The organism is Lacimicrobium sp. SS2-24 (assembly GCF_002201535.1).
Lineage (GTDB): Bacteria > Pseudomonadota > Gammaproteobacteria > Enterobacterales > Alteromonadaceae > Lacimicrobium.
Genome location: NZ_NIWW01000007.1, coordinates 1 through 115343, shown reverse-complemented (window position 1 = coordinate 115343; position 115343 = coordinate 1). Strand labels below are relative to the sequence as shown.

General features: G+C 51.2%; 118 protein-coding genes (1 of these 118 running past the window's edge). 69 read left to right on the top strand and 49 right to left on the bottom strand.

What is annotated here, in order from left to right:
• Positions 1–575, bottom strand: the 5' end (the start) of a protein-coding gene (gene rhlB, locus CCY32_RS12695; RefSeq protein WP_088331267.1) for an ATP-dependent RNA helicase RhlB. It extends 688 nt beyond the left edge of the window; 575 of the gene's 1263 nt are visible here — the first part of the coding sequence; its start codon is at positions 573–575; its stop codon lies beyond the left edge, outside the window.
• A gap of 109 nt (positions 576–684) precedes the next feature.
• Between rhlB and trxA the strand changes: the two genes are divergently transcribed.
• Together trxA and rho are read left to right on the top strand one after the other, a co-directional pair.
• Positions 685–1011 (top strand): thioredoxin TrxA, encoded by a 327-nt coding sequence (trxA, locus tag CCY32_RS12690; RefSeq protein WP_088331266.1) that lies wholly within the window; start codon positions 685–687, stop codon positions 1009–1011.
• A gap of 253 nt (positions 1012–1264) precedes the next feature.
• Positions 1265–2530, top strand: coding sequence for a transcription termination factor Rho (rho, locus tag CCY32_RS12685; protein WP_088331264.1), 1266 nt, complete (start codon positions 1265–1267; stop codon positions 2528–2530).
• Between the two features lie 88 nt (positions 2531–2618).
• On the opposite strand, the gene rsd is transcribed toward rho, so the two are convergent.
• A complete protein-coding gene (gene rsd, locus CCY32_RS12680) occupies positions 2619–3074 on the bottom strand; it encodes a sigma D regulator (protein ID WP_088331262.1) in 456 nt (151 codons plus the stop codon).
• A 162-nt stretch (positions 3075–3236) separates the two neighbouring features.
• Here rsd and nudC point away from each other — a divergent pair, with 162 nt between their 5' ends.
• Together nudC and hemE are read left to right on the top strand one after the other, a co-directional pair.
• Positions 3237–4052, top strand: a complete 816-nt coding sequence (gene nudC / locus CCY32_RS12675; RefSeq protein ID WP_088331260.1) for an NAD(+) diphosphatase — start codon at positions 3237–3239, stop codon at positions 4050–4052.
• A gap of 331 nt (positions 4053–4383) precedes the next feature.
• On the top strand, positions 4384–5451 hold the full coding sequence (gene hemE, locus CCY32_RS12670; RefSeq protein ID WP_088331258.1) for a uroporphyrinogen decarboxylase: 1068 nt from the start codon (positions 4384–4386) through the stop codon (positions 5449–5451).
• Positions 5452–5494: 43 nt separating this feature from the next.
• On the opposite strand, the gene queG is transcribed toward hemE, so the two are convergent.
• On the bottom strand, positions 5495–6631 hold the full coding sequence (gene queG / locus CCY32_RS12665) for a tRNA epoxyqueuosine(34) reductase QueG (RefSeq protein ID WP_088331256.1): 1137 nt from the start codon (positions 6629–6631) through the stop codon (positions 5495–5497).
• Between queG and CCY32_RS12660 the strand changes: the two genes are divergently transcribed.
• From CCY32_RS12660 to CCY32_RS12605, 12 genes are all read left to right on the top strand, one after another.
• Positions 6631–8142, top strand: coding sequence for an NAD(P)H-hydrate dehydratase (locus tag CCY32_RS12660; protein WP_168171514.1), 1512 nt, complete (start codon positions 6631–6633; stop codon positions 8140–8142). The two genes, queG and CCY32_RS12660, sit on opposite strands and share 1 nt — an antisense overlap.
• Positions 8143–8595: a tRNA (adenosine(37)-N6)-threonylcarbamoyltransferase complex ATPase subunit type 1 TsaE gene (gene tsaE, locus CCY32_RS12655; protein WP_088331252.1), complete on the top strand. Its 453-nt coding sequence runs from the start codon at positions 8143–8145 to the stop codon at positions 8593–8595.
• Between the two features lie 52 nt (positions 8596–8647).
• A complete protein-coding gene (locus CCY32_RS12650; protein WP_246840621.1) occupies positions 8648–9922 on the top strand; it encodes an N-acetylmuramoyl-L-alanine amidase in 1275 nt (424 codons plus the stop codon).
• Positions 9923–9936: 14 nt separating this feature from the next.
• Positions 9937–11631, top strand: a complete 1695-nt coding sequence (gene mutL, locus CCY32_RS12645; RefSeq protein ID WP_088331248.1) for a DNA mismatch repair endonuclease MutL — start codon at positions 9937–9939, stop codon at positions 11629–11631.
• Positions 11621–12556 carry a tRNA (adenosine(37)-N6)-dimethylallyltransferase MiaA gene (miaA, locus tag CCY32_RS12640; protein ID WP_088331246.1) on the top strand — a complete coding sequence of 312 codons (936 nt, stop codon included), beginning with the start codon at positions 11621–11623 and terminating at the stop codon, positions 12554–12556. Before mutL ends, miaA begins: the two co-directional genes overlap by 11 nt.
• 112 nt (positions 12557–12668) lie before the next feature.
• On the top strand, positions 12669–12920 hold the full coding sequence (gene hfq / locus CCY32_RS12635) for an RNA chaperone Hfq (RefSeq protein WP_062483401.1): 252 nt from the start codon (positions 12669–12671) through the stop codon (positions 12918–12920).
• A 22-nt stretch (positions 12921–12942) separates the two neighbouring features.
• On the top strand, positions 12943–14235 hold the full coding sequence (gene hflX, locus CCY32_RS12630; protein ID WP_088331244.1) for a ribosome rescue GTPase HflX: 1293 nt from the start codon (positions 12943–12945) through the stop codon (positions 14233–14235).
• Between the two features lie 54 nt (positions 14236–14289).
• Entirely contained in the window at positions 14290–15441 is a 1152-nt protein-coding gene (gene hflK / locus CCY32_RS12625; RefSeq protein ID WP_088331242.1) for an FtsH protease activity modulator HflK, read from the top strand.
• A gap of 3 nt (positions 15442–15444) precedes the next feature.
• A complete protein-coding gene (gene hflC / locus CCY32_RS12620) occupies positions 15445–16335 on the top strand; it encodes a protease modulator HflC (RefSeq protein ID WP_088331240.1) in 891 nt (296 codons plus the stop codon).
• 115 nt (positions 16336–16450) lie between these two features.
• Positions 16451–17614 (top strand): aminotransferase class V-fold PLP-dependent enzyme, encoded by a 1164-nt coding sequence (locus tag CCY32_RS12615; RefSeq protein ID WP_088331238.1) that lies wholly within the window; start codon positions 16451–16453, stop codon positions 17612–17614.
• On the top strand, positions 17607–17792 hold the full coding sequence (locus CCY32_RS12610) for a DUF2065 domain-containing protein (protein ID WP_168171513.1): 186 nt from the start codon (positions 17607–17609) through the stop codon (positions 17790–17792). The genes CCY32_RS12615 and CCY32_RS12610 overlap by 8 nt, the downstream gene beginning before the upstream one ends.
• A gap of 126 nt (positions 17793–17918) precedes the next feature.
• Positions 17919–19217: an adenylosuccinate synthase gene (locus CCY32_RS12605; RefSeq protein WP_088331236.1), complete on the top strand. Its 1299-nt coding sequence runs from the start codon at positions 17919–17921 to the stop codon at positions 19215–19217.
• Between the two features lie 180 nt (positions 19218–19397).
• Here CCY32_RS12605 and fadA read toward each other — a convergent pair whose 3' ends face one another.
• Both fadA and fadB read right to left on the bottom strand, forming a co-directional pair.
• Positions 19398–20561, bottom strand: coding sequence for an acetyl-CoA C-acyltransferase FadA (gene fadA / locus CCY32_RS12600; RefSeq protein WP_088331234.1), 1164 nt, complete (start codon positions 20559–20561; stop codon positions 19398–19400).
• 14 nt (positions 20562–20575) lie between these two features.
• Positions 20576–22717 carry a fatty acid oxidation complex subunit alpha FadB gene (gene fadB, locus CCY32_RS12595; RefSeq protein WP_088331232.1) on the bottom strand — a complete coding sequence of 714 codons (2142 nt, stop codon included), beginning with the start codon at positions 22715–22717 and terminating at the stop codon, positions 20576–20578.
• A 354-nt stretch (positions 22718–23071) separates the two neighbouring features.
• On the opposite strand from fadB, the gene CCY32_RS12585 reads away from it, so the two are divergent.
• The 3 genes from CCY32_RS12585 (at position 23072) to CCY32_RS12575 (ending at position 27652) form a co-directional block, all read left to right on the top strand.
• Entirely contained in the window at positions 23072–24994 is a 1923-nt protein-coding gene (locus CCY32_RS12585; protein WP_088331228.1) for a lytic transglycosylase domain-containing protein, read from the top strand.
• A gap of 138 nt (positions 24995–25132) precedes the next feature.
• Positions 25133–26452 carry a Xaa-Pro dipeptidase gene (gene pepQ, locus CCY32_RS12580; protein WP_088331222.1) on the top strand — a complete coding sequence of 440 codons (1320 nt, stop codon included), beginning with the start codon at positions 25133–25135 and terminating at the stop codon, positions 26450–26452.
• Between the two features lie 27 nt (positions 26453–26479).
• Entirely contained in the window at positions 26480–27652 is a 1173-nt protein-coding gene (locus CCY32_RS12575) for a dipeptidase (RefSeq protein ID WP_088331220.1), read from the top strand.
• 54 nt (positions 27653–27706) lie between these two features.
• On the opposite strand, the gene CCY32_RS12570 is transcribed toward CCY32_RS12575, so the two are convergent.
• Positions 27707–28345: a hypothetical protein gene (locus CCY32_RS12570; protein ID WP_141096229.1), complete on the bottom strand. Its 639-nt coding sequence runs from the start codon at positions 28343–28345 to the stop codon at positions 27707–27709.
• Between the two features lie 232 nt (positions 28346–28577).
• Between CCY32_RS12570 and CCY32_RS12565 the strand changes: the two genes are divergently transcribed.
• The gene (locus tag CCY32_RS12565) at positions 28578–29198 is read left to right on the top strand and encodes an FKBP-type peptidyl-prolyl cis-trans isomerase (RefSeq protein WP_088331216.1); all 621 of its coding nucleotides are present in this window, start codon (positions 28578–28580) and stop codon (positions 29196–29198) included.
• Positions 29199–29455: 257 nt separating this feature from the next.
• Here the strand turns inward: CCY32_RS12565 and CCY32_RS12555 are convergent, their stop codons facing one another.
• Complete coding sequence (locus CCY32_RS12555; RefSeq protein ID WP_210401740.1) at positions 29456–30997, bottom strand: phosphoenolpyruvate carboxykinase; 1542 nt, start codon at positions 30995–30997, stop codon at positions 29456–29458.
• Positions 30998–31520: 523 nt separating this feature from the next.
• On the opposite strand from CCY32_RS12555, the gene CCY32_RS12545 reads away from it, so the two are divergent.
• Positions 31521–31874 (top strand): hypothetical protein, encoded by a 354-nt coding sequence (locus CCY32_RS12545; RefSeq protein ID WP_088331210.1) that lies wholly within the window; start codon positions 31521–31523, stop codon positions 31872–31874.
• A gap of 113 nt (positions 31875–31987) precedes the next feature.
• Positions 31988–32827 (top strand): alpha/beta hydrolase-fold protein, encoded by an 840-nt coding sequence (locus tag CCY32_RS12540; RefSeq protein WP_246840614.1) that lies wholly within the window; start codon positions 31988–31990, stop codon positions 32825–32827.
• A 78-nt stretch (positions 32828–32905) separates the two neighbouring features.
• On the opposite strand, the gene CCY32_RS12535 is transcribed toward CCY32_RS12540, so the two are convergent.
• A complete protein-coding gene (locus CCY32_RS12535) occupies positions 32906–33145 on the bottom strand; it encodes a DUF2938 family protein (RefSeq protein WP_281492515.1) in 240 nt (79 codons plus the stop codon).
• Positions 33146–33591: 446 nt separating this feature from the next.
• Here CCY32_RS12535 and CCY32_RS12530 point away from each other — a divergent pair, with 446 nt between their 5' ends.
• On the top strand, positions 33592–34194 hold the full coding sequence (locus tag CCY32_RS12530; protein ID WP_168171512.1) for a porin family protein: 603 nt from the start codon (positions 33592–33594) through the stop codon (positions 34192–34194).
• Positions 34195–34826: 632 nt separating this feature from the next.
• Here CCY32_RS12530 and CCY32_RS12515 read toward each other — a convergent pair.
• From CCY32_RS12515 to hslR, 4 genes are all read right to left on the bottom strand, one after another.
• Positions 34827–35954, bottom strand: a complete 1128-nt coding sequence (locus CCY32_RS12515; protein ID WP_088331202.1) for a GGDEF domain-containing protein — start codon at positions 35952–35954, stop codon at positions 34827–34829.
• Between the two features lie 63 nt (positions 35955–36017).
• Entirely contained in the window at positions 36018–36419 is a 402-nt protein-coding gene (locus tag CCY32_RS12510; RefSeq protein WP_246840613.1) for a DUF84 family protein, read from the bottom strand.
• 60 nt (positions 36420–36479) lie between these two features.
• Positions 36480–37349, bottom strand: coding sequence for an Hsp33 family molecular chaperone HslO (hslO, locus tag CCY32_RS12505; protein WP_088331200.1), 870 nt, complete (start codon positions 37347–37349; stop codon positions 36480–36482).
• 19 nt (positions 37350–37368) lie between these two features.
• The gene (gene hslR, locus CCY32_RS12500; protein ID WP_088331198.1) at positions 37369–37773 is read right to left on the bottom strand and encodes a ribosome-associated heat shock protein Hsp15; all 405 of its coding nucleotides are present in this window, start codon (positions 37771–37773) and stop codon (positions 37369–37371) included.
• Positions 37774–37941: 168 nt separating this feature from the next.
• Here hslR and gspC point away from each other — a divergent pair, with 168 nt between their 5' ends.
• From gspC to CCY32_RS12440, 12 genes are read left to right on the top strand one after another with little or no spacing between them, the layout of a single operon-like run.
• A complete protein-coding gene (gspC, locus tag CCY32_RS12495) occupies positions 37942–38862 on the top strand; it encodes a type II secretion system protein GspC (protein ID WP_246840612.1) in 921 nt (306 codons plus the stop codon).
• A 53-nt stretch (positions 38863–38915) separates the two neighbouring features.
• Positions 38916–40919 carry a type II secretion system secretin GspD gene (gene gspD / locus CCY32_RS12490; protein ID WP_281492514.1) on the top strand — a complete coding sequence of 668 codons (2004 nt, stop codon included), beginning with the start codon at positions 38916–38918 and terminating at the stop codon, positions 40917–40919.
• Positions 40920–40948: 29 nt separating this feature from the next.
• Positions 40949–42451, top strand: a complete 1503-nt coding sequence (gene gspE, locus CCY32_RS12485) for a type II secretion system ATPase GspE (protein ID WP_168171520.1) — start codon at positions 40949–40951, stop codon at positions 42449–42451.
• 45 nt (positions 42452–42496) lie between these two features.
• On the top strand, positions 42497–43717 hold the full coding sequence (gene gspF / locus CCY32_RS12480) for a type II secretion system inner membrane protein GspF (protein ID WP_088331194.1): 1221 nt from the start codon (positions 42497–42499) through the stop codon (positions 43715–43717).
• Positions 43717–44184, top strand: coding sequence for a type II secretion system major pseudopilin GspG (gene gspG / locus CCY32_RS12475; RefSeq protein WP_088331192.1), 468 nt, complete (start codon positions 43717–43719; stop codon positions 44182–44184). Before gspF ends, gspG begins: the two co-directional genes overlap by 1 nt.
• An 11-nt stretch (positions 44185–44195) precedes the next feature.
• Positions 44196–44822, top strand: a complete 627-nt coding sequence (gene gspH, locus CCY32_RS12470; protein ID WP_088331190.1) for a type II secretion system minor pseudopilin GspH — start codon at positions 44196–44198, stop codon at positions 44820–44822.
• On the top strand, positions 44819–45217 hold the full coding sequence (gene gspI, locus CCY32_RS12465; RefSeq protein ID WP_246840611.1) for a type II secretion system minor pseudopilin GspI: 399 nt from the start codon (positions 44819–44821) through the stop codon (positions 45215–45217). The genes gspH and gspI overlap by 4 nt, the downstream gene beginning before the upstream one ends.
• A gap of 3 nt (positions 45218–45220) precedes the next feature.
• Complete coding sequence (gspJ, locus tag CCY32_RS12460) at positions 45221–45880, top strand: type II secretion system minor pseudopilin GspJ (RefSeq protein ID WP_088331188.1); 660 nt, start codon at positions 45221–45223, stop codon at positions 45878–45880.
• Positions 45867–46835: a type II secretion system minor pseudopilin GspK gene (gene gspK, locus CCY32_RS12455; RefSeq protein ID WP_088331186.1), complete on the top strand. Its 969-nt coding sequence runs from the start codon at positions 45867–45869 to the stop codon at positions 46833–46835. The genes gspJ and gspK overlap by 14 nt, the downstream gene beginning before the upstream one ends.
• Positions 46835–48031, top strand: a complete 1197-nt coding sequence (gene gspL, locus CCY32_RS12450; protein WP_088331184.1) for a type II secretion system protein GspL — start codon at positions 46835–46837, stop codon at positions 48029–48031. Before gspK ends, gspL begins: the two co-directional genes overlap by 1 nt.
• A gap of 1 nt (position 48032) precedes the next feature.
• Positions 48033–48512 (top strand): type II secretion system protein M, encoded by a 480-nt coding sequence (locus tag CCY32_RS12445; RefSeq protein ID WP_088331182.1) that lies wholly within the window; start codon positions 48033–48035, stop codon positions 48510–48512.
• Positions 48509–49255, top strand: coding sequence for a type II secretion system protein N (locus tag CCY32_RS12440; protein WP_088331181.1), 747 nt, complete (start codon positions 48509–48511; stop codon positions 49253–49255). Before CCY32_RS12445 ends, CCY32_RS12440 begins: the two co-directional genes overlap by 4 nt.
• Before the next feature lie 20 nt (positions 49256–49275).
• On the opposite strand, the gene yrfG is transcribed toward CCY32_RS12440, so the two are convergent.
• A complete protein-coding gene (gene yrfG / locus CCY32_RS12435; RefSeq protein ID WP_088331180.1) occupies positions 49276–49971 on the bottom strand; it encodes a GMP/IMP nucleotidase in 696 nt (231 codons plus the stop codon).
• Between the two features lie 53 nt (positions 49972–50024).
• On the opposite strand from yrfG, the gene nudE reads away from it, so the two are divergent.
• From nudE to CCY32_RS12420, 3 genes are read left to right on the top strand one after another with little or no spacing between them, the layout of a single operon-like run.
• Complete coding sequence (gene nudE / locus CCY32_RS12430; protein WP_088331179.1) at positions 50025–50591, top strand: ADP compounds hydrolase NudE; 567 nt, start codon at positions 50025–50027, stop codon at positions 50589–50591.
• Positions 50592–51443 carry a 3'(2'),5'-bisphosphate nucleotidase CysQ gene (cysQ, locus tag CCY32_RS12425; protein WP_088331178.1) on the top strand — a complete coding sequence of 284 codons (852 nt, stop codon included), beginning with the start codon at positions 50592–50594 and terminating at the stop codon, positions 51441–51443.
• Complete coding sequence (locus CCY32_RS12420; RefSeq protein WP_088331177.1) at positions 51430–51990, top strand: YceI family protein; 561 nt, start codon at positions 51430–51432, stop codon at positions 51988–51990. The genes cysQ and CCY32_RS12420 overlap by 14 nt, the downstream gene beginning before the upstream one ends.
• Here the strand turns inward: CCY32_RS12420 and CCY32_RS12415 are convergent.
• The 4 genes from CCY32_RS12415 to CCY32_RS12400 form a co-directional block, all read right to left on the bottom strand.
• Positions 51987–52208: a YheU family protein gene (locus CCY32_RS12415; protein WP_088331176.1), complete on the bottom strand. Its 222-nt coding sequence runs from the start codon at positions 52206–52208 to the stop codon at positions 51987–51989. The two genes, CCY32_RS12420 and CCY32_RS12415, sit on opposite strands and share 4 nt — an antisense overlap.
• Positions 52205–53203, bottom strand: a complete 999-nt coding sequence (locus CCY32_RS12410; RefSeq protein ID WP_088331174.1) for a hydrolase — start codon at positions 53201–53203, stop codon at positions 52205–52207. Before CCY32_RS12410 ends, CCY32_RS12415 begins: the two co-directional genes overlap by 4 nt.
• Before the next feature lie 382 nt (positions 53204–53585).
• The gene (locus CCY32_RS12405; protein ID WP_168171511.1) at positions 53586–54002 is read right to left on the bottom strand and encodes a DUF2390 domain-containing protein; all 417 of its coding nucleotides are present in this window, start codon (positions 54000–54002) and stop codon (positions 53586–53588) included.
• On the bottom strand, positions 53983–55899 hold the full coding sequence (locus CCY32_RS12400; RefSeq protein WP_088331170.1) for an ABC transporter ATP-binding protein: 1917 nt from the start codon (positions 55897–55899) through the stop codon (positions 53983–53985). Before CCY32_RS12400 ends, CCY32_RS12405 begins: the two co-directional genes overlap by 20 nt.
• A 63-nt stretch (positions 55900–55962) precedes the next feature.
• On the opposite strand from CCY32_RS12400, the gene CCY32_RS12395 reads away from it, so the two are divergent.
• Positions 55963–56166: a YheV family putative zinc ribbon protein gene (locus CCY32_RS12395; RefSeq protein ID WP_088331461.1), complete on the top strand. Its 204-nt coding sequence runs from the start codon at positions 55963–55965 to the stop codon at positions 56164–56166.
• 29 nt (positions 56167–56195) lie between these two features.
• Here the strand turns inward: CCY32_RS12395 and CCY32_RS12390 are convergent, their stop codons facing one another.
• Together CCY32_RS12390 and CCY32_RS12385 are read right to left on the bottom strand one after the other, a co-directional pair.
• Positions 56196–56411 (bottom strand): SlyX family protein, encoded by a 216-nt coding sequence (locus CCY32_RS12390; RefSeq protein WP_088331460.1) that lies wholly within the window; start codon positions 56409–56411, stop codon positions 56196–56198.
• Between the two features lie 29 nt (positions 56412–56440).
• The gene (locus CCY32_RS12385; protein WP_088331168.1) at positions 56441–57409 is read right to left on the bottom strand and encodes a hypothetical protein; all 969 of its coding nucleotides are present in this window, start codon (positions 57407–57409) and stop codon (positions 56441–56443) included.
• Positions 57410–57648: 239 nt separating this feature from the next.
• Here CCY32_RS12385 and fkpA point away from each other — a divergent pair, with 239 nt between their 5' ends.
• Both fkpA and greB read left to right on the top strand, forming a co-directional pair.
• Positions 57649–58380: an FKBP-type peptidyl-prolyl cis-trans isomerase gene (gene fkpA, locus CCY32_RS12380; RefSeq protein WP_088331166.1), complete on the top strand. Its 732-nt coding sequence runs from the start codon at positions 57649–57651 to the stop codon at positions 58378–58380.
• Positions 58381–58935: 555 nt separating this feature from the next.
• A complete protein-coding gene (gene greB, locus CCY32_RS12375; protein ID WP_088331164.1) occupies positions 58936–59415 on the top strand; it encodes a transcription elongation factor GreB in 480 nt (159 codons plus the stop codon).
• Between the two features lie 56 nt (positions 59416–59471).
• On the opposite strand, the gene CCY32_RS12370 is transcribed toward greB, so the two are convergent.
• Together CCY32_RS12370 and CCY32_RS12365 are read right to left on the bottom strand one after the other, a co-directional pair.
• On the bottom strand, positions 59472–60770 hold the full coding sequence (locus CCY32_RS12370) for a HAMP domain-containing sensor histidine kinase (protein WP_088331162.1): 1299 nt from the start codon (positions 60768–60770) through the stop codon (positions 59472–59474).
• Positions 60767–61456 (bottom strand): response regulator transcription factor, encoded by a 690-nt coding sequence (locus tag CCY32_RS12365; RefSeq protein WP_088331160.1) that lies wholly within the window; start codon positions 61454–61456, stop codon positions 60767–60769. The genes CCY32_RS12370 and CCY32_RS12365 overlap by 4 nt, the downstream gene beginning before the upstream one ends.
• A gap of 167 nt (positions 61457–61623) precedes the next feature.
• Here CCY32_RS12365 and CCY32_RS12360 point away from each other — a divergent pair, with 167 nt between their 5' ends.
• The 5 genes from CCY32_RS12360 (at position 61624) to CCY32_RS12340 (ending at position 66888) form a co-directional block, all read left to right on the top strand.
• A complete protein-coding gene (locus CCY32_RS12360; protein ID WP_088331158.1) occupies positions 61624–62037 on the top strand; it encodes a hypothetical protein in 414 nt (137 codons plus the stop codon).
• Between the two features lie 152 nt (positions 62038–62189).
• Positions 62190–62870 (top strand): hypothetical protein, encoded by a 681-nt coding sequence (locus CCY32_RS12355; RefSeq protein ID WP_168171510.1) that lies wholly within the window; start codon positions 62190–62192, stop codon positions 62868–62870.
• A gap of 32 nt (positions 62871–62902) precedes the next feature.
• Positions 62903–63583, top strand: coding sequence for a hypothetical protein (locus CCY32_RS12350; protein ID WP_088331154.1), 681 nt, complete (start codon positions 62903–62905; stop codon positions 63581–63583).
• 70 nt (positions 63584–63653) lie between these two features.
• Positions 63654–64358 (top strand): hypothetical protein, encoded by a 705-nt coding sequence (locus CCY32_RS12345; protein WP_246840610.1) that lies wholly within the window; start codon positions 63654–63656, stop codon positions 64356–64358.
• Between the two features lie 214 nt (positions 64359–64572).
• Positions 64573–66888, top strand: coding sequence for a Tex family protein (locus tag CCY32_RS12340; protein WP_088331152.1), 2316 nt, complete (start codon positions 64573–64575; stop codon positions 66886–66888).
• A gap of 23 nt (positions 66889–66911) precedes the next feature.
• On the opposite strand, the gene CCY32_RS12335 is transcribed toward CCY32_RS12340, so the two are convergent.
• From CCY32_RS12335 to bioH, 3 genes are all read right to left on the bottom strand, one after another.
• Positions 66912–67844 (bottom strand): putative metalloprotease CJM1_0395 family protein, encoded by a 933-nt coding sequence (locus CCY32_RS12335; RefSeq protein WP_348638943.1) that lies wholly within the window; start codon positions 67842–67844, stop codon positions 66912–66914.
• 6 nt (positions 67845–67850) lie between these two features.
• The gene (locus CCY32_RS12330; RefSeq protein WP_088331150.1) at positions 67851–68171 is read right to left on the bottom strand and encodes a hypothetical protein; all 321 of its coding nucleotides are present in this window, start codon (positions 68169–68171) and stop codon (positions 67851–67853) included.
• A gap of 65 nt (positions 68172–68236) precedes the next feature.
• Positions 68237–69004, bottom strand: coding sequence for a pimeloyl-ACP methyl ester esterase BioH (bioH, locus tag CCY32_RS12325; RefSeq protein WP_088331148.1), 768 nt, complete (start codon positions 69002–69004; stop codon positions 68237–68239).
• Positions 69005–69055: 51 nt separating this feature from the next.
• On the opposite strand from bioH, the gene CCY32_RS12320 reads away from it, so the two are divergent.
• A complete protein-coding gene (locus tag CCY32_RS12320; RefSeq protein WP_088331146.1) occupies positions 69056–69745 on the top strand; it encodes a ComF family protein in 690 nt (229 codons plus the stop codon).
• Here the strand turns inward: CCY32_RS12320 and CCY32_RS12315 are convergent.
• On the bottom strand, positions 69726–72290 hold the full coding sequence (locus CCY32_RS12315) for a M14 family metallopeptidase (RefSeq protein WP_246840609.1): 2565 nt from the start codon (positions 72288–72290) through the stop codon (positions 69726–69728). The two genes, CCY32_RS12320 and CCY32_RS12315, sit on opposite strands and share 20 nt — an antisense overlap.
• 214 nt (positions 72291–72504) lie before the next feature.
• Here CCY32_RS12315 and nfuA point away from each other — a divergent pair, with 214 nt between their 5' ends.
• Positions 72505–73080 carry a Fe-S biogenesis protein NfuA gene (gene nfuA, locus CCY32_RS12310; protein ID WP_088331144.1) on the top strand — a complete coding sequence of 192 codons (576 nt, stop codon included), beginning with the start codon at positions 72505–72507 and terminating at the stop codon, positions 73078–73080.
• Positions 73081–73089: 9 nt separating this feature from the next.
• On the opposite strand, the gene CCY32_RS12305 is transcribed toward nfuA, so the two are convergent.
• Positions 73090–74406, bottom strand: coding sequence for an MATE family efflux transporter (locus CCY32_RS12305; RefSeq protein ID WP_088331142.1), 1317 nt, complete (start codon positions 74404–74406; stop codon positions 73090–73092).
• Between the two features lie 81 nt (positions 74407–74487).
• On the opposite strand from CCY32_RS12305, the gene CCY32_RS12300 reads away from it, so the two are divergent.
• The gene (locus CCY32_RS12300) at positions 74488–75558 is read left to right on the top strand and encodes a polysaccharide deacetylase family protein (protein WP_088331140.1); all 1071 of its coding nucleotides are present in this window, start codon (positions 74488–74490) and stop codon (positions 75556–75558) included.
• A 1-nt stretch (position 75559) separates the two neighbouring features.
• Here CCY32_RS12300 and CCY32_RS12295 read toward each other — a convergent pair whose 3' ends face one another.
• The 5 genes from CCY32_RS12295 to CCY32_RS12275 are packed head-to-tail and all read right to left on the bottom strand — an operon-like array spanning position 75560 to position 79339.
• Positions 75560–76192 (bottom strand): SCO family protein, encoded by a 633-nt coding sequence (locus CCY32_RS12295; protein ID WP_088331138.1) that lies wholly within the window; start codon positions 76190–76192, stop codon positions 75560–75562.
• Entirely contained in the window at positions 76189–77103 is a 915-nt protein-coding gene (gene cyoE, locus CCY32_RS12290) for a heme o synthase (RefSeq protein WP_088331136.1), read from the bottom strand. The genes CCY32_RS12295 and cyoE overlap by 4 nt, the downstream gene beginning before the upstream one ends.
• A gap of 8 nt (positions 77104–77111) precedes the next feature.
• Positions 77112–78089, bottom strand: a complete 978-nt coding sequence (locus CCY32_RS12285) for a COX15/CtaA family protein (RefSeq protein WP_088331134.1) — start codon at positions 78087–78089, stop codon at positions 77112–77114.
• A gap of 10 nt (positions 78090–78099) precedes the next feature.
• A complete protein-coding gene (locus CCY32_RS12280; protein WP_088331132.1) occupies positions 78100–78651 on the bottom strand; it encodes a hypothetical protein in 552 nt (183 codons plus the stop codon).
• Positions 78635–79339 carry an SURF1 family protein gene (locus tag CCY32_RS12275; RefSeq protein ID WP_141096228.1) on the bottom strand — a complete coding sequence of 235 codons (705 nt, stop codon included), beginning with the start codon at positions 79337–79339 and terminating at the stop codon, positions 78635–78637. Before CCY32_RS12275 ends, CCY32_RS12280 begins: the two co-directional genes overlap by 17 nt.
• A 42-nt stretch (positions 79340–79381) precedes the next feature.
• Between CCY32_RS12275 and CCY32_RS12270 the strand changes: the two genes are divergently transcribed.
• The gene (locus CCY32_RS12270) at positions 79382–79594 is read left to right on the top strand and encodes a DUF2909 domain-containing protein (protein WP_088331126.1); all 213 of its coding nucleotides are present in this window, start codon (positions 79382–79384) and stop codon (positions 79592–79594) included.
• A gap of 36 nt (positions 79595–79630) precedes the next feature.
• Here the strand turns inward: CCY32_RS12270 and CCY32_RS12265 are convergent, their stop codons facing one another.
• The 5 genes from CCY32_RS12265 to lexA form a co-directional block, all read right to left on the bottom strand.
• Positions 79631–80512 carry a cytochrome c oxidase subunit 3 gene (locus CCY32_RS12265; protein WP_088331124.1) on the bottom strand — a complete coding sequence of 294 codons (882 nt, stop codon included), beginning with the start codon at positions 80510–80512 and terminating at the stop codon, positions 79631–79633.
• 12 nt (positions 80513–80524) lie between these two features.
• Positions 80525–81082 carry a cytochrome c oxidase assembly protein gene (locus tag CCY32_RS12260; protein ID WP_088331122.1) on the bottom strand — a complete coding sequence of 186 codons (558 nt, stop codon included), beginning with the start codon at positions 81080–81082 and terminating at the stop codon, positions 80525–80527.
• 4 nt (positions 81083–81086) lie between these two features.
• A complete protein-coding gene (ctaD, locus tag CCY32_RS12255) occupies positions 81087–82676 on the bottom strand; it encodes a cytochrome c oxidase subunit I (protein ID WP_088331120.1) in 1590 nt (529 codons plus the stop codon).
• A 10-nt stretch (positions 82677–82686) separates the two neighbouring features.
• Positions 82687–83817, bottom strand: a complete 1131-nt coding sequence (gene coxB, locus CCY32_RS12250) for a cytochrome c oxidase subunit II (protein ID WP_088331118.1) — start codon at positions 83815–83817, stop codon at positions 82687–82689.
• Positions 83818–84137: 320 nt separating this feature from the next.
• On the bottom strand, positions 84138–84764 hold the full coding sequence (gene lexA, locus CCY32_RS12245; RefSeq protein ID WP_088331116.1) for a transcriptional repressor LexA: 627 nt from the start codon (positions 84762–84764) through the stop codon (positions 84138–84140).
• Between the two features lie 140 nt (positions 84765–84904).
• Here lexA and plsB point away from each other — a divergent pair, with 140 nt between their 5' ends.
• Positions 84905–87328: a glycerol-3-phosphate 1-O-acyltransferase PlsB gene (gene plsB, locus CCY32_RS12240; RefSeq protein ID WP_088331114.1), complete on the top strand. Its 2424-nt coding sequence runs from the start codon at positions 84905–84907 to the stop codon at positions 87326–87328.
• Positions 87329–87397: 69 nt separating this feature from the next.
• On the opposite strand, the gene ubiA is transcribed toward plsB, so the two are convergent.
• Positions 87398–88249, bottom strand: a complete 852-nt coding sequence (gene ubiA, locus CCY32_RS12235) for a 4-hydroxybenzoate octaprenyltransferase (protein ID WP_088331112.1) — start codon at positions 88247–88249, stop codon at positions 87398–87400.
• Positions 88246–88782 carry a chorismate lyase gene (locus CCY32_RS12230; protein WP_088331452.1) on the bottom strand — a complete coding sequence of 179 codons (537 nt, stop codon included), beginning with the start codon at positions 88780–88782 and terminating at the stop codon, positions 88246–88248. The genes ubiA and CCY32_RS12230 overlap by 4 nt, the downstream gene beginning before the upstream one ends.
• Positions 88783–88970: 188 nt before the next feature.
• Here CCY32_RS12230 and CCY32_RS12225 point away from each other — a divergent pair, with 188 nt between their 5' ends.
• Positions 88971–89366, top strand: coding sequence for a flagellar basal body-associated protein FliL (locus CCY32_RS12225; protein WP_088331110.1), 396 nt, complete (start codon positions 88971–88973; stop codon positions 89364–89366).
• On the opposite strand, the gene glpG is transcribed toward CCY32_RS12225, so the two are convergent.
• Genes glpG through kbl form a run of 4 tightly spaced genes read right to left on the bottom strand, consistent with a single transcriptional unit; the run spans position 89341 to position 92733 of the window.
• Positions 89341–90192: a rhomboid family intramembrane serine protease GlpG gene (gene glpG / locus CCY32_RS12220; protein WP_088331108.1), complete on the bottom strand. Its 852-nt coding sequence runs from the start codon at positions 90190–90192 to the stop codon at positions 89341–89343. The two genes, CCY32_RS12225 and glpG, sit on opposite strands and share 26 nt — an antisense overlap.
• Positions 90192–90515 carry a thiosulfate sulfurtransferase GlpE gene (glpE, locus tag CCY32_RS12215; protein ID WP_088331106.1) on the bottom strand — a complete coding sequence of 108 codons (324 nt, stop codon included), beginning with the start codon at positions 90513–90515 and terminating at the stop codon, positions 90192–90194. The genes glpG and glpE overlap by 1 nt, the downstream gene beginning before the upstream one ends.
• On the bottom strand, positions 90515–91540 hold the full coding sequence (gene tdh / locus CCY32_RS12210) for an L-threonine 3-dehydrogenase (protein WP_088331104.1): 1026 nt from the start codon (positions 91538–91540) through the stop codon (positions 90515–90517). The genes glpE and tdh overlap by 1 nt, the downstream gene beginning before the upstream one ends.
• Positions 91537–92733 (bottom strand): glycine C-acetyltransferase, encoded by a 1197-nt coding sequence (gene kbl, locus CCY32_RS12205; protein WP_088331102.1) that lies wholly within the window; start codon positions 92731–92733, stop codon positions 91537–91539. The genes tdh and kbl overlap by 4 nt, the downstream gene beginning before the upstream one ends.
• A 175-nt stretch (positions 92734–92908) precedes the next feature.
• Here kbl and waaA point away from each other — a divergent pair, with 175 nt between their 5' ends.
• A complete protein-coding gene (waaA, locus tag CCY32_RS12200; protein WP_246840607.1) occupies positions 92909–94246 on the top strand; it encodes a lipid IV(A) 3-deoxy-D-manno-octulosonic acid transferase in 1338 nt (445 codons plus the stop codon).
• A gap of 180 nt (positions 94247–94426) precedes the next feature.
• On the top strand, positions 94427–94786 hold the full coding sequence (locus CCY32_RS12195; protein WP_088331100.1) for a hypothetical protein: 360 nt from the start codon (positions 94427–94429) through the stop codon (positions 94784–94786).
• Between the two features lie 74 nt (positions 94787–94860).
• Here the strand turns inward: CCY32_RS12195 and CCY32_RS12190 are convergent, their stop codons facing one another.
• The gene (locus CCY32_RS12190; RefSeq protein WP_088331448.1) at positions 94861–95844 is read right to left on the bottom strand and encodes a glycosyltransferase family 4 protein; all 984 of its coding nucleotides are present in this window, start codon (positions 95842–95844) and stop codon (positions 94861–94863) included.
• Positions 95845–96138: 294 nt separating this feature from the next.
• Between CCY32_RS12190 and CCY32_RS12185 the strand changes: the two genes are divergently transcribed.
• From CCY32_RS12185 to coaD, 5 genes are all read left to right on the top strand, one after another.
• Positions 96139–96858: a 3-deoxy-D-manno-octulosonic acid kinase gene (locus CCY32_RS12185; protein WP_168171509.1), complete on the top strand. Its 720-nt coding sequence runs from the start codon at positions 96139–96141 to the stop codon at positions 96856–96858.
• Between the two features lie 69 nt (positions 96859–96927).
• A complete protein-coding gene (locus tag CCY32_RS12180) occupies positions 96928–98346 on the top strand; it encodes a capsule assembly Wzi family protein (RefSeq protein WP_088331096.1) in 1419 nt (472 codons plus the stop codon).
• 11 nt (positions 98347–98357) lie between these two features.
• Positions 98358–98753 carry an adenylyltransferase/cytidyltransferase family protein gene (locus CCY32_RS12175; RefSeq protein ID WP_088331094.1) on the top strand — a complete coding sequence of 132 codons (396 nt, stop codon included), beginning with the start codon at positions 98358–98360 and terminating at the stop codon, positions 98751–98753.
• Positions 98750–99778: a CDP-glycerol glycerophosphotransferase family protein gene (locus CCY32_RS12170; RefSeq protein WP_088331092.1), complete on the top strand. Its 1029-nt coding sequence runs from the start codon at positions 98750–98752 to the stop codon at positions 99776–99778. Before CCY32_RS12175 ends, CCY32_RS12170 begins: the two co-directional genes overlap by 4 nt.
• A gap of 45 nt (positions 99779–99823) precedes the next feature.
• Positions 99824–100312: a pantetheine-phosphate adenylyltransferase gene (gene coaD, locus CCY32_RS12165; protein ID WP_088331090.1), complete on the top strand. Its 489-nt coding sequence runs from the start codon at positions 99824–99826 to the stop codon at positions 100310–100312.
• A 33-nt stretch (positions 100313–100345) separates the two neighbouring features.
• Here the strand turns inward: coaD and mutM are convergent, their stop codons facing one another.
• The 5 genes from mutM to radC all read right to left on the bottom strand — a co-directional run bounded on the left by mutM (position 100346) and on the right by radC (position 103023).
• Positions 100346–101158, bottom strand: coding sequence for a bifunctional DNA-formamidopyrimidine glycosylase/DNA-(apurinic or apyrimidinic site) lyase (mutM, locus tag CCY32_RS12160; RefSeq protein ID WP_088331088.1), 813 nt, complete (start codon positions 101156–101158; stop codon positions 100346–100348).
• Positions 101158–101619 carry a hypothetical protein gene (locus tag CCY32_RS12155; protein ID WP_088331086.1) on the bottom strand — a complete coding sequence of 154 codons (462 nt, stop codon included), beginning with the start codon at positions 101617–101619 and terminating at the stop codon, positions 101158–101160. Before CCY32_RS12155 ends, mutM begins: the two co-directional genes overlap by 1 nt.
• 178 nt (positions 101620–101797) lie before the next feature.
• Positions 101798–101953, bottom strand: coding sequence for a 50S ribosomal protein L33 (rpmG, locus tag CCY32_RS12150; RefSeq protein WP_062483547.1), 156 nt, complete (start codon positions 101951–101953; stop codon positions 101798–101800).
• Positions 101954–101963: 10 nt separating this feature from the next.
• Positions 101964–102200, bottom strand: coding sequence for a 50S ribosomal protein L28 (gene rpmB, locus CCY32_RS12145; RefSeq protein WP_062483549.1), 237 nt, complete (start codon positions 102198–102200; stop codon positions 101964–101966).
• 148 nt (positions 102201–102348) lie between these two features.
• Complete coding sequence (gene radC, locus CCY32_RS12140) at positions 102349–103023, bottom strand: DNA repair protein RadC (RefSeq protein WP_088331084.1); 675 nt, start codon at positions 103021–103023, stop codon at positions 102349–102351.
• A gap of 146 nt (positions 103024–103169) precedes the next feature.
• On the opposite strand from radC, the gene coaBC reads away from it, so the two are divergent.
• The 7 genes from coaBC to CCY32_RS12105 all read left to right on the top strand — a co-directional run bounded on the left by coaBC (position 103170) and on the right by CCY32_RS12105 (position 108979).
• Positions 103170–104381 (top strand): bifunctional phosphopantothenoylcysteine decarboxylase/phosphopantothenate--cysteine ligase CoaBC, encoded by a 1212-nt coding sequence (gene coaBC / locus CCY32_RS12135; protein ID WP_088331446.1) that lies wholly within the window; start codon positions 103170–103172, stop codon positions 104379–104381.
• 1 nt (position 104382) lies between these two features.
• Positions 104383–104838: a dUTP diphosphatase gene (gene dut, locus CCY32_RS12130; RefSeq protein WP_088331082.1), complete on the top strand. Its 456-nt coding sequence runs from the start codon at positions 104383–104385 to the stop codon at positions 104836–104838.
• A gap of 12 nt (positions 104839–104850) precedes the next feature.
• On the top strand, positions 104851–105441 hold the full coding sequence (gene slmA / locus CCY32_RS12125) for a nucleoid occlusion factor SlmA (RefSeq protein WP_088331080.1): 591 nt from the start codon (positions 104851–104853) through the stop codon (positions 105439–105441).
• An 83-nt stretch (positions 105442–105524) separates the two neighbouring features.
• Positions 105525–106094 carry a TetR/AcrR family transcriptional regulator gene (locus CCY32_RS12120; protein ID WP_088331078.1) on the top strand — a complete coding sequence of 190 codons (570 nt, stop codon included), beginning with the start codon at positions 105525–105527 and terminating at the stop codon, positions 106092–106094.
• A gap of 81 nt (positions 106095–106175) precedes the next feature.
• Complete coding sequence (locus CCY32_RS12115) at positions 106176–106499, top strand: DUF1820 family protein (protein ID WP_088331076.1); 324 nt, start codon at positions 106176–106178, stop codon at positions 106497–106499.
• Between the two features lie 129 nt (positions 106500–106628).
• Positions 106629–108365 carry a DUF885 domain-containing protein gene (locus CCY32_RS12110; RefSeq protein ID WP_088331074.1) on the top strand — a complete coding sequence of 579 codons (1737 nt, stop codon included), beginning with the start codon at positions 106629–106631 and terminating at the stop codon, positions 108363–108365.
• Positions 108366–108448: 83 nt separating this feature from the next.
• Positions 108449–108979 (top strand): hypothetical protein, encoded by a 531-nt coding sequence (locus tag CCY32_RS12105; protein ID WP_088331072.1) that lies wholly within the window; start codon positions 108449–108451, stop codon positions 108977–108979.
• A gap of 36 nt (positions 108980–109015) precedes the next feature.
• On the opposite strand, the gene CCY32_RS12100 is transcribed toward CCY32_RS12105, so the two are convergent.
• Positions 109016–109483 (bottom strand): EVE domain-containing protein, encoded by a 468-nt coding sequence (locus CCY32_RS12100; protein ID WP_088331070.1) that lies wholly within the window; start codon positions 109481–109483, stop codon positions 109016–109018.
• A 71-nt stretch (positions 109484–109554) separates the two neighbouring features.
• Between CCY32_RS12100 and imuA the strand changes: the two genes are divergently transcribed.
• Genes imuA through CCY32_RS12085 form a run of 3 tightly spaced genes read left to right on the top strand, consistent with a single transcriptional unit; the run spans position 109555 to position 114760 of the window.
• Positions 109555–110250: a translesion DNA synthesis-associated protein ImuA gene (imuA, locus tag CCY32_RS12095; protein WP_141096227.1), complete on the top strand. Its 696-nt coding sequence runs from the start codon at positions 109555–109557 to the stop codon at positions 110248–110250.
• 11 nt (positions 110251–110261) lie between these two features.
• Positions 110262–111671 (top strand): DNA polymerase Y family protein, encoded by a 1410-nt coding sequence (locus CCY32_RS12090; RefSeq protein ID WP_088331066.1) that lies wholly within the window; start codon positions 110262–110264, stop codon positions 111669–111671.
• Positions 111671–114760 (top strand): error-prone DNA polymerase, encoded by a 3090-nt coding sequence (locus tag CCY32_RS12085; RefSeq protein ID WP_088331064.1) that lies wholly within the window; start codon positions 111671–111673, stop codon positions 114758–114760. Before CCY32_RS12090 ends, CCY32_RS12085 begins: the two co-directional genes overlap by 1 nt.
• The last annotated feature ends 583 nt before the right edge of the window (positions 114761–115343 follow it).

Sequence of the window (115343 nt, the reverse complement as noted above, 5' to 3'; positions counted from 1 at the left end):
ATACTGAGTCGCTCACTGGCGGCCGGCATACGCCTGAGGAGATAGCGAATATCTTTGATAAAGCCCAGGTCAAACATACGGTCCGCTTCATCCAGTACACAAACCTGAATATGCTCCAGGCTGAAGATATTCTGCTTGTAGTAATCGATGATGCGCCCGGTGGTACCGATAATGATATCGACGCCTTTTTCCAGTACTTCTTTTTGGCTCTGATAGCCTTCACCACCATAAATCAGGCCCAGCGTGATACCGGTATGCTTGCTGAGTAATTCCGCATCATTATAGATCTGCACCGCCAGCTCGCGCGTAGGTGCCATAATGATGGCCCGCGGCTGCTTGGTTTGTTGCTGACGATTATTTAGCAAATGATGGAAGGTGGCAGCCAAAAATGCGATAGTCTTGCCGGTTCCGGTTTGGGCCTGCCCGGCAACATCTTTGCCTTCGAGCATGGGCGGCAGACTCAGTGCCTGAATAGGAGTACAATGTTGGAAGTTAGCGGCAGACAATGCCTTGACCACATCCTCATGCAGAGGAAGCTCGGAAAAACGGGTTTCAGTTAAATGAGTTGTTTGCATAGCTTATAGCTTATCAGTGCTTGCATTAAAAAACAGTTTCTATATAAATAGCCACTACCGACCTGCCCGGCTCTTAATTCGTCGAGGCAGGCAAAGTTTGGAGAAAAAAATGAGCGACAAAATTATCCAGTTATCTGACGACAGTTTTGAGGCCGATGTTATCAATGCCAAAGATCCTGTATTAGTCGACTTCTGGGCAGAATGGTGTGGCCCGTGCAAAATGATCGCGCCGATTCTGGAAGAAGTAGCTAACGAATTCGATGGCAAATTAACAGTTGGCAAGCTGAATGTCGACCAAAATACTGAAACGCCGCCTAAATACGGTATTCGCGGTATCCCTACACTTCTGCTCTTTAAAGACGGGAATGTAGCCGCCACCAAAGTAGGCGCATTGTCGAAAACTCAGTTGGCTGAGTTCATTAACGACAATATTTAATCCTGCGGCCCGCCAACGGCGGGCCCATTTCTTCCATACACAGCACCATTCAGTTAAGAAATCAGATAATTAACCGATAATCAGTAGACGTTGTTCATTTTTGGTGCTAATTTAATCTTCGCAATCATCGTTGATCGCACCCGAATCGAATACAGTCCTCGCGTCAATCAGGCGCAATCAGACGTTTAAACCCGTTACTCTAATAACAAAACCGTGCATAACGAGCATACTTCAATCATTAAGACCCACCGATATGAATCTGACGGAACTAAAAAGTAAACCCGTAAGCGAGCTTGTTGAGCTGGCTGACAAAATGGGCCTGGACAACATGGCCCGTGCCCGCAAACAAGACATTATTTTTGCAATTTTGAAGGCCCACGCTAAAAGCGGTGAAGACATCTTTGGTGATGGCGCACTGGAAATACTGCAGGATGGATTCGGATTTCTGCGTTCGGCAGACTCCTCATATCTGGCCGGGCCCGACGATATCTATGTATCACCCAGCCAGATCAGGCGCTTCAATCTGCGCACGGGCGATACCATTTCCGGCAAAATTCGCCCGCCTAAAGACAGTGAGCGATACTTTGCCCTGCTGAAAATCAATGAAGTCAACTTTGACCGCCCTGAAAACTCCCGCAATAAAATTCTCTTTGAAAACCTGACGCCCTTACATGCCACTGAAAGACTGCGCATGGAACGAGGCAATGGCAGTACTGAGGATATTACGGCAAGAGTATTGGATCTGGCCTCCCCCATTGGCCGTGGTCAGCGAGGCCTGATAGTGGCTCCACCCAAAGCGGGTAAAACCTTGCTGCTACAGAATATTGCGCAGAGTATTGCTGCCAATCATCCTGAATGTACGCTGATGGTGCTGCTCATCGACGAACGCCCGGAAGAAGTGACGGAGATGCAGCGTCTGGTGCAGGGCGAAGTGGTTGCTTCAACCTTTGACGAACCTGCCAGCCGCCATGTTCAGGTTGCCGAGATGGTGATCGAAAAGGCCAAGCGCCTGGTTGAGCACAAAAAAGACGTGGTCATCCTGCTGGATTCGATTACCCGTCTGGCCCGTGCTTACAACACCGTGATCCCTTCCTCAGGTAAGGTACTGACAGGGGGTGTCGACGCTAACGCCTTGCACAAACCCAAACGTTTCTTTGGTGCTGCGCGAAATGTGGAAGAAGGCGGAAGCCTGACCATTATTGCTACCGCGCTGATCGATACCGGCTCGAAAATGGATGAAGTTATCTATGAAGAGTTTAAAGGCACCGGTAACATGGAGCTGCACCTGAACCGCAAGATTGCTGAGAAGCGGGTCTTCCCGGCCATCGATTTCAATCGTTCAGGCACCCGTCGCGAAGAATTGCTGACCACCCAGGATGAATTACAGAAGATGTGGATCTTACGCAAAATCGTGCATGAAATGTCAGAAATTGATGCCATGGAGTTTTTGATCGATAAGCTGTCGATGACCAAAACCAACAATGAGTTTTTCGACGCCATGCGGCGACAGAAAAGCTGATGAACTGACAAAAGAAAAGGCGCCTACGGGCGCCTTTTTTATGCTTATTTGTTTGGCTGCATGCTGAACAGCGAGCTTAGCCTGGAGCTTACAGATGTTCTTTATGCAGAGTCTGAATGAGGCGATCTTCCAGTTCAAAGCGCTCTTCCATAGCCTGACCCAGAGCGGACAAGTGCTCATCAAAATGCTGCATGTCCTGATCTTTATCGATTTCCGCATAATGATCATTGAAATTCAGTGCCTGGTCAGTGGTATCGGAGATGCGCGGGTACACCTCATCAGCCAGCGCTTTACCGTTGCCATTACTCTCTACAATGCGATCGTAAAACTCGAAATGACCCGCCGACACATAATCCACCAGCAACTCACAGAAGTTTTCAATGGCCTCTTTGGCAGGCAATGCTGTGTGGTCCCGCTCGAAAGGCGGTAGTCCAGCCAGGGCACAGTACTGCACCAGCAGCTTTCTGCGTCCTTCCAGCCAGTTGTCAATGGCATGGTGCGCGCCGCCCCACTGCTGCTCTGCCTGCTCAACGTTGATCAACATGTACCTTTACTCCTTTGCTGAGGTTTCAAACAACATTGAAACCCGTCAATCGAACCAGTATACCAAACTGGATTCGAATACCAACGGTTATACAAATTCGACCTGAATTATGTTTTTAGCTTGATATACTCTGCTCACTTTCAATCGGTGGAATCTTTGCTTATGCCACTCTACACCGTTCCGGACAAGCCGGCATACTGGCTCATCTTATCCCGCAATAAAGTCCTGCGGCACGAGCATCATGGCACCCTGATTTATGCCCACCATAGCGAATTGAGCTTCGTCTCCACCTATATTGATGAGGCGGTCAAAGTGGGTGAATATCATGACACGGATTGTTTTGTGCTGGACATGCAACAGCAGGAGCCAGAACTGGACGATGCCGAGCTGATTGGCCTGCGAGAAGCCATGATGGCAGAACATGACAGCGCCTATAACATCCTCGCGCGTGCCTGGCAGGTAGCCCTGTTCCTGCGCACACACCGATATTGCGGACAGTGTGGCAGCGAGATGCAGCGCGTTGACTGGGAACTGGCCACCGTGTGCCACCGATGCCAGCACCGTTGTTATCCACGTATCTCTCCATGCATCATCGTCGCCATTAAAAAGCAAAATCAACTGTTACTGGCCAAGGGACGCCACCATAAACAAGGCATGTACTCGATACTGGCCGGATTTGTGGAAAGTGGTGAATCTCTGGAACAGGCAGTTCACCGGGAAGTCATGGAAGAAGTGGGCATCAAGATAAAAAGCCTGCGTTACTTTGACAGCCAACCCTGGCCTTTCCCGCATTCTCTGATGGTGGGCTTTCTGGCAGAGTATGACAGCGGTGAAATTTGTGTGGATGGCGAAGAGATTCTTGAGGCAAGCTGGTACAAAGAGAACGAATTTCCTTTGATCCCACCCGAATTTTCAATTGCAGGCCGACTGATCACGGCAGCAATGAAGGAGCATGACGGGGTTAACACACCACGCTGATAACGTGTTCAGCCTGTCGCCCTCAAAGCAGGGCATGGCTTTTAGGCTAAGCCAGAAATAAAAAAGCCTTACCCGGAGGTAAGGCTTAAATATTTTAGCGTGGAGGTCTCGTTGGCCGAGCTTCTTTTAGTTGATTCCACTAGCGCAACGGTTTTATAGCAGACTTTTTTACACTTGTGCAACTTTTCGGGGCAAAAAAACGATGAATGACATACTAATTGTTCTTATATCTCCTTAGATTCTTTCCCCTAAACCGGCACTCTATAGCTGTGTCCGCAGCATACTGGTGTTAGAATGCCGCCATATTGCAGTTTGTACAGAGTAGAGAAACATGCCCGGATTAGAGAATGATCGTTATCTAAAAGCGCTGATGAAACAACCGGTCGACCGCACGCCGGTATGGATGATGCGCCAGGCAGGACGATATTTACCAGAATATAAGGCCACCCGGGCACAGGCTGGCGACTTTATGTCATTGTGTAAAAACCCTGAGCTCGCCTGTGAAGTCACACTGCAGCCGCTCCGTCGCTTTGATTTGGATGCCGCCATACTGTTTTCCGATATCCTCACCATTCCCGATGCCATGGGCCTGGGACTGTACTTTGAAACCGGTGAAGGCCCTAAATTTGAGCGTCCCCTGCGCTCTGTGTCTGACATCAATAAACTGAGTGTACCGGACCCTGAACAGGAGCTGGGTTATGTGATGGATGCCATCCGCACGATTCGCCAGGCACTGGCAGGAAGCGTTCCACTGATCGGTTTTTCAGGCAGTCCCTGGACACTGGCCACCTACATGGTCGAAGGTGGTACCACCAAGAGTTTCAGTCAGATCAAAAAAATGGCCTTTGCTGAGCCCCGCGCTCTGCACCTCTTGTTGGATAAGCTGGCCGACGCCGTCATCCTTTATCTGAATGCACAAATCGCCGCAGGGGCACAGTCCGTCATGATCTTTGATACCTGGGGAGGCGTGCTGTCACCGCGCGATTACAAAGATTTCTCGTTGCAATACATGCACAAGATTGTAGATGGCCTGACAAGGGAAAATGACGGACGTAAGGTGCCGGTTACCCTGTTCACCAAAAACGGGGGCATGTGGCTGGAAGCGATAGCGGCCACCGGCTGTGATGGCGTGGGTCTGGACTGGACCATCGATATCGGCGAAGCGAGAGCCAGAATCGGCGACCAGGTCGCACTGCAGGGGAATATGGATCCCTCCATGCTCTATGCCAGCCCTGAGCGGATTGAAGAGGAAGTGAAAACCATTCTTGCAGGTTATGGCAACGGATCGGGCCATGTCTTTAATCTGGGACATGGCATCCATCCTGATGTGCCTCCCGAGCATGCTAAAGTGTTCATTGATGCCGTGCATCAATACAGTCAGGCCTATCATCGCGGATAAGATCGCAGCCACTGACGTCTGAAGAGCCCCTCACAGGGACGATTCAGGCGTCTCGGGGAAGACCCTTTTCAACCACTCGAATCAATCTTTGGTGGTGTCGGACATTTTCCGCAGGCTGCTGTTTGAGTTGTTGCTCAAGGGCCCATTCTATATGTTCTTGCACTAGCTCAGATGCAGATGCCCAGGCCGCCTCCAATGCCTGAATAACTGCCATTGAATAGGGGGCGTTGCCCAGTGCTACGGCAATATTACGCTGCCATCGCTGGAAACCAATACGGCGGATTGGCGACCCCTGAGTATTGTCTAAAAAGGTCTCTTCATCCCAGTCAAACAGTTCCAGTAACGCCTTGCCCTGCAAATTCTGGCGCGGATGGAAATCCGCTTCATCGGTGAGGCTGGCATAACGGTTCCAGGGGCACACCAACTGACAGTCATCGCAGCCATAAATACGATTCCCGATCAGGGGTCTCAATGCTTCTGGAATCGATCCTTTGAGTTCAATGGTCAGATAGGAAATACAGCGCCGGGCATCTACCACATAAGGTTCCACAATCGCCTGCGTCGGACAGATGGTCATGCAGGCGGTGCAACTGCCACACCCCTCCTCCACCGGTTCATCCACGGGTAAGGGCAGATTAATAAACAGCTCCCCCAGGAAAAACCAGGAGCCTGCCTCGCGATTCAGTGTCAACGAATGCTTACCGGTCCAGCCCAGGCCCGCTTTTTCCGCTACCGCATGCTCCAGCACTGGTGCCGAATCCACAAAGGGCCGATAGGCCAGCTCACTGACCTCTTGTTCGATGCGTTGTCCAAGCTTCTTCAGACGCTGACGCAGCAGCTTATGATAGTCACGGCCCAGGGCATAACGACTGATATATCCACTGTCCCTGTCTTTAAGGTTGCGGGCAAATCCGGCGTCTGGCGGCAGATAATCCATGCGAACACTGATAATCCTCACCGTTCCTGGCTGCAGCTGATCGGGTCTGGCCCTTTTCATACCATGGGTGGCCATGTAATGCATATCACCGTGCATCCCCTTATCAAGCCAGCGTTGTAGCGCAGCTTCATGGCGACTGAGATCCACATCGCAAATACCCACCTGCTGAAAACCTAGCGCTTTGCCCCAGCTCTTGATATTTTTTGTTAACCGTTGCAAATCCTGTGAGGACAGCTCAGCCATTGAACACCTATAACGCCATCATTGAACCTGCAAGTTTATCACACAAAGTGTACCGCGCAGACGAGGTCCGCCGACATGAGCCTGGAGCCGCCAGCGCTGCAGGCCTGAGCATGTATGAACTGATGGAGCGGGCCGGACATGCAGCATTCAGGCAACTTTTGGCAAGCTTTGCACCCTGTAAACGCATCCTGGTGTTATGCGGTCATGGCAATAATGGTGGGGATGGTTTTGTATTAGCCAGACTGGCCCGGGAGGCAGGCCTGGAGGTCACTCTGATAGCCGTGGGAGATCACCACAAGTATTCAGCGGATACTCGCCAGGCCGAGCAGAAATGGCGGGCCAGTGGTACAGATCCTGAAACCTGGCCAGTTTCACTGGTTGGCTATGATGTCATCGTGGATGCCCTGCTCGGTAACGGTATTAAGGGCGAAGTCAGAGCCCCTTACGAAGATGTCATTGGCGCCTTAAACCAGCAGCCAACCCCTGTGCTCAGCATCGACCTGCCCTCGGGCATGAATGCGGACACGGGCAGCCCCTGTGGTGTTGCCGTTAACGCCACTGCAACCATCACATTTGTGGGCATCAAAGCCGGACTGGTTACCGGTAAAGGCAAGCAGCACAGTGGCCGGTTACACTTCAGTGCCTTAGGCATTGCCGAAGCGTTTGACAGATTGGCAACACCTGTCGCGCTGCGGGTACGTGGCAGCGAGCTTTCACCGTTTCCGCCACGCCATTGTGATAGCCACAAGGGCGATCATGGACACCTGCTTTGCATTGGCGGCAACCAGGGCATGTCTGGTGCTATCCGTCTCACCGCAGACGCTGCTTTGCGCAGCGGCGCCGGGCTGGTAAAGGTGTTGTGTCATCCTGACAGTCATGCACTGGTGGCATCAGGGCGACCAGAACTGATGGTAAGCGCCGACACGGAAAAACTTGGCGCCCTGCTGGAATGGGCCTCATGCATCGTCGTTGGGCCGGGACTGGGTCTGGATAAATGGGCAGAGTCACTGTTCAACCATGTGTTGAAATTTCAGCAGCAGGCCAGTAAGTCGATACTGATTGATGCCGACGGCCTAACACTGCTGGCCAGAAAGAAAAACGTTTCACTCAGTGAAAACACGGTTCTCACGCCCCATTCCGGCGAAGCGGCGCGACTGACTGATATGACCAACGGACAGATTCAGGCCGATCGTTATGCTGCGGCCAGTGAACTGGTGAACCGTTATCAGTGCACCATTGTGCTCAAGGGTGCCGGTACGCTGATTGAAAGCACCCGGCAATGTTATGTGCTCGAAGATGGCAATCCAGGCATGGCCAGTGGTGGTATGGGGGATCTGCTGAGCGGTCTGATTGGGGGGTTGATGGCCCAGGGCACCAATGCTGAAAATGCCGCACTGGCCGGTGCCTGTGTTCATGGCAGGGCGGGCGATTTGTGCGCAGAAAAAAACGGACAACGTGGTATGATAGCCAGTGATCTGCTTCCCTATATCCGACAGCTGGTGAATTGCTGAATGAAGAAAGTTTTCCCGATTCGCGATGAGCAGGGCACGCATGCCCTCGCCGAAAAACTCGCCCACCTGTGCAACTCCCAAACGGTCATTTATCTTGAGGGTGAACTGGGAGCGGGTAAAACCAGCTTCTGTCGTGCATTTATTCAGGCTTTAGGTGTGACCGGGCGCATCAAGAGTCCCACCTATACTTTGGTGGAACCCTACGAGACCCAGCACTGGCGCATTTTCCATTTTGATTTGTATCGCCTCAGCGATCCGGAAGAACTCGAGTTTATTGGTATCCGTGATTATTTCCAGGCCGATTGTCTGTGCCTGATTGAGTGGCCGGAAAAAGGGACTGGGCTATTGGCGCCAGCGGATTTGCAGATTAGTATAGAATTTAGCGACAATGGCCGAACTATTAGCCTGCACGGTCTGTCTGAACAGGGGATAAGGTTGCTGCAACAACTATAACGAGATCATGGCATTATACCGACCCACAATCTGGCTAAGTCTGCTCACACTGATGTTCTGTGCCCCCCTATGGGCGCAGAACGAAATGGAGGGCGTAAGGATCTGGCCCTCTCCTACCAATACCCGGGTGGTATTTGATCTGGCCGAGGCGCCTGAGTATAGCTACTTTACTTTACGCAATCCGACCCGGTTGGTGATCGATCTGGCCAATACCCGTCAGCAACTGGATTTGAATCAGATTCAGAACGACAGCGATCTGATCAGCCGACTGCGCTACAGCACACCCAAAGATAAACAGTCCGTGCGCATCGTGCTGGAACTCAATCAGGCTGCGGATACGCAAATTTTCTCGCTGCCACCCACCGCCCCTTACGGTGATCGACTGGTCATCGATTTGGGACAGCATGACCAATCTCCGCCGCAAATCGTCAAACAACAGGCCCAGGCCACTAACCGCGACATCATCGTAGCCGTGGACGCAGGCCATGGCGGCGAGGATCCGGGCTCCATTGGCCGTGCCGGCAGCTACGAGAAAAATGTCGTGCTCAGCATTGCCAAAATGCTGGCGAAGCGCATTGACGATACACCGGGGATGAAATCAGTTTTGATCCGCACCGGTGACTATTATGTGGATTTGAACCGGCGAACTGAGCTGGCCAGACGCAGTAAGGCTGATTTGTTGGTGTCCGTTCATGCAGACGCCTACACCACACCGCAGCCCAGCGGCGCCTCAGTATGGGTACTGTCGATGCGACGGGCTAACTCTGAGCTGGGTCGCTGGCTGGAAAACACGGAAAAACATTCACAACTGCTCGGTGGAGCCGCCGAAGTCATTCAGGATACCTCCAGCGAGCGCTACCTGACCCAGGCTCTGCTGGATATGTCCATGGACCATTCTCTGTCCACCAGTTATGAACTGAGCCGCGACATTCTCAAAGAAATGGGCCAGATCACAAAACTGCACAAGAAAACCCCTCAGGCCGCCAGCCTGGCGGTACTGACGTCACCGGATATCCCTTCCATCCTGGTGGAAACTGGCTTTATCTCCAATCCAAGGGAAGAGAAAAACCTTAACTGGGCGACCTTTCGCCAGAACATGGCTGACGCCATTTTTGGTGGTATTCAGAAGCACTTTAAGCGCAGGCCACCCGATGGCACCTTATGGGCAAAGTTAAAGCGGGAAAACCGCACCCACAAAGTGAGCCGTGGCGAGTCCCTGTCATTACTGGCACAGCGTTACAATGTGCCGGTAAGCCGGATAAAAGCCGCCAACAACCTGGAATCCGATATGGTGCGGATTGGCCAGGTGCTGACCATTCCTAACTAAAAGTAATCGTTATTTTGCCCATTCAAATTCTTCCAGCCAGACTGGCAAACCAGATTGCCGCAGGAGAAGTGGTAGAACGCCCGGCTTCTGTTATAAAAGAGCTGATTGAGAACAGTCTCGATGCCGGGGCCAGTCGTATCGACATCGAAGTGGACAAAGGCGGCCACAAACGCATTCTGATTCGCGATGATGGTTGTGGCATTCCCGAAGCCGAATTAAAACTGGCGCTCAGCCGCCATGCCACCAGTAAAATATCCAGCCTGGATGATTTAGAGCGCATACTCAGTCTGGGCTTTCGCGGTGAGGCACTGGCCAGTATCAGTGCCGTTGCCAGGCTGACCATCAGCTCCAAGCCGGCGGCGCAAGCACAGGGCTGGCAGGCCAGGGCAGAAGGCCGCGATATGGACGTGTCCATGGCACCCGTGGCCCATCCCGATGGCACCAGTGTTGAAGTGCTGGATCTGTTTTTCAACACACCGGCCCGGCGCAAATTCTTACGTACTGAAAAAACTGAATTTACCCATATTGACGAAGTGGTGCGACGCATCGCACTGAGTCGTTTTGATGTGGCTTTTAGCCTCAGACACAACGGCAAGATGTTGCGCCAGTATCCCCGAGCCACCCACGCCCAGGCTCAAGCAAAACGGGTCGGACTGGTCTGTGGCAACAACATCATGACCAGTATGCTGAATGTTCAGAGCGAAATGGAGTCGTTACACTTAACAGGATGGTTATGTACCGACGCTCAGCCGACCAATGATACTCAGTACTTTTATGTAAACGGCCGGATGATGCGTGACAAGCTGATTAACCATGCCATTCGACAAGCTTTTGAAGACTGGCTGCCCACCGATACCCACCCGGCGTTCGTGCTTTACCTCAAACTGGACGCCAGTGAAGTAGACGTCAACGTGCACCCGGCGAAACATGAGGTACGTTTTCACCAGTCCCGCTTAGTCCATGATTTTATTTATCAGGCACTGCGAGATATGCTCGTGCAGGTTGGCACACAGGAAGGAGCCGGGCATCCCCAGGTAACACCGGCGACAGCTAATGAGCCCCGCCACAACTATATTCAGCCGCTGCAACCCAGAATCACTGAGCAACCACGGTCCTATGCCACCGCCCGCTCTGCAGAAAGACGTCCCTCTGCGGTGGCGGTCAATGCGTATCAGCACCTGCTCAGCCAGGAACAACACAATACCGCCCCTGAAATACCGTGCATGCTGGTACAACAGCGTTACTTGCTCAGCGAATGGCAGGAGCGTTGCTGGCTGGTCGCAGTGCATAAACTGCAACGGCACAAGCTGCTGACTAAACTGCAAAGCGACATCCAGCAGCCACTGCTGATGCCGGTTTCACTCGGCGTCGACAAAACCATGCAGCTTCAATACCAGACTCTGGCCGAATCGCTGCAGACGCTGGGACTGGATCTTCAGCTTGTCAGAGACAAGTTAATTCTCAGACAGGTCCCGGCCGGGCTGCGCCATCTGAACTGGTCAGCCATTTTGCCTCAGCTCCTCATCTGTGAGGAAAGTGAGCTGTCACACACATTGGTGAACGCCGCAGCGCCACCCCATCAGGACTATGATCGGGCACAGGCATACGCCCTCTGGCATTGGTTTGTGGGTCTGGAAGAGTGGCAGCAACAGCTCAGGCAAATGGGACAGGCTCTGCCTCAGAACTGGCTGGAAAACTATGCAAACTGACCTTCCCCCGGCAATATTTCTGATGGGTCCCACGGCCAGCGGCAAAACGGATCTGGCCATCGCGCTGACACAGTCCCTGTCCTGTGAAATCATTAGTGTGGACTCGGCCATGATTTACAAGGGCATGGACATTGGCACAGCCAAACCCAGTGCCCAGGAGTTGGCCCTGGCCCCTCACCGGCTCATCGACATTCTGGATCCGGTACAGAGTTACTCCGCCGCCGACTTTCGCCACGACGCGCTCGAGGCTATGCAGGACATCAGTGGGCGGGGAAAAATTCCCCTGCTGGTGGGGGGCACCATGATGTATTTTAAGGTTCTGTTAGAAGGTATTTCGCCGCTGCCTGCTGCCGATAAACGCATCCGGGCAGAGCTGGAAGCTGAAGCAGCAGAGAGTGGCTGGGCGGCACTGCATCAGCAGCTGAGTATTATCGACCCCGTCTCAGCCAGACGCATTCACCCTAATGATCCACAGCGACTGACCCGTGCATTGGAGGTGTACCGGATAACGGGAAGCAGCCTCACGGAACTGACCCAACAAACGAGTCCGCCACTGCCCTACGAAGTCACCCAGTTTGCCATCGCCCCTGCCGACAGACAGGTCTTGCACGAACGCATAGCCCGCCGGTTTACCCTCATGCTCGAGCAGGGTTTTGAGCAGGAAGTCAGAAAATTGTTTCAACGAACTGATCTACATGAAGATTTACCTGCTATAAGATGTGTTGGTTACCGCCAGATGTGGGAGCACCTGCAACAAAGGTACGACCACAAAGAAATGTCGTTTCGGGCTATAGTGGCGACCCGGCAGTTGGCTAAACGTCAGCTTACGTGGCTGCGAAGCTGGCAAAATCTAAACTGGTTAGATACATTTGCCGATAACAACCTGAAGCAGGTTATAGCCACGCGACCTGACCTTGCGCCCTGACCCAGCAGGCGCTATACAGTGAGGGTAAAAACTGTATAATCAGGAAATTGGCTGGTAGCTCTGGTATAAGCGGTTCCAGGGTTTTAATAATAAAAAGAAAAGGATAAGAACAATGGCGAAGGGCCAATCACTGCAAGATCCGTTTTTGAATGTACTGCGAAAAGAACGTGTGCCCGTGTCGATTTATCTGGTGAATGGCATCAAATTGCAGGGGCAAGTCGAGTCTTTCGACCAGTTTGTTATTTTGCTCAAGAATACGGTCAGCCAGATGGTATATAAGCACGCAATTTCCACTGTGGTACCCTCTCGTCCTATACCGATGGTTGCCAACCCACAGGCAAACCAAGATAATGACGAGGACTGATTGCTCAACCAGGAGATAATGCTTGTTTGACCGTTACGAGGCAGGTGAACAGGCTGTACTTGTACATATAGATTTTCCCGATGAAAACAGCAAAGAAGACCTGCATGAATTACAGCTGCTGGTCTCCTCTGCCGGTGTCAACGCCATAGATCTGGTTACAGGATCCCGCGCAACCCCCAGCGCCCGATATTTTGTCGGTAGTGGTAAGGCAGAAGAAATCGCTCAGGCCGTCAAAGCCAACAAGGCAGACGTGGTCATATTTAACCATGCCCTGTCACCCTCCCAGGAACGTAATCTCGAATCCGTGTGTAAGTGCCGCGTGCTGGATCGCACCGGCCTGATTCTGGATATTTTCGCGCAGCGAGCCCGTACTCATGAAGGTAAGCTACAGGTTGAACTGGCTCAGCTGAGGCATATGTCGACCCGTTTGATCCGTGGCTGGACCCACCTGGAAAGGCAGAAAGGCGGTATCGGCTTGCGCGGTCCGGGTGAAACTCAGTTAGAGACAGACCGACGCCTGTTGGGTGCGCGGATTACCCATATTCTTCAGCGACTGAAAAAAGTCCAGAAACAACGGGAACAGAGCCGCCGGGCCAGAAGCCGCGCGGAAATGCCAACCCTGTCATTGGTGGGATACACCAATGCCGGTAAGTCTACGTTGTTTAATACCATTACTGCTGCCGGTGTGTATGCAGCAGATCAACTTTTTGCCACCCTGGATCCGACGCTGCGTAAAATTCAGCTACAGGATGTGGGCCCGGCTATTCTTGCAGATACGGTAGGGTTTATCCGTCACCTGCCCCATGATTTAGTGGCCGCGTTTAAAGCCACACTGCAGGAAACACAGCAGGCCGAACTGCTGTTGCATGTTGTGGATTATGCCGACGAGCAGCGTCTGGACAATATCGATCAGGTCAACGCCGTGCTCGATGAAATCGATGCGGGCGAAGTGCCTCAGTTAATGATTTGCAACAAAATCGATCAACTCGACAACATTGCCCCCCACATCGACCGGGATGAGAACGGCAGACCCGTGCGAGTCTGGGTATCAGCCCACAAAGGCCTGGGTATTGACCTGCTGTTTGAGGCGATCAGCGAATGTATCGATCGGAATATGGTACAGTACAGCTTGCGTATTCCGCCCAAAGAAGGAAAACTTCGCGGAGCACTTTATCGAATGCAGTGTATTTCGACCGAATCCTATGCCGAAGACGGCGACTGGTTGGTGGAGGTACGGATGCCGGCAAAAGACTGGCACCAACTGGAAAAACACCTGTCCAGTGATCTGGCAACCTATGTGATCAATAAACATTAGTCGAGTCGCGCGTAACGAGCGCACAACCCATTTAACTTTACTACGGAGAACAACATGGCTTGGAATGAGCCTGGCGGCAACAATAACGACCCCTGGAAAAATCGCGGTGGCCGCGAACAGGGTCCACCGGATTTGGACGAAGTATTCAAAAAATTCTTCGACAAGCTCGGTTTTGGCGGCAGCAACAAACCGTCCGGAAAAGGGTTTGGTGGTATCGGCATCGGATTGATCGCCGGTATTTTAGTGGTCATCTGGTTTATCAGTGGCTTCTACACCATCAAAGAAGCCGAGCGTGGTGTGGTACTCAGATTTGGCGAGTTCAGCCATTTTGTTGAGCCTGGTCTGCGCTGGAAACCCACGTTTATTGACTCAGTGGAAACGGTCAATGTGCAGTCGGTTCGCACCATGCCCTCCTCGGGCTTTATGCTTACCGAAGATGAAAACGTGGTGCGCGTCGATATGGAAATCCAGTTCCGTGTTATCGAGCCGTACAAATACAGCTTTGCGGTCGATGATCCTGATGGCAGCCTGCGCCATGCACTGGACAGTGCTATCCGCTACGTGGTCGGCCATTCCCGCATGGATGATGTGCTGACACGGGGTCGTGAGCAAACCCGTCAGCGCGTGTGGGAAGAACTCAATGGTATCGTCACCCCCTACGACATGGGTATTGACGTGCTGGAAGTTAACTTCAAAGACGCCCGTCCACCGGAAGAAGTCAAAGCCGCCTTCGATGATGCGATTGCCGCGCAGGAAGACGAGCAGCGCTTTATCCGTGAAGCCGAAGCCTATGCGCGGGAAATTGAACCCACAGCGCGGGGCCGTGTTAACCGTATGGGACAGGAAGCTGAAGCGTATAAGCAGCAGGTTATCCTTAAAGCCCAGGGTGAGGTGGCACGTTTTGAAGAACTCTTACCTCAGTATGCTGCCGCGCCTGTCGTCACCCGTCAGCGTCTCTATCTGGAAACCCTGGAAGAGATTTACAGCAGCACCAGCAAGGTGATGCTCGACAACCAGGGTAGCGGTAACATGATGTACTTGCCGCTGGATAAAATTCTGGAGCGTCAGGGTGTTTCATCTAACCTGCCAATGCTGCCAAACACCGCTTTGGAAGGCGTGAGAGGCACCACGCAAAATAATCAAAGTGGTAACAGCACGCAGAATACCGGCCGCACCAGCAGCAGATTCAACGACGGGAGAAATTAAGAGATGAAAAATTTTAGTATTGCCCTGATTGTTGTATTAGTCGTGCTTGGATTCAGCTCATTGTTCGTGGTTGAAGAGGGCTACCGGGGTATCGTCATTCAGTTCGGTAAAGTACGCCGTGACGAGCAAACAGGTGAAACTGCCGTGTACGAACCGGGTCTGCATTTCAAGCTTCCTTTCATCGACTCGGTGAAAATGCTCAATGCCCGTCTGCTGACACTGGATGATGGTGCTAACCGTTTCGTGACCGCAGAGAAAAAAGACCTGATCGTGGATTCCTACGTGAAATGGCGAATCAAAGACTTCGCGCGTTTCTATCTGGCCACAGGTGGCTTCAGAGACCGCGCCGAAGCGCTACTCAGACAGAAAGTGAACAACGGCCTGCGTAGTGAGTTTGGTAACCGTACCATCGCTGAGATTGTCTCAGGAGAGCGCTCTGAGCTGATGAACAAAGCCATGATTCAGTCGGCAGAGAGCGCCGTGGAATTGGGTATTGAAATTGTGGATGTGAGGGTGAAACAAATTAACCTGCCCACAGAAATCAGTAACTCTATCTTCCAGCGTATGCGTGCAGAACGTGCTGCCGTGGCTAAAGAGCATCGCTCTGAAGGTCAGGAACAAGCGGAAATCATTCGTGCCGATATCGACGCCAGAGTGACGGTGATGTTAGCCGACGCCGAACGCAACGCCCGTAAAGTGCGTGGTGAAGGTGATGCCGAAGCCGCCGGAATTTACGCCAACGCGTACAACAAGGATCCTGAGTTCTATAGCTTCCTGCGCAGCATGGATGCCTACAGAACCAGCTTCAACAGTAAGCAGGATTTGTTAATCCTTGAACCCGACAGTGACTTCTTCAAATACATGAAGGACACCGGCGGCGTAAGACAGGATTAATCGCCGGTAACGAAAGATAAAAAAGGCCCTGCGGGGTCTTTTTTGTTCACAGCCCTTGTTCAGGATAAGACAACGCCATTATGGTGGATCAGTGTCTGCTGTTAAGGAAAAAGCCATGTATCAACATCTCTATCGACGTTTTTTGCAAGCGAATCAGGGCAAGCAGCACTTCGCCTGCCACAGCCACCACTACTGGCCGGATGTGACCCGTGATGCCATGCTCAGGTATTGGGATGATTCTGCTGCGCGGGTGGATGATAAGTGGGACTATTTCTTTTCTGAACGCATCCCGGTGGTGCAACAAAAAATCGCCCAGATCCTGAATACCGGAGCCCCACAACAGCTGGTCTTTGCCCCAAACACCCATGAGTTGCTGTACCGCATCCTCAGCAGCCTGGATTGGTGCAAACCACTGAAAGTCCTGAGCACAGACAGCGAGTTTCACAGCTTTACCCGCCAGATTAACCGCCTTAATGAACGCCAGACATTGCAACTTACCAGCGTGCCTACCCTGCCCTTTGCGGACTTTGAGCAACGCTTTATGCGCACCCTGAAGGGCGATGAGTATGATCTTGTGTTTATCAGTCAGGTGTTCTTCAACTCAGGGATGGCAATTGAAAACCTTGCAAAGCTGGTTAATGCTGCTCCCAAGTCCACACTCTTTGTGATAGATGGATACCATGGCTTTATGGCCCTGCCCACGGATCTGTCTGGTATTGCGGATCGGGTGTTTTATTTGGCTGGCAGCTATAAATACGCTCAAGGCGGTGAAGGATGCTGCTTTGCACATATTCCCCTGGGCTGCACCCTGCGCCCAGAGTATACCGGCTGGTTTGCTGAATTTGGGGAACTCGATCTGGCCAGACAGGGACAGGTGCAATACAGCACCGATGGTATGCGCTTCGCCGGCTCTACCATGGATTTCAGTGCCCTGTACCGGCTCGAAGCGGTTTTTGACATGCTGGAAGAAGAGCACTTAAACGTCGCTACCGTTCATGATTATGTGCGGCAGCTGCAGCACACCTTTTTGCAACAACTGGACCGCCACCAACACCCTGAGCTGAATCGCTCCCACCTGTTGATGCACAACCCGGCGCACCATGGTCACTTTCTGACCTTTCAGTTATCCGATAGCGCCAAGGTGCAACGTTTGCACCAACAACTCAAGCAACATGGCATTATTACCGATGCCAGAGGCGACAGACTCCGTTTTGGTTTTGCCCTGTATCAGAATGCTGAGCAAATAGACTTATCTGTACTGGAGCAACTCGATGAGTGATGCAATCTGGCTGGCCCTGGCCATGGTGCTGATCATTGAGGGCATCGGACCTATGCTGTTTCCGAATCGTTGGCAACACTATGTAAGAACGCTGGCAGACCAGTCTCCGCAGCAACTGCGTACACTGGGCGGGGTAATGGTCATCATCGGCGTGGTGACCGTGTTTTATCTTCTCTGACAAGATCTTAGGTGATACCTGCCAGGCTGGATCTGGCTCAGAACGTTTTGCTCTGGTCAAAACAGATGATCCCTTGCCCGTAACTTGGTAGAATCCCCGCCTAATTTTCTGACCACTTTTTAATCCATGGCAAAAAACGTTGTAGTGCTCGGCACCCAATGGGGTGATGAGGGTAAAGGAAAGGTTGTCGATCTGCTGACCGACAAGGCTAAATTTGTAGTGCGCTATCAGGGCGGACACAATGCAGGCCACACCCTGGTCATCAAGGGCGAAAAGACAGTTTTACACCTTATTCCTTCAGGTATCCTGCGCGACAATGTGACCTGTGTGATAGGCAATGGTGTGGTGCTGAGTCCCGAAGCGCTGATGACAGAAATGAAAATGCTCGAAGACCGTGGCGTACCGGTCAAAGAGCGTTTGGTCATCAGTGAAGCCTGCCCGCTGATACTGCCGTATCATATTGCACTGGATCTGGCCCGTGAAAAAGCCCGGGGCAATAACCCTATCGGTACTACCGGCCGTGGTATTGGTCCGGCCTATGAAGATAAAGTGGCGCGCCGTGGATTACGTGTTGGCGATTTAGCCTGCCGTGAGACCTTTGCCGAACGCTTAAAAGAAATTGTTGAATACCATAATTTCTCGCTGACGCAGTACTACAAAGTCGACCCTGTGGATTATCAGCAGGTCCTGGATGATGCACTGAAAGTGGCAGACGTGATTCAGTCCATGGTGGCCGATGTACCCGACATGCTCGACAAAGCCCGCTTGCGTGGCGATGCCATCATGTTTGAAGGTGCCCAGGGCACCTTGCTGGACATCGATCACGGCACCTATCCCTACGTGACCTCATCCAATACCACCGTCGGTGGTGTAGCCACAGGCGCCGGCTTTGGCCCGCTGAACCTCGATTACGTGCTGGGCATCGTGAAAGCCTATACCACCCGCGTGGGTTCAGGGCCTTTCCCAACAGAGCTGGACTGCGAAGTAGGCCAGCATCTTGGCGTAAAAGGCCATGAGTTTGGTGCCACCACAGGACGTAAGCGCCGTACCGGCTGGTTTGATGCGGTTGCTATGAAGCGTGCCGTGCAAATCAACAGTATCAGCGGTTTTTGCCTGACAAAACTCGACGTACTGGACGGTCTGGAAACACTGAGAATCTGTATCGGCTACAAAGATCAGCAGGGCAATGTGCAGGATGTGCCACCCATGGCTGCCGATGGTTACGACAAAGTGACCCCAGTCTACGAAGACATGCCCGGCTGGAGTGAGAATACCTTTGGTGTGACCACTCTGGATGGCTTACCCCAGGCCGCCCGGGACTATATCAAACGAATTGAAGAGCTCACCGGCGTACCGGTTGATATTATCTCCACCGGCCCGGACCGCGACGAGACCATTATTCTGCGTCATCCTTACGACGCCTGATAACTCAAGCGCGACGAGTAAGGCTAAAGGAAAAACAATCCGCGGCCCTTCAGCTCAAGCTAATACCCAATGAAAAAGCCCTGCTAAAACAGCAGGGCTTTTTTTGTCAGGCTTAAAGGGTGAGAGTGAAGGGGAATCTCGTCATTCTTCACACATTCCCCCTCACGCGCAGGCTTGGGCTTATACCCGTTCAATCACCGTAGCAATTCCCTGCCCAAGTCCAATACACATGGTGGCCAGACCCACCGTTTTATCTTCGGATTCCATCAGGTTCAGCAACGTTGTCGTGATCCGGGCCCCGGAACATCCCAGCGGGTGGCCGAGTGCAATGGCGCCGCCATTGAGATTCACTTTCTGGTCATACTGCTCCAGCCAGCCCAACTGCTTGATACAGGACAGCGCCTGCGCAGCAAAAGCCTCATTAAACTCGGCTATTTCAATATCATCCATGGTCATGCCAGCTGCCTTGAGCGCTTTTTGCGTAGCCGGTACCGGGCCATAGCCCATGATGGCGGCATCACAGCCAGCCACACCCATGGCACGTATCTTCGCGCGCGGTGTTAATCCCAATGCTTTAGCTTTGTCTGCTGACATCACCAGCATTGCTGAGGCCCCATCAGAAATCGCCGAGGCGGTGCCGGCCGTCACGGTACCATTGACCGGATCAAACACCGGGCGCAAACCCGCCAGGGTTTCGGTGGTGGTTTCCGGACGAATGACTTCATCGCGTTCCACCAGCGTCAGTGCGCCGTCTGCATCATGACCTTCGATAGGAGCGATCTCGCTGGCCCAGCGCCCTTCTGTGGTGGCTTTGTGTGCGCGCTGATGGGAGCGGGCACCAAACTCGTCCTGCATCTCACGGGTAATGCCGTTCTGGCGTCCCAGCAACTCGGCCGTCATGCCCATATTACCGGAGGCCTTAGCGGTATATTTAGCCAGGCCAGGGTGAAAATCCAGATTGAAGGTCATGGGTACATGACCCATGTGCTCAACACCGCCGATCAGATACACATCACCCTTACCCGCCATAATGCCACAGCTGGCATCATGCAAAGCCTGCATGGAAGAGCCGCACAAACGGTTCACCGTGACCGCAGGTACACTGCGGGGAATGCCTGTGAGCAACTGAGCATTGCGGGCAATATTGAAGCCCTGCTCTTTCGTCTGCTGCACACAGCCCCAGATGATGTCATCAATCTCTGCCGGATCGAGTCCGCTGTTACGCTCCAGTAACTGAGTCATCAGATGGGCGGACAGGGTTTCGGCCCGTACGTTTCTGAACACACCCCCTTTCGAGCGTCCCATTGGCGTACGTAAACAATCCACTATTACCACGTCTTTCATGATTCCTCCGATACTCAAGCGAAATAAGATTTGCCGGACGCGGCCATTTCGCGCAATCCGTCAGATATCTGATAAATGGGTCCCAGTTCCGCGTACTTGTCAGCCAGGGCGACGAACTTGTCCAGCCCCATGGTTTCCATGTAACGGAACACACCGCCTCTGAAAGGTGGGAAGCCAAGACCGTACAGCAGCGCCATATCGGCTTCGGCCGCACTGCCTACGATACCTTCTTCCAGACAGCGCACCGCTTCATTGGCCATAGGCACCATCAGGCGGGCAATGACCTCTTCGGTGTCCATTTCCCGGGTCTCAACGCCAATCAGCTCGTACGCTTCAGCGGCGGGCGTCTTCGTGGGCTTGCCACGCTTGTCTGTACCGAAGTTATAGAAACCCTTGCCATTTTTCTGACCCAGGCGCTTGGCTTCGTACAGGCTTTGTACGGGATCATTGGCAATGCGCTGCATGCGCTCAGGAATACCTTCAGCCATCACACCGGCCGCATGATCAGCGGTATCCAGCCCCACGACATCAAGCAGGTATGCCGGGCCCATCGGCCAGCCAAAGACTTTTTCCATGACCTTGTCGACGGCCACAAAATCGGCACCGTCTAACAGCAACTTGCTGAAACCGGCAAAATAAGGGAACAGCACACGATTCACCAGGAATCCGGGGCAATCATTCACCACAATCGGGGTTTTACCCATCTTCAGGGCGTAGGCCACGACAGCAGCAATGGTCTCATCAGAGGTTTTCTCACCGCGAATGATTTCCACCAGCGGCATCCGGTGTACCGGATTGAAAAAGTGCATGCCGCAGAAACGCTCTGGGTGCTGCAAACTTTTCGCCAGCGAATTGATAGAGATGGTCGAGGTGTTAGAGCAGATAATGGTGTCACTGCTGACCGTTTCTTCCGTCTCTTTGAGTACCGAAGCTTTGACCTTCGGATTTTCGACCACCGCCTCAATCACCACATCGGCATCTTTGAGTGTGCTGTATTCCAGTGTCGGTACAATATTGTTCAGGGTTGATGCCAGGGTTTTGGCATTAACCTTACCCCGCTCCATCCCCTTATTGAGAATCTTAGCGGCCTCGTCCAGTCCCAATTGCAGGGCATCCTGACGAATGTCTTTCATTACTGTGGGTGTGCCTTTTACCGCAGACTGATAGGCAATGCCACCACCCATGATACCGGCACCCAACACGGCCGCCTGTTGCACATCTTTGGTGGCAGTTTTGGCCTGTTTTTTAGCCTTGCCTTTCACCAGTTGGTCGGCCGTGAAAATACCGATTTGAGCCGTGGCTGCATCGGTTTTAGCGAGCGTCACAAAACCTTGGTTTTCCAGCTTCAACGCACCTTCACGATCCATAGTCGCGGCTTTGGCCACGGTATCCACCATCATATGAGGGGCAGGGTAATGTTTACCCGCCACCGCTGCCACCATGGCTTTGGCGGTGGAGAAACTCATCATGGATTCATTAGCATTTAAATGCAGTGGCGCTTTTTTCTGCGCCCGTCGGGCTTGCCAGTCAATGCGACCGTCAATCATCTGAGCCAGCATGCTGAGAGCGGCTTCGCGCAGTTTTTCCGGTGCCACCACCGCATCCACGGCACCATCGGCCATCGCCTGTTCTGGCTTTTTGTCTTTACCGCTGGTCATCCACTCCAGTGCATTATCCGCACCGATCAGACGTGGCAGACGCACGGTGCCGCCAAAACCGGGCATTAGCCCCAGTTTGACTTCAGGCAAGCCGATACGTGCCGAGGTGTCTGCAATACGCAAGTCACAGGCCAGGGTCATTTCACAGCCGCCACCCAGGGCGAAGCCGTTTACCGCTGCCAGGGTAGGAAAAGGCAGATCTTCAAAGCGGTCGAACACCTGAGAGGTCTTGACTACCCAACTGAGTACCTCCTCATCGGGTAAGGAAAACAGCTGATTAAATTCAGTGATATCAGCGCCGACAATAAAGGCGCCTTTATTGGAGCGCACCAAAGTCGCTTTGACGTCTTTGTTGGATTCCAGCGCGGCACACAGCGCATCAAGCTCTGTTACCGTCTGCTGATCGAATTTGTTAACCGAACCGGCAGCATCAAATACTACCTCGGCGATGCCCCCTTCCAGCAGGGTAGCAGTCAGGCTTTTGCCTTGATATATCATTGTTTTCTCCTATGGCCATCACACGGATGTGCCATGCCTTTTTCGGCAAGGCGGTTGCAGGGTGAGCACAATTCTTGTTGATGCAGAACTAAATTTCAACAAAAATTCAAACAATTGTTTAAATTTTTTCCGTGCCGCGCGGAAGAACTCTGATACAGTGCTGCGCCGCGCCGTTAACTGGCTGGTTGCCAACACGGACTCTGCCATCAACATACCGTTTAAGGTCCACCTGCCTGAGGTCACTGGCGTTGTCCGCGTTGCCGCTTAGTATGTTTTTTATACACCTATAGATTAAAACAGACTTGATAATCTCCACCATTGGTTTACATTGATCGACCCGGTTGGAGATATTGCATGTTGAACTCCAGAAGACTGATCGCGTTGCTGACATCCTTGGTGATGTGCGCTGCACAGGCCACCACAGACCGTCACGCCCATGAGCGTGAGCAATTTCTTGAAGCCGAAAAATGGAGCCATTATCCCAATAGCCAGACCTACAAGGCGCTGGCGGCGGAGTTACACGACTATCCTCTGTACCCTTATTTACACCAAAATGCGCTGCTGGCAGATTTGCGTCTGAGCAAAGAAAGCGAGATTGCGGCCTTTTTACAGCAACATGCTCATACGCCGCTGGACGATGAGCTGCGCGAAGCCTGGCTTTACTACCTGAATAAGCGCAACGACGGCGAGCGCTTCATCAAATATTATCAGGACCTGGGTAACACCGAATTACAGTGTCTGAACGCCCGCTATCACTTACAAAATGACCCGCAAAAAGGCCTGGCACTGGTGTCACAACTCTGGCTGGCCGGGAAATCCCAGCCCAAGGCCTGCGATTCAGTATTCAGAGCCTGGACCAAGGCCGGTCACCGTAGCGACTGGATGGTGTGGCAGCGCCTGGTGCTGGCCGCAGACGGTGGCGATCACACTTTAATTCCGTACCTTAAGTCACTGCTTCCAAAAGAACAGCAGTATCTGGCCGACCTGTGGTACAAGACCCGCCGCAATCCCTCTGTGGTGGGTCGGCTTTCAGCTTTCCCCGGACGCTTCCCGGAAAAAGAACAACAAATCATCAAATATGGTCTCAAACGTCTGGTCTGGCGCGATCACAGCCTGGCATTGAAAACCTGGCACGATGCCCAAAAGCGCTTTAATTTTAACAGTGGTGAACAGCAGGAAGTGGCCGAACGTTTCGCCATTGCCCTGGCCGTAGACAATCACCCTCAGGCCGGTTTCTGGCTGGAAAGAGCCAATCAGGGACAAGATAACGAAGACATTTTTCGCTGGCATCTGACCCATGCCCTGCGCCAGCAGAACTGGAAGCAGGTCATCGATGTCATTGATCTTTCACCGCAGATGCTGGAGTCAGACTATTCCAGCCGCTATTGGCTGGGCCGCAGCTACGAAAACCTCAACGCCCCCGACAGAGCCCAACAGGAATACGACAAACTGGCGTCTGTGAGGCATTACTACGGTTTTCTTGCCAGTGGCAAGTTGTCCCGACCTGCGCAGTTGGCCGATGCGCCGCTGACACCCGACGACGCATTACTGGACAAGGTGGCCAATATGGCCGCGGCCAAACGGGCAAAAGAATTTCTGGCGCTGGAGCGTTATGTTTCGGCGCGGCGTGAATGGATTAAACTGCAACCCAGGCTGACCCACGAACAGGGACTGGCAGCGGCGGTACTCGCCGATCGCTGGGGCTGGCATGATCAGGCTATTTTTGCGCTGTCCCGCCTCGGTTATCTGGATGATGTCAAACGCCGTTTCCCGCTGGCTTATGATGCACAATTACAACAAAGCGCCAGTAAAAACGCCGTCGATCCAGCCTGGGCCTTTGCCATTGCCCGGCGCGAGAGCTCCTTTATGATCGATGCCAACTCCGGCGCGGGTGCCAAAGGGCTGATGCAACTGATGCCCGGTACCGCACAGTATCTGGCCAAGAAAAAAGTGCCCAACACCACCCTGTTCGACCCAGAGCAAAATGTAGAATTCGGTACCCGCTATATGCGCTATCTGCTGGATAAGATGCACGACAATCCGGTGCTGGCCACAGCTGCCTATAACGCCGGCTGGAGCCGTGTAAATCAGTGGTTGCCAGAGGAAGAAGTGCCCGCCGATGTATGGGTGGAGACCATTCCCTATAAAGAAACCCGCAATTATGTGAAGGCGGTGATGGCCTACCAGCAGATCTACAAGCAGCGTCTGGGGCAGCAGCAGAACCTGTTTGAGCAACTCACGGATATGCGTATTTCTTCGAGAATGGCCGCCAAGTGATAGTTGCCACCAGCGGCCGCTGAACACATAGCCCAGCGCGCCGCTCTGACCTGTTGCTCTGAGCCTTGTCGGCATTAGTAGAATGGCCCGGCTTATGCTAGTGTATCGGCAATTTTTTAACGTCGGATTTGGTACACTATGCAGCAACTCGTATCCCTTTATCCTCAACATATTGCCGAACTTCAGTCCCGCACCCATGAAGCCCTGCAACGTGAGGGCATCGACGGACTGATCATTCATTCCGGTCAGGCCAAGCGTAAGTTCCTCGACGATATGGACTACCCCTTTGCGGTGAACCCACAATTCAAAGCCTGGGTTCCGGTAACCGACAACCCCAACTGCTGGTTGATCGTCAATGGTCAGGACAAGCCCAAACTGATTTTCTATCGTCCCAAAGACTTCTGGCACAAGGTCCCCCCGGAGCCACAGGACTTCTGGGCAGAGCACTTTGATATCATCCTTTTGACCAAAGCCGATCAGGTGGAAAAACATCTGCCCTATGACAAGCATCGCTTCGCCTACATTGGCGAGTATATCGAAGTGGCAAAAGCACTGGGTTTTGACCTGGTCAATCCGGATCGGGTCATGCATTACCTGCATTATCACCGTGCCTATAAAACCGACTATGAGCTGGCCTGTTTGCGTCAGGCCAACCGCATTGCGGTCGCCGGGCACCGCGCCGCCAAACAGGCGTTTATGCAGCAAGCCAGTGAGTTTGATATCAATCAGGCCTATCTCAGTGCGGTGCGTCAGGGCATTAACGAGGTACCTTATGGCAATATCGTCGCCCTGAACGAGAACACCGCCATTTTGCACAATATGACCGTGGAAGCAGACGCACCCACGCAGCATCGCTCTTTTTTGATTGATGCCGGCGCCCAGTTCCATGGCTATGCCGCTGACATTACCCGAAGCTATGCCTTTGAACAGAATGAATTTGCCGAGTTGATTGCGGCCATGGACCAGGTCACGCTGGATCTGGTGGCCATGCTCAAGCCCGGTATTCCCTACCCGGATTTACATATCCGCGCCCATGAGCAAGTAGCCGAACTGCTTAATCGCTTTGGGGTCGTTAACCTCGACAGCGGCGATATTGTTGAACAGGGTATCACCCGCACTTTCTTCCCCCATGGCATTGGGCACCACCTGGGATTGCAGGTCCATGACATGGGTGGCCTGATGGCCGATGATCGCGGTACCCCCGCACCACCGCCGCAAGACCATCCGTTTTTGCGTGCCACCCGTCTGGTCGAAGCCAGACAGGTGTTTACGGTGGAGCCGGGTTTGTACTTTATTGACAGCCTGCTGGCCGATCTTAAAGGCTCGGAGCAGTCAAAGTACATCAACTGGGATAAAGTCGACCAGTTCCGCCCCTTCGGCGGCATTCGCATTGAAGACAATGTGATTGTGCATCGTGATAAAAATGAAAACATGACCCGTGATCTCGGGCTCGATTAATACAAACAGGAATCTTAAGCAGTGAAAATGAAATATGCTTTTTTAGTCACCGCCCTGCTCGGTAGCAGCGCCCTGGCCATTACGCCTTCAGAACAAGCCATTAAGCTGGCCAAGGATACCATTATCGTGGATGGGCATATTGATGTGCCATACCGGATTAACGATGAGTGGGAAGACGTTACCCGTGCGACCGAGGGTGGTGACTTTGATTATCCAAGAGCCGTTCAGGGTGGACTGAATGCCCCCTTTATGTCGATTTACATTCCTGCCAGTTACGAGCAATCGGGCGGCAGTGTGTTGCTGGCCAACAAGCTCATCGACAGCATGGAAGCATTGGTAGGCCGTGCACCTGACAAGTTTTCACTGGCGTACAGTGTCGCCGATGTAGAAAAAGCCTTTGCCGAAGGTAAAATCGCCCTGCCTCTGGGGATGGAAAACGGCACCCCGATTCAGGGCAGCATGGACAACCTGCGGCACTTTTATGAGCGAGGTATTCGCTACATCACTCTGGCCCACTCGCAGGCCAATCATATCTCTGACTCCTCTTATGACCTGCGCCGCAAATGGAATGGCCTAAGTGACTTTGGTAAGGCACTGGTGGTCGAGATGAACAACATCGGCATCATGGTGGATATCTCGCACGTGTCTGACCAAGCTTTCTATCAGGCCATTGAAATCTCCAAGGCTCCAGTAATTGCCTCACACTCTTCTATCCGTCAGTTTACGCCGGGTTTCGAGCGCAATATGAATGACGACATGATCAAAAAGCTGGCTGAAAATGGCGGCGTGATCATGATTAACTTCGGCTCAAGCTTCGTTTCCAGGAAGGCGCGTCAGTGGAACGATCGGTTTAATACCAAAATGGACGAGAAAAACCTGAGCTGGTCTGATCCCAATGCAGAAACCTTCAGCAAGCAGTATCGTCAGAGTAACCCCTATCCCTATGCCAGTCTGGAACTGGTACTGGATCATATCGACCATGTGCGTGATCTGGTCGGCATTGAGCATATCGGCATTGGTTCAGACTATGACGGCGTGGGTGACTCACTGCCAGAAAACCTCAAAGACGTATCAACTTACCCTAATCTGGTGCAGGGATTGCTGGACAGAGGTTACTCACCAGAGGATATTCGTAAGATCCTCTCTGAAAACCTGTTGCGGGTATGGCGCCAGGTGGAAGACTACGCCGCCAGGCACTGAGGCAATAACGACAGCGTTGCATCCGAGTGTACAACGTATCACAGTGGCTCACCCTCAGGGTGAGCCCACTTTGTCGTAATAAATGGCTTTCATTGCCCCACAGGGACTCAGCCGCATCAGCAAATATGACTCCGCAGGCACCGCCGCTGGAGTATCAAATTCTTTAATACAGCCGATATTCTGAAACAGCATGACCACCTGCTCGTAACTGGGTGTGCCCTGCACCTGATGGATCAGGATACGCGCATCGCGCCCCAGGTCGATTTCATCATAAACCTGCCGGGTTACCGCGGCACTGTCTGACTCAATATGACGTAAATACAACTGTTCGTTAAAGGTCAGCTGCATCTGCTCGAAGAATCGATCACCACCTTTTTTATAGTTCCCCAGGTAGATATCCGCGTTCACTTTAAAGCGGTCACCATCGACCAGCGGCTGGGGATCAAAGTCGGTGGCGAATTTAATGGTCACCAGTTCGGCGTCCCTGACCAGCGAAATCAGCGCCAGGTCGGTTGTTTCAAGGTGATAGAGCACTTGTACGTTGTGAGGGCTGTCGTAACCGGCAAAGTAGGAGGCAAATAACCGCGATTCGTGGTTAAACAGCACCATGCCGGGCTGCTGCTGAGAGGCATGGGCCATCTGCACAGACCACCACATTGCACCTAAAAGTGTCCAAAAAATGATGTATTTCAATGCACAACTCCCATTTATTATCTGCATCGGACCCTTTGAGTATATACCGCAGTAGGGGCGGCGCCTATTCCCATTGGTGTGTATTGTCTGCTAGTTTCCTGACCTGCTCAGCAACCAAGGCATACCCGGTTAGCATAACCAGGCCCGCAATGTTAGGATCCCCCGTCTTTTTACCACCGCCAGCGTGCTGTACTCACTCTGTACCCGGGCGGATTTAACTTAAGGATCCTGAATGTCTAAAACTTACACTAGCGTCGAAGCTCAGGCCAGCTACGGTATTGGTCTGCAAATGGGCGAGCAGCTCGCCGGTAACCCCTTTGAAGGGCTGGATATCGAAGCCGTACAGGATGGCCTGGCCACCGCATTCAACAAACAGCCCAGTGCCGTCAGCAATGACGAGCTCCGAGCCGCCTTCAACGAGATCCATCAGCGCATGCAGGCGGCCAAAGCCGAGCAAGCCAAAGAAGCAACTGCAGCCGGTGAAGCCTTTCTGGCCGAAAACGCTAAACGCGACGGCGTGATTGTGACCGAATCTGGCCTGCAATACGAAGTGATCAGCGAAGGCGAGGGTGAATCTCCGGTTGCCGACTCTACCGTGCGTACTCATTATCACGGTACTCTTATCGATGGCACCATGTTCGACAGCTCTTATGAGCGTGGCCAGCCCGCTGAATTTCCAGTGGGCGGCGTAATCAAAGGCTGGACCGAAGCCCTGCAAATGATGAAGCCCGGCGCCAAGTGGAAGTTGTATGTACCGCATCAGCTGGCCTACGGCGAACAGGGTGCCGGTGCGGCTATCGCCCCATACAGCACGCTGGTATTTGATATTGAGCTGCTGGAAGTGGTTGGCTAAAAGCCGATACCCCTGATAACAAGAAGCCCGCTAAGGAAAACCTTAGCGGGCTTTTTTTTGCATGCTTCTGCAACGGGCAGCTTTAACTGGCCTGAAAGGAATTGGACAAGATGCCCAATACAAAGGTCACTGGCACACCAGGGACGGTGTGTCACACCTGCAGGGACAGCTAATTTCTGAGCCCCGATTAGGTGTTTCAGTATATAGCTCCAAAACATGCCAGCCTGGCTGGCATTGAAACGACCTTTCTAACTACCTCAGGCTTTAGGACCGGCCTGACGAATCTCCTCAGACACATCATACTTGGCGAAGTTATTGTTAAACTCAGTCGCCAGATTCGCCGCGTACTCATCGTATTTGGCCGGGTTTTCCCACGTGTTGCGGGGGTTCAGCAGTGTGCTGTCAACGCCCGGCACCGCGACCGGCACATCCAGATTCAGTTGTGGCAGGTGCTCGGTTTCAACATCGGCCAACTTGTTGTTCACGATGGCATCGATGACCGCACGGGTAGTGGGAATATCGAAACGCTTGCCAATACCGTATGGACCGCCTGTCCAGCCAGTGTTAACCAGATAGACTTTGGCACCGAATTCACGTACGCGCTTAATCAGCAACTCGGCATAAACGCCCGCCGGACGAGGGAAGAAAGGGGCCCCGAAACAGGTAGAGAAGGTAGATTCAATGGCAGCAGTGGAGCCAATTTCCGTGGAACCCACCTTAGCCGTGTAACCGGACAGGAAGTGATACGCCGCGGCCTGCTCTGACAGAATCGACACCGGTGGCAATACCCCACTCACATCACAGGTCAGAAAAACCACCGCACCGGGTTCACCGGCTCTGTTTTTCACTTCGCGCTTTTCAACGTGCTCCAGCGGATAGGCCGCACGGCTGTTCTGAGTCAGACTGGCATCTTTGTAGTCTGGCACCCGATCGTCATCCAGCACCACGTTTTCCAGCACTGTACCAAAACGGATGGCATTCCAGATGACCGGCTCATTTTTCTGCGACAGATCGATACACTTGGCATAACAGCCGCCTTCGATATTAAAGACAGAACCTTTAGCCCAGCCATGCTCGTCGTCACCGATCAGGTAACGACTTGGGTCGGCAGAGAGTGTGGTTTTGCCGGTGCCGGACAGACCGAAGAACAGGGTCACATCACCCGCTTCGCCCACATTGGCGCTGCAGTGCATGGGCAATACATCTTCTGCCGGTAACAAGAAGTTCTGTACCGAGAACATAGATTTTTTCATTTCGCCGGCATAGCGCATACCCGCCAGCAACACCTTGCGCTGTGCAAAGTTAATGATCACCGTGCCTTCAGAGTTGGTGCCATCACGTTCAGGCTCACACACAAAACCCGGTGCATTGAGGATCTGCCAGGCCGGTTTGTCGGCGGCATTCCAGTTTTCAGGGCGGATAAACAGGTTATTGGCAAACAACTGATGCCACGCGGTTTCGGTACGCACCAGCAACGGCAGGTAATGCTCTGGATCAGCACCCACTTCCAGGTGCGACATAAAATGCTCTTTAGCCGCCAGATAGGCTTCCACTCTGTCCCACAAGGCATCAAACTGTGTCGCATCGAAAGGACGGTTCACCTCTCCCCATTGAATATCCGCTTCGGTGCTGGCTTCTTTAACAATAAAGCGGTCTTTGGGCGAACGGCCGGTGCGCTCACCGGTTTCGACGACCAGTGCACCATTAGCGGCCAGGTGACCTTCGTTGCGGCGGATCGCCTGTTCAATCAAATCGGCGGGGGTTAAATCAACCATCAGGTTTGGGGGCAGAGAGGTCATCAAAGCGTACTCCAGGCAAAATGTTTTCAAGTAGGGTTTCAATTCTCGGGCGTGGCGCGGATGATACATTATTTAAGGGCTGCAGAGGTAGCGTTGCGCTCAAAAAAAACACAAAACTGAAAGACTTTCAGAATTTTGATCAAATAATTTCAGAATTTCTGCATAATTATCTGCAAACCCGCCCCACAAGCCCTTTGCATGAAAGAGAATAACGCTCTGACGCCGCCCATAACTATGCAACAGACGAATTGGCTTTAAGTCATAACCAGCCTCTATAGATGCAGATGCCCGAGTCTTTTTTACCTGAAGCCAGCTGGAGATATCCGTAGGCTGTTCTTTTACTCGGGCACTGCCCTACTTCCGCATAGCCGCAAAACGACGGCAAATCGCCTCTTTTTCTCTGCACTATATTGAGTGCAACGCGGCACACCAGGCTGTTCAGGGGTTAGATAACATGCTAGAAACACACTATGGACAAGTACGGCGCTTCGCTGAGCTTAATCGTTATATGTAAAGGATAACTATGTACAAGCTGTTCGTTTTAAGCGCTATTCTTATCGTCACCCTTTTTTCAACCGCTGCTAAAGCTGATAGGTGTGATATTTCCGGTATTTGGAATCACTCTTCTAAACCAGCAAAACTTCTTGTCGACTTAAGTAACGCTGAGATCTCTGTTTATTCTCATGAAAACAACGAAAAAGCTATTGGATTAATTGTTTTAAAAAATCTTAAGCTAGGGTCAACTTCCTCTTCTTGGAATGCACAAATGTATAGTGCAGCTGAAGATTCATTTGTTGATGTTCAGATAAAATCTAAACGTTGCAATCAATTAATGGTTAGCTTTAATGGTGAAGAAGTGCTTGGACTATTTAGGTAATTGGCATATAAAACGTTACTCAAATGGACGCTTTACTGGCTATTTTCCCTCACTAATTTTAGCCAAGCATTGATATGCCCCACATTACGGCGATACACATCAAGGACGTAAATTTGAATAAATTAATCACGGTTATCTTTTCTTTTATTTTTTCACTAAATACTTTTGCCTCAGAAATCATCGAGTTAGGGATCTCAACATCGTTAAACTCGGAAGTCATGGGAGAAAAAAGACCTTTGATGATCTACTTGCCGCCGTCTTACCACGCTGGCACTGAGTCATACCCTGTCATTTACTTACTAGACGGAGACATCCATAGGTTTAAAGGTTTCGTTGGCGTCCTGGAATCATTAAGTACTGCGACGTTGGGAAATCAGGTGCAAGAAGCCATTGTTATTGCTATCCCAAATACAAATAGATCAAGAGATTTGACCCCATCAAGTCTGAGTGAATGGAAGTTCAAGGGCCGCACTCTGGATACGTTCTCACAGACAGGAAAGGCGCTAACGTTTCAAGATTTTCTGGAACAGGAGCTAATCCCGAAAATCGAGAAAACATACAGAACCTCTGATAAGCGAGTACTGATAGGCGAATCCTTCGCCGGTTTGTTTGCTGCAAATGTACTTCTTCATTCTTCGTCATTATTTACCGACTACCTGATCATTGATCCTACCGCGGTATGGGATAATGATTACCTTAATCGGACATATCTTACTCAGTCTGAGTCTGTGAAGTTTAGCTCGAATGTGTATTTTGCTTTTGCAAATAATTCCCATTTGGGAGAAGTAGGATTGACCAACTATAAATGGGGTTCTTCTTTTGCGTCATCCGTCATAAGCAACACTCAAAAGCTAGGAAAGCAGCAATATTTTGAAAACGAAACCCATGGGACTGTCGCTTTCCTGGCTTGGTATGAAGGCTTAAAAAACCTCTTACCTACCTCTGAGAACTGATGGGTATAACAAATGCCTGTGCTCCTGTGCCAATGAATCAGTCTTTTTCCCTCATGCCAGTTTCACTGAGGCTGATTTTTATATTGAGTAAAAAAATTGTATTGCACCGCCTGATACATACAAGCCAAAACCAAAAACAGTATGTGTTATCAGGCTCTGAATACAGGCAGAGGTTGGGTGCTGCGTGCGAGAAGCTGCGATGCCAGCCCCCATACCAGGCTGCATAAGAAAAAAAGGCGCCGTAACGGTGCCTATACCAACGGTAACGGCAGGGTCAATCGTGGGGTTATGTATCCAGGCTTTCCCGCAAAAGCCAATTAATAAACTTATATGATCAGTCAGGCATTAAAAAGCAGGCCATGCTAATACAGCGTGGCGCCGGACAAGCAGTGTTAGCAAGCCTATTCTATGATACGGGCCGTAACTGAACGCCGATGAGCTAGGTGTTCAGTTATCAGTTATTTAAAATTAGTGTGGCTGAATAAAGCGGTTCACCATAACCGGAAAATCTGGCAGTATTGCCCCCTGACAGTGAAAGTGAGGGCTACAATGGACTGTGCCGATATCCACACGCAGGGAATCTGCGCCATTTTGTATCCCCCGAATTATCAGACAACCGCTTACTTACGAACATTTCTTCGCTGGTCACTCTCACGGTCGTGAGACTTGATAATGCCGTGAAGACAAAACGTAAGGCTTTCTGAAACTCCACTCCACTGGCCATGCGTATACCTATATCGGAGTTGTTAATAAAAGGACTGAAAATGAAAAAAATCACAAAAATTTTATTCGCCACTATGGCATGCACTCAACTTTTCTCTGTTTCTGCAGCTGAAAATAATAACTGGTATATGGGGGGATTGTATTCTGCACAAGATCTTTCCAAGATTTCCAATGACGACCGAGATTTTTCTACCTTAGGTATTATCGCTGGATATCAATACAATGAATATTTTTTTACAGAAGCGCGCTATTCAAAAGGGGTTTCAGGTGCGGGTTTTAATGTCAGCGAACAATTCGATTATAGTGCCGATATAAACTATCAGCTATCAGTTTTGATAAAGGCAGCGTATCCGGTAACTGACACATTTAATTTATACGCAATCGCTGGATATGCAAAAACGGACATAGATCAAGTAGGCACAACACCGGTATTTACTCCTGAAACTCTTGAAATCATAGATTCGGAGAAGTTCGAAGTAACTTCCAGCATAAGTGGCTTCACCTATGGTTTTGGCTTAAGTTACGAATTGAATAACAAATTCAATATTTTTGCTGATTACCAGGTTCTTCCTGATTTAGAATCCGTTCCTTTTGGCTCGGATAATTGTAATAGTATTAATGTTGGTTTTAGCTACGCATTTTAATGTATTAAAATTTGAGACGTACTTAAAATCGGACAGCACAATGACATTGAGCGCGATTAATCTTGCCAATGGGTATGGTGGTAAAAAGAACGTCCTTGCAGTTAGCATCACGCTGATATGAACGAGCCAGCGTGGTGCAGCACCTTCACATTGAGTGCGCTTTTGTGGCCCTGCGTAGTCAGAACAAAGGAGTAGTCGCCGCAATACTGAATGCGTAGCGCCTTCGGTACGCCGCCGTTTGTACTGCGCCGAGCCATATGCAATACCCCAAGTTTCGTCGCCTGCTCGAATTAGCCACAAACGGCGCAATCATTATCGATGGCGCGGTAACAATGCAGCTAAAGCGGCGGGTCAACCTTTGCATTGCCCTAAGATCTAGGCCAATGGCTAAAGCTGAATCATGCCTCCGAAAATGAGCTGTGGGTGATGAAATACAAGAAAGGATCCGGGATTCCGAACGTAACTTGGGAAGATGTCGTGATTGAATGGCTGTGTTGGGGCTGGATTGATGGCATCAACAAGCCACTTGATGAGAAATCCTATATCCAGCGGATCACTCCCAGGAAAGCCCGGAGCAACTGGTCGAACAGAATCAGCTGACAACAGCGAAAGCACAGAACTTGCTCAACCAGTTAGTGCGCTTGAACCACCTGATTTCTGCCAGCTGATTTTGCCTGATACAGGGCAAGATCCGCGCGTTTAATCAAAGCGTGAAGGGTTTCTTGAGGCAAACATTCTGCCACGCCAAAACTGGCGGTAAACTGAATAATCTGGTCCTGATAATTGACAGCAAATGCAGCTATTGCTGTTCGCAAACGCTTGGCTAACTGCATTGCAATGTCAACATTTACCTCTGCTAACAGAATAATAAATTCCTCACCGCCCAGCCGGCAACAGATGTCATTTTCACGCACCTCAGACTTGAGTAATGCTGCCACTTTGGTTAAGACTTCATCCCCGGCTTCATGGCCATAGGTGTCATTGATACGCTTAAAGTGATCAATATCAATGGCAATACTAAATGCTGAACGCCGAAATGGCTCCTTTTGGAATTGCCTTTCCATACCTCTGCGGTTATATAAATCGGTGAGCGGATCCTTAAACGACAGTTCGGTCATTTTTTTCTTTTCATCAATCAATAAACTGGTGGTTACGCCCAGGCCAACTAGAACAAATGATACCGATTGTGAAAACACGGTGACGGCAAAAACAAACTTAATATCTTCAGATAATCCCAGCCAGCCTAGCTGAAAAAAGGCAGCCAGAATGACAACGAATAATGCCAGCAATAGCAGGGCAGTGCCGCAGTTTTGTCTGAAGTGGCCACGCCTCACCAGGGCATAGAACAGATAGGGAAATAGCATCAGCGCAAAGAACGCTTCAATAAATACAAAAGCTTTAATAGTGCCTAAAGTGACAGCACTAACACTGCATAACAGGGTGAGTGCTGTCACTCGCAGGGTATGAATCAGGTGCGGCGAATACAGGTTTAGTGCCCCTAGGTAAAGCGTGGCACAAGCAACACAATATGCCACCACGCTTCCCCCTAACAGAGTAGGCAAAATCCCTTCCACCGCCAGCCAGGTACCTAGAAACCCAATGGAGCCCATTAAAAAATAAACCTGAAACAGTCGAAGGGAGGGGGTGTAAGTATAAGCTTTTGAAACTTTCCCAATGACAAAAGAACACGCAATCACCGACGTTAAAATCAGGACGAAAAAGCCCAAGGTGAATGTATCTTTATAAAGGGTTAGATCCATAAACTAATGGTAGGCAAATGACGAATTGAATTAAGCATACACTATGTTAATAATTAGCACCGATTAGCTGGCATATAAATCTGGAAAATTGAATGGCGCCAGCGTCACCGCCATTTCATAGACACCTTGGTGCGTAACACGATGATGCGTGAGCAGACCAAATGCGCCGTCTTTCTGCTTAATATTCTGCGTATCAAATAAGGCGTCCATGACATGGCCGAGCTCTTCTCCCCGTTCTAATGCCTGATAAACCTGTGTCGGCAGTGCCAAGCTACTGCTGCGCGTAACCGAATACCGCCCCTGATGATAAAGTGCCACATAAGCAACGGTGGCCGGGCCTTCATCAAATACATCAACGCCTCCTTCAATGGCGACAAACCAGGCAGATTTTTTGTCATTAGGATAGGTTCCCAAACAGTTCTTCACCCGGTTAATTGCCCCAAAACGTGTTTCTTCTTCGTTCATTCATTGGTTGGTCCGGGACACCGCTTTCTAATAAAAAGGGTCGTATCCAAATTAGTCCTTTCAGCTCAGTTGCTGACTCTCGCCGTAGTGGCCGGCATGAATCGCCTCTATATCAATGGCATCGAAGCGGTATTCAGTGTGGCAATACTGGCAGTTAAGGGTCACAAACCCGTCTTCGGCAACAATATCGAGCAAATTCTGTTTGTCTATTGAGGCCAGTGCGGTGGCACTGCGCTGTTTCGAACAACTGCATTTAAACACTACCGGTTGTGGCGCATACAACTCCACTTTCTGTTCATGGTACAGCCGGTGTAATACCTGTTCGGCAGGCAGATTAAACAGTTCGTCGTCAGTGATGGTGTCGGTCAGATGCACCAGGTGATTAAAGCTTTCCTGTTTGGGGTCATTGCCCGGCAATACCTGTAACAACATACCACCGGCCTGTGCTTTGTCGGCACTGGCTTTGAGGATAACCCTTGTCAGCAGCTGTTCCGATTGCTCAAAATAATGTTCCAGGCACGCTGCCAGGCTGGGCTTATCCAGCGCCACCATGCCCTGATAACGCTCGCCTTCTGTGGGCGTGATGGTGATAACCAGCACGCCTTTGTGGAACATACTGGTGAAATCTTGCGGTACATCACCGTCCCAGCGGGCCACGCCTCTGAGTTCCTGCTTGTGGGTGCCGTTGATCACCGCATATTTAACCGGCCCCTCACTTTGCAGCTGCACGGCAATGTCGCCTTCAAACTTGAGCGTAGCGGTCAACAATGACGTGGCGGCCATCAGTTCACCCAGCAGAGTTTTAACCGGTTCAGGATAGGGCTGATTGTCCAGCACACTGGCGTAACTGGCTTTAAGCTGTACGAGTTCACCGCGCACGTTGTCGTCGCTGAACAAATAACGATATAGCTGATCACTGGACTGGCTCATGATGTTTATCTCTGTCGTGTTATTGATGCTTCAATCTTATTATATCGCGGCGCTGCTTTTTATCGGGCTTGTGGTCGGGCTTCGGATTTAACAATGCCCCCGCTTTACGGGCCTGTGCGTTGGCCTCACGCTGCGCCATGCTGGCCTCGGTTTCTGTGTATAACTGTTGTGCCAGTGACGCGCTGCGGCGCTTGTCTGATAACGCCTGCACCACCACTTCCCGCACATCATAGCCTTGCGGCACCCGAATTGTCGCCCCCAGCTCCACCGTTTTGCTAGGTTTACAACGCTGGCCGTTATAATGCACTTTGCCGCCCTGCACAAGCTCTCTGGCAACCGCCCGGGTTTTACAAAAACGCGCTGCCCACAGCCATTTATCCAGCCTGACACTGCTCTGTTCTGATGTTTTATTGGCATCAGCCATATTGTGCACTCCCAGAATGTAATTTTTTAGTAACCTGAAGGGATTAGAGTTGTTACCCTTTCGGCGACTGGCTATGATGGGCGGGTTAGTTTAGCACAGTGATCAGTGATCGCTGTCAAGTATGCCCCCACGCATAAAAGCACAACTGATCAAAACCCTGGTAGTAATGTGACAGCCATTAATTACAATCATCTTCAACAGGTCGGGCCCTGGCTGATAAAACATCAGCACACCGCCATTAAAATACTGGTGGTATTGCTGAGTCTTTATTTGCTGGCGTTTGCTGCACAAGTCACCTGGAACTTGTTACCGCAACCGCAGTCAGATAGTGCCCCAGTGGCCACCTTCAGCAGCACTCAGGCAGCAAGCAGCGGCAGCCGTGTTGATATTAATAAAGTGAAACAACTGCATTTGTTCGGCAAGCCACAAAAGGGCGAACCGGTGAAACAGGTGGTAGACAATGCGCCGCAAACCAACCTAAACCTGCGACTCACCGGGCTGGTTGCCAGTGACGTGGCGGAGCGGGGGGCGGCCATTGTGGAATACCGCAATCAACAAAATACCTATGGGGTAGGCGAAAAAATTGAAGGCACCAGTGTCATTGTCAAAGCCGTTCACACCGACAGGATTATTATTGAGAATGGCAGTCGTATGGAAACACTGATGCTCGACGGGGTGGATTTTAAAAAGGGCAACGCAATGCCTGCCAGCACAGCGATGCAGCGTACCCCGCAACAACCCGCTAATTCGCCCAGACAGCTCTCTGAGCAGGCCATCAGTGCCACTCAGGATCTGCTGGCACAACCGGCCAATTTTACCGATTACATTGCCATCTCTCAGCACATGGTTGAGGGTGAGTTGCGCGGCTATCGCGTGAGTCCAGGCAAAAAGCCGCAGCTGTTTCAGGCTGTGGGCTTACAGGCCAATGATATTGTTACCGAAATTAACGGGCTGGACCTGACAGATGTTCAGCAATCCATGGAAGCCATGTCAATGCTGCGGGAAACCGATGCACTGCAACTCACCGTTGACCGTGACGGCGAACTGCTTACCCTTTACCTCGACCTGCCCGTGGACGATCTTCAATGATAAGGATGATAACTATGCGCTGTGGTGTCTTTAAGCGTTTATCCATTGCCGTGATGGCGAGTTTGCTGGCCATTGCCACCAGCCTCTCTGCGGCAGAATATTCGCCGAATTTTAAGGGTACCGATATCGACGAGTTTATTAATATCGTCGGCAAGAACCTCAAACGCACGATCATTGTTGATCCGAATGTGCGCGGCAAAATTACCGTACGCAGTTATGATCTGCTCAACGAGGATCAGTATTATCAGTTTTTCCTGAACGTGTTGCAGGTATACGGCTTTGCCGTTGTGGAAATGCCCAGCGGTATCCTCAAAGTGGTGCGCGACAAAGACGCCAAAACCTCCAACATTCCGGTTATCGAAGGCACGCCCTTTGATGGCGATGAAATGATCACCCGTGTGGTGCCGGTGTACAACGTGTCGGTGCGTGAACTGGCGCCGTTGTTGCGTCAGCTCAATGACCAGGCAGGCGGTGGTAATGTGGTCAGTTATGATCCTTCCAATGTCATGATGCTGACCGGCCGCGCAGCGGTGGTAAACCGCTTAGTGGAGATTATTGAACGGGTCGATAAAGCCGGTGACCAGGAAGTGGACATTATTAAGCTCAAATATGCGTCCTCTTCAGAAATGGTGCGCATCGTTGAGAGCATCAACAAATCCCAGGGCGGTAAACCCACCCCGGACCTGCTGCAACCGCGAGTGGTAGCCGATGACCGCACCAACAGCGTGATTGTCTCCGGCGATATCAAGGCCCGTCAGCGCCTGATTAACCTGATTGAACGCCTGGATAAAGAGCTGGAAACCAGCGGCAACACCCGCGTGCATTATCTCAAATATGCCAAGGCCGAGGATCTGGTCAAAGTGCTGCAAGGAGTCAGTGCCGGCATACAGGCCGAAGAAGGCGCAGGTGCCACCAATCAGCGCCGCAATAGCAATACCCGGGATGTCAGCATTGATGCACATAAAGAATCTAATGCCCTGGTGATCACAGCCGAGCCGGATATGATGCGCTCCCTCGGTGAAGTTATTCGCCAGTTAGACATTCGCCGTGCGCAAGTGCAGGTGGAAGCCATTATTGTGGAAGTGTTTGAAGGTGACGGCACGCAGCTGGGTGTGCAGTGGGCCAGCGAAAATGGCGGCGGTCAGCAGTTTAACAACGGCACGGTTCCCATCGGCGCCTTAGGGGTGGCCCTGCGCCAGGCCGAAGACAAAGAGGTGAACCGTACCTATGTCAGCGCCAATGGCGAGCCGGTGCGCACCACAGAAACCATTGAAGGGGATCTGACCGCACTGGCCAACTTACTCGGTGGCCTGAATGGCGCGATGTATGGGGTGGTCAAAGATGGCTGGGGCGCGGTGGTGCAGGCTGTCAGTACAGACACCAACTCTAACGTCCTGGCGACCCCCCATCTGACTACCATGGATAATGAAGAGGCCTTTTTCATCGTCGGTCAGGAAGTGCCCATTATTACCGGCTCTTCAACCGGTTCGAATAACGAAAATCCGTTTCAGACCGTGGATCGTCAGGAAGTGGGCATCAAGCTCAAGGTCACCCCACAAATTAACGAGGGCAACGCGGTGCAACTGCTGATTGAGCAGGAAGTCTCCAGTGTCAGCGGTGCAACGGGTGTGGATATTTCTATCAACAAGCGGGAAATCAAGACCACGGTGATCGTCGATGACGGTGGCACGGTGGTGCTCGGCGGGCTGATTGACGAAGATATTCAGGAGAGTGTCTCCAAAGTACCGTTGCTGGGCGACATTCCGGTGCTTGGGCATTTGTTTAAGTCCACCACGTCCAGCAAACGTAAGCGCAACCTGATGGTCTTTATCCGTCCCAAGATCATCCGTGAGGGCGTAACCATGAATCAAATCAGTCATCAGAAATACAACTTCATTCGCGCCGAGCAGCTGAAGCGCCAGGCCGATGGCGTACCCCTGATGCCGTTCGCAGAAACACCGGTATTACCAGAGTGGGACGACGCCCTCAGCCTGCCTCCCAGCTTCGATGAATACATGCATGACAAAGATCAGAAAAAACAAGGGCAGAAAGACTAATGTCTGATCAACAAGTCTCACCAGAACAAATGGCCGCAGAGCCAGAAGAGACAGTAAGTGGTCACAAACAGTTGTCTTTCGGGTTCGCAAAACGGCATCAGGTACTGCTGGATACCCAGCCGGATACCCCGGTGCTGTATCACACGGCGGAGACGGCGTTTGAGATCTTTGCCGAAGTCAGGCGCTTTCTCGGGCACAAATTTGCATTGCAGGAAATTGCCACCGAAAAATTTGAGTCGCTGCTGACTCAGGCCTTCCAGCGCGACTCGTCAGAAGCCAAGCAGCTGATGGAAGATATCGGCAACGAGGGCGACTTGTTTGCGCTGGCCGAAGAGCTGCCGGAAACCGAAGATCTGCTGGAAAGCGAGGGCGATGCCCCTATTATCAAGCTGATCAATGCCATGCTTGGCGAAGCCATTAAGGAAGGGGCCTCGGATATTCATATCGAGACCTTCGAAAAACGCCTGATTGTGCGTTTTCGGGTAGACGGGGTATTGCGGGAAATCTTGCGTCCTAACCGTAAAATGGCGTCCATGCTGGTGTCGCGGATCAAAGTAATGGCACGGCTGGATATCGCCGAGAAACGAGTCCCTCAGGATGGTCGTATTACGCTGCGCATAGCCGGTCGTGCGGTGGATGTGCGGGTCAGTACCATGCCCTCTAGCCACGGCGAACGGGTGGTGCTGCGTCTGCTCGACAAGAATACCGCTCATCTGAATCTCGCCGACCTGGGTATGACCAAAAAGATTGGGCGCCAGTTTTCAGAGCTTATCCGCAAACCCCACGGCATTATTCTGGTGACCGGCCCCACTGGCTCTGGTAAGAGTACGACGCTGTATGCCGGGCTGACGGAAATCAACAGTAAAGACCGCAACATTCTGACGGTGGAAGATCCCATCGAATTTGATCTTGAGGGTATCGGACAAACCCAGGTCAATACCCGGGTGGACATGACTTTTGCACGCGGGTTACGGGCCATTCTGCGCCAGGACCCGGATGTGGTCATGGTGGGCGAGATACGTGATCTGGAAACCGCACAGATCGCGGTACAGGCCAGTTTAACCGGTCACCTGGTACTATCGACGCTGCACACCAACACCGCATCGGGAGCCATTACCCGTCTTGAAGACATGGGCATTGAGCCGTTTTTGCTGTCTTCCAGCCTGCTGGCGGTGATTTCGCAACGTCTGGTCAGAACCTTGTGTCTGGAGTGCCGCGAGCAACACATTCCCTCGGAGCGGGAGTGCGAAATCCTGGGCATCAAAAGCAAAAAAGCGTCCGAACACCCCATATACAGCCCGCGCGGCTGCGCCGCCTGTAATCAGACCGGATATCGGGGCAGAACCGGCATTCATGAAATGCTGGTCGTCGATGAGATCATCCGCGACATGGTGCACAACGGCCATGGCGAACAGGCAATCGAAAAGCATATCCGCCAGTCTGCACCCAGCATACGTGATGACGGTTGTGCCAAGGTGCTCAAGGGTGTGACGTCACTAGAGGAAGTGCTGCGTGTTACCCGTGAAGACTGACGTCAACAACCTTCTCTGCCACCTGCTGAATCGGACCTGTAGCTGATGGGTGCGTTTGCTTACAAGGCTCTGGATGCAAAGGGCCGTAATAAATCCGGCGTGATAGAGGCAGATACCGCCCGTCAGGTACGTCAGCAGCTGCGCGAGCAGAGCCTGATCCCGATGGATGTCACCCAGGTGGCCCAAAAAGACAAGCAGCAAAGCCGCGCATTGGTGCGCTTTGAGCGGAGTATTTCCACGGCCGATCTGGCCTTGCTCACCCGCCAGATCGCCACACTGATTGAGTCTGCCCTCCCCATTGAGGAAGCCTTGCTCGCAGTTGCTGAGCAATGTGAAAAGCCCCGACATAAAAACATGATGATGGCCGTGCGCAGTAAGGTGGTGGAAGGACACGGACTGGCCGATGCCATGAGTGAGTTTCCGCATGTCTTTGACCATCTGTACCGTGCCATGGTGGCGGCAGGCGAGAAATCCGGTCATCTTGATACGGTGCTCAATCGCCTTGCCGACTACACCGAAAAACGCAATCAGACACGCAGTCAGATTATCCAGGCCATGATCTACCCGGCCATGATGTTAACGGTTGCCTTGCTGGTAGTGATTGCCCTGCTGACTCAGGTGGTACCGAAAATTGTCGGCCAGTTTGACACCATGGGCCAGGAACTTCCCACCATTACCCGGGTCATGATTGCTATCAGTGAGTGGCTGCAAAACTACGTGCTGCTGGCGGGGATCGTGCTGGTGGTGCTGGCGGTGATTGCCCAGCGGCTGCTGCAACGACCACGCATACGCCTGGCCTATCACCGTATATTGCTGCGTTTACCCATGTTGGGTAAGGTATCACGCGGCCTGAATACCGCCAGGTTTGCGCGCACCCTGAGTATTCTGACGTCCAGCGCCGTGCCGTTACTGGAAAGTATGCGCATTGCTGCACAAGTGCTGGAAAACCTGCATATTCGCAACCTGATACTCGATGCCTCGGAGCGGGTTAAAGAAGGCTCCAGTTTACGTGCGGCCCTGGAAAAGACTGGCATGTTCCCGCCCATGATGATGCATATGATTGCATCGGGTGAGCGCAGTGGTGAACTGCAACAAATGTTAACCCGGGCAGCCGATAATCAGGATCGTGAGTTTGAAGCTCTGGTCAGCGTCACACTCAAGGTGTTTGAACCTGTGCTGATCGTGACCATGGCGGCCGTTGTCATGTTTATTGTCATGGCCATATTACAACCAATTCTTGCATTAAACAGTATGGTGAATCTCTGATGAAACAACTTATCTCGCGCTCTGCTGTGGCCGCTTGCCGCAGCAACAAGCAGTCCGGCTTTACGCTTATCGAAGTGATGGTGGTACTGCTGATCATCGGCATGATGGCGGCCTTTGTCGCGCCGGCAATTCTTGGCAATCAGGAATCCGCCGAGCTTAAAAAAGCAGCCATCGATATTCAGCAGCTCGAAAGCGCCATTCAAATGTACCGGGTACGCACCGGCATGCTGCCAACCACCGAGCAGGGCCTCGATGCGCTGGTGAATGCGCCGACCATCGAGCCGATGCCGCGTAATTACCCCGCAGACGGCATCATCCAGCGTTTACCTCAGGACCCCTGGGGCAATGATTATTACCTCCTCAGCCCAGGGGAAATGGGCACCTTTGATGTGTTTTCAGCAGGTCCCGATCGCCAGACCGGCACCGACGATGATATTGGCAACTGGAATCTGGAAGAATATCTCTGAGACACCCGTCGATGCGCCCCATTGCAACCAGACAACCCGGTGGCTTCACGCTGCTCGAGGTGATGCTGGTGTTACTGCTGATGGGGCTGATAGCGGGTACCATCAGCTTTACCAGCCTCAGCACCAGTAAAGAAACAGAGCTCAAAGAACAGGCGCAACGCTTTCAGGTTGTGGTGGGCATGGTGTCTGATTATGCCGTGCTCAATCAGCAGGAAATTGGTCTGCGGATCGACACCGAAGAGACACAGGCAAACGGTTACTACTTTGTGACCCTGGACGATGAACAACAGTGGCAGCGCTTTGAGCCAGAAAAGCTTTTTCGGCCGGTGGAATTGCAGGAAACATTTTTCCTGCAGTTACAACTTGAAAACCTGCCCTGGCAGCAGGAGGATAGCCTTTTCGACAATCGCCTGTTTGACGAGAGCCTGTCAGTCAGTGAAGAGAATGTCGACATCGGTGAAGAGGAGGAGGCCCTGCCGCCCCCGCAAGTTCTGATCTTATCAAGTGGTGAAATCACCCCCTTTAGCCTCACGTTTGGCTTTGAGCCTGGCTTTTCCGATGACGCCCCGGTGTACTTTCAGGTCAACGCCGAGGACATGCCACCGCTGACGCTGAGTGAGCCGCTGAACAGCCTATGAAACATACCGGGATGACATTGCTGGAGGTAATGGTGGCACTGCTGATTTTTGCCATTACCGGTACAGCCGTGATGAAAGCCGCCAGTGAGCACCTCAACAGTATCTCCGTTATCGAAGAGGTCACCTTTGCCACCTGGGTTGCCAATAACCGGTTAACGCAACTGCAGCTGGAAAGCCGCTGGCCACCTCAAAACAACGTAAAGGGCACACAGGAACTGGCCGATCGCACCTGGCACTGGCGCCAGATTGTGAAGGAGACCACCGACAAAGACATGCGCGCGGTGGAAATCGAAGTACGGCTACAAGCTGACGCTGACAGTGCCATTACCAATGTCGGTACCTTCGTCACCCGCCGGGCAAACACCTCTGCTCTTTCACGATCACCGGGTGAGTAAGTCATGAATCAGCCGATCACCCAAAATCACTTTCAGGTGCGCGCATTTACCTTACTGGAAATGCTGATCGCCATGGCCATATTCAGCATGATTGGGCTGGCCTCCCATCAGGTGCTGACAACCGTGCTCGACAGTGATGCGCTGTCGTCGGCTCGTACGGCCAAGTTGCAGTCATTACAGCGTGCCATGCTGTTTATGGAGCGAGACCTGTTGCAGGCCACAGCCCGCTCCGTGAGAATCAATGGCGAGGCCAGTGAACAGGTACTTCAGGGGGGCGCCAATCTGCTTGAGAGTGAGGCCGATGGCCTGATACTGGTTAGAAGTGGCTGGCACAACCCTCAGTTGATGCTTCCCCGCAGTACGCTGCAACCGGTGGCTTATCGGCTGTATGACGGCGAATTGCAGCGTCTTTACGGCAATTATCCGGACAACATCATTGGTTTTGAACCCAGGATTAAGACCCTGCTCACTGACGTAGAAGACTTTCAGGTTCAATTTGTGGTGGCCCCGGCGTCTCAGGCCCGCCAGCTGGAGTGGAAGGACAGCTACCAGGGCACAGTATTGCCGCAAGCCATCGCCATCACTATCCGCAGTAAAGATTTCGGGCTCATCCGGCGCGAGTTTCTGCTTACCGGAGAAGGGAAAGCCGATGCAACGGAGTAAAGGTGTCGCCTTGTTGCTGGTGTTGCTGATTGTGGCGTTTGTCAGCATTATCGCCACGCAAATGGGCAGCAAATTGCAACTTCAGGCCTCCCGCGCAATCAATATCAAAGATAATAATCAGGCCCAGTGGTATGCCATGGGGGCAGAACAATATGCCCGTAAGGCCATTACCACCCTTTTCGAAGAAGCCGATGGCGTTATTCACCTGGAGCAACCCTGGGCCGAGGAAGAGATCCGCTTTCCGTTGCCAGGGGGGGAGCTGCAAGTACGCCTGGTGGACCTGCAAAGCTGCTTTAATATCAATGCTCTGCAAGCAGAGCAGCAGACTAATCCTGACCCGTTGGCGGAAGCCTTTAAACGCCTGTTGCAGGCAGAGAGTCTGGAGATCCCGTCTTACGAAGCGGATGTATTCAGTGATTCGCTGTTAGACTGGCTGGATAAAGACGACCGCATTCGCAGCTTCGGTGCAGAAGACAGCGACTATGAAGCGAAACTGCCGCCCTATTTACCGGCCAATGATCTGATGGTGAATGTCACCGAATTACGCCTGGTCAATGGCGCCAACCCTGAATGGCTGAACACTCTGCTGGATTGGGTCTGTGTACTGCCCCACGACACCGGTTTCACTCTGAACATCAATACCCTCACAACGGAGCAGGCACCGCTGCTGCATGCAGTGCTGGGCAACGGCATCAGCCTGCAAGATGTCAATGGTATTCTGCAATCGCGCAAGCCCGAAGGCTTTGACGACGTTGAGGCGTTTTTGAATTTGCCCGAGATCAGCGCGCTGCAACTTAGCGAAGAACAACAAGGCTGGTTTGACGTCAGTACGGATTATTTTATGTTGTACAGCAAAGCCAGTTACAATGATGCCAGTTTCAGTATGAAGTCAGTGCTGAAGGTAGACGACAACAACAGTGTCACCGTAATTTATCGGGAATTTGGAGGGTTCTGATGAGCGAGCAACTTATAATCCGGTTAGGATCAACCCGTCTCGATCCCATTCAGTGGCTGGTGTATTCCACCCAGGATGAGGACATCATTGCCTCTGGTGAACTGGCCGATGCCAGCCACCTGGCGACACTGACGCAAAGAGCCGCGGGTCGCCCGGTTACCGCCCTGGCCCCTACCAGTGACATTTTACTGAAGTGGGTGAGCCTGCCGCCACGTGCCGGTCGCAAAGCCCTGGCCGCAATCCCCTTTATGCTCGAAGATGAACTGAGTACCGACATCGACACGCAGCTGTTTGCGGTGGGGCCCAAATCCGGTAATCAGCAGGCCGTCGCGGTGGTGGCAAAAGAAAAATTGCAGGACTGGCTGAGCAGTCTGGAACAGGCCGGGTTGTATTGTCATAAGATTATCCCCGATATTCTTGCCCTGCCAGAGGCCGACGGACACTGGCCCCTGCTACAGATCGGTGAACACCTGTTATTGCGCCAGGACCAGTGGAAAGGCATTCAGGGTGAGAGTGAGTGGTTACTTTCAGCCATTTCGCACTATGCAAAGCAGCAGCCAGAAGGGATTATTGTAGCCAATTACTCTGACCTGAAACTGCCCTCGCTGCCCAATATCACCCTGTCTGAACAGCCATTGGATATGCCCATGAAAGTGCTCGCTCAGGGGGCACTGGATTGTTCGTTCAATCTGCTGCAAGGGGAGTTTCGGCCGAAGCAGCAACAAAAAGGTCAGTGGCAGAAATGGCGATTGGTGGCCACCTTAGCTGGCCTGGCGCTGGCCACCAGCCTGATTGAACGAGGTATACAGGCACAGCAGCTGGCCAGCGAACGGACGCAGCTTGAACAACAGATTCGCGCCGAATTCCACCGTGCGCTGCCTGACGTCACACGGGTAGTGAATGAAAAGAGCCAGATGCAACAAAAGCTCAGAGAACTGCAACAGGGGGGTGCTGGCGCCTCAATGTTAGCCATGTTATCTCAGCTTAGTGACGCATTTGCACAGAGCCGCCTGCGCCCCCAGACCCTGAGATTTGACAGCAATCGCGCCGAACTACGCATGCAGGCAGAAGCCGATAGCTTTGAAGCGCTGGAACAATTCCGTCGCCTGGCCGAATCACAGGGCTTCAGTGTGCAGCAAGGTGCCATCAACAACACCGATAATCAGGTCGTCAGCTCGTTGTCCATAAGGAGTTAAGGTGAATCCGATCATACAAAAATACCGACAACTGTCAGAGCGGGAACAGCGCCTGGTACTTATCGTGGCGGTTTTTACACTGGTTCTGGCATTTTATGCCCTTATCTGGTCACCACTGAATGAGTCTATCGAACGTAACCGGACCGCCGTTGAGAGCCAGCGAACGCTGTTAAGCTGGGTTCAGCAGCATGCCAACCGCATTATTCAGCTCAAACAGTCCGGCTCTGCCACCAGCCGTTTCAGTGGTTCACTGACACAGGCGGTTAACCAGAGTGCCAATCAGCACGGTATTGCGATCAGTCGCATGCAGCCTCAGGGCGAACAACTGCAGGTGTGGGTGGATGCTGCTGAGTTTAATGCCGTTTTAAGCTGGCTGGAAAGCCTGGAGCAACAGGGCATCGTTATTGATGATGCCGACTTCAGCGAACTGAGCACCCCTGGTCACATTCGCGTACGTCGTCTGCAGCTCAGCGCATCATGACCCGTCGTTCACTCTTTGCCCTGCTGCTGGGCCTGTTGGCCTATGTGTTTTTTCTGCTGGTCAAATTGCCTGCTGCGCAGGTGATCAGTCGTGTGGATTTACCCGACAACATCGGTGTACAGGGCATCAGCGGGACAATCTGGCAGGGACACATCGCACAGATGAGTCTGCAGGGTATCCCGCTGAGCAACGTGCGCTGGCAAATCAGTCCCTGGCGACTGCTTACCGGCAAGCTGGCAATGGATATCCAGGCTGGCAATAGTCGCGATGTGGACGCCCTGTCATTGCAGGGGCAGTTAAGCCTCACGCCCGGCGCCGTCGGCGCCACGGATTTACAGTTGTATCTTCCCGCAGACTTACTCATCGCCAAACTGCCATTGCCGCTTCCGGTCAATGCCCGCGGTCGTTTCAAAGTGGATTTACAAGAGCTGGATTATGCTCAGCAGTGCCATTCTCTGAGTGGCAAAGGACAGTGGCTGAATGCCGCCGTGGCAGGTACCCAGGGCTATATCTCACTGGGTAACTTCAATGCGGACCTGGCTTGTGAAAATGAGTCTGTACTGGTGAGCATCAACGAGCCCAACCAATTTGGACTGACGGCCAGGGCCACCATATCGCCAACCCTGAAGATTCGTGTCAATGGCCGCTTTAAACCTGACCAGGATCTGCCTCAGGAAGTTCATGATGCCGCCCGCCTGTTCGGACAACCCGACAACCAGGGCTACTACCAGATTCGGCTCTGACTAAGATTACAGTGTTGTAATTATCGGCTTAGCGCTTTGCCTGACGGGTTGTCACGAATATCGTCCAGCAGATAGCGATAATCCTGGATGGCGGGGAAGTCATCAATTTCTCTGACTGGCTGTTTTGAGTCCGGGTTCTGCACCGCTAATAAGTGGGCTATGCCATACTGTTGTGCGGCATGCAAAATGCCCAGACTGTCGTCTACAAACAAAGTACGGGCACAATCAAAACCCAGCCGCTGCTGCAATTGTTGCCACAGCAACTGAGACTCTTTGGTCACCCCGAACTCATGGGTGGAGATCAGGGTATCAATATGACTGTCTAACTGAGTGCGTTCTACTTTCAGCGACAGGCTCTGAGGGTGGGCATTGGTGACCAGCACGACCTCTCTGCCACTTTCTTTTAGCGCATCAAGAAACGGCAAGGTGTCCTCGCGCATGCTGATAAGATGCTGAATCTCACGCTTGGCAGCCACAATGTCGAGTTGCAGTTTATCGGTCCAATAATCCAGACAATACCAGTCTATGGTGCCCGTGACCTTGGCATATTCACCTTGCATAAACTCCCTGGCCTGCTCTGGCGCAATACCGTCACGCTCGGCCAGTTTTGCCGGCAAAAACTCTAACCAGAAATGATTATCAAAGTGCAGATCCAGCAGGGTGCCATCCATATCCAGCAGCACAGTATCGATTTCCTTCCAGGCCAACATAGGCAATGACTCTCATAAACGTTATAGTAAATGGTAGGTTACCATAACGTTCCGGATGTATGAGTAAAGTGGACTCCGATAAAGTTCTGCCGCAGATCCATGCTGCAACTCTGGTAGCAAAAAGTCGGCTGTTTCAGATAGAGAAACTGGATTTAGAGTTTTCCAACGGTGCCCGGCGGGAATTTGAGAGAATGCGCGGCGCGGGGCGCGGCGCCGTGATGCTGGTCCCCTTTTTAGATGCGGACACACTGTTGTTAGTCAGAGAATATGCCGCCGGCAGTCACTCATACCAGTTAGGCTTTCCCAAGGGCCTGATTGACCCCGGAGAAGACGCCCTGCAAGCGGGCAACAGAGAGTTAATGGAAGAAGTGGGGTATGGCGCCAGAACCCTTCATCCGTTGCATAAAGTCAGCATGGCCCCGGCGTTTTTTAACGCCAGCATGGATATACTGATCGCCGAAGATTTATACCCAAAACGGCTACCAGGGGATGAGCCTGAACCACTGGAAGTAGTACCATGGCGGATTCAGGCGCTGGACAGCCTGCTGCAACGCCCCGACTTTACCGAAGCACGCAGCATTTCCGCGCTGTTACTGGTTGAACGCTGGCTGAGGAAGAACCGATAGATGAGCACAGAAGCAGATATCCGCACATTACTGGAGCTGGCCAAACGTGCCGCCAGAGAAGCTGGGCGGGTAGCTTTGCGCCTGTATGATACTGAAGACTATGAGCACTTTGAGAAGGCCGATGAGTCACCGGTTACCACTGCGGATTATCGTGCCAATGAAATCATTACCACCCTGCTGGCTGAGGAAACACCGGATATTCCGATTATTTCTGAAGAGCAAAACAATGGTCTGCTCAAAGATCGCGAGCACTGGAAACGCTATTGGTTAATCGATCCTATTGATGGCACCCAGGAATTTGTTGCCCGTAGTGGCGACTTTGCCATTAACATTGCGCTAATTGAAGATAATCAGCCGGTGATTGGCGTCATATACTGGCCCGCGGGCGACTCCATGTATTATGCCAGTAAAGGCCAGGGCGCCTTCAAAGAAACCCCCAAAGAAGACAAAGCCATCAGCGTCAGACGCCTGGATGATCCCAAAGACGGCGTGGTGGTCATCGCCATCAGTCGTCGCCAGGCCCGCGACAAAGTGATGTCCAAAATGAGTGATAAGCGCATCTACCAGACACTGCCGTTGGGGAGCTGCTCACTGAAAGCGTGCTTTATTGCCGAGGGCAAGGCCGATGTGTTTCTGCGCATCGGTACAACAGGAGAATGGGACACCGGTGCCTCGCAGTGTATAGTCACTGAGGCGGGCGGGAAAATCCTCGCGGCCAATTTTGAACCCCTGACCTACAACCAGCGTAACACTCTGGTCAATCCGGACTTTGTTGTACTGGGCGATCCCGACGTTGATTGGCGGGAAGTCGTACAACATCAACAATTAGAGGACAACAATGAAAATCATTAGCTTATTCGGTTTTTTGTTCATATCGACGTCGGCCCTGGCCAACTGGCAACTGAGTGAGGCGCAATCCAGCCTAAGCTTTTTATCCACCAAGAATGATCAAATAACAGAAATCAGCCACTTCCGCCGTTTTTCCGGCAGTCTCAGTGACAGCGGTGAACTGAAGGTCACCATCGACCTGATGTCCGTGGATACTAAGATAGAAATCCGTGACACGCGGATGCAGGAGCATCTGTTCAAGCTTTTTCCTAAAGCCCATCTGCGCGCGCAGGTACCGCAATCTGCTCTGACGATGGCACCGGGCAGTACGCAAACCTTGCAGCTTGAGGCCAGCCTCGAACTGAATACAAAAACCAAATCATTGCCGATGCAGGTTCAGATAACCCGTTTGACTAACGGCGATTTTGTGGCCACCACCGTCGAGCCGGTTTTAGTCAGCGCCATCGAGTTTGGATTGACCGATGGTATTAAGAAACTACGGGAAATTGCCGGACTGAGCAGCATCGACCTGATTATTCCGGTCACCTTTAACGCCGTGTTCAGCGCTTAATCCGGCTGATAGTGCTGTTTGGGCACAATATTAACGGTTTCATAAAGCTCAGAGTACACCAGTAGCGCTTCCCCCTGTTTTAGCTGCCGGTGTACCTGGTGCACTTTTTCTTCCAGACTTTTTTCCTGCTCACCGTAGTCAGTGCCTTCTCTGAGTACAAAAGACTGGATAATTTGCTCCAGGGTGTCCTGACTCAGCTCATCGATGGGAATGATCATGGCCTATCCCCGCTCAGAAAAGACAGTACGCGCTGATGAGTCCAGATGATTGGCTTCCAGGGTGTCCCCTGTAAAAACCCCACATGTCCGCCCTTGCGGCTCAGTTCAACTCTCACCTGGGTGGAAAGCTCCTCATTTTTGGGTATGACACTGTGATTCATAAACGGGTCATCCGCCGCATGCAGCACCAGAGTGGGAGTGGCGATATGACGAAGATAATGAATGGCACTGCACTTCGTATAATAGTCATCAACGTCATCAAAACCATGCAAAGGCGCAGTGACATACTGATCAAAGTCTCTGAAACAGCTGAACTCACTGACTTTACGTGCATCCACCTGCAATAACTCGCTGTAATCCAGCTGCTGCATTTTTACCAGCAGTCTGTTACGCATACTGTTGAGTAAATAACGTTGATAGACCCGCGAAAAGCCGCGCCCTATGCTGGCGGCACATTCCGATAGCTTGAGTGGCGGAGAAATGGCGACGGCGCCCTTTACCCAACGCTGACGGATATTCTCTCCGAGCAACTTCAGCAACATGTTCGCACCCAGCGAAAAGCCCACCGCATAGCGACGCACATGCGGATAGCGATTCTGTAACTCTTGTAACAGATAAATGGCGTCCTCGGTGTCACCGGAGTGGTAGGCTCGGGGTGTCAGGTTAGGGCGGGTGCCACACCCTCTGAAATGCATCACCACGGTCTGCCAGCCCATCCTGTGCAGGAACGCCGCCAGATCATTGGCATAGTGAGAACGTACCGATCCTTCCAGACCATGGAAACAAACCACCAGCCCTTTGGGGGCCGGCAGCGTCGGTGTCCAGGCCAGTTCGATAAAATCACCATCAGGCAAATCAAACTGTTCCCAGCGCAGCGTTACGGGCGCTCTGCGCTGCACAAACCTCGGCCATAATGTTTGCACATGTCGGTTCAATGCCCACCAGGGCGGTGAGAAATCACTTTCGACAACCTGGCCAAAGCCGGCCTTGCTCACGGTATTACTCGCTGTGTGTTCCGTTGGTAGCACAGATTTGACTACACTCGGACACAGATCACAAGCCCAGCGGCTGAAAACCGGCAGTCTCCTGAAGACTAAGCTGGCCTTGTCTTTACGGACTTAGGTGAGTCCATGAAAGACAAGAGTTATCCGCTCTCAGTGTTGGTTGGTGTGATGTAAAAAAAGATACAAATAATACAGGCAAATGGTGACAGTGACGCCCAGGCCCAACAGCGCCCCCCAAACCACAGGATCGTTCATGATAAGTGCCAGCATGGTGTTTTCCTCAATAAGCATGACTCAGTGCCAGCGTAACTGAGGCGAGCCCGTGCTTTCTTGACTTCGGTCAATAAAACAACGACTTAGCTAACCCGGAAGGCTAAGACTCTGGGAAAAGAACCAGATTAGGCAGTAACAACAAACGGCCATACAGAGTGACATTGCCAGGGCCCTGCTGCGCCAGCACCATGGCGTTGACCGCCTGTATCAGATCCTGCTGCTGCTGTTTCTCCAGTTCCAGTTCGGCCTGCTTGAGTGTGGTATAAGCCGGACCGCCCTTAGCCTGTCGACGGGCACGGCGCACAGATAAGATCTGTTCCTGTGTTTGCTCACAGACCCGAATCAGCTCGGCCAGCTGAGGTGTCGTCAGGTATCGCCCGTGGTTTTGCAGATACACGCACAATAACAGCAGGTTTACATTGGCATTGGCGGTATCCTGCAACACCAGTAATTGCGACTGGCATTGCTGGTAGGTATGGATACTGTCATGCCAGAAATCATTGGCATCGAAGTTCATGTTCGAAATCCTGCTGCATTTGCTCAAGTTTCTCCTGATTTTCCAGCCACTGTGCTTCGGTGTCCTCGAGTGCTTGTTTGGCACTGGCCTGCTCATCTAACAGGGCTTTTAACTCCTGTTTGTGCTGCTCTTCGTACAGTCGGGTGTCCAGCATCTGTTGCTCTATTTGTTGCAACCGCGTATGCAGCCTGTCCATGTCCTTCTCTTGCCCGCTGATGGCCTTTCTTAAAGGCTGAGTTTGTTGTCTGAGCTCTGCTTCCAGGCGTTTCACTGCTTTACGATCAGGCTTAGATTTTTGCTCTGTTTCTGTCCCCGCTGAGGCTTCTGCGCTTTCACGCATCAGCCATTGGCGGTAATCCTGTAGATCACCGGAAAACGGTTGCACTTGCGCCTTGTCCACCAGGTAAAACTCGTCACACACCGCTTCCAGCAGGAAGCGATCGTGTGAAACCAGTACCATAGCGCCCTCAAAACCCTGTAAGGCCAGATTAAGGGCGTGGCGCATGTCCAGATCGAGGTGGTTGGTGGGTTCATCGAGCAGCAACATATTGGGCTTCTGGTAAACCAGCAAGGCCAGAACCAGACGCGCTTTTTCGCCCCCTGACATGGGCGCGACTCTGGCTACAGCCGCATCACCATGAAAACCAAAACCGCCCAAAAAGTCTCGCAGCGACTGTTCCGTGGCTTTCGGGTCAAGCCGCTGCAAATGCGCGAGGGGCGAGTCATCCATCTGTAAAAATTCGAGTTGATGCTGAGCGAAATAGCCGATTCTCAACCCTGCAGAGGTCTGATATAACCCCTCCAACGGACTCAGTTCCTGTGCCAGTAGCTTAATAAGCGTGGACTTACCTGCTCCGTTTCGCCCCAACAAACCAATCCGACTGCCAGGCACCAGGTTAAGCTGCAACTGTTCGAGTATGACCTTGTCACCGTAACCGACTTTCACTTTCTCCATCGATACCAGCGGATTCGGTAGTTTAGGCGGAGTAAAAAATTCGAATGAAAAGCCACTCTGATAATGAGCCGGCGCCAGTTGCTCCATTTTTTCCAGCTGTTTGATGCGACTCTGAGCCTGTTTGGCTTTACTGGCCTTAGCCCGAAACCGGTCGATAAAGGACTGCAAATGGGCTACTTGTTGCTGTTGCTTGCGATATTGCAGGTCCTGCAAACGTAGTCGTTCAGCACGTTGCTGTTCGAAGGCGGAATAATTCCCCTTATAGCTCACCAGGCTGTGCTGCTCGATGGCGATGATCTCGTCTACCGTGGCATCCAGAAAGGCTTTGTCATGAGAAATCAGGATCAGCGTACCCGCGTAACGTTCCAGAAATCGCTCAAGCCAGATCACTGCATCCAGATCCAGGTGGTTGGTGGGTTCGTCAAGCAGCATCAGATCAGACTGGCACAACAATGCCTGTGCCAGATTCAGGCGCATCCGCCAGCCACCGGAAAATTGGCTCACGGGCTGGCCAATTTGTTCCTGGGAAAAGCCCAGGCCCGCCAGAATGGTGGCAGCCCGGGCCTCCACGTGATAGCCCCCGGCTTGCTCAAGCTGTTGATGCAGCGTCGCGATGCGCTCGCCTTCATGTGCCTGCTCGGCACGCTTAAGCTCAGACTGAATCTTACGCAGACGATGATCGCCATCGATGACGTATTCCAGAGCGGGCTGTGCTGAGGCCGGTGTTTCCTGAGCGACCGTCGCAATTTGCCATTGCCGGGGAACCTCACAGCTTCCTGTGTCCGCCTGCAGCTTACCTCTGAGCAAGGCAAACAAACTGGATTTACCGCAGCCATTAGGACCAACCAGACCAACCTTGTGACCGGGATAGATACTGGCACTGGCGTTTTCCAATAAGGGCTTGGCGCCGCGCATCAAGCTGAGTTCGGATAGTTGGATCATCTCGATTTGGCTCTTACTTCAGGGGCGGGTATCATAACATCTTAACTCAATGAGCTAATGACCATGTCAGAAAAAACCCGCAAACGCTTTATTGCCGGGGCCGTATGCCCCAAGTGCCAGGCGCAGGATACGCTGATGATTTATCTGCGCAACAACATTGAGCATGTGGAGTGTGTAAGCTGCGGCTTCACCAAGTCCAGACCCGATGAAAAAGTACAGGCAGCCACGCGCGGTAGCGAAAACGTGATAGGCGTGTTCAAACCCTGATGGGTGCTATATTGCCCGTGTTCAGCGTGTTAATAGTGTGGTGGCGGCGTTTCTTCGTCCTGCCCGGCAATATTAGAGGGTTGTAAATCTTTCAGCTTGTTGATCACATGATTGAGCTGAAAAGCGAGCTTATCCATCTGTTGCTGCTGATCGGCCAGTGCCTGACTCAATGTTTCGATGGTATCTTCCTGATAGGCCACCTTGGTTTGTAGTGTCTCGATGTCCCGCTCAAACTGATTTGCCATAATACTCACTTCGCTTGTTGTCGGCGGATTCAATATCCCCAGAGTTCGACCAGCCCACTGCTGCTGGCGGACAATACCCTGTTATCAGGCAAAAAGGCAACATCATACACCACCGCACTTTGTGGCTGACGCCCCGCCCTGGGTGCTACCCGCCAGTCCTCCATTTCGTCGCCATTCTGAGTACTCCAGAGGTTAAGCGCCCTACCCGGAGAGCCTGTTAGTAAGTACTCGCCATCATCAGAAAATCGGGCAGAAGAGAAGATTTTCTGGCGTTGCAGGTAAGAAAGCTGACTCAGTTGCTCTCCGGTGGTGAGGTCCCAAATTCTGGCATTGTTCTTACTGTCAGCGGTAAATGCCCTGAGTCCTTTCCTGTCCAGTGCCACTTTGGTTACACGACTGGGATGAGAAAAACTGTACACCACCTGACCACTGCGGGTGTCCCACAAATACGCAATATAATCACTGCTACCGGTGAGTGCATAGCGACCATTAGGCGACAGCGCCACGCTATTGATCTTTTCCTGGTGGCCAAGAAACTCCAGACGCCGTCCTGTAGCCGGTTCAAAATACATGACCTGGCCATTACTACGTCCCACCAGCACGGCTGTGCCCCCCTCGGAAACGGCAATATCACGAATGCGCGACTCATCGATACGCCAGAATCCAACGGGATCACCCGTTTGCATGCTCCACAACGCAAACGCATCCTGGTCCGCGGTCACAACGTAGTCACCATCAACGGATATGGCGATGGTCGCCACTAAATTGTTGCCCTCCCCCTGATGACGCCACTGATAGCGCAGATTGTTCTGCTGCACATCCCAGACTTCTATGCCGTTTTCCACCGTAGACACAACCGCCACGCTGCCATCCTGTGACAGTGCGGCTGCCAGAGCACCGCCCGGCGCAAAGGCAAACCGCTCGAGTGGGGTACTTCCCGGTACAGAGCAGGCGGAAATCATCAGACCGAACAGAATTACAGAGCAGAAATAACGCATGGCATCCTTTTAGGTTTCGCTTTTGTGCTTGTCGGTTTAGTATAAGCCCATATTCCGGTCCCCTGTCCAATCATAAAGCACAGTGGTTTGGCTTTATTTCAAGATAGACATCAGCATCTGAGATGATTCGTTTAAAAGGCTCTGGTAAAGCCCCAGTCGCTGAAGCATGGGAACCGTTTTTTGAACTCATATAACAACACGCAGTCTACCTGCCAGTTTAAAACAATGTGGAGAAGTAAATGAGAAAAACCGCTATCGCAACTCTGGTACTTGCCGGCCTCGGACTGAGTGCATGTCAGCCTGAACAGAAAAAACCAGAAGAGGTTAAGCTGGAAGGTACTGAGCAGCAACAGGCTTATGGCTTAGGTGTTTCCGTTGGTCAGTTTATTGATCAGAAACTCGACTCACAGGAGCAGGTTGATATAAAACTGGATCGTGATTTGGTGATCAAAGGCTTTATTGATGCCATTACTGCCGAATCCAAAATGTCAGAGCAGGAAATTCGCACCGTACTCACCGCGCTGGACGGCCAGGTGAACGAGAAACAACAAGCGCTCGCCGACAAGCAGAGCGAAGCGAACCTGGCTGAAGGTCAGGCATTTCTTGAGAAAAATGCCACCCGCGAAGGCGTGATGGTAACCGAATCCGGCTTGCAATATGAAGTACTGGAGCAAGGCGAAGGTGAAAAGCCCGCTGCCGAAGATACGGTGAAGGTTCATTATCTGGGCACGCTGCTCGATGGGACCAAATTTGATTCATCTTACGATCGCGATGAACCCGCTGTGTTTCCCCTTAACCGGGTTATCAGTGGCTGGACAGAGGGCGTTCAGCTGATGAACGTAGGATCGAAGTACAAATTCTATATTCCTGCTGAGCTGGCTTATGGTGAACGTGCCACCGGTAAGATTACACCCAATTCAACTCTGATCTTTGAAGTTGAGTTGCTGGATATTGAAGACAGCAGTAAGTAATCTGCCAACTATGCTGCATTGATTCCCACGCCGGAGAACGCAGCATACCGTTCGTTCTGAACATCGCCGCTCACTCGCATCCGTGCGACCGCGGCATACCGTTCGTCTTGAACATAAAAAACCGGGCACAATCTGTGCCCGGTGCTTTTTTATATCAGCCGTTTCCTTGCTGAACCTTGGGTCCGCTCATTACAAAACCCGTTATACGGGTGAATATTTCCGGATTTAACCGGTTCTGAACACTGTCGAATTGATGGCTATCTTTTCACACGTTCAATGATAAGTTGATTGCAGCCAGACCCGATAGTCAAAGCCTGCTGCGCCGCTGGAAACGCTTACCGGAATGGTTACCGATAAATATTGCGTCCGCACTATTTAGTGTAGAAGATGCCCTTGTTTTTGCCCTGTATTTTTGAAACATTTTTGTCATATACAAGGACCTGATTCTGACCTCTGGTTATGAGGTAGTCATAGCGCGTTCTCAAACGAAGCTCACTGACACTGTACCGTGCCCAGATTAGCTCTAAGTGCCGGATTAATAGCAACAGGATAACGATGAAAACCAATCTGATAACACGAGAAGGCTACCGCAAACTGCAACAGGAGTTGCATTACTTGTGGAAAGAGTACCGCCCTGAAATAACCAAAAAAGTTGCCTGGGCGGCCAGTCTTGGCGACAGATCTGAAAACGCTGACTATAAAGAAAACAAGCGTTTGTTAAGACAGATTGACTCCAGAGTCCGATACCTGACCAAGCGTTTGGACTCGCTCAAGATCGTCGACTATTCACCCGAACAAGATGGAAAAGTGTTTTTTGGTGCCTGGGTGGAGATTGAAAATGGTGAGGAGGAAAGATTGAAACTGAGAATCGTGGGTCCCGACGAAATTTACCGCAGTGAGAAGAGTTATATTTCAATAGACTCCCCTATGGCCAGGGCGTTACTGAAAAAAGAAGAAGGTGACGAGGTGACGGTAAAGACCCCAAATGGCGCGGCACACTGGTATATCTTACGTATTCACTATTCACCTTCCTGAGCAGATTCCACAAAAGCCGCCGCACGGTGATGATGAGCTTATAGTTTTTGCGAACCTTAGTGCCTGACCATGCATGAAGCGGGTAAAGAAAAGATGCACTCACAGCCCGGCTTAAGGTTGTTAATCACAATACTACCGTGATGCGCCTGTGCGATTCGCTGACACAAAAACAACCCTAAGCCCGTGCCTTTCGTTGTTCTGTTCATCACCTGGTCTACCTGAAAGAAGGGTTCAAACACACGTTCAAGAAGAGCAGGAGGGATCCCGCGCCCTTCATCCTTCACGATAAACCTTAACGCCTCAGGAGTTGTTTCAATAGAGAGCTGAACGGTGTCTGTTCCTGAATGCCAAAGGGAGTTCTGCAGTAGATTCCGCAGTACAAACTTAACTCGTCCTACATCAATATTGATGACGATATCTGGCACCTCAGATATCAGCTTAATGCTGTCTGCATCATCACCGCACTCGTGGATAATGTCGTTGATCAGACTCGGCAAAAAGAAATGTGACAGGGACAAGATATTCGCCCCTTTTTCCAGCCTTTCACTCTCAAGCAACTGGTCGACTAAGGTATCGACCAGATCGATCTCTCGACTCAATTTCGCGCTGACCTCATTTTCGTCAAGCATCGCCAACCACACCTTCATCCTTCCCAGCGGTGTCCGAACTTCATGGCTGACAGACATAAGCAGGTCATTTTTAGCTTCGAAACGCGCCTTTAGCTCAGATGCCATTCGGTTCAGGCCCTTGGTCAGGTCTGCAAGCTCCGTGCTTGGGTGGCTTGTTATTTGATGTTCAAAATTGCCCTGACTGATCAGTTGGGCGCTACGCACGGCCTCTCGTACAGGTCTGAGGATCACCCTCAGCAGATAGTAGCTTACCAGCACTACGAGACAGGCCAGTATCCAGGGCCAATACACCAGCCATGACGGATAAACGATAAGATTGGCTATGTTGGAGGTAACCGCACTCCAGCGACCATTGCTGTTCGCCAGCAAATAGTACCTGGACTGATGCTTACTAAATAACAGCTCGCCAATGGGGGTGGCATTTTGTGCTAATTCAGCAATCGACGGAAAGTTCTCAGCGGTTGTCCAGCGCTGATCTCCATCTTCTATGGCGATATCCACTCTGTTGTCTTTTGCCGCCTTTTCCAGCTTGTCTCGATTGACGGGGGGTTCACTCACTCTGGTGAGCATGTCAGATAACTGCGTCTGGCGTTCCTTTATGAAGGCCATCGCCTGCTCCTCAGAAAAATTCACCACACCTAACAACACACACACCGACAGCAGTACGGTGGTCACTGAAAACAAAATAAAGAGTCGGCCAAAAAGTCCCAGTACAATATGTTTCATAACGTGCGGGCCACAAAGGTGTAACCCAGGCTTCTGAGGGTTTTAATAAACCTTACCTGCTTAGGATCATCGCCTAACTTGTGTCTGAGTCGACTCATCAAGATGTCTATGGAGCGACTGTACAACTCTGAGTCAATGCCCTTTAACGCACTTAAAATTTCATCACGCGTAAATACCTGTCCGGGATGACGTGCAAGCAAAGTCAGCAGGTTAAACTCCATTCCTGTAAGGGAAAGCTCCTTACCACCTAAAAAGACCTGATGCCGCTGAACCCATATTTCCAAATCAGCAAAGCGCATGACCTCGTCCTTTTCCACAGGTGGCGCACTGCGCCTCGCGAGCACCTGAACTCTTGCCACCAGCTCCCGTGGCTCAAAGGGTTTCGACAAATAGTCGTCAGCGCCAAGCTCCAACCCGACGACTTTATCCGTTAACTCGCCTCTGGCCGTTAACATAATAATCGGAATCGAACTCTCAGCTCTTATCGACTTACACAGTGTAAAGCCATCGACTTCCGGCATCATGACATCCAGCAACAGCACTTCCGGCTTCTCTGACTCAAGACGTGCTAGCCCCTCTGAGGGGGTATTGGCACTGATCAAAGACAAGTCGAACTTCTCGAAGTATGTGGTTAAGCCTTCACACAGCTGTTTATCATCATCAATGATTAAAATTTTTGTCGACACAGTGCTTTACTCTCGTAACGGGATAGTCTGCATAGTCTTCTAATTGTCCGGGGCTTGTCCATTAGAGCAGAGCAAACGTTACGCTTTGTTACACTACGTTGCCAACCCGAAAGGCTTCTCCTGTTGGCTCTCCCTATAATCTCTTCACTCTAACAGGAGGAAAAACCATGTTTAAATTAGTATGTCAGATTGTTATTGCCACCTTGTGTTTTACCAGCACAGTTGCCGTCGCCAAAAGCGAAAGCGGTATGAATGAAAAAATGTTGAGTCTATTTGCTTATAAGCACGACTTAACGGATTACCAAAAAGACCTCGCTCTGGAGCTTATTGGCTCATTCAAAAATTTGGCTCAAGAAGTAAAAGGCTCAAAAGGTGAACTTAAGGGGTTTCTGTCCAAGATGATAGAAGCTGAAAATGTTGATACGGCAACCATGATGCAAAGCTATAAAAGCTGGCAGGCAGAGATCGATGTAAAAGTCGAAGCGATGCTCAAAAAGTTTACTGCACTGCATCACAATCTGTCGTTAGAGCAGCGAAAAGAGATCATTGCTTCATTAAAAATGATGAAGCAAGAAAAGTAGCATGCACAGGTCATGAGTTTTCATGACGGCTCAACCGTTTTGACGCGTGGCGCACGCTTCAGTGCGCCTATTTCAGTAAATCCTTCAGGTCGTGGCGAGCGTTTAAAAAAACTAAGCCAATGGCAACGAAAACATCTCTATTTGGCGAAACCATGAAACTCAATCAACTAGCAAAGCTCACCGGCATTTTATTACTCATCCAACTCGTAGCTGGTATTTATGTGAACTTCTCTTTGATACCGTTATTAGGCACAAGTCTGGACGCCCTAACGCCCCAACTGGTCACTGCGATTTCCGGACTTTCCGTAATCTCAATTGTTGGCTTAAGCGCCATCAACCTAATCATCATCATCATCAATTTCGACACGTTTGCCAGACAGCTGCCAAAGCTTTATTTAAGCGCCTTATCCATCAGCATTATCGCTGTGACATTAACTTCAGTAGAAGCTGCGCAGCTATCGGAATTTACCTCACTCATTAGCGCCTGGGTGGAAAGCAGCAATCATCAACCGACCCAACTGGATCTGCAATTTCGACAGCTGCTCAGTGAAGGACGAAATGAAGCCCATTATCTGGCCATTGAAATTTCGAGTATCAGCCTGTTGTTTTTCTACGCTATGCTGCATCTGGGAACGGCCATACCTCGTCCACTTGTAAGTTTTGCTTTGCTAGCCTGCTCACTGCAAATCATTGCGATAGGGTTTTCCTTTTTCGAAGCATCGATCCCGGTATTGCTGCAACTGCCGCTTTTCATCACACAGATAATACTGCCCTTTTACTTGGTTTTCAGAGGATTCGGATTAAGACCCGCTGCCTCACCCGTGAACGCCTGAACTATATCGATACGAGCATAAAGAGGTCCGAAATGCTTACTTATATCTTATTTTTCTCTCACACCATCAGCGGCAGCCTGGCTCTACTCGCAGGCTTATTAGCTCCTTTTTTTGATAAGAAAAGCGCCTTGCACAGGCTGCTGGGTACCCTTTTCTTCTATAGCATCCTGGGATTAGGCCTCAGCGGTGCAGTGGGAGCGGTTATTCGTGAGGTGCCGTTATCCATGTTAAACGGCCTTTTAATTTGTTACCTGGTCACATCTTCCCGGGTCACCATAAAACAGGCCCCCCTTAGCATTTCAAAGGCTGACTGGCTGCTACTGGGTAGCGTTATCCTGCTGTCTCTTGCCTTCATTGCCTATGCCCTGATCGCAAGTACTGCTCCCTCGGGTGAAATAGGGGGATTTAGCTGGATAGCCTTTCTGATTTTTGGTGGTGTGGCCCTTTTTTGCGCGAGTGCGGATCTGATGTATATCAGGGAAGGTGGGTTGAAGGGCGCAAACCGCCTGATTCGGCATCTATGGAGAATGTTCTTTGCACTCTTCATGTCCTCGGCGGCCTTCTTCTTGGGGCAGGCTCAATTGATCCCCGAGGCACTCAGAAAGATCGAATTTCTCTTGCTTCCTGTTGCAGCGGTCATCCTGTTAATGCTGTTCTGGATAATACGCGTCAAGGTTTATCAAAGCACCAAGTTAGATTCAGGCAGCACCTGAATCAGCCACTCTGAACGATTTTATGTGGCAGGCTCGCACTAGCGTTATTATGTACATGATGAATTTTTCAATGAGGAATCTCGCGCCGAGATTTAAGATCTTTATTGTTGTTTGTATTGCCTTTTTCACAGCATTCTTCATCTTTGTGAAAAAAGAGGCCATCGCCTGCGAGTTAGTTGGACTCTCGCATTTTTATGAGGTGTCACCAAACCTCTATATTGATACGAGTATTGGCAAGCGACAACAGCGTGAATTGCTCAAAGCCATTCAGGTTGCAACGCAAAGAGTTTCCGAGGTCTACGGCACCCCAGCGGCTAGCCCAAGAATTATGGCGACGGCTGACCCACGGTATGCCCGTTTGGGTTTTTCCCGAACAGGAGTACAAACCTCGGGCTTCTTTAGAGAATGCATATTTCTGGGCTCCAAAGGACTCAATACTGACGTAATCGCCCACGAGCTTGTACATGCAGAAGTACGCCACAGAACAAACCTGTTGGTTGAGCTGATTCAGTTACCAGCATGGTTCATTGAGGGCACTGGGGTCAAGGTAGACTATCGAAAGCCCTTTTTAGCAGAAAATATAGATGTAGCCAGCCTAGACCAGGCCAAAGTCCGTTCGGTGTTTTTTCTTAAGGACTTTCCATTTAACAATGTAGAGTCTTATCAGGCTGCATTGATGGCCATAGAACCAATGAGCCACAAAGACCTGTATCAAAGACTTGAGAGACTGAATAACGGAGAGCAGTTCGAAGAGGTGTTCACTGAACTCTTTTAAGCATGGAACAACAGTAACGCCATTTTATTTCTAACCAATTTGAAAAGGGCACCCCGCCATACTGGCAACAAGAACAAAGTGTTATGCGCAGTTATTGTTCACCCACAAGCCAAATGCCCATCTTTTTGCTGCCATGCAGTAGAAATTTGCCGTCCCAGCCCTTATAAAGGCAGATTGCATTCAAGCTTATCGCTTCAGGCCAACAGGGCAGAATATGATCATAGAGAAAATTGCCAGCGAACTTTCCGCCACTCCCAAGCAAATTCAAGCTGCGGTCACATTGTTAGATGACGGTGCGACCGTCCCCTTCATTGCTCGCTATCGAAAAGAAGCCACAGAGGGCCTGGACGACGCACAGTTGCGTGTTCTGGAGCAGCGTCTGGGCTACCTTCGTGAACTGGAAGATCGCCGTCAGGTCATTCTCAAGTCAATCCGCGAGCAGGACAAGTTAACGCCGGAGCTTGAGCAAAAAATCCAGACTGCCGACAATAAGACCGAGCTTGAAGATCTTTACCTGCCCTACAAACCCAAGCGACGTACAAAAGGCCAGATTGCCATTGAGGCGGGGCTGGAGCCTCTGGCAGAGTCATTGTTGGCGGACCCGGGACTGGATCCTGAAACTGAAGCCAGTGCCTTTATTGATGAACAGAAAGGTATCAGTGATACCAAAGCTGCCCTCGACGGAGCCCGACATATTCTTATCGAACGGTTCGCTGAAGATGCCGGATTACTGCAAAAAATCCGTCAGCATCTGACAAAACAGGCCCATATCCGCTCGACTCTGGTGGAGGGGAAAGACCGCGACGGTGCGAAATACAAAGACTATTTCGAACATAGCGAAGCATTGCACAAGGCCCCGTCTCACCGCGCTTTGGCAATGTTCAGAGGCCGTAATGAAGGTATTCTCAGAGTGACGATGGTCGCTGATCCTGCCAATGAGGAGAGTGACAAGCACTCTTACTGCGAGACCATTATTGCTGAGCACTTCAATCTGCAGGACAGAAAGCGTCCTGCCGATAGCTGGTTGCAGTCAGTTGTTCAATGGACCTGGCGGGTTAAAATTCAGCTGCATATGGAGACCGAACTCTTTGGTGCGCTTAGAGAGCGGGCAGAACGGGAAGCCATCAGCGTCTTTGCCAAAAATCTCCATGACCTGCTGATGGCCGCGCCGGCCGGCGATAAGATTACCATGGGGCTGGACCCCGCTCTGCGGACCGGCGTCAAAGTCGCTATCGTAGATGCCACCGGCAAAGTGCTGAATACCTCCACCATTTTTCCACATGCGCCACAGAACCAGTGGGACAAGGGACTTCGGACCTTAGTAAATCTGTGTCAGCAATATAAGGTAAACCTGATCAGCATCGGTAATGGCACCGGTTCACGGGAAACGGACAAACTGGCCGGCGAAGTGGTCAAAGCGTTACCCGAAATGAAGATAAGTAAGATCATGGTGAGCGAGGCCGGAGCATCGGTTTACTCCGCTTCGGAACTGGCGTCAGCCGAGTTACCGGGCATGGATGTCTCGTTACGTGGTGCCGTCTCAATTGCGCGCAGGTTACAGGATCCACTGGCTGAGCTGGTTAAAATCGAGCCCAAAGCCATTGGTGTCGGCCAATACCAGCATGATGTCAGCCAAAGCTTATTAGGAAAATCGCTGGATGCGGTGGTAGAGGACTGCGTTAACGCCGTAGGCGTGGACGTAAACACCGCGTCCTCGGCGTTATTAAGTTATGTGTCTGGTCTGAACCGCACATTGGCCCATAACATCGTGCAGAAACGCGATGCTGAAGGTCCCTTTAGCAACAGAAAGCAATTGCTCAATGTCGATCGCCTTGGCCCCAAGGCGTTTGAACAGGCTGCAGGCTTTTTAAGGATCCGTAACGGTGATAATCCATTGGATGTCTCGGCGGTTCACCCGGAAGCCTACAAGCTGGTTGAAAAAATCTGCCATCAGCTTGGCACCGATATCAGCTCTCTGATTGGCAACAGAGATCTTCTCACAACCCTTAAGCCTGATGACTATGCCGATGACCAGTTCGGCCTGCCTACCGTCAATGATATTCTTACCGAATTGGACAAACCGGGCCGCGATCCGCGTCCTGAGTTCAAAACCGCCACCTTCAAAGAGGGTGTGGAAACCATTCAGGATTTGAAAACCGGCATGATCCTCGAAGGGGTGGTCAGCAATGTGGCTAATTTTGGTGCCTTTGTGGATGTGGGTGTTCATCAGGATGGCCTGGTACACATCTCTGCCATGACAGATAAGTTTATTTCTGACCCGAGAGAAGTCGTTAAAGCCGGCGATATTGTGAAAGTCAAAGTGATGGAAGTGGATACCGATCGTAAGCGCATCTCTTTTAGCATGCGCCTTAACGACGAACCGGTAAAAACCACAAAACCTCAGGAAAAACGTAAAACCGACTCTCGCCAGAATCCGGCCAAGTCAAGACAAAGAACTCCACCTCGTCAGCCACAGGCGCCAGCTAACAGTGCCATGGCAGAGGCCTTCGCCAAAGCGAAGAAGTCATAAAAAAGAAGAAAGAACGATGTAGCTCAGGCGCTTTGCTGAACCAGAGATTGCCTGGGCTGATCTACCTGCTGGTAAAAGCTGGCTATGCGCAGCGCGCGGGCATCTATTTCGATGTTTCGACTGCGACGAAATTCACTTTTATCTGATTCAAGCCCGGCAGCTTCAGCGACAGGATCACCTTCTCTGAGCTTGCGGGTCGGCGGCGAGATATCACTGCCTGAAACAATGTCAGCTAGTTCAGGGGCCTGACTCACTGCCTCACCGCCATTTGCGCTGCCAAGACTATTGACGCGCTCTTTCAGTGTTTCGGAGCGCTCTTCAGAAATTTGCTGACGCGCTTCAGAGGCTTTCTGCTGCGCTTCTGAGGCAACACGCAGATCCTGTGGAGAAGGCTCTGAAGGTGCCAACGCTGCGGCTCTCACCTGCTGCATCTTTCTCAGTGTTTCTTCCGGTTCGCCTTCTCTGGATACATCAATAGACACCTCACCCCCGACAGCGTAGCGCTGGCCGTCGGGACCGGTTTCAAACTCATAGCTGGGTGAGCCCGCATACTGCCCACCCACAGATGCATGGGCCTGCTCGTGGGTGCGCACCTCGCGGTCACGCTCTTTCAGCTCTTCAACTTCTTTCTGCTCGGAAGCTTCCTGACGTTGCTCCTGACGGCTCTGAGCATCCTGCTTACCCGCACTCGGGTCTTCACCGTTATCTTTATTCAGGGGGTTCTGTGCCTGGCCAGCAAAGCCTGACTTGTCATAGGTAAGGGGCTGCGGAGGCTGGCCCGGTTTTTTGATACGATCAGACTCTGACCCTAAACCGGATTGTGCAGCAGAGTTTTCGGTATCGCTAACCTGTGGAATCGTCTCCCGCATCGCGTTATCACGCCGTGCCGCCTCGGTATTCGTGTTCGAGGTGTTCAGCGGATAGGCCGCCATTGCAGGAGCGGTGATATTCATCATGGGTTATCAGGCCTTCTCATCCAGCAGCGTACCCACGGTCTCTTTGACCACGTCGAGTACTTTGCCGCTAGCCTGGGCATTACGCAGATTGAGGCTCAGGCCTACCAAATCAGAGGTCATGCTGTCCCCGGTAGCAGGCAGCATGTTTTTAGCCATGCTCAACTGCTGTTTGGCGGCATCCTGCAGCACGTCTTCAGGCGCGCGCAACTGTGCCTGCTGCTGAGCAAGACTGATGGAATGCTGAGTAATACCATTCGACGCCCGCTGCACGCCAAGCATGCCGGATAACAATGCCGAATTAATATTACCGTCAAATTGTACTGACATATTACTACCTCACCTCTTGGTTAATTATTAACCAAATGGCGGCAAATTGGAAGCTTTGCTGTATATCAGCGTTGCAGATAGTCTGTCAGTGCGCGCGCAAATTCCTCCTCATGGGAAATAAAGGGTGCGTGAGAAGCGCCGGGAAACAGCATGGAGATACTCGATGGTTGCAGGCGCTCAACCTTTTCCATCACCGCCACCGGTACGAGACTGTCATTCCTGCCATACAGGCGCAATGTGGGGCAGGCGATATTCGCAACAGATTGACGAAGGTCTGTACGTTGCAGCAGTCTCAATCCCCCTGACAAGGCCTGGGCAGCGGGCGCTGGACGTTCCCCCATTAATAACTTAATGGCCTGAATGTCAGATTTTGCACCGCGACTGCCCATTGCCTGAATGGCGAGAAATCTTGCGATGGTGGCGTCAATATCACTATGAAGCTGGCTGGCAAAGGCTTCCAGAACATTGGGCGCAATACCCGGCCAATCAGCTTCAGCAACAAATCTGGGGCTGCTGGCAACGCAGATGAGTCTGCCTGCACGTTGTGGATAAGATAATGCCAGCTTTTGCGCCACCAGCCCTCCCAAAGACCATCCCACAATGGCTGCATCGTCGGGACACACACCGGCTACCATGTCTGTCAGTTCATCCAGGTCATAGTGAGGGGGGAAACGGTCGTGATTTACGCCAAAACCAGGCAAATCGATCAGGGTGACGCGATATGCTTTTGCCAGCCTGGTTGCCAGCCTCTGCCATACCCCACTATTTAAGCCCCAGCCATGTAAAAACACCAGACTAGGGCCATGTCCGTACTGTTCAGCAATGAGCGACAAATTACACTATCCTCTTATCATTCACGGTAATTAAAACATCTGGCAATGGATATGCCTTTCTCGCTATTAAAACGATTGGGCGCAGGCCTCAGTCGACAATCCTGTCTGCTATGTTATCAGTCTAGCCACGATCTGCTCTGTCCCTGGTGTTGTCAGGATCTGGCACTATTCAATTTATCCGCCTGTCACTACAACTTGTTGCAATGGCCGAAAATTCGTCAGGGCCTGGGTGAACCGGTATATCATAAGTTGCTGGCTTGTGGAGAATACCAATGGCCGCTGGACACCTTGATCAAAGGCCTGAAGTTTTCTCGCAAAACGCGCAACGCCAAGGCCGTTGCTGACTTATTTTACACCCATGCACTGCGACCTCAGCAACCCTGGCCGGATGTCATTATACCGGTCCCCTTGCACCGCTCACGATATCAAAGCCGCAGCTATAATCAGGCCATGGAGATTGCCAAACACCTTGCAAGGCGATCCGGCCTGCCTGTCATTGAAGCCTGCCGACGGGACAAGCGCACCTCAGCACAAACGCAGCTGAGCGGCGCTCAGCGTCGACGAAACCTGAAGCAGGCCTTTACCCTGGTCCAACCGCTAAGGGTGGCCAGGGTAGCGATACTGGACGATATTCTTACCACTGGTTCAACCGTCAATAGTCTGAGCGAGACGCTGTTACAACACTATCCGGATTTATACATTGAAGCCTGGTGCATTGCAGTCAGCCCTCTACATCAATGAAATCGGATAAGTAGAGTGCATTGCTGAGTATACGGTGAGTGCCATACCAATACCCACGGAAACTCAGGTTATCGGTTACCCCAATGACCTTGCCCTGCCCCAGTCGATGCGCCACCAGGTTCGCTTTTCCGGCCAACAGCTGCTGAAACTCTTCACTGACATAGCCAGCCTGAAGTGGCGTCTGGGTATAACGGGATACCGTCAAAAAGGGCTTAGCAGGTACATGCATAGCCAGGGTACTGTTGCGCAGGAAACTGATTTGCGAGCGGGTAAAACCAAATGCCAGTGGGTGACTGAGATCCAGATCAGCATTAAACACCGTGCCGGAAATACGTTTTTTAGCCGCCAGACGATCTTGATCACCATAGCTTAAACCGCTTGTGTCAAAGGCGTTGTCGAGCTCTTTGTCTGACACGAAGGTGGCGTTTAGTATATCTTGTTCACTGGCCCATTTTGCCGCTCGTTTCTGGGTAATCAACACACCGCCCTGTTTTACCCATTCCTGTATGGCGTCTGTCTGCTCTTGCGCGATAGCGCTGAAATTTCCATCGGCCATGATGATGTGGGTATAGTTTGCCAAAGACACACCCTGCAAGCGGTCCATGTCGACAATGGTCAGCGGCAAGCCAACTCGCTGATCAAGGTAGTGCCAGATCTCCCCTGCCTCATACTGCGATGTGCCCGCACCCCCTACCAACATTACTTTGGGTGCAGAGAGGGTCGCCATGCTTCTGCTACCTAAGTCATTCCCCTGGGGAGTCAGACCAGTCGTGACAGACCAGACCTTTATGCCTTGCTCGTTAGCACTGTTTTGCAGCAACCGGCGCCACTGTTCCGGCTGCTTCAGCGCCGACGGCACGATGACCGCGCCAGGCTCAAAGCTCACTTTGCCCTGGTCAGTAGTCGCGGTAAAGGCGGTGGAGGAAATTTTCGCCTGGATGCCCTGCTCCAGTAAATCCTGCAATAGTGCAGGTGACGCGGAGTCCTGCCACGAGAAGGCATAGGCATAAGCATCCTGCTGTAACTCGGAGCGTGCTCCATTCAGATTTGGCAGGGTGTCGCCTAAAGGCAGTTTGCGCCAGAATCCACGCTCAATTTCTTCATAATCAATATTGAATGCCAGTGGCAAATTCCAGTTTGAGACATCGTAAAAGGTGTTGTCTGCAAAATTTTTACGGGTGGAGAAGATCGATTTAATCAATCGATACTGTGGCTGATTGAGTGACACAAATACCGAATCCTCGGGGGCAAAACGTCTGCCATTGCGCTCAACGGACTTTTCCAGTCCATTTATCCGGATCTGATGCTGTTTAAGGATCTCAAGCAGCGCTCTGAATCGACTCTTGTCATGCTTTTCGCTCAGCAGATAGCCCGATAGCTCATCTTTTTTTGCCAGCTCCAGGGATTCCCCGGCAAAGCCTCGCAGATGCGCTGACAAGGACGCCTTGTTGGCCAGTGCTCCGGAAAAGGTCGACAGTGAGGTGGTCACCTGATTCTGAATGGTTTGCACAAAGCTTAATTCACCATGTTCAGAGGATTGCAGGTGGCCCCGACTGCTGGCTTGTTCAAACAGGATGCCGACGCTGCCATGGGCATCCGGGTAGGTTGAACCCTTGCCATAATAAAAATCATCAAAGGCTTCCTGAGTGAAATAGAGCTGTCCGCTTTCATCCAGGGCTCGCGCGTGGTGCTCCCCCATTGCTTCGGTCAGACTGACATTGTTGTCTGGCGTCCAGGGATTCTTTCGGGATGGCACACCAGGCTGAAAGAAATAGGTGCTGTTGGTACCCATTTCGTGAAAATCTGTTACCACATGCGGACGCCATTTGTGGAAATGGCTGAGCCTGGCACGAGACTCAGGATGAGTTAGCAATAACCAGTCCCGATTCAGATCAAACCAATAATGATTCGTACGTCCACTCGGCCAGTGCTGCCAATGCTCTCTGTGATTGGGATCGGCAACCAAATTCTTGCCCTTATGCATATTCGCCCACTGAGCGAAGCGAGACAAACCATCGGGATTGAGCGCGGGCTCCATCAATATGACGGCTTCCTCGAGTAAGGTGTCGATTTGTGGTCCTTGTGCGGCAGCCAGATAATAGGCAATCAACATGGCGGCATTTGCGCCTGAGGGTTCATCACCATGGACGCTATACCCCATCCATAGCACCAGTGGCAAATCACCATCAGCCTTACCATCGAGACTTTGCAAATGCTGTTGGCGAATGGATTCCATCTTTGCCTGGTTTTTTGCTGCGCTGAATGTCAACAACACGAGTGGGCGCTGCTCATGGGAGCGTCCCATTTCCTCAATGCTGACACGCTCAGAGCTCTCTGCCAGCGCATACATGTAATTGACCAGCTGGTCATGGCGAACGTGCCAGGTTCCCACAGGGTAACCTAATACGGATTCAGGCAGGGGCACGGCGGGGTCATAGCTGACGGCCTTGGGCAAGTAAGCAAGGTCAGTCTTTACCTGAGCCATTGTCGCCGTAGCGCCGCTGAGGGCCAACGCCATTAACACCATTTGCAACCAACGTTTCATTGATACCTCATGTTTATCAGTACAATATAATGATTAACAAGCTATCAGCTCGTCCTGCTCAGTTCCAGTTAGACCATAGCAAAAGCACTTAGGTTGGTCTCATATTCACGCACACTGGCGCACAACGAACATAACTTATCTGATACTTGAGTGTTTTACTCAAGTAATCTTTGATATCATATCGCCATTAAAATCTCATTCTGGAGGTAGCGTTATGATTCAGATTTCAGAACCGGCACAGGCTCATTTTCGTAAATTACTCAGCAAGCAGGATCCCGGCACCAATATCCGTGTGTTTGTAGTGAACCCTGGTACGCCCAGTGCTGAGTGCGGGGTTTCTTATTGCCCCGCAGATGCCGTCGAGGACGCTGACACCCGCTTGCCCTTTGAAGGCTTTGATGCGGTAGTAGACCAGGACAGTGCACCGTTTCTGGAAGAAGCCGAAATTGACTTTGTCACTGACCAAATGGGTTCACAACTGACCCTCAAAGCGCCGAATGCCAAGGTACGCAAAGTGGATGACGACGCGCCTCTGATGGAGCGTTTGCACTACATGATCGACGCCGAGATTAACCCACAGCTGGCCAGTCATGGCGGTAAAGTGATGCTAATGGAAATCACCCCCGCAGGAAAAGCAGTACTGCAATTCGGCGGTGGCTGTAATGGTTGTTCAATGGTGGATGTTACGCTCAAAGAAGGCATCGAGAAACAAATGCTGGCGCAGTTTCCGGAACTCACTGGTGTGGTTGATGCCACAGAACACCAGGCCGGAGAGCACTCCTACTATTAATCGAAAAAATTAGACCGAAGGTGATGCCGCCTGTGGCCTGACCAGGCGGACATACGCCCAACCCAGACTCAGTCCACGGGCCAATAAGAAGGCCAGAAAAGCGATCCACAGTGCATGGTTGCCAAGGCCTGATGTCATCCACCAAAGCGGGAAAAAGACCAGCAGACTGCACAGCAACATACTGTTTCGCATAGCCTTGCCGTAGGTCAGGCCAATAAACACGCCATCCATTAAGAAACACCAGTGAGATAGCAGTGGCAGCACCCAGATATAGGGTAAGAAGTCTTTCGCCAGAAGACGCAGCGTTGTCAGGTCAGTAAGCAAAGCGATAATCCTGTTATCAAAAATCACAAATACAAGGCTGTATAGCACCGCCAGTGAGCCCGACCAGACCAGCCCAAGGCGCACGCGTCTCTGCAATTGCTTCATGTTGCCGGCGCCTTTACTTTCTCCTACCAGGGCCTCTACCGCGTAGGCAATGCCGTCCAGACCGAGTGCAGTTATGACAAAAAATTGCATCAGCAAGGCATTTACCGCAACCACCTCTTCTCCAAGGCGTGCACCCTGAAACGTCATAAAGGCAATAGTAAGTTGCAAGGCCAGATTGCGTAACAAAATATCCCGGTTCAGCATCAGGACCTGAGCATAGAGACCAAATCGAAACCAGTTCAGTAACGGCAAGGCCCATCCTGTTTTTATCAGGACCACACAGATGGAAGCGGTGAAAATACTGTATTCTGCAATGACCGTCGCCATCGCCACCCCTTCCACTCCCCATCCGAGACCCATTGCCAGGATCAGGCTGAGCACCGCATTAAGTGAATTGCCAAGAATCTGTATCAACATCACCAGTCTGCTGTGTTGCTGACCGATCAGCCACCCTACCAGCATCAGATTGGCCAATGCGGCGGGTGCTCCCCAGACACGAACGCGAATATAGGTGTCGATAACGGAAACGACCTTGGGGCTGGCTTCAGCAAAGTAGCTGGCTGTCTTTACCAACCCATCCTGTAACAGGATCATCAACACGCCTATCAGTAATGCGGGCAACAGCAATTGGTAGAAAACCCTGGCCGCAGCCATTACATCATCACTGCCTCTTGCCTGGGCACTAAGTCCTGTTGCAGACATACGTAAAAAGCCGCAGACCCAATAGATTTGCGTAATGACCATCGTGGCAACCGCCGTACCGGCGAGGAAGTGGGTACCATCCAGATGCCCAATAATAGCCGTATCCACCATGCCCAGAAGTGGATTGGTGATATTACTCAGAATCATAGGCAACGCGATGGACAACAAGCGCCTGTGCTCGGTTCTGGCAGTCATAACGGATGTAAAAGGGTTGCGTCGGGATTCAGACAAAGTAAGCTCTTCAGGTAAATCCTACTTAATAGCGGTGATGATCTAATGTTGATAGATAGAATGCCACATTTTATCCTGTTTGTTTTTTCTGTCCTGTTGTCGGTAACGGCGAGTGCCAAAGTCGCACCTCACAACCTGCACGCCAGCATTTTGCAGTATCATCATGTTAGTAGGCACACACCCGCCGTTACTTCGGTCAGTCCTGAGCAGTTCAGTGAGCACATGCAGTATATCGCCGAACACCATACTGTGCTGCCATTGCCAGAGTTGGTAAAAAGACTTAAAAAGGGTGAAGTACTGCCTGAGAATGCGGTGGCCATTACCTTCGATGATGGCTTTCAGAACATACTGGAAAATGCACATCCGATACTCACGCGCCACGGCTTCAACTACACCGTTTTTATTAATCCGGCGCTGATCGGAAAAGAGCCACAGCAATTAACCTGGGACGAGGTGCGTCAGATGCAGCGCGAGGGCGTCTGGTTTGCAAATCACACCGACGATCACGCTCATCTGCTGGATCGCAAGGGTATGAGCGAGGCACAGTGGCTGGCGGCACTGAAAAATGCGTTGGAACAGGCAGAGGAAACACTGCAACAGCAGCTAGGTTATAGTTTAAAGTACCTGGCCTACCCATATGGTGAATACAACAGTGCTATACAGGCCCTGCTCAGAGAAATGGGCTATATTGGCTTTGCCCAGCAGTCGGGCGCCGCAGCCCCCTACAGCGACTTCACAGCCTTACCCCGTTATCCTTCAGCCGGTATCTACGCCAATCTCAATACGCTGAAAGTCAAGCTCAGCAGCCTGGCGATGCCTGTGCTCTCAGAGCCGATTAACCCTGAACTGCACTATCATCATCGTACACCCCGTTGGACCACTCGTATCGACCTGACTGACATCCGTCCGGCACAATTGAGTTGCTACTTTAAAGGACAGCCCCTTGCCCCGGAATGGGTCACCGCAGATAGTTTTGAGCTGCACATTACAACGCCCTTGAAACCGGGACGTAGCAGAGTAAATTGCACCGCGCCGAGCAAACGCTCACCGGGGCGATACTACTGGCATTCCCAACCCTTCTTTGTGGCAACACAAGACGGCAAGTGGCTTGATTAAGTTATGACCCGGTTATCACCGGCATATCGTCAACAATGTGCTGAGGATTGACCACCGCCATCTCCCCGGGCATCAGTGTTGGTGTGAAGCGCCCTATCACCTGGGCCTGAGGATTGATAATAACCACCGACGCACTGTGATCCACAAGGTAATCAGGATTATCCGTGCTATCGGCCATGGCATACATCATCCCCAATGCGCGAACAAAGGGAAACAACTGCGGGTGGTCTGCGGTGGCCGCGATAAATTCGGGGTTAAAGAAATTGATGTACTCATTAAGACGCGCTGGCGTATCGCGTTTAGGGTCGACCGATAGCAACATGATCTGAATCGGGTGCTGGGTCGACAGCTGTTGCAGCTGAGGGTAAACACGGGTCAGCTCTGCTAACGTGGTGGGGCAGATATCCGGGCAATAGGTGTATCCGGTAAACACCAGAGTCCAGTGATCACGCAGGCGCTCCTCACCAAAAGATGCACCACTTTGATCTACCAGCGTAAAGTCGGGCAACGTGCGTGGCTGAGGATAGAGTTTCGCGTGTTCAGCGGTCGCCGGCGGCGAAAGATGCACTGATAGATAGAGTCCTCCCGCTAACGCAAGACCCAGTAACAAGACAATAAGAACTTTCTGTTTCATAGCGTTATCTTAAAGTAGTGATCCACCAACAGCACCAAAAACAGTACCATTAAGTGCACAATAGAAAATCTGAATGTTTTCATTGCAGTGTGTTCATCAGCATTAAACTTCAGACGCAGGGCATAATACAAAAAGCCCACATTCAGCACGCTGGAGCCAGCGAAGTAGATGAGTCCCGTCATACCCACCAGATAAGGCATCAGGCACACGATGGCCAACAAAATGGTATACAGCAACACCGAGGTTTTGGTAAAGGCAACACCGTGAGTCACAGGTAGCATGGGAATCTGAGCACGGGCATAGTCTTTTTCTCGGTGTATCGCCAGAGCCCAGAAATGCGGCGGGGTCCAGATAAAAATAATCAAAACCAGCAACAAGGCATGAGGGTGAATCTCACCGGTAATAGCCGTCCAGCCCAGTAAAGGTGGGGCTGCGCCGGCGAGTCCACCAATCACAATATTTTGTGGCGTTGCCCGTTTCAGGTACATGGTGTAGACCATGGCATAGCCGACCAGGCTAGCCAGGGTGAGCAGCGCGGTCAGCCGGTTAACCCAGACCTCCAGTACCAGGTAACCTGCAACAGCGAGCACTGTGGCGAAGATCAGCGCTCGCTTCGGGCTGACTTTTCCTTTAGGTACCGGGCGGTTAAAGGTTCTGGCCATCTGCGCATCAATACGTCGGTCCATTACATGATTAATGACCGCCGCTGCAGAAGATAATGCACCGATGCCGAGCAGGCCTGCTAGCAACGGTTGCCAGGGCAACCATCCGGTTGTCGACAAACACATACCCACCAACGCGGTCAGCAGCAACAACAACACCACGTTGGGCTTTGTCATTTCATAGTAGTCGCGCCAGGAAGCACCTGAAAGTGAATCATGAGGCTGAGCTGCAGTAGCCGATTTAGCCATTCTGCCTCCTAAGTTTTTCTAAACAGACTGTAATTAATCATGACCATTACCAGTAACAGGCAGGCCCCGACAAGGTTGTGAGAAACTGCCACCCACAACGGCAGGCTGAACACTACATTACTCACACCCAGGGCCACCTGCAAACCGAGAACAAGTACCAGGATTATCGCCAGCTTTCTGAATAAGGCTGAAGAGGCTTTTGAGTAAAGACGTATAGCAAACCAACACAAATATAAAAAAGTGAACAATGCACCGAATCGGTGAGCGACATGCATAGTCATGCGCTCAGGATAACTGTGTGTGCCGTACTCATAATTATGCGCTTCACCGATGGAGTAGGCTCCGGCAAAGTCCAGCTTCTGCGCCCAGTCGCCTTCGCAGACTGGCATTTGTGTGCAGGCCAGGGCAGCGTAATTGGCCGACACCCATCCGCCCAGTGCAATCTGTAGAATAACAATCAGCATACCCAGAATACCGTAGCGGGCCAGTGGCCTGAGATTGGCATCACCGCCAGGTATACGGTATTCGGTCAATCTGAGGTAAAGCAAAAACAAGCAGGATAAGACGGTAAAGCCACCAAGCAGATGCCCCATCACCACCACAGGCTGGAGTTTCATTGTGACCGTCCACATGCCCAGCAGAGCCTGAAATATCACCAGGCAGAGCAACACCAAAGGCAGCTTTTTCGGCCGGTTGGGCTGGCGTTCAAACATACTGCGCAGCGCTATAATCAGTATTAGCAGACCCAGAGCCCCGGCAAAATAGCGATGGATCATTTCGTTCCAGGCCTTATGTGCTTCAAAAGGACGCTCGGGAAAAGCCTGCTCCGCCTGCTCAATATGCACTTCGTGCTTAGGGACCGATAAAAAACCGTAGCAGCCAGGCCAGTCAGGACACCCCAGTCCGGCATCAGTAAGCCGCGTAAATGCTCCCAGGGCCACCACCATTACAGCAAGAATCAATGACACCAGTACTAGTTTTTTCATCTTTGTTCCCCTAACCAATCCGCGATAATTTGAGCAACTTACGCAGATCGGCCAAAATGTTACGGCTGTCTAATACAGCCTGTTCTTTTTCTTCTGCCACCGGATACCGCAAAATCACATTATTCAGCGTATCAACCAGGAAAATACCCTCACTGGAGGGAGCGTTAAATACACTGCGGATTTGATCCGGGTCAGCGCTGACCATGCGTACCTGGGTATATTCGGCAAGCTCTTCTTGCACCTTACCCTGGTGGTCGGTCGGCACCACTACCACTGCCTCTGCGCGATGTTGCTCACGGCCCAGGGCCTTCCACACCTGATGAATGCTGTAGAGGGCATTGTCACAGACCTGCTCACATTGCTGCGGCATTAAATAAAGAATCCGCCAGCTTGTCCGGGTATCCAAAGAGGATAAATCCAGGGTGGGGTTTAACAACTCACCGTGATTGGTTGCCGCCTTATTAAACCAGTTAAATTCAAGGGCAAGCTTTGCCAGAATAACCGGTATGAGAAACGCCAAGAAGACTAATATCAATACCTTTCGATTAGAGGTCAGTTTCATCCACCCTTCCTTTATTCTTTTTATATAAGGCCACTAAAAATATCGTCAGGCAGGCCGCTGCCAGGCCAAACCATTGTATGGCGTAGCCATAATGTTTTTCCGGAGGCATCACAACGGGCTTCCAGTTGTTATAGTACCCGTAGGATTGTGAGTCTGTCACCTGCATCACAAAAGGCAGTAATCCCAGCCCCAGATGCGACTCCAGCCATTGCATATCCACTTGCTGAATTCGACGTGGCCAGCGGTTCCCCTCTTCACTATGCTCACGCACCATTAAGTTGACTTCCGGTTGCACAACCACCCCCTGCAGTGTGACCATACCTTTGGGTAACGCGACCTGGGGCAATTGAGCGCGGTATTCAGGGGCGGGTGTCCATCCCAGATTGACCAGCAGCTTACCATAAGAGGTCGTCAGGATACCCAGGACTTCGTAACCTACCTGTCCCTCGTAGATTCGATTATCCCACAACAGGATTTTACCATCCTCGAATCGGCCGGTTGCCTCTATAGGCACATCACGCAGATCTGCACCTGATAGGCGGATTTCTGCGAGACGACTATGTCCCTGTTGCTGACGCGCTGAAATTTGCTCGATACGCCGCTGCTTCTGCTCTGCTCTGTCCAATTGCCAGAACCCCAGCCAGGTCATGACACCGACCGCAAGAAGTGTCACTATGGTGGCTATCAAGGGGAATTTACTGAGTTGGCTTAGCACAACAGGAGATCGCGCTTGTTTATCAAAATCATTCTTGTCTGTTTATTGGTCTTCATGATTTTCAATCTCTTCAGGGCTATGAAAATCATGCTAAAGGGTGAATCAGATCAGCAACATTCAATGACCAAATTTATCGGCCGACGTGTACTGACCTCCGTGGTCATTATGTTGTTGATTTTATTTGCGCTGGCCATGGGCTGGATTACTCCCAACCCCAGACCCTACTAAACACAGACAGGCTCCCTGCAGGGAGCCCATCGTACCCTAGAGAATATACACAAACACAAACAAGATAACCCACACCACGTCTACAAAGTGCCAGTACCAACTGGTAGCCTGAAACGCAAACTGGTTTTCTTTGTTAAAGTGACCCTTGAGCACACGGAAAAACATGATGATTAACATCAGCGTGCCCAGTGTCACATGCAAACCATGAAAACCGGTCAGCAGGAAAAAGGTATTACCGTATACGCCTGAAGTCAGTGTCAGACCTAAGTCCCGGTAGGCGTGCACATACTCTTCTACCTGTAGGAAGAGGAAGATAAGGCCAAGTACAATGGTGATACCAAGAAACAGCTTGAGGCGACCACGTTTACCTTCTTCAAGCGCCACGTGGGCAAAGTGCGCGGTAACCGATGAAATCAACAGAATCGCGGTATTTATCAGTGGTAAGCCCATCCACCCCATCGCCTGCGTAGTAGTACCATCAGGTGTGGTAGTCAAAGGCCAGATGGCCTCAAAACCTGGCCACAATACTGCGTTGGTCATGGCGTTATTGGATTCGCCAGCCAACCAGGGTACAGCGATCATGCGGGTGTAAAACAAGGCGCCAAAGAAGGCGGCAAAAAACATTACTTCAGAGAAAATAAACCAGCTCATGCCCTGGCGGTATGAACGGCCCAACTGAGCACTGTATTTACCGGCCATGGATTCCTCAATCTGATCTCTGAACCAGCCCACCAGCATCACCAGTAACACCAGCAAGCCAGCGGTGAGGATCCAACCACCAAAGCCCTCTTTCCCTCTTGTGGATTCCACCACAAAGTTACCGGCCCCAACCGCAATTAAAAACAGCGCTACGGCGCCAACAATGGGCCAGGCACTCTGCGCGGGCACATAGTATTTTTCGTATTGTTGCTCTGACATCTCGCTCTCCGTTTAGCCGCGGTTCATCGCCACAGTAGATGTCCCTGTCACGTCATACAAAGTATAGGACAGAGTAAAAACCTTAATATCCTCAGGCAGCTGAGGGTCCACATAAAACTGCATCGGCATAAGGGCTTCTGCGCCCGCCTTTAGCGGCTGCTGTTCAAAACAGAAACATTCCGTCTTATTCAGGTACAACGCCGCCGTTCCCGGTGATACAGACGGAATGGCCTGGCCAATGATGTCTCTGCCCGTTGGGTTACGGACATAAAACTCAACCGTTTTCAGCTCACCAGGATGTACCTTGATACGATGCGTGCGTGCTTCAAAATCCCAGGGCATGCCAGATTGATTACGGGTGATAAATTCCACCGTAATCTCGCGGCTGGTATCCACATCCGTATTCACGTCATAAGTCGCGGCATAGGGATTGGTTTTGCCATTAATGCCTGTAATGTCACAGAACACGTCGTATAAAGGTACCAGTGCAAAACCAAAACCGAACATGCCGATGACAATTGCCACCAGCTTTATCACCATCCGATTATTACTTTGCGACTGCTCCGTCATAGTCCTATTTCACCTCTGGCGGGGTTTCGAAGGTATGATACGGAGCCGGTGAAGGCACTTCCCATTCAAGACCCTCTGCGCCATCCCAGACCTGAGCCGTAGCGGGTTCACCGATCTTGCGACTGGCTTTAATGATCAAGGCCAGGAAGATCAGCTGAGACAGACCAAAGGCAAAGCCTCCAATACTGATCCACTTGTTGAAGTCAGCAAACTGCAGGGCATAATCCGGAATCCGTCTTGGCATTCCAGCAAGACCAACGAAGTGCATTGGGAAGAAGAGCAGGTTGACAGATATCAACGAGCACCAGAAATGCCACTGGGCCAGTGTCTGGTCATACATCTTTCCGCACCACTTAGGCAACCAGTAATACACCGCAGCCATAATCGAGAAGACCGCGCCGGTAACCAGTACATAGTGGAAATGGGCCACCACGAAATAGGTATCATGATACTGGAAGTCCACCGGTGTTATGGCCAGCATCAACCCGGAGAAGCCACCAATGGTAAACAGCACGATAAACGCCAGCGCGAACATCATTGGCATTTCGTAGCTGATTGAACCCCGCCACATTGTGGCCACCCAGTTAAAGACTTTCACCCCGGTCGGCACCGAGATGAGCATGGTGGCAAACATAAAGAACATTTCAGCAAACAACGGCATGCCTGTTGTAAACATATGGTGGGCCCACACGATAAAAGACAGCAATGCAATGGATGCCGTGGCATACACCATAGAGGAGTAGCCAAAGAGTTTCTTGCGGGAAAAGGTAGGCACGATGTGAGAGATAATGCCGAAGGCCGGCAAAATCATAATATACACTTCAGGGTGCCCGAAGAACCAGAATATGTGCTGGAACAGTACCGGGTCACCACCACCGGCGGCGTCAAAGAAGCTGGTACCAAAGTACTTATCTGTCAGTACCATGGTCACCGCACCCGCGAGTACCGGCATCACGGCAATCAGCAGGAAGGCAGTGATTAGCCAGGTCCAGACGAACATGGGCATCTTCATCCAGGTCATACCCGGCGCACGCATATTGAAGATCGTCACAATCACGTTAATCGCACCCATGATGGAGGAAATCCCCATGATGTGAACGGAAAACACAAACAACGCGGTGCTGTCGTTACTGTAAGTGGTCGACAGCGGAGCATAGAAGGTCCAGCCAAAATTCGGCCCACCGCCCTCAAGAAACAAAGAGGCCAGGAGAATCAGGAATGCGCCGGGCAGAATCCAGAAGCTCCAGTTATTCATGCGTGGCAGGGCCATATCCGGCGCGCCAATCATCAGCGGCACCATCCAGTTCGCAAGGCCCGTAAAGGCCGGCATAACCGCCCCAAACACCATAATCAGGCCATGCACTGTGGTCATCTGATTAAAGAAGTTTGGCTCTACAATCTGTAATCCTGGCTGAAACAACTCTGCACGGATAACCATTGCCATGGCGCCGCCCACCAAGAACATGATAAAGGCGAACCACAGGTACAGGGTACCAATGTCTTTATGGTTGGTGGTTAACAGCCAACGCATTATTCCCGCTGGCTTGTGGTCATGATGCTCATCATGATGAAGATCGTCTGCAACACTACTCATCATAATCCTCCTAGTTGCCAGTAATTAATGCGTTAACGTCTTTAGCCTGCACCGTTTCACCGGTGTTATTGCCCCAGGCATTACGTTCATAGGTGATAACGGCTGCCAGCTCTTTGAGACTGAGCTGCTTACCAAAGGCCTGCATAGACGTTCCGGAAACGCCATTCACTACAATATCAATGTGCTTCTGCATATCATTGATAGCGATATCACTGCCTTTCAACGCAGGGAATACACCCGGCAAGCCTTCACCATTTGGCATATGGCACGCGGCACACGCAGACTGATAGACCTGCTTACCGACATCCATTAGCTCATCCATTTCCATATTCATGGCCAGTAACTTCTGCTCTTCCTCTTTGGCTTTAAGCTGCTTCGCTTCTTCCTCGGCCAGCCAACGCTGATATTCAGCAGGTTCTTTGGCAATTACCACCACTGGCATGAAACCATGGTCTTTACCGCACAGCTCAGCACATTGACCGCGATAGATACCGGGCTCGTTAACTTTCGTCCAGGCCTCATTAATAAAGCCGGGGTTGGCATCTTTTTTCACAGCAAAGTCAGGTACCCACCAGGAGTGAATCACATCGTCGGAGGTGATCAGGAAACGCACTTTTTGGCCGGTAGGAATGACCAGTGGACGGTCAACTTCAAGGAGATAGTTCTCTCCCTTATCGAATTTATTGGCGATCTGCTCAGGTTGTGTGGCCATCAAAGAATAAAAGTCCACGTCATGATCCATGTACTTGTAATGCCACTTCCATTGCGAACCGGTGACCAACACCGTGACATCCGCCTCCGAGGTGTCTTCCATTGCGATCAGTGTTTTAGCAGCAGGTATTGCCATGCCCACAAGGATCAGAAAGGGAACAATGGTCCAGGCCACTTCGACTTTGACACTCTCGTGAAAATTGGCAGGTTTGGCGCCCTTGGATTTGCGATGAAAAATCATCGCATACAGCATGGCCCCGAATACCACTACACCAATCACGACACAGATGTAAAAAATCGTCATATGCAGGCCATACACCTGCTCGCTGATATCCGTAACCCCTTGTCTGAGGTTAATATCGGATCGTTCAGCGACAGCGACGCTGCTTGCTAAAGTCGCACAGATCGCGGTCAAGACACCTTTGCCCACGTGACGTCTCCTCTGTCAGAAATGAACTCAACCCGATGACAAATACCTGTTTGGCATCGGAAAGCAACATGACACTGAATATAAAAATAATGTCATGTCATTGTTATATTTTTGTTGCAATGTATAAGAATTACTCAAGCAAGGGGGTGGAGTCCAGCCTTTTCTGCACTTGAGTCAATCGATCGCTCAACATTTAGGCGACAAAGACGTGGCAGCTTGGATAAGCTAACTTACTAATTTGATTGATTTTTGAGGTGAGTATTGGAAAGAAAGGCCCACCTTGAGGGGGCCAGACACAAAACGGTTCATTATTTGCGGGTTTAAAGCCAGTCGGCATTGCGGATGATTCCCACCCCAATCCCTTCGATACTAAAGGGCTGCGAGGCTAAATCAACTTTTATGGGGGCAAACTCTTCATTTTCGGCGTGCAAGAGAATTTCACTGCGTCCACGGCGCTCTAATCGCTTTACGGTCACTTCATCATCGACCCTGGCGACAACCACCTGGCCATTGTGCACATCCAGGGTTTTGTGCACCGCCAGCAAATCGCCGTCCAAGATACCGATGTCTTTCATGCTCATTCCCTGCACGCGCAACAGATAGTCAGCCCGCGGTTTAAACAGATCAGGCGCTACCTGGTAATGAGTCTCGATATTTTCCTGGGCAAGAATGGGTTCGCCCGCGGCCACTTTACCAATCAACGGCAAGCCCTCCTCTTCGGCGACCTCATCCAGCGGCATATTCAGGCGAATGCCTCTGGAGGTTCCCGGCAAAATTTCAATGACACCTTTGCGGGCAAGCGCCTTAAGGTGCTCCTCGGCCGCATTGGCGGAGCGAAAACCCAATGTTCTGGCGATCTCCGCGCGAGTTGGCGGCATCCCCGTGTGCACCATGGTGTCTTTTATCAGTTGAAGAACTTCTTCTTGTCTTGGAGTTAGCGCGCGCATAAGCCTGTTTTTCCATACAGTTTTACTGTCAGTATATCCAGTTATTCGGTTCGTGCAAGTGGGTCAGGGACAAGTTTTGCAAGCCGTGCTATGCTTTCGCCAATTTTCTAGCCATGAATCTTCCCAGAGGAACTCACCAGATGCACTGGTTGCACAGGTTATTACTCACTCTTATCAGTTTGCCCACGCGCTTATTAGTCTCAACAAAAGTGATTCCTGCGAATCTGATCACTGAGCTGGGTATCGATACCACGAAACCGATCATTTATCTGTTGCATACCCACTCGGCCACGGACCTGCTCGCATTACAGCAAGCCACACGACAAGCTGGCCTTGCGGATCCGACTGAGCCTGTGACCCTTGGCGGTGAAAAGCGCCCCGCTTGTCTGTACCTGGAGCAACCACAAGGGCTGTTCAGTCGTCGCGTCAAACAGACTTCTGTGCTGCAGGACTTTACACGTATTCTGGAATTACAGCAGGATGATGATCAACTGGACGTGCAAATTGTGCCGGTATCGGTCTTTTGGGGCCGGGCACCAGAAAAATCCAAACCCGGCTGGTCTGATTTACTTGCGGATCGCGCCTCACCGAGCTGGCTGAGAAAGTTTTTTATTGTTCTTTTTCTGGGTCGCGACAATTTCGTCACCTTCAGTAGGGCTGTGTCTTCTCAGCGGGTTGCGCAAGAGTCAGGCGACCATGCTCTGGTGGCGCATAAACTCATTCGCGTTGCGCGGACCCACTTCTATCGTAAAGTCCAATCCATGACCGGCCCGTCCAGCGTGGATAAACACCAACTGTACAATGCCGTACTCGGCGCCAGGGCCGTCAAGCAAGCCATCGCCGAAGAACAGCAGAGCAAAAAAATTACAGCCGAACAAGCCAGAGATAAGGCTAAGGAATATCTGAAGGAGATCGCGGCAGACTATCGCGAAGGCATCATCCGCTTTGGTGACAGACTGCTGACCCGGGTCTGGAATAAAATTTACAACGGTATCGATGTAAGCCACGCCGCCAAAGTCAGAGAACTGGCGCAAAAAGGCCATGAGATTATTTACGTTCCCTGCCATCGCAGCCACATGGATTATTTATTGCTGACCTATGTGATCTACCACGAAGGACTGGCCACCCCGCACATCGCGGCCGGTATTAACCTTAATTTCTGGCCGGTGGGCGGTATCTTCCGGCGCGGCGGAGCCTTCTTTTTACGACGCAGTTTTGCGGGTAACAAGCTCTATACCGCGGTTTTCAGGGAATACCTTGAGCTACTTTTCGACAGAGGTTATCCGGTGAAATACTACCCTGAAGGGGGGCGCAGCCGCACCGGAAGATTGCTGCCTCCGAAAACAGGCATGCTGGCGATGACCCTGCAAGCGATGCTCAAGGGCGTCAAGCGCCCGGTCAGCATTGTGCCGGTCTATCTCGGATATGAGAATGTCATGGAACTGGGCAGCTACCTCAATGAATTGAAGGGAAAGAAAAAACAGAAGGAATCTTTTCTACAGGTTTTTTCCGCGATAAAAAAACTGAAGAACTACGGACATGGTTTTCTCAGTTTCGGCGATCCCATATCTCTGAACCAGTATCTGGATCAGCAGGTGCCGACCTGGCGTAATGATGCCCATGAGAAGAAGCCCACATGGCTGACACCTACGGTCAATCACCTGGCGCATCAGGTAATGTGCCGAATCAATCAGGCGGCCTCCGTCAGTGGCATGTCACTGGTATCACTGGCCCTGCTGGCGTGCAAAAACCACACGGCATCGGAATCTGAATTGACTGCGAACCTGGATCATTTACTGCAGCTGTTGCGGGATGCGCCTTTCAGTGAGCTATGTGTAATACCGCAGATCTCTGGAGAGGAGCTTCTAAGCAGTACTCTGGCCCTGAAAAAGCTACAGGTTCAACGCGATAGTTTCGGACGCATTATCTCATTAGATGAACGCCTGGCGGTCACCCAGACTTACTATCGTAACAACATCCTGCACCTGTTTGCGCTTCCCGGACTTGTGGCAGCCAGCATTGCAGGGAAGGGAGCAGAGAAAAAGCAAGTGCTCACTACTGTAGAGCTTCTTTACCCCTTATTAAGTAAAGAGCTGTTTATCTATATGTCGGTAGAGCAGGCCACAGACTACGCTGAAACACTGATCAAATGCATGAAGACACTGGGGCTTATCCGCCAGCAGGGCCGTAAACTGGTGGTGACTGAACACACGGGCAGTGGCTTTGGCACCTTAGCGATCCTTAACCGCACCATACAACCTACGTTGCAGCGCTACGCGATGGTGTTGAATGTATTACAACGAGAACGTTCACTGAGTCGTGCCGAACTGGAAAGACAAAGCCGAGAGCTGGCTGAACACCTTTGCACCATAACCGGTATCGACGCGCCGGAGTTCTACGATAAGACCCTCTTCTCAACCTTTATTCAGTCGCTTAAGGATAATAAGTGGGTCGATGCCAGCACGGAAGGTTCCATACAGTATTCAGAAAAAAGTGAAGCGCTGCAGACGCTGGTGATGGAGCACATATCCCCGGATGTGGCGCAAAAGCTGACGCATCTGTAGGTCGGTAAAAGGTCTTTTAGGCTATCCAGTGTTATACGAAAAGGAGACGTCGTAGAGGCTGTCCGCTCGCTAAAAGCTCAGGTCTGCAACCAACCCCAGGGTAACCAGCAGCCCCACATAATGATTGTTCAAAAATGCGCGGAAACAGCGTTCACGCTGGCGTTGGGCAATCAGTGTTTGCTGATAGATAAACAGCAGCCCGGCGCCCAGGCAAGACAGGTAATACAACGCGCTCAGATTGAGCAGTTCACCTAACCAGATTAACAGCACCAGGGTTGTCAGTTGCAGTAACCCTATGATGACCCTGTCGTAGCGACCAAACAGTATGGCAGTGGATTTCACCCCAATGTGCATATCATCTTCCCTGTCCACCATCGCGTATTGCGTATCGTATGCCACGATCCAGAGTAAATTTGCCAGGTACAAAATCCAGCTCCACCAGGGCAGACTCTGCGAAGTAGCCATAAACGCCATGGGAATAGCCCAGCTGAATGCTGCGCCCAGGACAACCTGAGGTAAGTGCGTATACCGCTTCATGAAGGGATAACAGGCTGCCAGAAACAGCGCACCTACGGATAACAAAATGGTTTGCCAGTTCAGCAGTAGCACCAGGACAAAGGACAAAAAAACCAACACGCCAAACAGCATCAATGCCTGCCTCGGTGTCACGTCTCCTGCTACGATGGGGCGTTGTGAAGTACGTCTGACCCTGCCATCGATATGACGGTCTGCATAATCATTAATCACACATCCGGCAGAACGCATGAGAAAAACGCCCAGCGTGAAGATCATCAGCAATGACCAATGGGGAGTGCCCCCTTCCGCTAGCCACAATGCCCAATACGTAGGCCACAACAACAGGTAAATACCGATAGGTTTATCCACGCGCATTAAACGCAGATACCCACTCAACTGGTTCATAGCCGCTTCCCCCTAGCCATCAGCTTATAGGCCGGACTCTGCGGAAGAAAAATCTCAGCCACCATCAACTGCCATTGCTGAAATCTGAAAAGCGACCGTCTTCCCCACAGCGGGTGGTAAGTGTTCAGACCGAGCTGCTGACATAACCTGTGATCGGGCGCCAGACAGGTCAGCTGAAAAGGCTGTCGAACAAAGCGTGAGTCATTGAATATCAAGCGACCCAGGGGTTGATCGCCCAGTGCGGAGAATTCTGACTGGTTAGCTTCACACAGTGCGACAGGCAACAGCGAACGCGCAAACACCCAGGGCTGTTGCTCTGCACACAGCAAGACTTCTCGGACCACGTAGTCCGTGTCGGGATCCATGCATTCTCGCTCGTTTTCCATCAGCGGTGCCCGCTTCTGACCAATCACATTAACCCGAAAATCACGGCAATGTGACTGTAAACGCTCGGTCAGTGAGCCGGTGTCCAGTAACCAGTTTTTCAAATGAAAATCCGGCACCTGGCACAGTTCGGGTTGCGACCACTGCACGGGCAGCGTTAAGGGAAATCTGGTGGTTAAACTTAACAAAACAGCAATCGGGTCGATAAAGTAGCCAGCATGATACCTTTGCGCCCGCTCACCGGCAAATACCCTGACATTTTTAAGCGGATTAGTGGAGCGCCCCTCGTCATTGCTGGTAATATGAGCTTACAGAGTAACGCGGATGATGAATTACCATGGTGTCTAAAAAATGGCTGACAATCGGCCTGATTATAGCTCTATCCTGTTTCCACAAAGCGGCATCAGCCTATGCCTATTTTGGGCTGGAACCGGACATTGTGACCAACTACCTGAGTTCGAACAGCCGCAAACTGGGTTATGTCAGGGTCACGGTGGAGTTGATGCTCGAAGATGAGTCACAACTCGAAGTGGTTGCCCATCACGCCCCACTATTACGTTCTACCACCATTGATATTTTTGGTCGTCAGCCAGAAGAGAAAATAAAGTCTCTGACCGGGCGTGAGGAAATTCGTCAGCTTTGTTTGCAAACACTGCAGGAACAGATGAAACGCGAGACCGGCTCAGCGATGGTCAAAGATGTGATCTTCACGAAGTACCTTTATCAGGGCTGAAGCGGGTATACAACACGGCCAGTATACAACCGCTGATGAGCCCCACGGTATGGGCGGTGTTGGCCATTTTAACCCAAAGCATGTCGGTGTAGCCAAATACCAACCACAGCAATATAAAGCCCACTAGGGGCTTTGAGAGACTCAACCCCCAGCCGGGTCTCAGCCACCCGCACCACCACACAAAACCCATCACCCCATAGACCACCCCGGAAAGCCCTCCGAAGTTGGGACCTGATGACAGGAACTGAGCGTAATTGGAGAGTAACGCCGTCAGCACAAAGATAATCACCAGGTGTCGACTCCCCAGACATCGCTCTATCTGACTGCCGAGTAAGCCCCACCAGAGCAAATTGAAAACGATATGCAACGCCGAAAAGTGCAGAAACGCCGGACCCAGCAATCGCCACCATTGGTGGGTTTCCAGAAGTTGCGTAACAGGCTGAAACATCAGGGTTCGATGCAACTGTGCAAAGCCGCCCATGATGCTGCCAAGGTACACCAACAGACATATCACTAAGGCAGCACTGGTAACAGGACTTAACAATGCGCGTTTCAGCATTGGTAGCCACGAAATGATCGTCTGCTCCTGCATAGATACGGCATCGCCTTGCTGCCAGGCAGCCTGCTGATATTTTTGGTCCTGGGGATGGCGCAGGAACTCTTCCACCAGACTGCGGGCCTCTGTCAGACGGGTGGCCTCATGCAATTCCAGTGCATGAGGGTGTTCCTCCTGAGTCATCCGGTAGCGCACATCTATGCCCTGCTGTTGCAGATAGTTACCCAGCAGGCGAGCATCCTGCTCGCGGGAAAAGGCGATTAACAACATCAGGACGTCGCGCTGACAACAGGAAACTGTAGTCGCCAGGCTTCGAACCCGCCGTCCAGGCTGTACACTTCGCTATAGCCTTGCTGAACCAGAAACTGCGCCGCTTGCTGACTGCTGTTGCCATGGTAACAACAAACAATCACCGGCGTAGTGGTGGGCGTCTCATCCATAAAGCGTTGCAGATTGTCATTATTTAAATGCAGGGCTCCGTCAATGTGCGCCGACGCATAGGATTGTGGATCGCGGATATCCACCAATACCGCCTCGCCAGCCGACAGCTTGCTATTTGCAGCTAAAATATCGAGATGTTGAAAAGAGGTCATTATTGCCAACTCAGAATGACTTTGCCGGATTGGCCGGACGCCATGGTTTCGAAACCCTGTTCGAAGTCATTGATATCAAAACGATGGGTAATGATCGGGCTGAGATCCAAACCACTTTCGATCAGGCTCACCATTTTATACCAGGTCTCGAACATTTCACGACCATAAATACCTTTGATCACCAAGCCCTTAAAGATCACCTGATTCCAGTCTATTGCCGTGTCACCAGAGGGAATACCCAGCATGGCAACTTTACCACCGTGGTTCATTTTACTGAGCATTTCTCTGAAGGCCGACGCCACCCCGGACATTTCCAGGCCTACATCAAACCCTTCAGTCATGCCCAGTTCGTCCATCACATCTGCCAGTTTCTCGTTGCTGACGTTAACAACCCGGGTGGCACCCATTTTCTTGGCCAGCTGCAGGCGATATTCGTTCACATCGGTAATCACCACGTGGCGAGCCCCTACATGCCTGGCGACTGCCGCCGCCATAATACCAATGGGGCCTGCACCGGTAATCAGTACATCTTCTCCAACCAGGTCAAATGACAGTGCGGTGTGTACGGCATTACCAAAAGGGTCAAATACCGATGCCAGATCATCAGAAATATGTTTAGGGATTTTAAAGGCATTAAACGCCGGAATAACCAGGTATTCGGCAAAAGCTCCGGGACGATTGACACCCACGCCATAGGTATTGCGACATAGGTGGCGTCGCCCTGCCCGACAATTGCGGCAATGACCGCAGGTAATGTGGCCTTCTCCGGAGACGCGATCACCCACCGCAAAACCGGTCACTTCCTGTCCCATTTCCACCACTTCACCTACATACTCATGCCCCACCACCATCGGCACCGGAATAGTGGCCTGCGACCATTCATCCCAATGGTAAATATGCATGTCTGTACCACAAATGGCGGTCTTGCGAATTTTTATCAGCAGGTCGTTATGACCCACTTCAGGCTTTTCAGCGTCGGTTAGCCAGATACCGGGCTTGGCATGTAACTTTGACAAGGCTCTCATGATATGACTCCCAGCTCTTTGCCCACATCTATAAAGGCATCAATGGCTTGATCCAACTGCGCCCTGGTATGCGCGGCAGACATTTGAGTACGGATTCTGGCTTGTCCTTTAGGTACCACAGGAAAAGAAAAGCCGATGACATAAATGCCCTTCGCCAGCATTTTTTCTGCCATTTCGCTGGCCAGTCTCGCATCACCCAACATCACCGGAATAATGGCATGGTCTGCTCCTGCGAGGTTGAAACCCGCCTCTGTCATGCGTTGACGGAAGTACTGACTGTTTTCTTTGAGCTTATTGCGCAGTTCGCCACCGCCAGACAATAACTCCAGCACTTTAATCGATGCAGACACAATGGCCGGGGCCAGTGAGTTGGAAAACAAATAAGGTCGAGAGCGCTGACGCAACCAGCTTACGATTTCCTTACTGGCAGATGTGTATCCGCCTGACGCGCCACCCAGCGCTTTACCCAATGTACCGGTGAGAATGTCGACCCGCCCCATTACGTCGCAAAACTCGTGGCTGCCGCGGCCTTGCTCACCCACAAATCCTACAGCATGAGAGTCGTCCACCATTACCAGGGCATTGTATTTGTCTGCCAGGTCGCAAACATCCTTAAGGCGTGCAATCACACCGTCCATAGAAAAGACACCGTCAGTGGCAATCAACTTATACCGGGCACCATCCGCCTGGGCTTGTTGCAGCTGTTTCTCCAGATCATCCATGTCGTTATTGGCATAACGATAGCGCTTGGCTTTACAGAGTCTCACACCATCAATGATACTGGCATGGTTAAGTGCGTCTGAGATAATGGCATCTTCAGGTCCCAACAGGGTCTCAAACAGACCGGCATTCGCATCAAAACAGGAGGAATACAGTATGGTGTCTTCCATCCCCAGAAACTCACTGAGCTTATTTTCGAGTTGTTTGTGAATGTCCTGAGTACCGCAAATAAAACGTACGGAAGCCATGCCAAAACCATGAGAATCAAGACCCGCTTTTGCCGCCTCGATCAGATCCGGATGGTTCGCCAGACCCAGATAATTATTGGCACAAAAATTCAGCACATGCGCTGCATCAGTCAGGCTAATATCGGCCTGTTGCTGTGAACTGATGATCCGCTCGCTTTTAAAGAGTCCCTGCTCACGCACCTCATCCAGTTGCTGCTGCAGGTAGTCATTGAAACCTTGATTCATTTGCTGCTCCATTACCGTAGTGAGCTAGCATTGTAAAAGACATAGCGGACAAAGGTATAGATCCCCGGGTCAAAATAGCGACGCAGCAACTGTACAGTCAGACAGACTGTCGCCAGATGCAGGCGAGGTAGAGCAAAGTCTGATAAAGTACTTGGCTGACAATCGGTATATAACTATGATGCAAAAGCACTCCACGACCATTCCCCGCGCCATATACACCCTTAGCCTGATTGCTTACACCCTGCTGTGGGTTGTGCTCTCTCCCTTGCTGGCCGGCGTAATGCTGCGTCGCGGAAACCACAGTCGCTTGCAGGAAATAAAGCGATTACCGGAACGGTTCGGTTTTTCACCTTCACAACAAGAGCAAAGTGATTATTTGTTTCACTGCGTCTCTGTGGGAGAGGTGGTTGCCGCCACGCCGTTGATTCGCCAGCTGCAAGCGACGGATCCGAATCTGCGCATTACCGTTACCACCACCACCGCCACGGGCTCACAACGTGTGCAGGACACCTTCGAAGACAGCGTAAACCATGCTTACCTGCCCTTCGACATGCCCTGGACCATGAGCAATATGCTAAAACGTATTAAGCCCAAACAGGTGGTGATCGTGGAAGTCGAGCTTTGGCCGAATATGATCCGCAGTTGTTGGTGCAGAAACATCCCGGTTACCGTTGTTAACGGGAGAATGACGGACCGTTCAGCGTCCCGCTATCAGAAGCTCAGGGCCTTATTTACTCCCACGCTGACGCGAATAACCCGGGTTTGTGCACAGGGGCAACGGGATTATGACAACTACCTTGCACTTGGCGTGGTAGAGGGCAAACTCGTATTGACCAACAATATGAAATTCGATCTGCAGCCTCAAAGTGACAAACTATTAGGTAAAACGTTGCGCGAACGATACGGGGTAAACGGACGTCCTGTCATCATAGGAGGCAGTACCCATGCACCGGAGGAAACCCTGTTACTAAAGACCTACGGGCAGTTAAAAGCTGATTTTCCGGATTTATTGCTGGTGCTGGTGCCAAGACACCCACAGCGGTTTGACGCCGTTTACCAGCTCTGCCTGCAACAACAAAAGGACGTCATCAGAACCAGTCAGGGAGATCGTTGTCAAAGCACTACAGATGTGATGCTGGCCGACGAGATGGGCATGCTGTCTGAGCTTTATGCTATTTCAGATATTGCCTTTGTGGGTGGAAGCCTGTGTGACAGAGGGGGCCACAACGCCCTGGAGCCCGCACAATTGGGAATTCCCATTGTCATGGGCCCCTCACAGTACAATAACCCACAAATTTGTGCCGAACTGGAGACAAGCGGGGCGCTGGCGACAGCCCATGATGAAGACGAACTGCTGACGCTATGTCGGCATTGGTTGAGTCACCCTGAAGAAGCCAGCGATAAGGGTGCTGCCGGTCAGATCATCATTGCGCGCAATGCCGGTGCCGTAAAGGCCACGCTGGATGTTTTGCAACAACAGTCCCGGCGAGAGGGCGCCGTTAACAAGCCATAAATATGACACTGTTACAATTTGTCACTTGTAGTTGCAGCAAGATTCCGGTAGGTATTAGTCAGAACGTGAAGGATTAATTTACTGAACGTGTTAGGGCTGTGACAAGTCGACGAAGTAAGACATTGGCTTTACGTGGCAGCAAATTAAATACTGAGGTGTGCCTCAGCGAAGGAGATAGAAATGCAAAAATTGATCATTGGTTTAATGGTAGGTGGGGCCTTATTACTGGCCGGCTGCGCATCAAACCCTGAAGACAAATATGCCAGCATTGAGCATTTATCTGACACAGAGCGTAATCAGGCGCTAAAAGAGTGTTTTAAAAGTGACCTGGCGAAAGACGAGCGCCAAGACTGTCTGGCTCGTTATGCACCCGCCGAAGTGGGTTATCGCTGCGAACGCCGTCAGGTAACCGGAACCCGTTTTGGTGAAAGGGTTTGTACTACCCAGCGTCAGCGTGATGATGAACGCCAGCGTGCGAAAGAAACCATGCACCGTGTATCTGCCAACGGCGCCCACCTGAAAGGCCCTGAAGGCGGCTAATGACTGCCGAATGACTCTGAGGATGTGTCTTAACGGGTCCATCCTCATGAGTCCCTTCATTCTGCGTTAACGATTCATTGCAGCGTTTCAAAAAAGTCCAGGAGCTGACGGGCCTCCCTTTCAATACTGTAATGCTCGAGGACCCTCTCTCGTCCCTGTATACCCATTTCATGGGTACGCTGCAGATCAGATAACAAAGTGTCGAGTTTCTCTTTGATGGCCTGGATATCATTTACCGGTACCACGTAGCCATCGGTTCCTTCACGAATAATTTCCGGCCAGGCCCCTGCATCTGTCGCCAACACCGCCGCGCCTGCGCTCATGGCTTCCGGCACAGTCAGTCCAAATCCTTCATTATCGCTGAGTGCGGCCACCACCGATAATGCCGAAAATATTTGCGGAATGCGCTCGAACGGCAGCTCACCGGTAAAAACGATACGAGAAGAGAGGCCTGCAGTCTCCACTTCCTGTTTAAGCTCTTCCACAAAGTCACGGTGAGAAGAAGATATCGCCCCGACCACCACAGCGGTCACCTGGGGATAATCGGGCAGCACGTCGATACAGGCCCTGACAAAATGGTGCACGCCTTTTTGTTTGCGCACTCGTCCCAGTATACCGATACCGATCTGGCCACCATACCCTAGCGCCTGCCATGCTTCCTCTTTGTTCTGTGCAGGCTGGTAAAGGTGGCTCTGAATACCGTGAGGGATAACCTTATCAGGAGGATCAGCGAGGAAGCCCGCTGAACGCTGACTGACCGCTACAACGGCATCCATTTGGCGGGTAATCCAGACCGTGGATGCCGAGCGCTTACGCTGGGCTGCACTACTGAAGACAATTTTAATCTTGCTTCTGAAAACATAACGCAAAAGCAGCGCCTGAAGCATCTCATCAACCCGTCTGGCATGAAAAATTCTGTACTTACCGCTTTTAAGTGGTTTGCGGCACAGCCGCACCGTGTCCCAGAAACTGATATAGAGATCAGGATCCCTCAGGTGATGCTTGCCCATAATACGCAAATTGACCCATTTGCGCTGTTCTGCTGACACCTGCAACATGGTTGAGGTGACACCTGAAAAGTTGGAATTGGAATTACCCAATATTAAAGAAATTTCCTGCTCACCCTGTTCGTTCAGCACCTTAACCACCTGTTGTTATGACACAGATCCCTTGAGTGTAATGCGTTGTCAATTAAGGGTATTCCGGCCAGAATAAAATCAGCCTGAGAGTTTATCATGCCCGTAAAAAATACATAATATTGGCGCACATAGACGATTCCGCTCCACTATGCCCGAAACTCAAAGGACATGATAAGATGCGCACCATTGATGTCTTCAGCGCTGATGAGACTGATGGGGTTTAGAGAACATAACGAAACGCCCGGACACTGGTTTCTGTTTGATCAAAATATACCAACGGCTGTCGACAGTAAGCTTTTTCGCGCTGATTACTGGCAGTCCCTGGGCTTACTTTCAGGCACGGCGAAAGGCCGCGGTACAACGGTTTTTGTGCGCCCGCAGGAAGGTGAGCACTGGGCACTGCGACACTACTGCCGTGGTGGTCTGATCGGACGGCTTTGCCATGATCAGTTTATCTACACCGGGCGGGAAAACACCCGTGCCTGGCAGGAACTGCGCTTACTTAAATTCTTACGCCAACACAACATGCCGGTACCCGAGCCCATAGCGGCCCATATTATCCGGGTTGGCTGGACATATCGCGCCGATCTGATAACCCGAGTGATACCGAATAGCCGAGATTTACACCATATTCTTTGTGAACGCCCTTTAACCACAGAGCAATGGGTAAATACCGGAAAAGTGATTGCTCGCTTACATCAGCATCAGGTGTATCACCATGATCTTAATATTCGTAATCTGATGCTGGATGATCAGGACAACGTCTGGATTATCGATTTCGACAAATGTCGACGTCGCAATGGCGACAACTGGAAGAAGCAAAATCTGCAACGGTTGCATCGTTCTTTGCTAAAGTGTGCCAACAGCGAAGTCAACTGGTGTTGGCAGGAATCTGATTTTACACTGTTGTTGCAAGGCTACCAAACGTCCTGAAGTCATACCATCCTGCAACCGCTTATGTATAATTGCCGCTTTGTAACCAATCTGATGTGATCCTTTAGTATGCGTTTTTGCGGCCTGATTCTCTGTTGTCTGCTTTTCCCCGCTATTTCTTTAGCAAAAGGCCTCTCACCTTACCTGCCTTTGCAGTTGTCGCCGGAAATTGAATCACAGGTAGAGAAAGTCATGGCGCTCACGCCAGGTGCGCCATTGACCAAACCCTACAAGGCAGCAGATGTCTTGGCCCGCCTCCCTCAGTTGCAGTCCAGTCATCCGGGGCTGTATAAAAAGGTCAGTCGCTATCTTGAGCGTTTCAAACGTCGTGCCGGTCGCAGTCACAGTTCACTGGAACTGGCCACCGGGCAGGAAAGTAAAACCCTGCCCAATCGCCGGGGCATTGATGCGCAGTCCAGCTATGTCCTTGCCGCCGGTGGGTTTTATCAGCCTAATCCTTACATTATTGCGTCTGCTGGCATGGTGATGACCGATGACAGTGGCGGCCCGATTCACACCAACAGTTACATTGGCTTTGGTTTTGAATATGCTCAGGTGGAATTCGGATACCGGGAGCACTGGTTTTCGCCATTTCGCGATTCCGCCATGCTCGTCAGCACACAGGCACAAGCCTCCCCATCCATTACCATCAGTAATGCAACACCGATTACCGACTGGAATATCCGTTATGAGCTCTTTTATTCTAAATTGGAGCGGGTGGAAGGTATTCGCCTTGGCAATGAGTTTTTCGCAGGACACCCCCGCCAGGCAGGCCTGCACCTGAGTTTTACTCCCCTCAATTTCTGGACACTCGGTGTTAGCCGCACCTTTCAGTTCGGCGGTGGCGCTCGCGAAGTGGATATTTCCGATGTTTTTCAGGCGCTTTTTGACCCGGCCGGTAAAGATAATGTGGGCACGGTAACCGATGATCCCAATTTTGAGTTTGGCAATCAACAAGCCTCCTTTACCAGCAAACTGAATATTGAGCTTTGGGATATTAACTGGTCCTTCTATGGCGAAATTGGCGGCGAAGACACCGAAGGCGAGAAAAACTATAAACTGGGCAATGAGACCCTGTCTTTCGGTATCTTTTTACCGGATCTGACAGATGAAATCAGCCTGCGCGTGGAATATAACCGCTGGGATACACGCTGGTATGTCCATCACCTTTATCGTCAGGGTTACACTAATTTAGGGAATGTTATGGGCCACTGGGGGGGAGATGAACGGATTTTTAACGATGATCCCCCCGCCAAAGTCCTGTCAGCGTCAATGGAATACCTGCTTAATAACCAGTCACTCGTTTCAGCTACCCTGCGCACTATCAAGAATGAGGACACTGCCCGTTTTGATTATGTGCCCGGGTTCGAAGTTGAGCTCGATTACAGCTATGCTACTGACTCCGGGTTCTGGGGAGTCAGTCTGTATGCCGGTCGCGACACCCGGGACAACGATTTTAGCCGTCTGGCATTATTCTACCGCTGGTAGGGGCAGTTTTTATGAAACGCATCATCACCTTTGGCACCTTCGACGTTTTCCATGTAGGCCATGTTAATCTGCTTGAGCGGGCCAGAGCCTTGGGGGATTACCTGATCGTGGGGATATCCTCTGATCAACTCAATATCAGTAAAAAAGGGCGTGCGCCCATTTATCCCTACACCAGCCGGGCGAAAATCATCCACTCATTGCGTTTTGTTGATGAGATCTTCGAAGAGGAGTCTCTTGAGAAAAAAGCGCAATATCTGCAGTTATACAAGGCGGACATGTTGGTGATGGGAGACGACTGGAAGGGCCGCTTCGACCACCTCAGTGAGTATTGTGACGTGCACTATTTACCCCGCACCCCTTCCATCTCCACCACTGAGCTTATTGAAGTCATCAAGGAAGTACCTTGAACCACTACTTATTTTACATCTCTGAGAACTACGCCTTTGAGATATTGCGCCCTTTGCAAGCCGAAATCCGGCGACGTGGCCACAAGGTACACTGGTTTGTAGAGGGCAATGCTGTCAACCATCAGCTGTTTACTGCCGAGGAGTCGGTAGTAGATAACATAAAAGCCGTCATTGCCCTCTCACCACGAGCGGTATTTGTACCGGGCAATTACGTGCCAGACTTCATTCCGGGGTTAAAAGTGCAAGTTTTCCATGGCTTCGAATGGAAAAAGAAGGGGCACTACAGAATTCGTGACTGTTTCGACCTGTATTGCACACAGGGCCCCCTATTCACCCGAAAGTTTGAGCAGTTACAGGCACAACATCCTCACTTTCGGGTTCTGGAAACCGGTTGGCCCAAAACTGACCCGTTATTTTCCGTGCCGCCCTATTCCTGGCCAACAAAGGCCAGTGGACCACTCGTTGTGTATGCCCCGACCTTTTCACCGGCACTGACATCTGCCCCGGCCTTATTGGATAAGATTCAATCACTCTCACAACAGGGGAAGTGGCGCTGGCTAATCAAGTTTCATCCCAAGATGGATCCGGATTGGATAAAGGCCTATAAAGCCATACAACACGAATCATTGGTGGTAGCAGAGGACACGGCCATTAATCCACTGTTGCAGGCGGCTGACGTGATGGTGTCGGATACCTCTTCTGTAATTACTGAATTCTGTCTGCTGAAAAAACCCGTCATTACCTTTAATAACCTTCAGCCAGAGCCTCACCTATTCAACATCACCGATCCTCAGGCATTGCCAGATGCGATTGAACAGGCGCTGTCGCCATCAGAAAAATGGCAATCGGAGATTGAAGAAAACATCAACCAACTGCATCCTTATACGGACGGTCAGTCATCTGCCAGAGTCCTGGATGCCGCGGATTACGCCATCAGCCTGGGCAGAGATGGGCTTACTGACAAACCCGCCAACCTGATTCGTCAGCTCAAACTACGCTGGAAGCTGGGTTACTGGGGCCGCTAAACCTGTTAGGATGGGCGCAGTCAATAAAGTCATGTATCCATAATTATGCACACTAAAGCCATTTACCCCGGTACGTTCGATCCCATTACAAATGGTCATGCGGATTTAATTGAGCGCGCAGCCAACATGTTTACCCATGTCACGGTTGGCATTGCTGCCAATCCGAGCAAAAAGCCGTTATTTGATCTGAACGAACGGGTCGAATTGGCACAACAGATCACCGCACATCTCGACAACGTCGATGTGTATGGGTTTACCGGGCTGCTGGTTGATTTTGCCAGTAAGCACAAAGCGACCATACTGATACGCGGGTTACGGGCTGTGTCAGATTTTGAATATGAGTTTCAGCTTGCCAACATGAACCGGCGACTGAACCCAAATCTGGAAAGCGTATTTCTGACACCGTCAGAAGAGAATTCCTTTATATCCTCTACGCTTGTCAAAGAAGTGGCTTTACATGGTGGTGATGTGGGCGGGTTTTGTCACCCCATTGTCCAGCAAGCGCTGAAAAGCAAGTTTAAACAAAAAAACTGAGCCAACTGGGCGGCGCTCATAGACCAAAAGCTGTCATCGCTGGCAATGACGGCAATAAAAACTGTTGCGCTGGCCAATCACTACCGTACTGACCGGTTTTTCGCAGATCTGACAGGGCTCTCCGGCTCTGCCATAGATTCGCAATTGCTGAGCAAAATAGCCTGGCTTGCCATCGGCTTGCGCAAAATCCCGCAGCGTTGTGCCCCCTTGTTCTATCGCACTGCTCAGAACCTTTTTAATGGCATCGGCAAGTCGTTCATATCGGGACTTACTGACTCGTCCCGCCTGCCTTTTCGGATCAATACCGGCCAGAAAGAGCGCTTCATTAGCATAGATATTACCTACACCTACGACCACGGCATTGTCCATAATAAAGCTCTTTATGGCTTGTTTACGCCCCCGGGAATGTTCATAAAGCCGGGCCCCGGTAAACGCCGGGGTTAAAGGTTCAGGTCCCAGTCTCGCCAGCATCGGCAGAGGCGGTTCACCATGCTCTTGCCAGAGCACAGCACCAAATCGACGGGGGTCATTAAAACGCAGTGAATGGTGGCTATCCAGTACAATCAATACATGATCATGCTTTTGCAGGGGTTCAGACACGGGCAGCACCCTGAGCTTACCCGACATGCCAAGGTGCATAATCACACTGCCGGCCTGCGTGTCCAGTAACAGATATTTCGCTCGTCGACGAATGTCCACAATGGTATGCCCTTCAGCCTGATGCACCGCGGCAGGAACAGGCCAGCGCAACTGAGGTTGGCGCACGGATATCTCTTTGATGCGTTTTCCAATCATCAGCGGGCTGATCCCCAAACGGCTGACCTCAACTTCTGGCAACTCTGGCATCAGCGAATCTCCTCGGGTATCAGATCGTTGAGCGTATGGTTAACCGCCTCATATAAACGTCCCTGATGCTGAATCAGCACGGTCTGATTTTCGGGCTTCACCTCAAATACGACGCCCTGAGGCTGGCCAGCCAGCCAAACCACAACCACTGACGTGCCGGTTAACTTGGCGCCGGATAATGGCTCAACCACCAGTTGCTGCCAGTTATCTACGTGCTGAGCCAGTTGAGCTTCACTGAGCCCGGCACCGGGCCTCATACGCCAACCCGCGCCGATGCGTTCGATGGTATGAGCACCGAAGTCAATTTTCATCACCGGTACCTCTGCGGGTAACAGTGTTTGATGCGGTGAGGACGGGGTGGACTGGTTAAAGAACTCGCCGCTTTGATGGAATAACAAAATTAACAGCAAGGTGGCGAAAATCAGAACGTTGTTCCAGCCCCTTTTTGACAAACGGATCATAGGCCTTCAGGAATTGCCATGGTGTACGGCCATGGTATCAAAGAAACGATTCGCCAAGGTAGACTTCACAACAAAAAAGCCCGGCAATGCCGGGCTCTAATGGAGACAGGTTTTTCGCATCAGGCATAGGGGCCCTTAACGAAACGAGCTCTGATCGCTCAGGCTCGCTGAAAATCTCTTACTTGATCTTAGCTTCTTTAAACATCACATGCTTGCGGATTTTTGGATCAAACTTTTTGATCTCCATTTTGCCGGGCATGTTACGTTTGTTTTTGTCTGTGGTATAGAAATAGCCAGTACCAGCAGTTGAAACCAACTTGATTTTATCGCGCATGGGTTATTCCTTAGATTTTTTCGCCACGGGCACGGATATCAGTCAAAACTGCATCGATGCCTCTTTTATCAATAATGCGCATACCTTTAGCAGTCAGGCGCAGTTTTACAAAGCGGTTCTCGCTCTCAACCCAGAAACGGTGCGTTTGCAGGTTTGGCAGGAAACGGCGACGAGTGGCGTTCTTGGCGTGCGAACGGTTATTACCTACCGCCGGACGCTTGCCAGTTACTTGACATACTCTGGACATTGTTTGTCTCCAAATTACCTATAATTCAATCCTGGCTGGCTACAAGCTACCCAAACCAGTTCACGCTAGTGACAAGAGGGCGCATTTTATACAGCAAAGCCGCCATTGAATCAACTCTTTTCCCGATCATTTCGCCGAAATCCGGCGATTACAGCAGTCCTCGCTCAGCAAAGGACACCGCTTCACCGTCACCAACCACAAAATGGTCCAACACGCGAATGTCCACCAGCGCCAGGGCATCCACTATCCGACGGGTGATCTGTTGATCGGCCAGACTGGGTTCGGCGACACCGGAGGGGTGATTATGGGCCAGAATTACTGCGCCAGCCTGCCAATCCAGTGCCGTTTTTACAACCACGCGAGGGTATACGGATGCAGCATCAATGGTGCCATAAAACAAGGGTTTAAAGGTGATTAACCGATGCTGAGAATCCAGTAACAACAGCGCAAAGACTTCATGGGGCTCATCGCGTAAACGGCTGATAAGATAACGGCGGGTATCCGCCGCGCTGACAAAAGCCTGCTCACGCTGTAGCGTCTCAGCCAGATAGCGACGGGACATTTCCACCATGGCCTGAAGCAACGCATACTTCGCCAGGCCCATGCCCTTTGCACTGCAAAATTGCTGCTGATTGGCCGACAGTAAGGCCCGCAGGCCACCAAAGCGAGTGAGCAACTGTCTTGCCAGATCGACGGCATTCGTCCCCGCTACACCGGTACGTAAGAAGATGGCTAACAGTTCCGCATCTGACAGCGCCTGAGCACCTTTTTCAAGCAGCTTTTCCCTGGGCCTTTCCTGCTGCGGCCATTCCTGAATACGCATTGTGGTCTCCCTTGCTGTAGTCCGGGTTTAATCGGACAAACTGATCCCACCGCATTTCGGTGGCTGTTCCCTTACCAGTAGTGCATGCCTAACTGACTCTTTAATGATAGGCTAAGACAAAATGGTTAACCTGCTTGATTGACGATATGGCTTCCCTGACTGGAAAAAAGGTTTTGCTGGGCATCACTGGCGGAATCGCCGCCTACAAAACCCCTGATTTGGTGCGTAAACTCAAAGCAAAAGGCGCAGACGTAAGAGTTGTGCTGACGGCTTCGGCCAAAGAATTTGTCAGCCCTTTGGCACTGCAGGCCGTTTCCGCTAATCCGGTTTCCACCGATTTGTTAGATCCTGCCGCGGAAGCGGCCATGGGTCATATTGAGTTGGCCAGATGGGCTGACATCATTCTTATTGCACCGGCCAGCGCTAACAGTATTGCCCGCTTAAGTGCCGGATTGGCGGACGATCTGCTCACCACTATCTGTCTTGCCAGCCAGGCAGAACTGGTGATTGCACCCGCCATGAACCAGCAAATGTATAATGCCACCGCCACGCAACATAACCTGCAGACGCTCAGATCCCGGGGTGTCAGACAACTGGGCCCGGCAGCGGGCGAGCAAGCTTGCGGAGAGGTCGGCCCCGGACGCATGCCTGAACCCCAGGAACTGGCAGATGCGCTGGTTTTGCAGTCAGATGTCAAAGCGCTTAGTGGCGTGTGCGTTATGATTACGGCTGGCCCGACGCAGGAAGCACTGGACCCGGTTCGCTATTTAACCAATCACAGCTCTGGAAAAATGGGCTATGCGCTGGCGCAGGCGGCCGCAGAGGCTGGCGCACAAGTGATACTGGTCAGCGGCCCTGTATCACTGAATGCCCCCGACACATGCGAATTGCGCTCCGTATACAGTGCAGAGCAGATGCTGGATGCGGTCATGCAGGATATTAGCAAGGTGGATATCTTTATTGGTTGTGCAGCTGTCTCAGATTACCGTCCTGTAGCCTCTGAAGCCCATAAGATCAAAAAGACAGAGACGGATAAGTTAACCCTTACTTTAATTAAAAACCCCGATATACTTGCTAACGTTGCGGCGCTACCTGCCCCACCTTTTACTGTGGGCTTCGCTGCCGAGACGCAAAAAGTGAAGCAATATGCACAACATAAACTGGCTGCCAAAAAGTTAAACATGATTGCAGCCAATGACGTTTCAGAAAAAGGCATTGGCTTTAACAGTGATAGCAACGCACTGAGTGTATTTTGGCAAAAGGGCGAGACGTCCCTGCCAGTAACAGATAAACTTAATCTTGCCAGACAACTAGTTCAGTTGGTTGCAGTTAAATATAAAGAAAATAAAGAAAAATAATATGCACAAGATAGATATCAAAATTCTCGACCCTCGCATTGGCGAGTCGTTTCCCTTACCTGATTACGCCACACCCGGATCGGCCGGAATGGATCTACGCGCCTGCATCGATGCCCCATTGACTCTGAAGCCCGGGCAAACTGAATTAATTGAAACGGGCATTGCAATCCATATCGGCGATCCCGGCATCTGTGCCACCATCCTCCCCCGCTCAGGGCTGGGACACAAACATGGAATTGTGTTGGGGAATCTGGTGGGATTAATTGATTCCGATTATCAGGGGCAATTAATGGTGTCGATGTGGAATCGCAGTGAATCGGAATTTGTGATTCAACCCGGTGACCGTATCGCCCAATTAGTGATACTGCCTGTCATCCAGGCCAATTTCAGCATAGTCGATGACTTTGATTCCAGCGAAAGGGGTCAGGGTGGTTTTGGCTCTTCTGGTCGTAACTAACGGAAAAGCATTATGGCTGCCACAAAAAGAACAAACCGTCGCGCACAAATCCTTCAGTCCCTTGCCAGCATGCTGGAAACCAGCCCCGGGCAACGTATCACCACGGCCAAACTGGCCGCTGAGGTGGGTGTGTCAGAAGCGGCCCTATACCGCCACTTCCCCAGTAAAGCGAGAATGTTTGAAGGCCTGATCGAATTCATTGAGGAGGCCTTATTTTCCCGTATCAACAAGATCCTGGAAGAGGAAAAAGATGCCACCGTGCGGTGTCAGCATATCTTGCACCTTTTCCTGGGTTTTGCTGAGCGTAATCCGGGGATCACTCGGATTCTTAATGGCGATGCACTGATGGGGGAGCAGGACAGATTGCGCACCCGCATTGCACAGTTATTCGAACGCCTTGAGACGCAGTTAAAGCAGGTGCTCAGAGAGCGTAAATTGCGTGAGGGCAAAACAATGGCCATTGATGAAAGCCAGGTGGCCAACCTGTTAATCTGTTTTGCCGATGGCAGAATCAATCAGTTTATCCGCAGTGAGTTCCAACGACGCCCCACTGAGGGTTTTGCGGAGCAGTGGCAGTTCATTCGTAACAGCTTTTTCAGTTAGGTCCCCCTGTACAGATACTTTGTATTGACTTCGGGGCAGGATTCACTAGGCTTGTTGAGAATAACTGTTCTCGGGTCGCTGGTATGCCAAGAAAAGCCCTTTATGATGTCAATCAGGTACTGGATCAAGCCGTAGACGTGCTGCTTGAGCATGGCTTCCATGGTGCCATCATGGATGAGATCATTGCCCGCACCGACTTTAACCGGCGCGCCTTCTACATGGAGTTCGGCAGTAAACAACAGTTTTTATATCAGGTGCTGGAGCATTATCAGCAGCAAAAACTGGCGCCAATCATCTCCCACCTGACCGAGAATCAGGGGTTGTCATCCATACAAGCCTTCTTTGAAGACTACGTTCGCCTGGTACGGGGACGCGGTTGTCTGTTGATTAACTGTATTGCCGAACTGGGCGTGGATGACAGCAAAATACGGGAAGTTGGCCGACACTATCTGGATAACTTGCAAATCAGCTTTATCGGCTGTCTGGAGCGCGCCATACGCCATCAGCAAATTCGCGCCGACATACAAATAGAGTCAACAGCCCTGCAACTCACCTGTTATGTGCAAGGGTTCGCGATTAACGGCATTCTGGCCGGTCAGACCGATGAGTTAAGTCTGGCCACTCAGGCGCTTCTGGGACCGCTGGCGAGATAGTCATGCTTGGCGAAAGCGGGTTGTGGGGTTAGAATTCCTGCCCGTTGATTTTCTTTGTCCTACGTTGGAACAGCCATTTCTATGAGCACGAGCAAACCTTTATACCGAGTCCAGTTTATCAGTAATGCGGAACACTACGAGGTGTATGTCCGGGAGGTAAGCCAGGGGGCAATGTTTGGCTTTGTTGAAATTGGTGATTTTGTGTGGGACAGCCATAGCTCGGTGGTAGTCGATCCGAGTCAGGAAAAACTCAAATCCGAGTTTGAATCTGTTACCCGAACCTACATTCCGATGCACAATGTACTGCGTATTGATGAAGTCAAAAAGCACGGTACCGCTAAAGTGTCTGAGTTGTCAGAAAAAGTCACGCGCTTTCCCAAACCTGTTTACACACCGAAAAAATAATCTACCAACGACAGCGACAATCTGTCGCTGTCTGCATACCACTGGACTCACAAACCCACTGTCAGTGATACACTTCGTAATCAGTTTGCCTTATGCTGGCAAGCAACATCAGATTACAGGTGACAGACCATGATAAGAATACTTCTGGCAGTATGGATACTGATTCTTGCTACCCCGGCTTATGCTGCCGAGCAGCTGGACAGTCTGCTTGATGAAATTTGGCAATTTGAACTGCGCATCAGTCCAACAACCGCGACATCGCGGGGTGTACATGACTATGATCACCTGCTTGCTGATGTTTCACCGCAAGGTCTTCAAGCTCAGTATGAACAGGCCAAAGCCTATCTTGAGGCCTTGAATGAGCTGGCATCGCCGGCCCTGAGTAAGCAGGATCAGATTAATCTGACCATGCAGCAGCGGCGCCTTCAGGAAATTGTCGATGCCTATAACTACCGCGCTCATTATATGCCGATTACCTCTGAGTATGGTTTTCACAGTGGGCTGGCTTTTTTACCTCGCACCAGTAAGTTTAATACCGCTGAGGACTATAAAAATTACCTCGCCCGGCTGGGTGCGTTCAAAACCTACTTTGACAATCAGATACATTGGATGCGCAAAGGTCTGGAAACAGGTCTGACCCAACCCAAAGTGGTCCTCAAAGACTTTGAAAAGACAGCGCTGGCTTTTATTCATGATGATGCTACCGACAGCCAGTTTTACAGCCCGTTTATGAACATGCCTGCGTCCATTAGCGAAGCCCAGCGAACCGCGTTACAACAGCAGGCAAAAGCCGTTATCAAACAAACCGTCATGCCGGCCTACGAAAGCTTTTACAACTTTCTGGTGAATGACTATATTCCCGGAGCTAAAGACGATATCGCCGCTAAATCCTGGCCAGATGGCGCGGACTATTACGAGAATCGTGCCCGCTATTACACCACGCTGAACATGAGTGCTGATGAAATTCATCAGCTGGGATTAAAAGAAGTGCAGCGGATCCGAGAGGACATGCAACAGGTCATTGAAGACGTGGGTTTTAAAGGCAGCCATGCCGAATTTGTGCACTTCTTGCGAACCGATCCGCAGTTTTACGCTTCATCTGCCGAAGAGCTGATTAAAGAAGCCACCTACCTGTCTAAAAAAATCGATGCGTTGCTGCCAAAATTATTTTATAAGTTGCCGCGTACACCCTATGGGGTAGCCCCCGTTCCCGATAGTATTGCCCCGAAATATACCACCGGACGTTATATCGGTCCGACCCGGGACGATCAGCCGGGTTACTATTGGGTAAATACCTATGCACTGGATAAACGGCCGCTGTATTCGCTGCCGGCACTAACCCTTCATGAAGCGGTCCCTGGTCATCACCTGCAAAATGCACTGGCCCGTGAAATGGATCACCTGCCCCCTGTGCGCCGTTACACCTATATTTCGGCCTTTGGCGAGGGCTGGGGGCTGTATTCGGAGTATCTGGGCAAGGAGATTGGCTTTTACGAAACCCCTTATGACGAATTTGGCCGCCTGAGTTACGAGATGTGGCGGGCGTGTCGACTGGTGGTGGATACCGGTATGCACATGCAAGGCTGGAGCCGTCAGCAGGCTATCGACTACATGCTCGAGAATACCGCCTTATCCGCTCACAATGTCACCACCGAAGTGGACCGTTATATCTCCTGGCCAGGTCAGGCACTGTCTTACAAACTCGGCGAAATCACCATTAAACGTCTGCGCCATGAAGCAGAACAGCAACTTGGTGCACAATTCGATCTGCGCGAGTTTCATGACATGTTGTTAGAAAATGGCTCAATCCCGCTGGATGTGCTGGAAAGTCATGTCAGGCAATATATTGAGCAAAAGCAACGATAAAAGCAGCCACTTTGGTTGGCCATTTTGCTGAAAGAAATGGCATAGTTAAGGTACACTAAGACAAGGTTTGTCGGAGGTGTACTATGCTGCTTTTTGGTCTATGTGGCCTGTTGGTTGTTATCGTAATTTATCTGGTCATCCGTACCCAGATGTTGCAACAGGAACTTAATCAGCAAAAGCTTTGGCAAAAGAGCGCGGACAAACAACGTCGGTATTTGCTCCAGAATATGGGGTATCTCAGCGCTGAACTGCAAAACAACCTGATCAAGGGCTTAAACAAAACCCATCAACACCGGCTCATATCACAACGTGATTATGAGCTGGCGTTATTCATCCTCAACAACACCAGCAATATCGTGCTGATGTGCTTTGAAAAAGGTCTCACTGTTCAGGAAGCCATGAAAAAACTTACCAATAGCAGCGGTATCGACATGGAAGAGTTGAGGAAGTTTATCGCTGAACAGCCTAACCCGGTGCGTATGGCATGGAGCAAGAATCAGCCCAGCGGTTTTATCCGTGCATGCAGTCTGATTAGCATGACTGGCCAGCTGGACGTACCCCAGACAATAAGCCACAAACAGGCAAACAAGGACGCTCACGCAGAGCTGGCTTAATCTCTTTATGATGATGCCTACAGACGTTATAGCGCGTTATTTGCGTTTCGCCATACTCAGCAGTATCTGCCACTGCGCATCGGTGACCGGTTGAATCGATAACCGACTGCCTTTTTTTACCAGGATCATGTCTTGCAATCGCGTCTCTGCCTTGATGCGCTTTAATGACACCGTCTGGGCAAACATTTCTGTCAGCTTTACATCAACCTGAACCCATCGGGGCTGTTGAGGTTCACTCTTAGGATCAAAATAACGACTCTGTGGATTAAATTGTGTCGCGTCGGGATAGGCCTCACGCACGACTTTGGCGATCCCGACAATACCCGGTTCCGGGCAACTGGAATGGTAGATAAAGACCAAATCTCCGAGCCTGACCTGATCCCGTAACAAATTTCTTGCCTGATAATTGCGAATGCCATCCCAGGGTTCAGTCTGTTCCGTTCGGGAAGCTAAATCCTCAATACTGAAGGTCTGCGGCTCTGTCTTAAATAACCAATAAGCCATCTTTTACTCCTGATCTTGCAGCTTCGTGAGAATCCAATATACTGTATTTATATACAGTTATTTTATCCATAATGAATACCATACTGCATCAACTAAAAAACAACGGGCTGGTTTGGCAGGGTGCGACCCGAATGCCACAGCGTCCCTCGACACCGACCGCGCCCGAGGACTATCTGGCAACGCATATACCAGGCGGTCTCACTGATCACCCGGCCGTGGAAATAGGCAGCCCGGCAGGGATCGGTGAACTACGCTTACTGTTACCCAAATTACGTGCCAATGCAGAAGATAATAACAGACTCCTGGTCTGGATCGGACCGCCCCACAAACCCAATGCAGAAGCATTACATCATGCTGGTGTTGCCCTCAGCCGGGTACTTATTCTTCATCCTAAAACGGCCAAGCATGCCCTTTGGGCAGCAGAACAATGCCTTGGAAGCGGCGCTTGTCACTCTGTACTTTTATGGCATTCCCGGCTCAACGTCGCACAGCTACAGCGCCTGCAACAGGCTGCCGGAAGAGGGCAAGCCCAGCTGTTTTGGTTGCATGATCAGCACTCACTCAACCCAGCCCTGCCAATTTCACTCAGCATGGATTTACAACCACACCCTGAGGGCTTACAGATTACCGTACGCAAATGTCGCGGCAGTTGGCCTCCTGCCCCGTTTATTATTGATATGAGACAACACTGGCCCAAACTTACCCTTACTGATCCTGTTGCCAGTTCGCAAAATCTGATCATTTTTCCCGGCTCCAGAGCCAGCTGAGAGCCCCCGTTATGGCATCCGAATTATGGTTATATCTGCATTTCCCCTCTTTGCAACTGGATAGTCTTTACGCTGACCAGCAACACCCTCTGGTCGTGGTGGACAAAACCAATAACCGGGTTATTCAGCTCAATGAGGTAGCCCGCGAAAGAGGTATTCGGCCGGGTATGGGGTTAGGTACAGCAGCATCACTGGATCACGCACTTCAGGTAGCAGAGCATCAACCACATACAGAAGACGAGAAACTTTATGAACTCGCAGCCTGGTTATATGGCTGTACCTCTGATATTGCCCTTTGTTCACCCAATGGATTATTACTGCGGGCGCACCCGATGCTTTCTTTATATAACGGGCTACGTTCTTACTGGCAAGCGCTACAACAACGCCTCGCACCCATCGCACTCAATTATACCTATGCCTGTGGCCATACTCCTCTGGCGGCAAAAGTCCTGGCCAGACAGGGTTATACGCTAGTCACTGATGACGCCGAGGTATTGCTCAACGCACTGCAACGCTGTCCTTTATCGGTTACTGATTTGTCTGCTAAGCAGCAATCACAGCTCAAGCGCACCGGTGTCAGGTATCTCAGTGAACTCCTGAGCATTCCAGGAGAGCAATTAACGCGGCGCTTTGATCATGAGCTGACACTTTATATTGGTCGCCTGACAGGCCGTTTCAGCCATCCTCAACGTTTCTACTACCCTCCTGCAGTTTTCAGACAAACGCTGACATTGCTGTATGGCATAGAAAACACACAGCGCTTACTGCCGCCGCTGAACACGCTACTGACAAGACTGGAAGAGTTTCTTCGCTTAAGGGAAAAGCTCACCTCAAGACTACAGCTAGAGCTGGTTCAACAAAACAAGGCCATCCTCGAAATACAGGTGGAATCCGCTCAGGCCGAATATCAGGCAAGTCACTGGCAAGCACTGATTGCCCTTAAATTTGAGACTATCCAGTTATCTGAGGCCATTCATGCAGTGATACTTAAGGTTACAAGCCTTGAAGATAAGCAACGGCAAACTGAAGATCTGTTTTTAGGGCGACAGGGCAAACAAACCCCGTTGCAACTCATGTCTGTATTACAGGCACGACTGGGTAAAGATGCCCTCAGCGGTATCACACTGGTCGACGACTTCCGGCCGGAAAAGAGTAGCCAGTACTGCCCCGCGCATCGTAATGACCTCCCCCCATCAGGCACACGCGTAGCGACTATGCGTCCCTTGCAGTTGTGTGATCCTCCTGTGACACTGCATGAAAAAGTCAGTTTACGTCACGGACCCGAGCGTATTCAGACCGGATGGTGGGATGGTCATCCAGTCCAACGAGACTATTTTATTGCCCGCTCCATACAAGGGCAGTGGTTATGGGTATTCCGTACACCCGAGTCCCACTGGTTTATACAGGGAATATTCAGCTGATGGCATATGCGGAGTTATTTTGTCAGAGTAACTTCTCTTTCCTGTGCGGCGCGTCTCATCCCCAGGAACTGGTCAGGCAGGCCGACTTTCTTGGCTACGAAGCACTGGCTATTACTGATGAGTGTTCCCTTGCTGGTATCGTCAGAGCATATACTGAAATCAAGCAGCTCCAGTTGTCCCTAAAACTTATTGTCGGCAGTCTGATGCGTCTTGGTCAGGACTTAGAAGTGATTCTCCTGTGTCCCAATCAGGCAGCTTACTCTGAGCTGTGTCGGGTTATTACCAACGCCAGGCGACGAAGTAAGAAAGGCCAGTACGAGTTACATGAATGGGATCTTAAAACACTGAAACACTGTTTCGTCATCTGGCTACCCTGTGAGCAGAAGAGTACGGACGCCCGCTGGGGAGCGTGGCTACTGAAACAGTTTAAAGAACGACTCTGGATAGGCTGTCGGCGTTTGCTACAGGCCGATGAGCAGGACTACCTTGATTATTGTCAGCAACTCAGCCTCACTCTCGGGCTTCCGATCACCTGCTGCAGCGGGGTAGTGATGCACCACGGGGAGCGCCTGGCACTGCAACACTGTCTCACTGCCATTCGTCTGAAAATACCGGTTTCGGAACTAGGACATCAGGCCTTATCGAATACAGAAGCCAGTTTGCGACCATTGCATAAACTTAAAAAGCTCTATCCCCACGAGTGGATTGAGCAAAGCCTTCTTATCGCAAGGCGTTGCACATTCAGTCTGGAAGAACTGCATTACCAGTATCCTGCCGAGTTAGTGCCTAAAGATCGATCTGCCACACAATATCTCAGAGAACTCGTCTATCAGGGAGCCAGCCACCGCTACCCGCAAGGTATACCAGAGAAAGTCAGAGAGCTGTTGGAAAAAGAGCTGGCCTTAATTTCGCTTAAGCAGTACGAGTATTTCTTCCTCACAATCCGGGATATTGTCGAGTTTGCGCAAACACAGCATATTCTCTATCAGGGACGCGGCTCGGCCGCGAATTCAGCCGTATGTTATTGCCTGGACATAACCGCCGTTGATCCCAGCAAGAGCGAAGTCTTGTTTGAACGTTTCATATCTAAAGAACGTGACGAGCCGCCGGACATAGACGTCGACTTTGAACACGAGCGACGAGAAGAAGTGATTCAATATATCTATGCCAAATATGGAAGAGAAAGAACAGGCATTGCGGCAACAGTAATTACTTACAGACTAAAAAGCGCTCTGCGCGATGTCGGCAAAGCACTGGGTATTGATGAGCACCAACTTGATTTCTTCATCAAAAATACGAACCGACGCGACAAAGGATTGAACTGGCAGTGCCAGATCACTGAGCTGGGACTGGATGCCGATGCCCTGTTAGCAACGCAGCTTATACAGCTCACCGAAGCACTACAAGGGTTCCCCCGTCACTTATCCCAGCATGTTGGTGGGTTTGTGATTTCAGCAGGTCCTCTGTATGACCTGGTTCCTATAGAAAACGCGGCAATGCCCGATCGCACCATCATTCAATGGGACAAAGACGACCTGGAAAGCATGAAGCTGATTAAAGTGGACGTGCTTGCACTGGGCATGCTCACCGCCATCCGTAAATGTCTGGCACTGATAAAACAACACGAGCAAAGGGATCTGAGCATCGCTTCAATCAGTAACCTGGGGGATGATGAAAAGGTCTACAAAATGATTCAGCAGGCCGACACCATTGGTGTCTTTCAGATCGAGTCACGTGCACAAATGAGCATGCTGCCCCGACTCAAACCCACTTGTTACTATGATCTGGTAATAGAAATTGCCATTGTCAGACCTGGCCCCATCCAGGGCGATATGGTTCACCCCTACCTAAGACGTCGCAGCGGTAAAGAGCCCGTAGACTATCCTTCTGATGATGTCAGACAGGTACTGGAACGCACCCTTGGTGTACCCATCTTTCAGGAACAGGTCATCAAACTGGCAATGGTGGCTGCCGGCTTCAGTGGTGGCGAAGCAGACCAGTTGCGTCGCGCGATGGGCAGCTGGAAAAAAAACGGGGAACTCAAAGCCTTCGAACAGAAATTAGTGCGCGGTATGTTAGACAGAGGTTATAAACGGGAGTTTGCAGAACGGCTATACCAGCAGATATGCGGCTTTGGAGAATATGGTTTTCCTGAGTCTCACTCTGCATCCTTTGCGGTTTTAGCTTACGTTTCAGCCTGGCTGAAACATTACTATCCCGCTGCATTTTATACTGCATTACTGAATAGCTGGCCAATGGGCTTTTATTCTCCATCACAGCTAATACAGGATGCTAAACGACATGCCATTACTATTCTGCCTGTTTGCATCAATCACTCCGAATATGACTACTGCTTGCAAAAACATAAAAAACAGCTCGCCATAAGAGTGGGGTTACGGCAGGTTAAATCGCTAAGTCGGATGAATGCTGAGCGTCTGGTAGAACAGCGCCCCACACAGGGATACCCCAGCCTTTCAGCACTGCGTCGGGTAGTAAAAAAAGAGTCGGATCTACAGGCGCTTGCCAGTGCAGATGCGCTCAGAATACTGGATCCCCAAAATACAGCAAATCGCTATCAAAGCCGCTGGATGCTAATGGACAGCATGCATAGCTTACCGTTATTTTCTCAGGTCAACGAATCAGCCTTCCAGTGGCCGATTAAGTCCAGTCATGTTGATGATTTACTTGAAGATTATGCATCAACGGGAATGTCTCTGACGAGCCATCCTATTGCGCTTATACGAGCTAAAAAGGCAATGGACAACGTCATTCGCGCTGCCGATCTGACGAACGTACCTCATAACACGCTGGTGCGTGTTGCCGGTGTCGTTCAGGGCAGACAAAGTCCCGGAACCGCATCAGGCGTGACCTTTATCACCCTTGAGGATGATACCGGTAATATTAATGTCATCGTCTGGCGCGCGACTGCGCGGGCACAAAAGCAAGCCTATCTCAAAGCGTCAATTCTCAAGGTCACCGGGCTACTAGAGCGAGGCGACGGTAATGTCATCCACGTTGTTGCCGGCAAGCTCGAAGATCTCAGCGACTGCCTGGAAGACTTACGGATTAAATCCCGCGACTTTCACTAAACAGAACCGTGCCGTCATAGACAGCCCTTGTGCGTATCGACAAGCTAATCACTCACCAACAGATCCTCACATGGAGAGAGCGAAGACGTGGAGCTGAGTGAATGGTTTACGTAAGGCCGTGGATGGGTGAATAACGGTGAGCGCAGCGAGCGAGGGGTGGCGGTGGCACGCCAAGAATGACGAATCATGAATGATTCGGCCGGCACCGGGCTACAGGGAGGTATTACGCTCTGCTAACTAGTTCTATGCCTTGATCTTCGCCCCATCGGTTCCTGAGCTTCTTTCAATCACTCACATGGGGGTGAAGGCGGATTCTGTAGCGGCACTGCCGCGCCCGCCTGAACGGGAGGCCGTGGATGGCCGACCTGGAGGCGCTCACAGGGATGTGTGACAGATGGCTGTCAGCCGTATAAACGAGAAACGGTCCACAGTTGATGGGTATGGTTCCCGGTCTGGATTAGCACGTCAGTGCTTTCCTGCAGAGGGGCTATCCGATGCGATAATCTAACAGAGAATAAACACGCGACCGTTTTGCAGGCATAAAAAAAGGGCCATCCTTTCGGATAGCCCTTCTTCAGGAATA

Bases quoted from the DNA above. Each gene is read 5' to 3' on its own strand.
- trxA (WP_088331266.1), top strand. From the start codon at position 685: ATGAGCGACAAAATTATCCAGTTATCTGACGACAGTTTTGAGGCCGAT.
- rho (WP_088331264.1), top strand. From the start codon at position 1,265: ATGAATCTGACGGAACTAAAAAGTAAACCCGTAAGCGAGCTTGTTGAG.
- rsd (WP_088331262.1), bottom strand. From the start codon at position 3,074: ATGTTGATCAACGTTGAGCAGGCAGAGCAGCAGTGGGGCGGCGCGCAC.
- nudC (WP_088331260.1), top strand. From the start codon at position 3,237: ATGCCACTCTACACCGTTCCGGACAAGCCGGCATACTGGCTCATCTTA.
- hemE (WP_088331258.1), top strand. From the start codon at position 4,384: ATGCCCGGATTAGAGAATGATCGTTATCTAAAAGCGCTGATGAAACAA.
- queG (WP_088331256.1), bottom strand. From the start codon at position 6,631: ATGGCTGAGCTGTCCTCACAGGATTTGCAACGGTTAACAAAAAATATC.
- tsaE (WP_088331252.1), top strand. From the start codon at position 8,143: ATGAAGAAAGTTTTCCCGATTCGCGATGAGCAGGGCACGCATGCCCTC.
- CCY32_RS12650 (WP_246840621.1), top strand. From the start codon at position 8,648: ATGTTCTGTGCCCCCCTATGGGCGCAGAACGAAATGGAGGGCGTAAGG.
- miaA (WP_088331246.1), top strand. From the start codon at position 11,621: ATGCAAACTGACCTTCCCCCGGCAATATTTCTGATGGGTCCCACGGCC.
- hfq (WP_062483401.1), top strand. From the start codon at position 12,669: ATGGCGAAGGGCCAATCACTGCAAGATCCGTTTTTGAATGTACTGCGA.
- hflK (WP_088331242.1), top strand. From the start codon at position 14,290: ATGGCTTGGAATGAGCCTGGCGGCAACAATAACGACCCCTGGAAAAAT.
- hflC (WP_088331240.1), top strand. From the start codon at position 15,445: ATGAAAAATTTTAGTATTGCCCTGATTGTTGTATTAGTCGTGCTTGGA.
- CCY32_RS12615 (WP_088331238.1), top strand. From the start codon at position 16,451: ATGTATCAACATCTCTATCGACGTTTTTTGCAAGCGAATCAGGGCAAG.
- CCY32_RS12610 (WP_168171513.1), top strand. From the start codon at position 17,607: ATGAGTGATGCAATCTGGCTGGCCCTGGCCATGGTGCTGATCATTGAG.
- CCY32_RS12605 (WP_088331236.1), top strand. From the start codon at position 17,919: ATGGCAAAAAACGTTGTAGTGCTCGGCACCCAATGGGGTGATGAGGGT.
- fadA (WP_088331234.1), bottom strand. From the start codon at position 20,561: ATGAAAGACGTGGTAATAGTGGATTGTTTACGTACGCCAATGGGACGC.
- fadB (WP_088331232.1), bottom strand. From the start codon at position 22,717: ATGATATATCAAGGCAAAAGCCTGACTGCTACCCTGCTGGAAGGGGGC.
- CCY32_RS12585 (WP_088331228.1), top strand. From the start codon at position 23,072: ATGTTGAACTCCAGAAGACTGATCGCGTTGCTGACATCCTTGGTGATG.
- pepQ (WP_088331222.1), top strand. From the start codon at position 25,133: ATGCAGCAACTCGTATCCCTTTATCCTCAACATATTGCCGAACTTCAG.
- CCY32_RS12575 (WP_088331220.1), top strand. From the start codon at position 26,480: ATGAAATATGCTTTTTTAGTCACCGCCCTGCTCGGTAGCAGCGCCCTG.
- CCY32_RS12565 (WP_088331216.1), top strand. From the start codon at position 28,578: ATGTCTAAAACTTACACTAGCGTCGAAGCTCAGGCCAGCTACGGTATT.
- CCY32_RS12555 (WP_210401740.1), bottom strand. From the start codon at position 30,997: ATGACCTCTCTGCCCCCAAACCTGATGGTTGATTTAACCCCCGCCGAT.
- CCY32_RS12545 (WP_088331210.1), top strand. From the start codon at position 31,521: ATGTACAAGCTGTTCGTTTTAAGCGCTATTCTTATCGTCACCCTTTTT.
- CCY32_RS12530 (WP_168171512.1), top strand. From the start codon at position 33,592: ATGAAAAAAATCACAAAAATTTTATTCGCCACTATGGCATGCACTCAA.
- CCY32_RS12515 (WP_088331202.1), bottom strand. From the start codon at position 35,954: ATGGATCTAACCCTTTATAAAGATACATTCACCTTGGGCTTTTTCGTC.
- CCY32_RS12510 (WP_246840613.1), bottom strand. From the start codon at position 36,419: ATGAACGAAGAAGAAACACGTTTTGGGGCAATTAACCGGGTGAAGAAC.
- hslO (WP_088331200.1), bottom strand. From the start codon at position 37,349: ATGAGCCAGTCCAGTGATCAGCTATATCGTTATTTGTTCAGCGACGAC.
- hslR (WP_088331198.1), bottom strand. From the start codon at position 37,773: ATGGCTGATGCCAATAAAACATCAGAACAGAGCAGTGTCAGGCTGGAT.
- gspD (WP_281492514.1), top strand. From the start codon at position 38,916: ATGGCGAGTTTGCTGGCCATTGCCACCAGCCTCTCTGCGGCAGAATAT.
- gspE (WP_168171520.1), top strand. From the start codon at position 40,949: ATGGCCGCAGAGCCAGAAGAGACAGTAAGTGGTCACAAACAGTTGTCT.
- gspF (WP_088331194.1), top strand. From the start codon at position 42,497: ATGGGTGCGTTTGCTTACAAGGCTCTGGATGCAAAGGGCCGTAATAAA.
- gspG (WP_088331192.1), top strand. From the start codon at position 43,717: ATGAAACAACTTATCTCGCGCTCTGCTGTGGCCGCTTGCCGCAGCAAC.
- gspH (WP_088331190.1), top strand. From the start codon at position 44,196: ATGCGCCCCATTGCAACCAGACAACCCGGTGGCTTCACGCTGCTCGAG.
- gspI (WP_246840611.1), top strand. From the start codon at position 44,819: ATGAAACATACCGGGATGACATTGCTGGAGGTAATGGTGGCACTGCTG.
- gspJ (WP_088331188.1), top strand. From the start codon at position 45,221: ATGAATCAGCCGATCACCCAAAATCACTTTCAGGTGCGCGCATTTACC.
- gspK (WP_088331186.1), top strand. From the start codon at position 45,867: ATGCAACGGAGTAAAGGTGTCGCCTTGTTGCTGGTGTTGCTGATTGTG.
- gspL (WP_088331184.1), top strand. From the start codon at position 46,835: ATGAGCGAGCAACTTATAATCCGGTTAGGATCAACCCGTCTCGATCCC.
- CCY32_RS12440 (WP_088331181.1), top strand. From the start codon at position 48,509: ATGACCCGTCGTTCACTCTTTGCCCTGCTGCTGGGCCTGTTGGCCTAT.
- nudE (WP_088331179.1), top strand. From the start codon at position 50,025: ATGAGTAAAGTGGACTCCGATAAAGTTCTGCCGCAGATCCATGCTGCA.
- cysQ (WP_088331178.1), top strand. From the start codon at position 50,592: ATGAGCACAGAAGCAGATATCCGCACATTACTGGAGCTGGCCAAACGT.
- CCY32_RS12420 (WP_088331177.1), top strand. From the start codon at position 51,430: ATGAAAATCATTAGCTTATTCGGTTTTTTGTTCATATCGACGTCGGCC.
- CCY32_RS12415 (WP_088331176.1), bottom strand. From the start codon at position 52,208: ATGATCATTCCCATCGATGAGCTGAGTCAGGACACCCTGGAGCAAATT.
- CCY32_RS12405 (WP_168171511.1), bottom strand. From the start codon at position 54,002: ATGAACTTCGATGCCAATGATTTCTGGCATGACAGTATCCATACCTAC.
- CCY32_RS12400 (WP_088331170.1), bottom strand. From the start codon at position 55,899: ATGATCCAACTATCCGAACTCAGCTTGATGCGCGGCGCCAAGCCCTTA.
- CCY32_RS12395 (WP_088331461.1), top strand. From the start codon at position 55,963: ATGTCAGAAAAAACCCGCAAACGCTTTATTGCCGGGGCCGTATGCCCC.
- CCY32_RS12390 (WP_088331460.1), bottom strand. From the start codon at position 56,411: ATGGCAAATCAGTTTGAGCGGGACATCGAGACACTACAAACCAAGGTG.
- CCY32_RS12385 (WP_088331168.1), bottom strand. From the start codon at position 57,409: ATGCGTTATTTCTGCTCTGTAATTCTGTTCGGTCTGATGATTTCCGCC.
- fkpA (WP_088331166.1), top strand. From the start codon at position 57,649: ATGAGAAAAACCGCTATCGCAACTCTGGTACTTGCCGGCCTCGGACTG.
- greB (WP_088331164.1), top strand. From the start codon at position 58,936: ATGAAAACCAATCTGATAACACGAGAAGGCTACCGCAAACTGCAACAG.
- CCY32_RS12370 (WP_088331162.1), bottom strand. From the start codon at position 60,770: ATGAAACATATTGTACTGGGACTTTTTGGCCGACTCTTTATTTTGTTT.
- CCY32_RS12360 (WP_088331158.1), top strand. From the start codon at position 61,624: ATGTTTAAATTAGTATGTCAGATTGTTATTGCCACCTTGTGTTTTACC.
- CCY32_RS12355 (WP_168171510.1), top strand. From the start codon at position 62,190: ATGAAACTCAATCAACTAGCAAAGCTCACCGGCATTTTATTACTCATC.
- CCY32_RS12350 (WP_088331154.1), top strand. From the start codon at position 62,903: ATGCTTACTTATATCTTATTTTTCTCTCACACCATCAGCGGCAGCCTG.
- CCY32_RS12345 (WP_246840610.1), top strand. From the start codon at position 63,654: ATGAGGAATCTCGCGCCGAGATTTAAGATCTTTATTGTTGTTTGTATT.
- CCY32_RS12340 (WP_088331152.1), top strand. From the start codon at position 64,573: ATGATCATAGAGAAAATTGCCAGCGAACTTTCCGCCACTCCCAAGCAA.
- CCY32_RS12335 (WP_348638943.1), bottom strand. From the start codon at position 67,844: ATGATGAATATCACCGCTCCTGCAATGGCGGCCTATCCGCTGAACACC.
- CCY32_RS12330 (WP_088331150.1), bottom strand. From the start codon at position 68,171: ATGTCAGTACAATTTGACGGTAATATTAATTCGGCATTGTTATCCGGC.
- CCY32_RS12320 (WP_088331146.1), top strand. From the start codon at position 69,056: ATGCCTTTCTCGCTATTAAAACGATTGGGCGCAGGCCTCAGTCGACAA.
- CCY32_RS12315 (WP_246840609.1), bottom strand. From the start codon at position 72,290: ATGAAACGTTGGTTGCAAATGGTGTTAATGGCGTTGGCCCTCAGCGGC.
- nfuA (WP_088331144.1), top strand. From the start codon at position 72,505: ATGATTCAGATTTCAGAACCGGCACAGGCTCATTTTCGTAAATTACTC.
- CCY32_RS12305 (WP_088331142.1), bottom strand. From the start codon at position 74,406: ATGACTGCCAGAACCGAGCACAGGCGCTTGTTGTCCATCGCGTTGCCT.
- CCY32_RS12300 (WP_088331140.1), top strand. From the start codon at position 74,488: ATGTTGATAGATAGAATGCCACATTTTATCCTGTTTGTTTTTTCTGTC.
- CCY32_RS12295 (WP_088331138.1), bottom strand. From the start codon at position 76,192: ATGAAACAGAAAGTTCTTATTGTCTTGTTACTGGGTCTTGCGTTAGCG.
- cyoE (WP_088331136.1), bottom strand. From the start codon at position 77,103: ATGGCTAAATCGGCTACTGCAGCTCAGCCTCATGATTCACTTTCAGGT.
- CCY32_RS12285 (WP_088331134.1), bottom strand. From the start codon at position 78,089: ATGAAAAAACTAGTACTGGTGTCATTGATTCTTGCTGTAATGGTGGTG.
- CCY32_RS12280 (WP_088331132.1), bottom strand. From the start codon at position 78,651: ATGAAACTGACCTCTAATCGAAAGGTATTGATATTAGTCTTCTTGGCG.
- CCY32_RS12265 (WP_088331124.1), bottom strand. From the start codon at position 80,512: ATGTCAGAGCAACAATACGAAAAATACTATGTGCCCGCGCAGAGTGCC.
- CCY32_RS12260 (WP_088331122.1), bottom strand. From the start codon at position 81,082: ATGACGGAGCAGTCGCAAAGTAATAATCGGATGGTGATAAAGCTGGTG.
- ctaD (WP_088331120.1), bottom strand. From the start codon at position 82,676: ATGAGTAGTGTTGCAGACGATCTTCATCATGATGAGCATCATGACCAC.
- lexA (WP_088331116.1), bottom strand. From the start codon at position 84,764: ATGCGCGCGCTAACTCCAAGACAAGAAGAAGTTCTTCAACTGATAAAA.
- plsB (WP_088331114.1), top strand. From the start codon at position 84,905: ATGCACTGGTTGCACAGGTTATTACTCACTCTTATCAGTTTGCCCACG.
- ubiA (WP_088331112.1), bottom strand. From the start codon at position 88,249: ATGAACCAGTTGAGTGGGTATCTGCGTTTAATGCGCGTGGATAAACCT.
- CCY32_RS12225 (WP_088331110.1), top strand. From the start codon at position 88,971: ATGGTGTCTAAAAAATGGCTGACAATCGGCCTGATTATAGCTCTATCC.
- glpG (WP_088331108.1), bottom strand. From the start codon at position 90,192: ATGTTGTTAATCGCCTTTTCCCGCGAGCAGGATGCTCGCCTGCTGGGT.
- glpE (WP_088331106.1), bottom strand. From the start codon at position 90,515: ATGACCTCTTTTCAACATCTCGATATTTTAGCTGCAAATAGCAAGCTG.
- tdh (WP_088331104.1), bottom strand. From the start codon at position 91,540: ATGAGAGCCTTGTCAAAGTTACATGCCAAGCCCGGTATCTGGCTAACC.
- kbl (WP_088331102.1), bottom strand. From the start codon at position 92,733: ATGAATCAAGGTTTCAATGACTACCTGCAGCAGCAACTGGATGAGGTG.
- waaA (WP_246840607.1), top strand. From the start codon at position 92,909: ATGATGCAAAAGCACTCCACGACCATTCCCCGCGCCATATACACCCTT.
- CCY32_RS12195 (WP_088331100.1), top strand. From the start codon at position 94,427: ATGCAAAAATTGATCATTGGTTTAATGGTAGGTGGGGCCTTATTACTG.
- CCY32_RS12190 (WP_088331448.1), bottom strand. From the start codon at position 95,844: ATGTTGCAGGTGTCAGCAGAACAGCGCAAATGGGTCAATTTGCGTATT.
- CCY32_RS12185 (WP_168171509.1), top strand. From the start codon at position 96,139: ATGGGGTTTAGAGAACATAACGAAACGCCCGGACACTGGTTTCTGTTT.
- CCY32_RS12180 (WP_088331096.1), top strand. From the start codon at position 96,928: ATGCGTTTTTGCGGCCTGATTCTCTGTTGTCTGCTTTTCCCCGCTATT.
- CCY32_RS12175 (WP_088331094.1), top strand. From the start codon at position 98,358: ATGAAACGCATCATCACCTTTGGCACCTTCGACGTTTTCCATGTAGGC.
- coaD (WP_088331090.1), top strand. From the start codon at position 99,824: ATGCACACTAAAGCCATTTACCCCGGTACGTTCGATCCCATTACAAAT.
- mutM (WP_088331088.1), bottom strand. From the start codon at position 101,158: ATGCCAGAGTTGCCAGAAGTTGAGGTCAGCCGTTTGGGGATCAGCCCG.
- CCY32_RS12155 (WP_088331086.1), bottom strand. From the start codon at position 101,619: ATGATCCGTTTGTCAAAAAGGGGCTGGAACAACGTTCTGATTTTCGCC.
- rpmG (WP_062483547.1), bottom strand. From the start codon at position 101,953: ATGCGCGATAAAATCAAGTTGGTTTCAACTGCTGGTACTGGCTATTTC.
- rpmB (WP_062483549.1), bottom strand. From the start codon at position 102,200: ATGTCCAGAGTATGTCAAGTAACTGGCAAGCGTCCGGCGGTAGGTAAT.
- radC (WP_088331084.1), bottom strand. From the start codon at position 103,023: ATGCGTATTCAGGAATGGCCGCAGCAGGAAAGGCCCAGGGAAAAGCTG.
- coaBC (WP_088331446.1), top strand. From the start codon at position 103,170: ATGGCTTCCCTGACTGGAAAAAAGGTTTTGCTGGGCATCACTGGCGGA.
- dut (WP_088331082.1), top strand. From the start codon at position 104,383: ATGCACAAGATAGATATCAAAATTCTCGACCCTCGCATTGGCGAGTCG.
- slmA (WP_088331080.1), top strand. From the start codon at position 104,851: ATGGCTGCCACAAAAAGAACAAACCGTCGCGCACAAATCCTTCAGTCC.
- CCY32_RS12120 (WP_088331078.1), top strand. From the start codon at position 105,525: ATGCCAAGAAAAGCCCTTTATGATGTCAATCAGGTACTGGATCAAGCC.
- CCY32_RS12115 (WP_088331076.1), top strand. From the start codon at position 106,176: ATGAGCACGAGCAAACCTTTATACCGAGTCCAGTTTATCAGTAATGCG.
- CCY32_RS12110 (WP_088331074.1), top strand. From the start codon at position 106,629: ATGATAAGAATACTTCTGGCAGTATGGATACTGATTCTTGCTACCCCG.
- CCY32_RS12105 (WP_088331072.1), top strand. From the start codon at position 108,449: ATGCTGCTTTTTGGTCTATGTGGCCTGTTGGTTGTTATCGTAATTTAT.
- CCY32_RS12100 (WP_088331070.1), bottom strand. From the start codon at position 109,483: ATGGCTTATTGGTTATTTAAGACAGAGCCGCAGACCTTCAGTATTGAG.
- imuA (WP_141096227.1), top strand. From the start codon at position 109,555: ATGAATACCATACTGCATCAACTAAAAAACAACGGGCTGGTTTGGCAG.
- CCY32_RS12090 (WP_088331066.1), top strand. From the start codon at position 110,262: ATGGCATCCGAATTATGGTTATATCTGCATTTCCCCTCTTTGCAACTG.
- CCY32_RS12085 (WP_088331064.1), top strand. From the start codon at position 111,671: ATGGCATATGCGGAGTTATTTTGTCAGAGTAACTTCTCTTTCCTGTGC.